This is a genomic window from Gelatiniphilus marinus (assembly GCF_042684345.1).
Lineage (GTDB): Bacteria > Bacteroidota > Bacteroidia > Flavobacteriales > Flavobacteriaceae > Gelatiniphilus > Gelatiniphilus marinus.
Window position 1 is genome coordinate 115,344 of record NZ_JBHULK010000005.1, and the last position, 109,248, is coordinate 224,591.

At 36.7% G+C, this 109,248-nt stretch carries 81 protein-coding genes, 1 pseudogene and 2 riboswitches (1 of these 84 cut by a window edge); of the genes and pseudogenes, 54 read left to right on the forward strand and 28 right to left on the reverse strand.

The window, feature by feature from the left end:
• The 3 genes from ACFSQS_RS12535 to ACFSQS_RS12545 all read left to right on the forward strand — a co-directional run.
• On the forward strand, window positions 1-129 hold the end of the coding sequence (locus ACFSQS_RS12535; protein ID WP_388019396.1) for a serine hydrolase. Its footprint begins 972 nt before the window's first position; the window shows 129 of its 1,101 coding nt (coding positions 973-1,101); its start codon lies beyond the left edge, outside the window; the stop codon is at window positions 127-129.
• A 64-nt stretch (window positions 130-193) separates the two neighbouring features.
• Window positions 194-1,291, forward strand: a complete 1,098-nt coding sequence (gene bioB, locus ACFSQS_RS12540; RefSeq protein WP_388019399.1) for a biotin synthase BioB — start codon at window positions 194-196, stop codon at window positions 1,289-1,291.
• A gap of 187 nt (window positions 1,292-1,478) precedes the next feature.
• Complete coding sequence (locus ACFSQS_RS12545) at window positions 1,479-2,348, forward strand: cupin-like domain-containing protein (RefSeq protein WP_388019402.1); 870 nt, start codon at window positions 1,479-1,481, stop codon at window positions 2,346-2,348.
• Here ACFSQS_RS12545 and ACFSQS_RS12550 read toward each other — a convergent pair.
• On the reverse strand, window positions 2,341-2,814 hold the full coding sequence (locus ACFSQS_RS12550) for a regulatory protein RecX (RefSeq protein ID WP_388019405.1): 474 nt from the start codon (window positions 2,812-2,814) through the stop codon (window positions 2,341-2,343). The genes ACFSQS_RS12545 and ACFSQS_RS12550 overlap by 8 nt on opposite strands.
• 65 nt (window positions 2,815-2,879) lie before the next feature.
• On the opposite strand from ACFSQS_RS12550, the gene ACFSQS_RS12555 reads away from it, so the two are divergent.
• The gene (locus ACFSQS_RS12555; protein WP_388019408.1) at window positions 2,880-5,339 is read left to right on the forward strand and encodes a hypothetical protein; all 2,460 of its coding nucleotides are present in this window, start codon (window positions 2,880-2,882) and stop codon (window positions 5,337-5,339) included.
• Between the two features lie 280 nt (window positions 5,340-5,619).
• Window positions 5,620-6,294 carry a head GIN domain-containing protein gene (locus ACFSQS_RS12560; RefSeq protein WP_388019411.1) on the forward strand — a complete coding sequence of 225 codons (675 nt, stop codon included), beginning with the start codon at window positions 5,620-5,622 and terminating at the stop codon, window positions 6,292-6,294.
• A 98-nt stretch (window positions 6,295-6,392) separates the two neighbouring features.
• Here ACFSQS_RS12560 and ACFSQS_RS12565 read toward each other — a convergent pair whose 3' ends face one another.
• The 5 genes from ACFSQS_RS12565 to metG all read right to left on the reverse strand — a co-directional run bounded on the left by ACFSQS_RS12565 (window position 6,393) and on the right by metG (window position 15,601).
• The gene (locus ACFSQS_RS12565; protein WP_388019413.1) at window positions 6,393-7,688 is read right to left on the reverse strand and encodes a PepSY-associated TM helix domain-containing protein; all 1,296 of its coding nucleotides are present in this window, start codon (window positions 7,686-7,688) and stop codon (window positions 6,393-6,395) included.
• 3 nt (window positions 7,689-7,691) lie between these two features.
• Window positions 7,692-10,202, reverse strand: a complete 2,511-nt coding sequence (locus ACFSQS_RS12570; RefSeq protein WP_388019416.1) for a TonB-dependent siderophore receptor — start codon at window positions 10,200-10,202, stop codon at window positions 7,692-7,694.
• Window positions 10,203-10,484: 282 nt separating this feature from the next.
• Complete coding sequence (locus tag ACFSQS_RS12575) at window positions 10,485-12,623, reverse strand: Tex family protein (protein WP_388019419.1); 2,139 nt, start codon at window positions 12,621-12,623, stop codon at window positions 10,485-10,487.
• Window positions 12,624-12,943: 320 nt separating this feature from the next.
• Window positions 12,944-13,462 (reverse strand): ferritin, encoded by a 519-nt coding sequence (locus ACFSQS_RS12580; RefSeq protein ID WP_388019422.1) that lies wholly within the window; start codon window positions 13,460-13,462, stop codon window positions 12,944-12,946.
• 33 nt (window positions 13,463-13,495) lie between these two features.
• On the reverse strand, window positions 13,496-15,601 hold the full coding sequence (metG, locus tag ACFSQS_RS12585; protein WP_388019425.1) for a methionine--tRNA ligase: 2,106 nt from the start codon (window positions 15,599-15,601) through the stop codon (window positions 13,496-13,498).
• A gap of 209 nt (window positions 15,602-15,810) precedes the next feature.
• Between metG and ACFSQS_RS12590 the strand changes: the two genes are divergently transcribed.
• On the forward strand, window positions 15,811-16,827 hold the full coding sequence (locus tag ACFSQS_RS12590; RefSeq protein ID WP_388019428.1) for a S66 peptidase family protein: 1,017 nt from the start codon (window positions 15,811-15,813) through the stop codon (window positions 16,825-16,827).
• A gap of 380 nt (window positions 16,828-17,207) precedes the next feature.
• Complete coding sequence (locus tag ACFSQS_RS12595) at window positions 17,208-17,591, forward strand: GreA/GreB family elongation factor (protein WP_388019431.1); 384 nt, start codon at window positions 17,208-17,210, stop codon at window positions 17,589-17,591.
• 237 nt (window positions 17,592-17,828) lie between these two features.
• On the opposite strand, the gene ACFSQS_RS12600 is transcribed toward ACFSQS_RS12595, so the two are convergent.
• Window positions 17,829-18,587, reverse strand: a complete 759-nt coding sequence (locus ACFSQS_RS12600; RefSeq protein WP_388019434.1) for a TerB family tellurite resistance protein — start codon at window positions 18,585-18,587, stop codon at window positions 17,829-17,831.
• Window positions 18,588-18,983: 396 nt separating this feature from the next.
• On the opposite strand from ACFSQS_RS12600, the gene ACFSQS_RS12605 reads away from it, so the two are divergent.
• Both ACFSQS_RS12605 and dcm read left to right on the forward strand, forming a co-directional pair.
• A complete protein-coding gene (locus ACFSQS_RS12605) occupies window positions 18,984-19,259 on the forward strand; it encodes a DUF6471 domain-containing protein (RefSeq protein WP_388019437.1) in 276 nt (91 codons plus the stop codon).
• Window positions 19,260-19,263: 4 nt separating this feature from the next.
• Window positions 19,264-20,604, forward strand: a complete 1,341-nt coding sequence (gene dcm / locus ACFSQS_RS12610) for a DNA (cytosine-5-)-methyltransferase (RefSeq protein ID WP_388019440.1) — start codon at window positions 19,264-19,266, stop codon at window positions 20,602-20,604.
• Here dcm and ACFSQS_RS12615 read toward each other — a convergent pair.
• The 3 genes from ACFSQS_RS12615 to ACFSQS_RS12625 form a co-directional block, all read right to left on the reverse strand.
• Complete coding sequence (locus tag ACFSQS_RS12615; protein WP_388019443.1) at window positions 20,571-21,260, reverse strand: NgoBV family restriction endonuclease; 690 nt, start codon at window positions 21,258-21,260, stop codon at window positions 20,571-20,573. The genes dcm and ACFSQS_RS12615 overlap by 34 nt on opposite strands.
• 207 nt (window positions 21,261-21,467) lie before the next feature.
• A complete protein-coding gene (locus ACFSQS_RS12620; protein WP_388019446.1) occupies window positions 21,468-27,038 on the reverse strand; it encodes an alpha-2-macroglobulin family protein in 5,571 nt (1,856 codons plus the stop codon).
• A 256-nt stretch (window positions 27,039-27,294) separates the two neighbouring features.
• Window positions 27,295-28,344 carry an isoaspartyl peptidase/L-asparaginase family protein gene (locus ACFSQS_RS12625; RefSeq protein WP_388019449.1) on the reverse strand — a complete coding sequence of 350 codons (1,050 nt, stop codon included), beginning with the start codon at window positions 28,342-28,344 and terminating at the stop codon, window positions 27,295-27,297.
• 122 nt (window positions 28,345-28,466) lie between these two features.
• Between ACFSQS_RS12625 and amaB the strand changes: the two genes are divergently transcribed.
• The 3 genes from amaB (at window position 28,467) to ACFSQS_RS12640 (ending at window position 32,730) form a co-directional block, all read left to right on the forward strand.
• On the forward strand, window positions 28,467-30,020 hold the full coding sequence (gene amaB / locus ACFSQS_RS12630) for an L-piperidine-6-carboxylate dehydrogenase (protein WP_388019452.1): 1,554 nt from the start codon (window positions 28,467-28,469) through the stop codon (window positions 30,018-30,020).
• 124 nt (window positions 30,021-30,144) lie between these two features.
• Window positions 30,145-31,536 carry a DUF1800 domain-containing protein gene (locus ACFSQS_RS12635; protein ID WP_388019454.1) on the forward strand — a complete coding sequence of 464 codons (1,392 nt, stop codon included), beginning with the start codon at window positions 30,145-30,147 and terminating at the stop codon, window positions 31,534-31,536.
• A gap of 3 nt (window positions 31,537-31,539) precedes the next feature.
• The gene (locus tag ACFSQS_RS12640; protein WP_388019457.1) at window positions 31,540-32,730 is read left to right on the forward strand and encodes a DUF1501 domain-containing protein; all 1,191 of its coding nucleotides are present in this window, start codon (window positions 31,540-31,542) and stop codon (window positions 32,728-32,730) included.
• Window positions 32,731-32,880: 150 nt separating this feature from the next.
• Here ACFSQS_RS12640 and ACFSQS_RS12645 read toward each other — a convergent pair whose 3' ends face one another.
• Complete coding sequence (locus ACFSQS_RS12645; protein ID WP_388019459.1) at window positions 32,881-34,014, reverse strand: ATP-binding protein; 1,134 nt, start codon at window positions 34,012-34,014, stop codon at window positions 32,881-32,883.
• 42 nt (window positions 34,015-34,056) lie between these two features.
• Window positions 34,057-34,809, reverse strand: a complete 753-nt coding sequence (locus tag ACFSQS_RS12650) for an SDR family NAD(P)-dependent oxidoreductase (protein ID WP_388019462.1) — start codon at window positions 34,807-34,809, stop codon at window positions 34,057-34,059.
• 236 nt (window positions 34,810-35,045) lie between these two features.
• On the opposite strand from ACFSQS_RS12650, the gene ACFSQS_RS12655 reads away from it, so the two are divergent.
• From ACFSQS_RS12655 to ACFSQS_RS12715, 13 genes are all read left to right on the forward strand, one after another.
• Entirely contained in the window at window positions 35,046-36,047 is a 1,002-nt protein-coding gene (locus tag ACFSQS_RS12655; RefSeq protein WP_388019465.1) for an AAA family ATPase, read from the forward strand.
• A gap of 133 nt (window positions 36,048-36,180) precedes the next feature.
• Window positions 36,181-37,047, forward strand: coding sequence for a DUF58 domain-containing protein (locus ACFSQS_RS12660; protein ID WP_388019468.1), 867 nt, complete (start codon window positions 36,181-36,183; stop codon window positions 37,045-37,047).
• Window positions 37,048-37,126: 79 nt separating this feature from the next.
• A complete protein-coding gene (locus ACFSQS_RS12665; protein WP_388019471.1) occupies window positions 37,127-38,764 on the forward strand; it encodes a hypothetical protein in 1,638 nt (545 codons plus the stop codon).
• Window positions 38,764-39,768, forward strand: coding sequence for a vWA domain-containing protein (locus tag ACFSQS_RS12670; protein ID WP_388019474.1), 1,005 nt, complete (start codon window positions 38,764-38,766; stop codon window positions 39,766-39,768). The genes ACFSQS_RS12665 and ACFSQS_RS12670 overlap by 1 nt, the downstream gene beginning before the upstream one ends.
• Window positions 39,769-39,935: 167 nt before the next feature.
• Window positions 39,936-40,970, forward strand: coding sequence for a VWA domain-containing protein (locus ACFSQS_RS12675; RefSeq protein ID WP_388019477.1), 1,035 nt, complete (start codon window positions 39,936-39,938; stop codon window positions 40,968-40,970).
• 205 nt (window positions 40,971-41,175) lie between these two features.
• Window positions 41,176-42,006, forward strand: coding sequence for a tetratricopeptide repeat protein (locus tag ACFSQS_RS12680; RefSeq protein ID WP_388019480.1), 831 nt, complete (start codon window positions 41,176-41,178; stop codon window positions 42,004-42,006).
• 54 nt (window positions 42,007-42,060) lie between these two features.
• On the forward strand, window positions 42,061-42,438 hold the full coding sequence (locus ACFSQS_RS12685) for a four helix bundle protein (protein ID WP_388019483.1): 378 nt from the start codon (window positions 42,061-42,063) through the stop codon (window positions 42,436-42,438).
• Between the two features lie 15 nt (window positions 42,439-42,453).
• On the forward strand, window positions 42,454-44,226 hold the full coding sequence (locus tag ACFSQS_RS12690) for a BatD family protein (protein WP_388019486.1): 1,773 nt from the start codon (window positions 42,454-42,456) through the stop codon (window positions 44,224-44,226).
• Window positions 44,227-44,228: 2 nt separating this feature from the next.
• On the forward strand, window positions 44,229-44,987 hold the full coding sequence (locus ACFSQS_RS12695) for a tetratricopeptide repeat protein (protein ID WP_388019489.1): 759 nt from the start codon (window positions 44,229-44,231) through the stop codon (window positions 44,985-44,987).
• A 58-nt stretch (window positions 44,988-45,045) separates the two neighbouring features.
• Entirely contained in the window at window positions 45,046-45,333 is a 288-nt protein-coding gene (locus ACFSQS_RS12700; RefSeq protein ID WP_388019492.1) for a hypothetical protein, read from the forward strand.
• Window positions 45,334-45,474: 141 nt separating this feature from the next.
• Window positions 45,475-46,233, forward strand: a complete 759-nt coding sequence (locus ACFSQS_RS12705) for a carbonic anhydrase family protein (RefSeq protein ID WP_388019495.1) — start codon at window positions 45,475-45,477, stop codon at window positions 46,231-46,233.
• Window positions 46,234-46,581: 348 nt separating this feature from the next.
• Window positions 46,582-48,069 (forward strand): proton-conducting transporter transmembrane domain-containing protein, encoded by a 1,488-nt coding sequence (locus tag ACFSQS_RS12710; RefSeq protein WP_388019498.1) that lies wholly within the window; start codon window positions 46,582-46,584, stop codon window positions 48,067-48,069.
• 2 nt (window positions 48,070-48,071) lie between these two features.
• Window positions 48,072-50,375 (forward strand): DUF2309 domain-containing protein, encoded by a 2,304-nt coding sequence (locus tag ACFSQS_RS12715; protein WP_388019501.1) that lies wholly within the window; start codon window positions 48,072-48,074, stop codon window positions 50,373-50,375.
• A gap of 48 nt (window positions 50,376-50,423) precedes the next feature.
• Here the strand turns inward: ACFSQS_RS12715 and ACFSQS_RS12720 are convergent, their stop codons facing one another.
• Window positions 50,424-51,359 carry a LysR family transcriptional regulator gene (locus ACFSQS_RS12720; RefSeq protein ID WP_388019504.1) on the reverse strand — a complete coding sequence of 312 codons (936 nt, stop codon included), beginning with the start codon at window positions 51,357-51,359 and terminating at the stop codon, window positions 50,424-50,426.
• A gap of 595 nt (window positions 51,360-51,954) precedes the next feature.
• Between ACFSQS_RS12720 and ACFSQS_RS12725 the strand changes: the two genes are divergently transcribed.
• Entirely contained in the window at window positions 51,955-53,820 is a 1,866-nt protein-coding gene (locus ACFSQS_RS12725; RefSeq protein ID WP_388019507.1) for a SulP family inorganic anion transporter, read from the forward strand.
• 104 nt (window positions 53,821-53,924) lie between these two features.
• On the opposite strand, the gene ACFSQS_RS12730 is transcribed toward ACFSQS_RS12725, so the two are convergent.
• Together ACFSQS_RS12730 and ACFSQS_RS12735 are read right to left on the reverse strand one after the other, a co-directional pair.
• A complete protein-coding gene (locus ACFSQS_RS12730; RefSeq protein WP_388019510.1) occupies window positions 53,925-55,325 on the reverse strand; it encodes a DUF5689 domain-containing protein in 1,401 nt (466 codons plus the stop codon).
• 33 nt (window positions 55,326-55,358) lie between these two features.
• Window positions 55,359-58,124 (reverse strand): carboxypeptidase regulatory-like domain-containing protein, encoded by a 2,766-nt coding sequence (locus ACFSQS_RS12735; protein WP_388019513.1) that lies wholly within the window; start codon window positions 58,122-58,124, stop codon window positions 55,359-55,361.
• Window positions 58,125-58,261: 137 nt separating this feature from the next.
• On the opposite strand from ACFSQS_RS12735, the gene ACFSQS_RS12740 reads away from it, so the two are divergent.
• Window positions 58,262-59,350, forward strand: coding sequence for an endonuclease/exonuclease/phosphatase family protein (locus tag ACFSQS_RS12740; protein ID WP_388019516.1), 1,089 nt, complete (start codon window positions 58,262-58,264; stop codon window positions 59,348-59,350).
• Between the two features lie 94 nt (window positions 59,351-59,444).
• On the opposite strand, the gene ACFSQS_RS12745 is transcribed toward ACFSQS_RS12740, so the two are convergent.
• The 8 genes from ACFSQS_RS12745 to ACFSQS_RS12780 all read right to left on the reverse strand — a co-directional run bounded on the left by ACFSQS_RS12745 (window position 59,445) and on the right by ACFSQS_RS12780 (window position 70,194).
• A complete protein-coding gene (locus ACFSQS_RS12745; RefSeq protein ID WP_388019519.1) occupies window positions 59,445-59,882 on the reverse strand; it encodes a hypothetical protein in 438 nt (145 codons plus the stop codon).
• Between the two features lie 99 nt (window positions 59,883-59,981).
• On the reverse strand, window positions 59,982-62,564 hold the full coding sequence (locus tag ACFSQS_RS12750) for a TonB-dependent receptor (RefSeq protein WP_388019522.1): 2,583 nt from the start codon (window positions 62,562-62,564) through the stop codon (window positions 59,982-59,984).
• A 165-nt stretch (window positions 62,565-62,729) separates the two neighbouring features.
• Window positions 62,730-64,349, reverse strand: coding sequence for a glucose-6-phosphate isomerase (pgi, locus tag ACFSQS_RS12755; protein ID WP_388019525.1), 1,620 nt, complete (start codon window positions 64,347-64,349; stop codon window positions 62,730-62,732).
• Window position 64,350: 1 nt separating this feature from the next.
• Window positions 64,351-65,652, reverse strand: coding sequence for a M23 family metallopeptidase (locus ACFSQS_RS12760; protein ID WP_388019528.1), 1,302 nt, complete (start codon window positions 65,650-65,652; stop codon window positions 64,351-64,353).
• Entirely contained in the window at window positions 65,634-66,551 is a 918-nt protein-coding gene (locus ACFSQS_RS12765; RefSeq protein ID WP_388019531.1) for a tryptophan 2,3-dioxygenase family protein, read from the reverse strand. The genes ACFSQS_RS12760 and ACFSQS_RS12765 overlap by 19 nt, the downstream gene beginning before the upstream one ends.
• Window positions 66,552-66,558: 7 nt before the next feature.
• Complete coding sequence (locus ACFSQS_RS12770) at window positions 66,559-67,341, reverse strand: DUF3108 domain-containing protein (protein ID WP_388019534.1); 783 nt, start codon at window positions 67,339-67,341, stop codon at window positions 66,559-66,561.
• A gap of 440 nt (window positions 67,342-67,781) precedes the next feature.
• Window positions 67,782-68,894: a 3-isopropylmalate dehydrogenase gene (gene leuB, locus ACFSQS_RS12775; RefSeq protein ID WP_388019537.1), complete on the reverse strand. Its 1,113-nt coding sequence runs from the start codon at window positions 68,892-68,894 to the stop codon at window positions 67,782-67,784.
• Window positions 68,895-69,018: 124 nt separating this feature from the next.
• Entirely contained in the window at window positions 69,019-70,194 is a 1,176-nt protein-coding gene (locus tag ACFSQS_RS12780; protein ID WP_388019540.1) for a 2-isopropylmalate synthase, read from the reverse strand.
• A 148-nt stretch (window positions 70,195-70,342) separates the two neighbouring features.
• Here ACFSQS_RS12780 and ACFSQS_RS12785 point away from each other — a divergent pair, with 148 nt between their 5' ends.
• The 4 genes from ACFSQS_RS12785 to ACFSQS_RS12800 all read left to right on the forward strand — a co-directional run bounded on the left by ACFSQS_RS12785 (window position 70,343) and on the right by ACFSQS_RS12800 (window position 78,361).
• Window positions 70,343-71,896 carry a hypothetical protein gene (locus ACFSQS_RS12785; protein ID WP_388019543.1) on the forward strand — a complete coding sequence of 518 codons (1,554 nt, stop codon included), beginning with the start codon at window positions 70,343-70,345 and terminating at the stop codon, window positions 71,894-71,896.
• Between the two features lie 85 nt (window positions 71,897-71,981).
• Window positions 71,982-72,106, forward strand: a riboswitch (SAM riboswitch).
• A 119-nt stretch (window positions 72,107-72,225) separates the two neighbouring features.
• Window positions 72,226-73,500 carry an O-acetylhomoserine aminocarboxypropyltransferase/cysteine synthase family protein gene (locus ACFSQS_RS12790; RefSeq protein ID WP_388019546.1) on the forward strand — a complete coding sequence of 425 codons (1,275 nt, stop codon included), beginning with the start codon at window positions 72,226-72,228 and terminating at the stop codon, window positions 73,498-73,500.
• Between the two features lie 70 nt (window positions 73,501-73,570).
• A complete protein-coding gene (thrA, locus tag ACFSQS_RS12795; protein WP_388019549.1) occupies window positions 73,571-76,972 on the forward strand; it encodes a bifunctional aspartate kinase/homoserine dehydrogenase I in 3,402 nt (1,133 codons plus the stop codon).
• Window positions 76,973-77,194: 222 nt separating this feature from the next.
• The gene (locus ACFSQS_RS12800; protein WP_388019552.1) at window positions 77,195-78,361 is read left to right on the forward strand and encodes a trans-sulfuration enzyme family protein; all 1,167 of its coding nucleotides are present in this window, start codon (window positions 77,195-77,197) and stop codon (window positions 78,359-78,361) included.
• A 1-nt stretch (window position 78,362) separates the two neighbouring features.
• On the opposite strand, the gene ACFSQS_RS12805 is transcribed toward ACFSQS_RS12800, so the two are convergent.
• Both ACFSQS_RS12805 and ACFSQS_RS12810 read right to left on the reverse strand, forming a co-directional pair.
• Complete coding sequence (locus ACFSQS_RS12805) at window positions 78,363-78,629, reverse strand: DUF2264 domain-containing protein (protein ID WP_388019555.1); 267 nt, start codon at window positions 78,627-78,629, stop codon at window positions 78,363-78,365.
• Window positions 78,630-78,631: 2 nt separating this feature from the next.
• Complete coding sequence (locus ACFSQS_RS12810; protein ID WP_388019558.1) at window positions 78,632-79,831, reverse strand: glucuronyl hydrolase; 1,200 nt, start codon at window positions 79,829-79,831, stop codon at window positions 78,632-78,634.
• Between the two features lie 146 nt (window positions 79,832-79,977).
• Here ACFSQS_RS12810 and ACFSQS_RS12815 point away from each other — a divergent pair, with 146 nt between their 5' ends.
• From ACFSQS_RS12815 to ACFSQS_RS12905, 19 genes are all read left to right on the forward strand, one after another.
• The gene (locus ACFSQS_RS12815; protein WP_388019561.1) at window positions 79,978-80,391 is read left to right on the forward strand and encodes an RrF2 family transcriptional regulator; all 414 of its coding nucleotides are present in this window, start codon (window positions 79,978-79,980) and stop codon (window positions 80,389-80,391) included.
• 168 nt (window positions 80,392-80,559) lie between these two features.
• Window positions 80,560-80,859, forward strand: coding sequence for a DUF2061 domain-containing protein (locus ACFSQS_RS12820; protein WP_388019564.1), 300 nt, complete (start codon window positions 80,560-80,562; stop codon window positions 80,857-80,859).
• Entirely contained in the window at window positions 80,847-81,482 is a 636-nt protein-coding gene (locus ACFSQS_RS12825; RefSeq protein WP_388019567.1) for a phosphoadenosine phosphosulfate reductase domain-containing protein, read from the forward strand. The genes ACFSQS_RS12820 and ACFSQS_RS12825 overlap by 13 nt, the downstream gene beginning before the upstream one ends.
• 152 nt (window positions 81,483-81,634) lie before the next feature.
• The gene (cysD, locus tag ACFSQS_RS12830) at window positions 81,635-82,540 is read left to right on the forward strand and encodes a sulfate adenylyltransferase subunit CysD (protein WP_388019570.1); all 906 of its coding nucleotides are present in this window, start codon (window positions 81,635-81,637) and stop codon (window positions 82,538-82,540) included.
• A 172-nt stretch (window positions 82,541-82,712) separates the two neighbouring features.
• Window positions 82,713-83,960: a sulfate adenylyltransferase subunit 1 gene (locus tag ACFSQS_RS12835; protein ID WP_388019573.1), complete on the forward strand. Its 1,248-nt coding sequence runs from the start codon at window positions 82,713-82,715 to the stop codon at window positions 83,958-83,960.
• Window positions 83,961-84,144: 184 nt separating this feature from the next.
• A complete protein-coding gene (locus ACFSQS_RS12840; protein ID WP_388019576.1) occupies window positions 84,145-86,262 on the forward strand; it encodes a HEPN domain-containing protein in 2,118 nt (705 codons plus the stop codon).
• Between the two features lie 59 nt (window positions 86,263-86,321).
• A complete protein-coding gene (cobA, locus tag ACFSQS_RS12845) occupies window positions 86,322-87,140 on the forward strand; it encodes a uroporphyrinogen-III C-methyltransferase (protein ID WP_388019579.1) in 819 nt (272 codons plus the stop codon).
• 4 nt (window positions 87,141-87,144) lie between these two features.
• A complete protein-coding gene (locus tag ACFSQS_RS12850; RefSeq protein ID WP_388019582.1) occupies window positions 87,145-87,729 on the forward strand; it encodes a precorrin-2 dehydrogenase/sirohydrochlorin ferrochelatase family protein in 585 nt (194 codons plus the stop codon).
• A gap of 1 nt (window position 87,730) precedes the next feature.
• On the forward strand, window positions 87,731-88,786 hold the full coding sequence (locus ACFSQS_RS12855; RefSeq protein WP_388019585.1) for an NAD(P)/FAD-dependent oxidoreductase: 1,056 nt from the start codon (window positions 87,731-87,733) through the stop codon (window positions 88,784-88,786).
• Between the two features lie 12 nt (window positions 88,787-88,798).
• A complete protein-coding gene (epsC, locus tag ACFSQS_RS12860) occupies window positions 88,799-89,557 on the forward strand; it encodes a serine O-acetyltransferase EpsC (RefSeq protein ID WP_388019588.1) in 759 nt (252 codons plus the stop codon).
• Window positions 89,544-90,434 (forward strand): cysteine synthase CysM, encoded by an 891-nt coding sequence (cysM, locus tag ACFSQS_RS12865; RefSeq protein ID WP_388019591.1) that lies wholly within the window; start codon window positions 89,544-89,546, stop codon window positions 90,432-90,434. Before epsC ends, cysM begins: the two co-directional genes overlap by 14 nt.
• Before the next feature lie 41 nt (window positions 90,435-90,475).
• Entirely contained in the window at window positions 90,476-91,369 is an 894-nt protein-coding gene (locus tag ACFSQS_RS12870) for a metallophosphoesterase (protein ID WP_388019594.1), read from the forward strand.
• 79 nt (window positions 91,370-91,448) lie between these two features.
• A riboswitch (SAM riboswitch) is annotated at window positions 91,449-91,566 on the forward strand.
• Window positions 91,567-91,677: 111 nt separating this feature from the next.
• Window positions 91,678-92,703 carry a homocysteine S-methyltransferase family protein gene (locus tag ACFSQS_RS12875; protein ID WP_388019597.1) on the forward strand — a complete coding sequence of 342 codons (1,026 nt, stop codon included), beginning with the start codon at window positions 91,678-91,680 and terminating at the stop codon, window positions 92,701-92,703.
• Between the two features lie 56 nt (window positions 92,704-92,759).
• Complete coding sequence (gene metH, locus ACFSQS_RS12880; RefSeq protein WP_388019600.1) at window positions 92,760-95,432, forward strand: methionine synthase; 2,673 nt, start codon at window positions 92,760-92,762, stop codon at window positions 95,430-95,432.
• A 133-nt stretch (window positions 95,433-95,565) separates the two neighbouring features.
• On the forward strand, window positions 95,566-96,519 hold the full coding sequence (gene metF / locus ACFSQS_RS12885) for a methylenetetrahydrofolate reductase [NAD(P)H] (protein ID WP_388019603.1): 954 nt from the start codon (window positions 95,566-95,568) through the stop codon (window positions 96,517-96,519).
• A gap of 35 nt (window positions 96,520-96,554) precedes the next feature.
• Window positions 96,555-97,652, forward strand: coding sequence for an acyloxyacyl hydrolase (locus ACFSQS_RS12890; protein ID WP_388019606.1), 1,098 nt, complete (start codon window positions 96,555-96,557; stop codon window positions 97,650-97,652).
• A 351-nt stretch (window positions 97,653-98,003) separates the two neighbouring features.
• Window positions 98,004-98,432 carry a hypothetical protein gene (locus ACFSQS_RS12895; RefSeq protein ID WP_388019609.1) on the forward strand — a complete coding sequence of 143 codons (429 nt, stop codon included), beginning with the start codon at window positions 98,004-98,006 and terminating at the stop codon, window positions 98,430-98,432.
• Window positions 98,433-98,467: 35 nt separating this feature from the next.
• Window positions 98,468-98,932, forward strand: coding sequence for a hypothetical protein (locus ACFSQS_RS12900; protein ID WP_388019612.1), 465 nt, complete (start codon window positions 98,468-98,470; stop codon window positions 98,930-98,932).
• A 24-nt stretch (window positions 98,933-98,956) separates the two neighbouring features.
• Complete coding sequence (locus ACFSQS_RS12905; protein ID WP_388019615.1) at window positions 98,957-100,834, forward strand: S8 family serine peptidase; 1,878 nt, start codon at window positions 98,957-98,959, stop codon at window positions 100,832-100,834.
• A gap of 153 nt (window positions 100,835-100,987) precedes the next feature.
• Here ACFSQS_RS12905 and odhB read toward each other — a convergent pair whose 3' ends face one another.
• Both odhB and ACFSQS_RS12915 read right to left on the reverse strand, forming a co-directional pair.
• Complete coding sequence (gene odhB, locus ACFSQS_RS12910) at window positions 100,988-102,199, reverse strand: 2-oxoglutarate dehydrogenase complex dihydrolipoyllysine-residue succinyltransferase (protein WP_388019618.1); 1,212 nt, start codon at window positions 102,197-102,199, stop codon at window positions 100,988-100,990.
• A gap of 44 nt (window positions 102,200-102,243) precedes the next feature.
• Entirely contained in the window at window positions 102,244-105,006 is a 2,763-nt protein-coding gene (locus tag ACFSQS_RS12915) for a 2-oxoglutarate dehydrogenase E1 component (RefSeq protein WP_388019621.1), read from the reverse strand.
• A 230-nt stretch (window positions 105,007-105,236) separates the two neighbouring features.
• On the opposite strand from ACFSQS_RS12915, the gene ACFSQS_RS12920 reads away from it, so the two are divergent.
• From ACFSQS_RS12920 to nosZ, 4 genes are all read left to right on the forward strand, one after another.
• A complete protein-coding gene (locus tag ACFSQS_RS12920; protein ID WP_388019624.1) occupies window positions 105,237-105,569 on the forward strand; it encodes a hypothetical protein in 333 nt (110 codons plus the stop codon).
• A gap of 414 nt (window positions 105,570-105,983) precedes the next feature.
• On the forward strand, window positions 105,984-106,487 hold the full coding sequence (locus tag ACFSQS_RS12925; RefSeq protein ID WP_388019627.1) for a c-type cytochrome: 504 nt from the start codon (window positions 105,984-105,986) through the stop codon (window positions 106,485-106,487).
• A 27-nt stretch (window positions 106,488-106,514) separates the two neighbouring features.
• Window positions 106,515-107,090 carry a fasciclin domain-containing protein gene (locus ACFSQS_RS12930; protein WP_388019630.1) on the forward strand — a complete coding sequence of 192 codons (576 nt, stop codon included), beginning with the start codon at window positions 106,515-106,517 and terminating at the stop codon, window positions 107,088-107,090.
• Between the two features lie 25 nt (window positions 107,091-107,115).
• Window positions 107,116-109,083: a Sec-dependent nitrous-oxide reductase gene (nosZ, locus tag ACFSQS_RS12935; RefSeq protein WP_388019638.1), complete on the forward strand. Its 1,968-nt coding sequence runs from the start codon at window positions 107,116-107,118 to the stop codon at window positions 109,081-109,083.
• Between the two features lie 52 nt (window positions 109,084-109,135).
• Here the strand turns inward: nosZ and ACFSQS_RS12940 are convergent.
• A pseudogene (locus tag ACFSQS_RS12940) lies at window positions 109,136-109,248 on the reverse strand (IS1595 family transposase); the annotation flags it as partial.

Here is a 109,248-nt window from a genome sequence, read left to right on the forward strand (position 1 = left end):
ATTAAAGAATACATAATAACAGCAACCGTTCACGTTAATAAAAACCAAGTTTTTAACGATAATGTTTATGAATATGACACGGTTGGGTTTCCGTTTTTAGCAGAATTGGGCAGACAATTAATTAAATAAATACTTTACAAAAGTAAAGTAAACTGAAGATTATGATTATTTTTGAAGCATTAAACGCAAACTTATGAGCACAACCAAACACAACTGGACCAAAGAAGAAATATTAGAAATACACAACAAGCCTTTAATGGAACTGCTTTATGAAGCGGCTACCATACACCGCAAAAACCACGACCCCAATGTGGTGCAAGTTTCAACTTTACTGTCTATTAAAACCGGTGGCTGCTCTGAAGATTGCGGGTATTGCCCACAAGCCGCACGTTACCATACCAATATTGAAGGCAACGATTTAATGTCGGTGCAACAGGTAAAAGCACAGGCCTTACGAGCAAAATCTACCGGTAGCTCGCGCGTTTGTATGGGTGCTGCATGGCGTAATGTAAAAGACGGCGAAGAGTTCGATCAGGTTTTAGAAATGGTGCGTTCTATTAATAAATTAGATATGGAAGTGTGCTGTACTTTGGGTATGATTACCGAAAACCAAGCGCAGCGTTTAGCCGAAGCCGGTTTGTATGCCTACAACCATAATTTAGATTCTTCTGAAGAATATTATAAAGAAGTGATTTCTACCCGTGGTTACCAAGACCGTTTAGATACTATTGATAATGTTCGTAAAACCAATGTAACAGTTTGCTCTGGTGGTATTATTGGCATGGGCGAAAGTCTTGAAGATAGAGCGGGCATGTTGGTAGCGCTTTCAACTTTAAACCCGCAACCGGAATCGACACCTATAAACGCTTTGGTAGCGGTTGAAGGCACACCGTTAGAAGACCAAAAACCCGTATCGATTTGGGATATGATTAGAATGGTGGCCACCACAAGAATTGTAATGCCAGAAACCCAAGTGCGCTTAAGTGCAGGACGTACACAAATGACGCGCGAAGGGCAGGCGATGTGCTTTTTTGCCGGTGCCAATTCTATTTTTGCCGGCGATAAGTTATTGACCACACCCAACCCAGATGTTAACGAAGACATGGAAATGTTTGCTATTTTGGGTATGGAGCCTCAAAAACCTTTTACCAAAAAGGTGCAGCCCAAAACGGTTGAAGCCTCCGAATCTCAATTTGAAGCCTTGGGCGAAAAACCAAAATGGACCAGACCAGACCACACCATTGAGCGTAACGAAGCTGCCAAAGCAAAGGCTAAAGCGATAAAACAATAACCATCGCTTAGTAAAAATAACCTTATGGCAAGCCCGCGTTAGGGATTGCAGTGGAAAGCCCACAGCGCCTTTTTTGGTGCGAGGACTTGCAACGTAAAGCCCGACCCCGTTTTTGGGGTAACGCCCAATATACTATTTAAACTTTAACAACGTTTTATTAACTTTGGTTTATTAAAAAGGTTAAGCATTGGCACTAAACTTACAAGATATTCCGCGTGTAAAAACGATTACCAAACAAGACTTTTTAACACGGTATTTTAAACCGCAAAAGCCCGTGGTTATTGAGCGTTTTATTGAGGATTGGCCTGCATATAGCAAATGGGATTTAGAGTACATGAAAGCCGTTGCCGGCGATAAAACAGTACCACTTTACGACGATAGACCCGTAGATTATAAAGATGGTTTTAACCAGCCGCATGCCAAAATGAAAATGGCCGATTATGTAGATTTGCTAAAGCGAGAGCCTACAAAATACCGTATTTTTTTGTGGAATATTTTAAAGGAAGTGCCCCAGTTGCAAAACGATTTTAGCTATCCGGATTTTGGATTGCGACTTATGAAAGGCTTGCCCATGCTGTTTTTTGGTGGTAGGGACTCGTACACTTTTATGCACTACGATATCGATTTGGCTAACATTTTCCATTTTCATTTTGAGGGTAAAAAAGAGATTATTTTGTTCGACCAAAAACAGAATGATTATTTGTATAAAATCCCACATTCGTTAATTACCAGAGAGGATATCGATTTTAACAATCCCGATTTTAAAAAGTGGCCCATGCTAAAAAAAGCCCAAGGTTTTAAAACCGAATTAAACCATGGCGAAGTGCTGTATATGCCCGAAGGCTATTGGCATTACATGCGTTATGTTACCCCTGGTTTTTCTATGAGTTTGCGCGCTATGGCACGCAACCCCAAAAACTTTGGGAAGGCCATTTACAACCTTTTGGTTATGCGTAATTTCGACAATGCCATGCGCCGCATAAAAGGCCAGAAATGGATAGATTGGAAGAATGCACAAGCTGTTGTGCAAACCCATAAAAAAAATGGCGTTACTTAATAAGCGCGTTGGCCTTATCGTAAACCAAAGCTGGTTCCCAACCCCGATATAGCAGATAATCTATTAATTTTTTTCGTTTTTTAAAAACGTTGGTTTCGGTAATGGTATGGGCTTTTTTTTCGGCTAACGCATTAAAAACCTCGATGTATTCCTCTTTGTCTATGGTGTTAAGTGCCTGATTTATATTAACTTTGCTAATGTCTTTTTTCTTTAATTCTAAAGTTAAACGGCGGCGTCCCCAACGCTTAATTCTAAACTTACCGCTTACAAATGTTTTGGCAAAACGTGCTTCGTTAAGAAAGTTGTGCTTTAACAAATGTACCACTATGGTATCGATAGCTTCGGGTATCATGTACATAGTTTCTAGTTTTTGTCTAACTTCTTTATGGCAGCGCTCTTGATACGCACAATAATGCTCCAGTTTTTTGGTAGCTTCTTGTAGGGTATATGTTTTTTTTGAATGCATGTTTCAAAAATAACAATAGATATATTAATACAAACCAAATCGTAAAATTTTAAAACTTAACGGTTATGAAAAAAATTACTTTATTAATAATATTCCTCTTTGCCATTGATTTTGGGTATGGGCAAACTACCTTGGCGGCTGGGGATATTGTTATAACTGGATTTAATTCCGATGCTCCCGATCAATTTACTTTTGTTTTACTTGAGGATGTGCTTGCCTCTACACAGATAAAGTTTACTGATAATGGATGGCAAAACACAGGCAGTTTTAGAGCTAATGAAGGTACGCTAATCTGGACAGCAGATACTGATTTGTCATGTGGCACTGAAATTACAATTATAGATGGCAGTCCTTTTTATGCTTCAGTTGGTTCTGTAACTGATAGTTCACAATTTAATTTAGCTACCAGTGGAGACCAAATATTAGCATACCAAGGACCAGATGCTACGCCAACTTTTATTTATGCCGTAACTTTTGATGATACATTATGGTTAGATGCAGTAAGCTCACAAACCACTGCTTTACCAACTGGTTTAACTGATATGGTAAATGCTGTTGCTTTAAGTGAAACTGATAATGCTAATTATAATTGTACGGTAGTAACGGGTAAATATGCAATTTTAGCTGCCGTATCCAGCGATATTTCCAATTGGACTTTAAGCAATTCTCCATTAACACTTGGAGGCTGTACCTACACATGCGACCCTTGTTTAACCACCGTTACTTGGAACGGTTCTACATGGAGTAATGGTAGCGGTCCAGATATAAATACAACCGCAATAATAGACGGTAGTTTTAATACACAAACTAATGGCGGAAGTTTTTCCGCATGTAATCTTGTTGTTAATTCAAGCGGAACTTTACCTGAATATACACTTATCATAGCCGATGGCGATCATATACAAGTACAAAACAACATTATAGCAAACGGCAATATAACCGTACAACCCCAAGGTGCTGTTGTTCAAATTGATGATGGCGCTTTGGTTTTAGGTAGTGGTACCATGACTGTTACAAAGAGAACTGCACCTGCAAATAACTGGTACGAATACACCTATTGGAGTTCGCCGGTTTCTGGAGCAGATATAAATAATGGTTTAGCGGAATCTGATGTTAACAGGCGTTTTCGCTTTGATGCCTCTAATTTTGAAGATAGCACCATGGAGGTTGGAAACAATAATGCGTCAGATCCTGGGCAAGACGATATTGATGATAACAAAAATGATTGGCAACAAGTAGGCGGAGCAACCCTAATGGTGCCAGGTGTAGGCTATGCTTCTACACACGAAGAATCTGTGTTTGCTGGCCCTGGATCTCCTCCTTACCAATTCGATTATACTTTTCAAGGCCGTTTTAATAATGGTATTATCACTGTTCCGGTGGTTAGAAATGATGGCTCAACATTAGACGAAAATTGGAATTTTATAGGAAATCCCTACCCATCTCCAATTAGTATCTCGGATTTTCTAGCTGTAAACATGTTCGATGCTACAACAAACCCAACAGGCACTTTAGAAGGGACTATTTACTTTTGGTCGCAAAACACAGCACCTTCTAGTTCCGCAAACGGTAATGAGCAGTTAAATTTTGCGCTCTCTGATTATGCTAGATTTAATGGGGTGATGGGGGTGCGAGGAGGTGATCCTACTGTGCCAAATGGGTTTATTCCTTCGGGTCAAGGCTTTTTTGTCTCTTTTGCTCAAGCTAGACCAAGTTCTACTGGAAATGTTATTTTCAATAATTCTATGCGTAGTATTGCACATGATAATAGCCAATTCTTTAAAAATACTAAGTCTAAAAAAGGTGTTTCCACAAATAATAACGACAATAAACTATGGATTGATTTAACTTCAGATAATGGGGTGTTTAATCAAATAGGTATAGGATACGTTGATGGGGCAACTCACGCTTATGATGGTTCTTTTTATGATACTCATAAAATAGTTGCACCAAAAACATTTGCCGCTTTATACTCAACTATAGAAAATTCGAATAAAAAATTCGCCATACAAGGCAAAGCCCCAAGCGATTTAACCGAAAACGAAATTATTAATTTAGGTTTTAAAACCACTATTGATGTAGCAACACTCTACACATTGTCTATCAATAAGTTAAAAGGTGATTTTTTAAATAACAATCCTGTTTATTTAATAGATAACCTACTAAATAAAACGCACGATTTAAGGGTTTGCGATTATACATTTACCTCAGAGGTTGGCGAGTTTAACAGCCGTTTTCAAATAGCTTTTAGCGATAAGGCATTATCTACGAACGACTTTGGCTTAAACAACAATGCGCTTAAAATTATTGAATTGGATAACGATTTTGTAAACTTTAAACTATCGGATAACTTAAAGATTAAAACGGTTACTATTTTCGATCTTTTAGGCCGGCAACTTTATAATTTAAAAGGTACTAACAGCTCTGAAACCTATAAGCTTTCAAACCTTAAAAACACGGTTTTTATTGCCAAGGTAGAATTATTAAACGGTGCAATTATTACTAAAAAAGCAATTAAGAAGTAAGCCTTTTTTATACAATAACCAAGTTTTGTTGCCTGTAAAGCTGCATGCACTTATGCTCTGCTTGGTTTTTTTAAGTGCGTTTTTAGAATGTAATAATATTGTAATCAGTCTGTTTTAAGCCATTATTTGGCATTAGGTTTAGCAGTGGCTTGCTAAGTGCCTGTTGTTATTTACTGCGGGCATCGCTTAAAACTATAATTTTTTCTTAAATAATACCACTACGGAATAATTATTGATAGATTTACGTTTAAATCTAAAAAAGCAAATAAACCCAAAAAACATGAAACGTTTAGTAACGGCCTTAGGCCTTTTTATTTCGGCATTGGCAATATCGCAAACCCCAATAGAAAAATCAATTGGCGAATTCTCAGAACTTAAAGTTTACGATTTAATTGAAGTAGAGCTTGTAAAAGCCAAAGAAAACAAAGTGGTTATTTCTGGCGAAAACAGCTCTAGCGTGCTTATAAACAATAAAAACGGAACCTTAAAAATTAAAATGAAACTTAAAGAGATTTTTGACGGTAACAACACCAAAGTAAAACTGTACTACACAGCCTTGGAACTTATTGATGCCAACGAGGGTTCTTTTGTACACTCTAAAGACAAAATAAAGCAATTCGAAATCGATTTAAAAGCCCAGGAAGGTGCAAAAATTGATGTTAAATTAAACGTTAGCTACGCCAATATTAAATCGGTTACTGGAGGCGTTATTGCGGCCACCGGAAAATCTAAAAACCAAAACATATCGTTGCTAACAGGCGGTATTTACAAAGGCGAGTCTTTAAAAACCAGCAACACCGAAGTTGCCATTAGAGCTGCTGGCGAAGCCCATGTAAATGCTTCTAAAAAAGTAGATGTTAAAATAAGGGCAGGAGGCGATGTCTTTATTTACGGCAACCCGGAAAATATAAATGAAAGCAAGGTTTTTGGAGGTCGTGTAAAACGTATGGAATAAAAACCCATTGGATAATACAAATAAAAGACTGCCGTAAAAAGCAGTCTTTTTTAGTTTTAAAACTATTGTTAATTCGCTTTCGCGGAAAACAAACAGTTCTATTTACGGCTTTTGTTTACAGACTTGTTTAGCCGATATACAAAAATATAATAGCCTATTGCCATAAAAACCAACCAACCTAGGCTAATTATAAAAACAACCTTTGTTGAGGCATTATACCTGCTAACTATAATACTGTACATAAATGCCAACATAACAAGATAGAAGCCCCAGTTTACATATCTCCAAACCCCCATAACTTTGGTGTCTTTATTTTTCTGCTTTATTTTTTTGCGTTTTATGGTTATCCATATACCAGATAGCACTAATGATGAAATACCCAAACCAGCAACAAACCATATTATTTTTGTTAGCAAACCCCCAAAATACCCAAAATGAAGCGGGTCTGCTATATCGTTAACCCACATTAAAGCAGATATGTCTTCGGCTTTCTGTACTTTTATAACTTCGTAATTATTGGGGTTAATGTAAACTCTGTTTGCTCTTTGCCTAACCAAAGGCACATCAGATTTGCCTCTTAAATAAATAGCTTGGTTACTGGTTTTAGACGGACTAATGCCGCCCACCTCCATATTTGGAATTTGCTGTTTTGCAATGGCAATGGCTTTGTCGTAATCAATGGTATGGCTAAAATTTTCAGCTTCATGGTCTGCTACGTTTTCAGTTTTTGGCGACTTGGGGTTCACCGTATCGCCCAAACCAGCTAAATTTATGCGTTCAGCAAAATACCATAACCCAGTAATTGAAAATAGTATGGTAAATGGGATGGACCACAAACCAACCAGCCTGTGCAAGCTCCTAAAAAAAACCAAACTGCCTTTTCCGGTCTGTAGCTTAAATAATTTCTTCCACCATTTTTTATAAAAAACCAATGCGGTTACCAACGAAATTAACAACAGAAACCCAAATATAAGCACCGTAAAATGTCCTATTTGAAAAGGAATAAACAAAAAGTAATGCAAGTCTCTAAAAAAACGTTGTATGGTTAAGTTGGCATGCCCTTGTATTTTACCGGTATAAGGGTTTGCGAACACGTAAGTTCTGCCAAGTTTTGGGCGTTCTACATACAGGATATCACACAAATAAGGCTCATCTGTTCTTAACCAATAGGTTAACTTGCCTTCTGGGAATTCTTGTTTTAGGTTTGTTAGTATAAGATTACGAGAGGCCAGGGTGTCTTGTGGCGTTGCTCTTATTTCTTTTATAAACAGCCAATCCATTTCATGGCTTAGGGTAGCTAGGGTACCAGAAAAGCATACTATAAAAAACAGTATGCTTAACTTTATACCAATCCAACTATGGATTTTAAAGAATATTTTTTTGTTAATAGCCACTCTTTAAAAAGTATATGAAACGGTAGTCATAATATTTCTGGGTTGCCCAGGAAACGACCTTAAAAAATCATAAGCGCCAACCCAATGGGTTTTGTTAAATACATTGTTTACATTAAGTTGTATTTGAAACTTATCTACGTTGTAGTACAATGCCGTATTCACTAAGCCGTAACTAGGAAAAATTGGAACTAAACTCGCATCGCGAATAATAGAGCCTTTTCTTTCGCTTACATAATCGTAGCCCATGCCCAATCCTAAGCCATTTAAGTCTCCGTGGTCAATTACATATTTTGTCCATAAATTAAAAGTGTGTTTTGGGGCATTTGGTTTGGTGTCGCCAAATTTTTCGAGCGTTGTTGCATCGGCTTTAGAGAAAAAGGCATCGTTATAAGCATAGTTAAGCACAAGACTCCAATTGTTTTGCAACTTTCCGTAGGCATCAACTTCAAAACCTTTAGATTTTTCTTCGCCTATTTGCATCAGCCTATCAGGATTATTAAGGTCTCCGGCATCGTACAAAGCGCCATTTTGTGTTAAATCGTAATAGGCTAAGGTAACGCCCAATCGGTTTTTAAACCATTCAGACTTAAAACCAAACTCAATCAATTCGCTTGTTAACGGATCAAAAGGGCCACCAGCATCTGGGTTGTTAATAGCTGTTGCGCTTTGTGGTTGATAGCCTTTAACCCAAGTTCCATAAGCGTTAATATTTGGTGTTATTTTATAAACGGTACCAATTCTGGGTATAAAAGCATCTTGTTTTACTTTTTCTTCACTTGGTGTGTTGTAATTTATATAGTCTGTAAAGTACTCTTTTCTTAAACCAATTAAAAGGTCTAATTTTTTGTAACTGAATTGATTCTGAATGTAAACGCCACTATTGGCCTGTTTAAATTGCGGATAATTTCTAAGCCTGTAAACGTATTTACTCATGTCCCTTAATCCGTTCTCGTTATTGGCGGTTAAATCAAAATGTGCCACATTGGTTGTAGGGTTTCCGTTGGCATCTAAAACATAATTGTCTATGTTATTTATGTTAAACGAATTTGTAGCCGTCCCGTTTTTTAACAAATAGGCCCGTGCCTCCAATTGAGAGCCACCGGGTTGAAGCTCTTGCTGAAAATAATCGTAGCCAACCAGTAGTTTGTTTTTAACGGCACCTATATTAAAATTGTAGTTTAGGTAGTTGTTAAAGTTTTGGTTGTTCCAAGAGCGTTTCCTGTCAAAAACACGCATAGCAACTTTTGTAATATCAAATGTACCATCGCCCAAAGCGGCAAAAGAGTTTGCTGTACGGTGCTCCAATAAATCTTCATCGTAGCTGGAGTTTAAGTATTTGCTATTAAAACTTAATTGGTCTGTAAACTTGTGTTGTAACGACAAGGTAATGTTCAAATTAAATTCATTCAAATAATCGTTGGCGGCACTTAAAGATTTTGTAATAGGTACCGAATTTAAATCGCCATTACCAAAAACGGCTTGCCCTCTATCTATTCTTCCTTTGGAATCTTGATAAACCACATCGAAATTCAAACGGGTTTTATCGCTGGGAATAAATGAAAACGAAGGCGCAAAAACAATGTTTTTAGAAAACTGCAAATCTCTAAAGCCATCAGAATTCTCGTAGCCAATATTTAATCTGTAAAGTAGTTTTTTATCCTTGGTCATTGGTCCGGTAAAGTCTGATAGTAATCTAAAGGTATTAAAACTGCCAATAGAAGCACTAATAGACTGTTTTTCTTCAAACAAGGGTTTTTTGGTAACGCTGTTAACCACGCCACCGGGTGATGCATTGCCAAATAAAGCAGATGCTGGCCCTTTTAAAACCTCAACACGTTCTATGTGCGGAATAAGCTGTTGTTTCCAAAAACTGGTCATAATACGCATACCATTTAGCATTAAACCAGAGTTGCGTTGGCCAGCAACCCTATGGCCTCTTATTACCAAATCGTTATAAAAAGAATGCTGGTTTACGCCGCTAATGTTTTTTACAACATCGTTAATTCTAAAAGCACCTTGGTCCAAAATAACCTCTTTGGTAACATAGCCAACAGATTGCGGAACGTCTTTTAATTTAGTTGCAGATTTGGTGGCTATAAAAGAGTTTGTGTTTTTGTAACTCTGTTCTACCCGTCCTATAATTTCTACCGCTTGCAGCTCGGTACTGTTTTCGTTTAAAACAAAATTTACAACCATGTTGTTTTTGGTTGTGGCATCAATTAATTGGTTTGCAGTTTTGTAGCCCAAAGAGCTCGCTATTATAGTATATGTGCCTTTTGGTGCGTATAATTTAAATGTGCCGTTTTCATCAGAAGATGTTCCTAGGCTCGTATTTTTTAAAATAACACTTACAAAAGGTATTGCAGTATTGTTTTGAGAGGTAATTTTTCCAGATATTTCTACCGTATCAGAACTGTTTTGAGCATAAGCAAAACACATTGTTAAGTAAATTAAACTGAATAGGCTTTTTTTTAATATTCGACCAAAGCCTATATTATACTTGAGATTTTTCATATTTTTGAATAGATGTTAATTGATTTTTTTCTATGAGAGTTGATTGGCGTTTAGCCGGTATGTTGTTTGCAGACGCGTACCGGTTTCTTTATTTATTAGGGCGGCCTTAAATTCTTCATCTTTACAATGCGATTTAGGTTTTTATTGGCAATTTCCTTAAAACATTGGTGCAAATGTATTTATTATTTTTACTTAATCTAAATAAGAATAATATTTTTTTATGTTAAAATTTATAACCCGTTGATTTACAGATTGTAAATAAAACCGATACAGTTGTCATGTTTATTTATGCAGCTTTAATTGAATACGCTTTCGCGGAACATCAACCTCTAAAACCTTTACAATAACTTGCTGATGCAAACTAACATGATCGTTTACATCTTTTACAAAAGCATCTGATAAATTAGAGACGTGGATAAGACCGCTTTCTTTAATACCAACATCTACAAAAGCACCAAAATTGGTTATGTTGTTTACAATACCGGGAAGCAGTTGCCCTGTTTGTAAATCGGTAATGTTTTTTATGTTTTTATCAAAAGTAAAAACTTTAGCTTGTTCGCGAATATCAAGCCCTGGTTTTTCAAGTTCTTTAACTATGTCTTGCAGTGTTGGCAAACCTACCAAATTTGTACAGTATTGTTTTAGGTTTATTTTGTTAAGCAAGTTTTTGTTAGCTATTAAATCTTCAACTTTTGTGCCCAGATTTTTTGCCATTTGTTTAACCACCGCATAACTTTCTGGATGTACTGCCGAATCGTCCAAAGGGTTTTTAGCATCTTTAATTCTTAAAAAAGCAGCGCCTTGCTCAAAAGCTTTTGCGCCTAAACGCGGTACTTTTTTTATAGTGTTTCTTGATGTAAACATGCCGTTTTCGCTTCGGTAATTAAAAATGTTTTCGGCTAGTTTAGGCCCAATACCAGACACATAACTTAATAATGGTTTACTTGCTGTGTTGATGTTTACTCCAACTGAATTCACACAATTTTCAACCACCATATCCAAGGCTTTTTGAAGTTTACTTTGATCCACATCGTGCTGATATTGCCCAACACCAATAGATTTGGCATCAATTTTAACCAATTCTGCCAAGGGGTCTTGCAAACGCCTGCCAATAGATACTGCGCCACGAACCGTAACATCGTAATTAGGGAATTCTTCCCGGGCAATTTTTGATGCCGAATAAATACTGGCTCCAGCTTCGCTAACCACAAATACTTGCATGTTGTTTTTAAATCTAATTTTTCTAATTAAAGCCTCGGTTTCGCGCGATGCCGTTCCGTTTCCAATAGCAATAGCTTCAATTTTATACGCATCGCAGAGCGAACTTATTTTTTTCATGGCAGCAATGCTATCGTTTTTTGGTGCATGCGGATAAATGGTTTCGTTGTACTTTAATTGCCCTTGTGCATTTAGGCACACCACTTTGCAACCTGTACGAAACCCAGGATCAATTGCTAAAACGTTTTTTTCGCCCAATGGCGAACCTAATAACAATTGCTTTAGGTTTTTAGCGAACACACTTATTGCGGCATCGTCTGCTTTTTCTTTGGCTTTTTGCAGCGCTTCGTTACTTAACGATGGAAACAACAAACGTTTGTAAGCATCTTTAATGGCGGTTTTAATGTGTTCTGCGCAAGCGTTATTGCTTTTTATTATTCTGTTTTCAATATTATTTAATGCCCTATCATTATCAATTTCAATTTTTACTCTAATAAACCCTTCTTTTTCGGCTCTTAAAATAGCTAATAATCGATGAGACGGAATTCTACTTAAAGCTTCTTCCCAATCAAAATAATCTTTGAATTTCTGAGCGTTTTCATTTGTAACTAGCACAGTTGAAGTATTGGCTATTGTTTTTATCACTTTCGTGGAAATCATAGCAAAACGCTCTAATTGACGGCGAATGTTATTACGAATATCAATACGCTCATTTATCCATTCTGCAATAATGTGGCGTGCGCCTTCTAAAGCATCGTCAATACTTTTTACGTTGCCTTTTACATATTTTTGTGCAATAGGCTCAATAGCATTTGCATTTTGAGACATGATTATTTTTGCCAGTGGCTCCAATCCGTTTTGTCGTGCTTTTTCGGCTTTTGTTTTTCGGTTTTTTTTATAGGGCAGGTATAAATCTTCTAGCGTTGTTAAATCTTGGGCCGATTCAATTTTTTGTTTTAATTCTGAAGATAAAACTGCTTGCTCTTCTAGGGCTTTTAAAATGGCCGTTTTTCGTTTTTCTAAGGTTTCAAATTGTTCTTTGTATTTTACAATGGCCTCGATTTGAACCTCATCTAAATGGCCTGTGCGCTCTTTTCTATAACGGGAAATAAAAGGGATGGTACAGTCTTCGTTAAGTAATGCAATGGTATTTTTAACGGATTGTTCTGCTAATTGGGTGTGCTGTGTTATAAAGTGTATCATGGTACTAATTTAAAAAGACCTGACAGTTTTTTTAGAAACTTGACAGGTCTAATTTATAGTTTATTTTATTTGGGTATAGTGCTTATGCCACTTTTTTAGCCAAATCAAAACAAGGGCATTTTTTACAACGCTTGTTTTCTCCTTTTTTAAATTTTTTGCAACAAGAGCTTTTTACGTTCTCAGGAAGTTTAATTCCTAATTCTCTCAATTTCCTAATTGCTTTTTTTTTCTTCTTTTTACCCAAAACCGAAGTATGAAAATATATTCTGGAGCAAAAGTAAGTTATTTTAATTAAATCTAAATAAGCTTAAATGTTAAAATTATTCGGTTGTATCTGCTGCTGCTGTGGTTACTGTTAAATTTTCAATATCCCTATCGAATAAGTATAGGCCTCCTTTATCGTCGCCAATAAGGTTGATTTTGTCTAAAATGGTGCGTGCAACGGCTTCTTCTTCTATCTGTTCAGCTACATACCATTGTAAAAAGTTATGGGTGGCATAGTCTTTTTCGTTAAGGCTAATGTGCACGAGCTCGTTAATGCTTTCAGAAACAAAAATCTCGTGTTCTAGTAATTTTTGAAACATTTCTTTAAACGAATTAAAGGTAGCATTAGGCTCTTTTAGCTGAGAGATTTTGGCATGCCCACCACGTTCGTTAACAAATTTTACAAGTTTTAGCATGTGCTCGCGCTCTTCGTCGCTTTGGGCATACATAAAGTTTGCAACACCTTCTAGACCTTTAACCTCTGCCCAACAGGCCATGGCTAAATATATTTGAGAAGATTCGGCTTCTATTTTTATTTGGTTGTTTAATGCGCTTTCTATGGTTTTTGACAACATGGTTTTTAGTTTTTTTATAAAATTAACGAATAACTAACTTATCTGCAAACCATTACTAACTTTAGTGTCATCAGGATTTACAAACACCAAGTTACCATCGGTGGTTTCAGTCATTAAAATCATGCCTTGGCTCTCTACACCGCGTAATGCTCTGGGGGCTAAATTTACCAAAACAGTTACTTTTTTACCAACTACTTCTTCGGCAGTAAAGCTTTCTGCAATTCCTGAAACTATGGTGCGTACATCAATACCGGTATCTACTTTAAGCTTTAACAATTTTTTTGTTTTTGGCATTTTTTCGGCTTCTAAAATAGTGCCTACACGCATATCTAATTTAGTGAAATCTTCAAAAGTAACGGTGTCTTTTTGTGGTTGCAGAGCCTGTGCTGAGCTAGCCGAAGCATTGGCTTTTTTGCTCGCCTCTAATTTTTCCAATTGCTTTTGAATGGTGTCGTCTTCAATTTTAGAGAATAACAATTCAGCTTTTCCTATTTGATGGTTTGTTGGAAGTAATGCCTCTTTGGTGCTTACTTCGTTCCAATAAGATGCTTCGACAAGCTCAGCATCACATCCGTTTTCGTTTTTGCTTTTTTTGGTAAAACCAAGAATTTCTTTCAACTTATTTGAAGTAAACGGTAAAAAGGGTTCGCTTAAAGTGGCTAATGCCGATGCTATTTGAAGCGCCACGTACATAATGGTTTTGGTACGTGCTTCATCAACCTTAATCATTTTCCACGGCTCTTCATCGGCCAAATATTTATTGCCCAGTCGTGCTAAATTCATTAATTCCTGTCCGGCTTCCCTAAAACGGTACCGCTCAATAGAGCTTGCTATTACATCCGGATAGGCTTTTACTGCTGCCAAAGTCTCGTTATCTAATTGAGAAAAATCGCTTGGCGCGGGCACAATACCATTGTAATATTTATTGGTAAGTACAACTACTCGATTAATAAAGTTGCCAAAAATAGCCACCAATTCGTTATTGTTTCGTGCTTGAAAATCTTTCCAAGTAAAATCGTTATCCTTGGTTTCTGGGGCGTTTGCGGTTAACACGTAGCGCAAAACATCTTGCTGGTTTGGGAAATCCTGTAAATACTCGGTTAGCCAAACGGCCCAATTTTTAGAGGTTGATAATTTATTGCCTTCTAAATTTAAAAACTCGTTTGCTGGCACGTTTTCTGGCAAAATATATGAGCCTTCCGCTTTTAGCATCGCTGGAAAGATAATGCAGTGAAATACAATATTATCTTTACCTATAAAGTGCACCAATTTTGTGTTTTTGTCTTTCCAATAAGGCTCCCAATCTTTCCCTTCGCGAGCGGCCCATTCTTTGGTTGACGAAATATAGCCTATGGGCGCATCAAACCAAACGTAAAGCACTTTGCCTTGGCCACCTTTGGCTGGAACAGGAATGCCCCAATCTAAATCGCGGGTAACGGCACGCGGGCGCAAACCATCGTCGATCCACGATTTTACCTGCCCGTAAACGTTGGGTTTCCAATCTTTTTTATGGCCTTTTAATATCCATTCTTTTAAAAAATCTTCGTGTTTATCTAAAGGCAAAAACCAATGTTTTGTTTGTTTTAAAGTGGGAACATTGCCCGTTATTGCGGATTTCGGATTTATTAAATCGGTGGCATTGTGGCTTGTTCCGCAGTTTTCGCATTGGTCGCCGTAGCTTTCTTCGTTGCCACATTTTGGGCATGTGCCCACAACAAAACGGTCTGCTAGAAATTGGTTGGCTTCTTCATCAAACAACTGCTCGGTGGTTTCTTCAATAAATTCCCCTTTATCATTTAGGGTTGTGAAAAATTCTGATGCTGTGTCGTGATGGATTTTAGCCGATGTACGCGAATAATTATCGAACGTAATCCCAAAATCTTCAAAAGATTGCTTGATTATAGTATGGTATTTATCTACAATATCCTGAGGGGAAACACCTTCTTTTTTTGCTTTAATGGTAATGGGTACACCGTGCTCGTCGCTACCGCATACAAAAAGCACATCGTTTCCTTTTAGGCGTAAATATCGCGCGTAAATATCGGCCGGCACATAAACACCCGCTAAATGCCCAATGTGAATGGAGCCGTTGGTGTATGGTAATGCTGCGGTAATGGTATGTCGTTTTGGTTGATTCATCAATCTAAAAATTAAAGTTTTGATCGTCATTGCGAGGGAGGTTGCGACTGTAGCAATTTCATGAATAGGAAATTAAATTAAACAGATTCTCATACTTTGACTGTGCTTAGTAGAGGCTAGCTTCGTTTTACTCGGAATGACGCATCATTTTGAAGCCGTAAAAGTACACATTTTGACACCTATTTAGAAAAAAAATGTAAATTTACATTATGACAAAAAATATTTTAATTCTCGTTTTAAGTTGTACACTTTTTTTCTTTGGAAAAGAAACCGTTTATGCACAAGGTAAACCATTAAACAAAACAAATAAATTAATACAACCTCCGTATTTAAAAGCGGGAGACACGGTAGCAATTGTTGCGCCTTCTGGCATTTTAAAAAATAAATTCAAGGAAATAGAAGCAACTAGGGCATTGCTTAAAAGCTGGGGCTTGCATACCGTGGTTGGAAAACATGTTTTCAATCAAAACAATCATTTTGCTGGAACCGATAACGAGCGTTGTGAAGATTTCCAAAACGCCCTGGACAACCCAACAATAAGTGCCATTATGTGTGCCCGTGGTGGTTACGGAACGGTTAGGATTCTTGATAAATTAGATTATACCAAATTTAGAAAACACCCCAAATGGCTCATTGGTTATTCTGATATTACGGCACTGCACAATCAGTTTCACAACAAAGGTTTTGAAAGCCTGCACGCCATGATGTGCACCAGTATGATAGACGATTTAGAAGCTATTAAAGAAACCATTTCAACCTTTAAAGATGCTGTTTTCGGTAAGCCTTTAAGCTACACCCTTGAAGGTTCTGAGTATAATAAATCGGGTACAAGTTCGGGGCAGTTGGTTGGTGGCAACTTAACTTTGTTGCACACTATGTTAGGTTCTGAAACCAGTATTGATGTATCGGGAAAAATACTGTTTATTGAAGAAGTTGGAGAGCACAAATACCATATAGACCGCATGTTACAAAGCTTAAAACGCGCTGGATATTTCGATGATTGCAAAGGCGTGATAGTTGGCGATATAAACAAAGTGCGAAAAAACACAACACCTTGGGGAAGCCCTATGGAACAACTTATTCTAGATGCTTTGGCAGATTACGATTTCCCGATTGCCTTTAATATGCCCGCCGGACACGAAGACGATAATAGGGCTTTGATTTTGGGACGAACGATTACATTGAACGTTGCCAAAGATGAAAGTACGGTTGTTTTTGAGGAGTAAGAATACTTAAATACCTAAAAAACAAGGGGTTTTGCAAATGTGGTAATTAAAGATTATATTTGCATTTATTCGTTAGGCAACATGGCAACAAGTTATATTTTATTTAAACAAGCAAGTTTTTTTGAGGTATATCTATCAATACCTTACTTGCACGACGATATTTTTTTAAAACACTCCAAAGAGTTTATTCTATAAACCCTGTCCAGACTCAAGGCAGGGGCTTTTTTTATAGTTTTATAGAATACAATACAGTCTAAATTTTCTTTATTTTCAAGTTGCATTTATTGTTAAACAGCTGCATGTTTTATGTTGTGTTTAATGGTTTGGGTCGTTGGTAAAAGCATCAAATGGAAATAAGAACGTTATAAAAAAATATTATTATGTCAGATCAAGTTATTTTAACAACCGGAATTTACGATATGATTAAAGATCATGTAAGAAGAAAAAAAGTAACCCAACAAGAAGAAGCGCTATTGCTTGAAGAATTAAGAGGGGCTAAACAGGTGCGTAGAAGAGAATTACCAAACGACGTTGTAACGGTAAACCGTAGGGTAAAAATTATGGACCACACGGCAAATAAAGAAGAAGAATACATTTTCGTTTCTACCGATAAAAAGAATAACAAAAAGCGTAAATCTTCAATTTTAAGCGATATTGCCGTAGCTACAGTGGGCCGAAAAGTTGGCGATATTATTACTTGGCCTTTTAGAAATGGTGAAAAAAAGATCGAGATTTTACAGGTTGAAGCATTTCACCAAGCTTAAGCAAAAGTTATTGTAAATATTTTAAGAAAACCTTGGATTTATAAATTCAAGGTTTTTTTGTTTTAATAAAAATTTCTTGAAACTAACCAACCTCGAGACAGAGTCATAGAGGTATTTCGCTCGTATCATTTTGATCTTAGAATCAAAAATCGAAATTTGTTATTTAGATTTCTGATTTCTCGGGAATGATAATTTCAACAGAAACCCCGAGGCAGAGCCTCAAGGAATTCTTTTCGATTAAAACCCACGTTCTTTTTGTAACTGTTCGTAAGCCATTTGTACTTGCCTGAATTTTTCTTCGGCACCTTTTTGGTGTTCTTCACCTAAGTGGATCACTTTATCTGGGTGGTATTTTTTTGCCATTTTACGGTAGGCTTTTTTAATAGCATCGTTGGTAGCACTTTTATCAATTTCAAGAATTTTATACGCGTTGTCGCTACTGTTGTAAAACATGGCTTTAATGCTCTCGTAATCGCGAGAACTAATCCCTAAATAGCCTGCAATGGTATATATTTGATTAACTTCCTTTTGGGTTACAAAACCATCGGCTTTGGCAATACCAAACAAAAAATGGATAAGCTGTAAACGCGAGGGGTGATCCATCATTTGTTTAATTTGCAAACACACTGGCCGTACCGAAATATTTTGCTTGCTTATGTTTTTAAATAATTTAAAGGCATTATTTGCTCGTTCTTTGCCGTACATGTTCAAGAATTGCTGGCGTACAAAATCCAGTTCGCGCTGGTCTTGCTTGCCATCTGCTTTTATAACCACCGAGGCTAATACGAGTAAGCTCACTTCAAAATCGCCAGATTGTGTTTGTGGGCGTTGTCTGGGTTGGGTTCTGTAGGTGGTTCTGCTTTGTCTGTTTTGTGTGCTGGTATTGTTGCTGGTCATGGCATCAACAATACTACCTAAAGCTAACCCTATTATGGCACCAATGGGTCCGCCAAACGACCAACCCAAAGAAGCTCCTATCCATTTTGAAAAACTCATCTAATTTATTCTTCTTTTTAAAAATCCAAATATACTATTGTTAGTTTGATTTTTTATGGTTTTGTTACATGGCTGTGTTTTATTTCTTTTCAAAAAAGAATGCTCCCTATGCTTGGTGCAATCCTAACGTATTTGTTTGCTAGCTAATTTTAAAATTGAAAGTTGTTTTTATTTTTGCAGAGGTTTGTTTAACGGCTCCGGCTATGAGTAGTTGGGGATTTTATGCCATAACTTTTCGGTTAATAACTTGACTTTAAAGATAAAAAACTAACTTTGATTAAGCACCAAAACGGCTATTATTTATGCCTGCTGTTACCAAAGCATTTTTGTTTTTGCCTTTTTATTTGCATATTTACAAATAATTATACAAATTTGCAATAAATCAAATCCGCAATTATGTCAGATTGGAATGATAAAGTCAAACGCTTGTTGAAGTCAGAATTGGTTCGTAGAGGAATTTCAAATTCAGACTTGGCAAGTATGCTGGAACAAATCGGAATTGAAGAAACAAAATCAAGTATCGATAGTAAAATCAGTCGAGGTACTTTTAGTGCATCTTTCTTTTTGCAATGTTTGACTGTAATTGGTTGTGAAAAAATAGAAATTGAAGAATACGAAAATCAATTATCAATTGCTGCTGAACCAGAAGCAGATTATAACCAAAAAAAATAACAAAATGCCGAAAGTTAAATTTATAGATTTGTTTGCAGGACTTGGTGGGATAAGGTTGGGTTTTGAAAAGTCTTTTACAGAATTAGGTTTTGAAACGGAATGTGTAATGACATCTGAAATTAAACCTTATGCAGTCCAAACATTATCAACCAATTTTAATCACGATTATTTTGTTGGCGATATTTTTAAGGTTGAAAACGAACAAATTCCTGATTTTGATTTTTTATTGGGTGGTTTTCCTTGTCAAGCATTTAGTGCTGCTGGAAATCGTCACGGATTTGCTGAAACGAGAGGAACATTGTTTTTTGAAATTGAAAGAATTTTAAGAGATAAAAATCCCTATGGATTTATATTGGAAAATGTTGAAGGACTTGTTAAGCACGATTTAGAAAACAAAAACGATAAAATAGGAAGAACATTATCTACCATTCTATACAAGTTAAAGGATGAATTAGGGTATAATGTTACTTGGAAAGTATTAGATTCCATTGACTTTGGTTTACCTCAATCACGTAAACGAATTTTTATTGTAGGCACAAAAGATGAAACCGCGAAATTGAATTTTAGTACAAAACAATTTAAACCTCTAAAAACTATTTTAGAAAAAGGTTTAGAAACAATTAAGTCCGATTTCACAGAAAAGCTGTTCAAACATTTTGAAATGGAAGATTTATATGGGAAGTCCATTAAAGATAAAAGAGGTGGTGATAACAATATTCACAGTTGGGATATTGGAATTAAGGGCGAAGTTTCTGATGAACAGATTAATTTATTGAATAAACTTTTTAAAGAAAGACGAAAAAAGCATTGGGCAGAAAAAATTGGCATTGATTGGATGGATGGAATGGCTTTGACTTTAAAACAAATCTCAACATTTCATAAAAGTGATAATCTCAAAGTTTTATTAGATGATTTGGTTAAAAAAGGATATTTAAGATTTGAACATCCAAAAAAATTAGTTCGTGAGGAAACTGAAAATGGTGAAAAGAAATATCGTGTCTTTGATGAAACAAAACCTAAAGGCTACAATATCGTAACTGGAAAATTGAGTTTTGAAATTAATAAAATATTGAATCCTGACGATATTGCACCAACGCTTGTTGCTACTGACGTTTCACGTTTGGCGGTTCCAGACAATGGGGGTTTACGAAGATTAACAATAAGAGAAGGGTTACGGTTATTTGGTTATCCCGAATGGTATGAAATTCCGGTAAAAGAAACAGAGGCTTTTGATTTATTAGGAAATACAGTTGCTGTTCCTGTAGTTGAACACGTTGCAAGTCAAGTTGCCCAAATTTTCAAAGCAAATTATCAAGTTAAAGATTTACCAGTTGAAGCAGTATAGCCTTTTTGGATTTTGTCCATAAATAGTGCAGTTGCTTTGTCGTGTCTTGTTTTTCCGTATTTGTATTGGTTTTCTTGAAAAGCATTTAAAAACTCCAAAGCAGAATTGAAAGGCTTGAATTTAGTTCTGTCGTTATTGTACCATTTAATTGGTCTAATATTAACTAAATCGCCTTGTTTCACTTGACATTTTAATGGCCAGTCGCCACTTGGTCCAGTTATTTCCCAAATTTTTTTTAACCAAACATCAGCTATCTCAATTGCTCCATCTACCATTTTATATCCAAAAATCAAATAATCAGAGTCAAGTCTATATGGAAAATCAATGATTGAACGTCTATAAGCCATAAAATTGGCTACATCAAAATTTGCTGCTTTATCATAGTCAAAAGATTTTACTTCAACCAATCCTTTTTCTGGGTCGTCAACATCTAAATTAAGGTCTGGAAAGTCTTGCGCGTTTGGTTTTAATCTATATTCAACATTATTCTTTTCTAACCAAGCAGCCAACCATTCTTGAATTAGGTTTCCAACAGTATCTTTAGCTTTTACAGTTATTGTGAGATCTTTGAGCGTAAATTTTATATTCCCTTTTTCGCCTATTATTTTGTATTCTTTGGTCAGTTTTTTATATAACTGTTCAGGTGTTAATTTCATTCAGATTTGTTGATTTACTTAAATTCCAAATATAGTTAAATTTATGTCGATAGCACGATTATCAATATGTTGGGTAATGGCACGCAGATATGAGCAGTTTTAACGACTTATATCCGATGTTAACCTAAGTTACATTTTTTTCTGACAAAGTTAAGCAATATACTAAACTGCCATAAACAGAGATTCTATTACTTGCTCAGGAATTTACTATCTCTCAACCACAACCCATTGCCCTTTCGTTCTTACCAAATACTCGTTATCGTACATCGCTTCCGCTTGAATACCAGGTAAATAATAGGTACCTAAATAGGCTGCATTCAGTATCAGGTTAAAGGTTTTTGTACTGTGTTTTCCTTTTTCGGGCAAATCGAAATAAAAGTTTACGCGGTCGTCTCTAATATCTGTATATCGCGCTTGGCTTGTCGTGCTACTTCCAAAAGCGGTAAATCTGGTATTCACAATTTCCCATCCCGATGGGAAAATTTGGGTTAAAGCCACATCGTTAACCAGTTCGTTTTTTAAATTACTAACACGTACTGTGGCCACAAAATCCTGCCCTTGTTTTAACTTAGACACGTCAATGGTATTGCCTTTTAAATCTTTGTAGGCATACGATACACTTAAACCACGTTGTTCGGCAAGCTCGTGCCCAAGCGGTAATTTCCCCGAATTTAAAACACGCACATAAACCACATTGTCCTTTTGGTTTGTAAAAGAAAGGTTATTTAAACCATCGTTTACTTGCAACTCGCGTTGTGCAATGGCACTTTTGGTGTCGATATTTTCTGTTTTACCATTAATGGTGTAATTTATATTTAAGGCTTTTCCGCCGTTGGCGTTTACCATTTTTGCCATCGCCAATAAACTATAGGCTGTGGTTTGCGTGCTCATCCATCGGTTGCTTGATAAGCTTTTAGCGATGTATTCTGCCAATTCGCGTTGCTTTGGGTTTTTGGTAAGCACCATGGTTTCTAAGGCCATAGCTCGATTTCTGTCTCTCGAACCATAGGTGTAATAATTATGTTTAACGGGTTTAAACTCGATATTTGCCGATTGCGAAATGTTATCACTCGCTTCTTTTTGTCCCGCTAAAGCATAGGCCGCCGCGAGTCGCCATTTGGCTTCGTTAGATATTTCGGTGAATTCGCGCAGTCTGTTCATACTTGCCAAATCCGGACTTCCAGCCAAAGCCAAGGTATATAATCGGTAAGCTTGTGCTAAATCGGAATTATAAGTTCGGTAAGTTGGTCGCCATTGGCTCGCCGCTTGTTTTTGATAAGCAATCCAATTGCTTTTAAAGGTTAGCGGTAAAGCAAATCCTTTCTTTTCAGCCTCAATCATAAAATGACCCGCGTAACTGGTGCTCCAATCGTTTACAATGTTTTCACCCATCCAATAACTCATGCCGCCATTTGGTTTTTGAAAATGTGCCATTCGTTTAATGCCGTTTTCAATATTGGTTTGAATCTCTTGCTTTTTCTGATGTGTTAAATCGAAAATATCGGTTAAAAATAACTGCGGAAACACACTCGATGTGGTTTGCTCTAAGCATCCATGCGGATATTGAATGAGGAATTGCAACCTGCGCGAAAAATCCATTGGCGGTAATGTTGAAAACTCTAAAGTAGCAGAGTTTGTCCCATCAACACCAAAGGTTGAAAAGGTTAAGGTTTCAGTTGCATTCGCAGCTAAAGTTTTATCAATATGTTTTGATGTCATTGGATTTGGATTTACAACATCTAATTCTACTTTATAAGTTGATTTTTCGTCGTTTCCGGTGGCAATAACTTCAACGGTATTTATGCCTTTTGCTTTGCTAACGTCAAGTTGAAAATAGGTCATTTGCTCATCGGGTTTTGCGAAGCTTAAGGTTTTTGAATTCTTACCAATTACTGAAATGCCATCACTAAGTTTCAAACTAACAGCAACGTTTTTCACTTTGGGTTCCATAGCAAAAACGGTAACCGGAAGCGTTACTTTTTCACCCGGGCTTAATTTCCGCGGAAGCGTTGCCAAAACCATTAAAGGTTTTTTAACCTCAACGGATTTATCGGTGCTTCCGTAAGCCTGGTTTTTATTATCGCCAGCAACAACCATGGTACGCACTGCGCCAATGTAATTTGGCAGTGTTAGGGTATGCGATTTTTTCTCGCCGGCTTTTAAATGAAAAGGTCCTAAATAAGTAACCACAGGTTTAAAACGGTTTGCTTTTTTGTTTTTGCCGCCAGCTGTATAACCATCGCCACCAATAGCAAATACTTGGTCGATACTACCAGAATACGCACCAATAACATCATCAAAAACATCCCAGGTTTTTACACCCAAGGCTTCGCGTTTGTAAAATTCGTCCCAAGCATTTGGGGTTTTAAAACGTGTTAAATCGAGCAAACCTTCTTCAACCATGGCAATCGTATAAGTCATGGATTTGTTGTTTTTTTCTGAAATATTTACTTGAAATGTTTCTTTTGGGCGCAGCACGTTGGGCATTTTTAACTGCGGTTCCAGTTTGGTGTTTGGGTCTTCAACCATAATTGGAATAACGCCGAATAAACGAATAGGTAAATCGTTTGCCGAAATAGCATGCGGTTGCAAAAGTGAGATATTTACAAATACATTGGGTGCCATTTCTGGAGTTATTGGCACATTAACCGTAGTTTCGCCTTGCTGTGTTTTTACCCATTTGTAATCCAAAACCTCGGTACCATTTTCAATACTCACCAAAGCACGCCCTTCGCTACCCGATTGAAAGGTGATTTTTGCCGTTTCGCCAACATTGTATGTTTCTTTATCGGCAGAAAATATGAGCATTTTAGCCGCTTCTTTATCGCCGGAGCTGGAATTGCTCCACCAGTTTTTGTAGAAATACGCGGTTCGTCCTGTGGCATGACCGCTTATTGGGTCGATAATCCTGATGAGGTAACGCCCACGATCGCTATCCGGAATATTGATGTTTAAGGTGCTTTTTCCGTTGGCATCGGTATTTATTTTAGAGCTCAAATACGGTTTGTGATAACTGCTGGATACGTAACTTGACAGGTTATCGTAAGAGGAGTTCCACCACCAACGCCATTCAATTTTATAAACTTTTACTTCGAGGTTGTCGCGTTTTATGGGCTTGCCAAAAGCATCGACCACCACAACATCGAAGGTTTGGTTTTCATCTGTAAAAAACGAACCATAGGCATTTCCTTCGGGGGAACGTAAACCGACAAACGACTTATAAGGCGCGTAGGGTTTTGTAAAGGCATCCATCGAGAAATCGCCACCGTTTTCGAAAGCACGCACTAAAAATTGGGCGTTTAACATGCCCGGGGCATTTTTACCAACATTTAATTTGCTGTTAATTTTTGCTAAACCATCGGTATCAACGCTACCTTCAAAAACATTGATTTCCTCGGTACTGAATTTACGCGTGGGGTCGTTGAAAACGTAATTTTTATAGTTTTTAAAACTGGTGAGAGTTGGCGTAAACTTCGCCTTAATTTCAGCTTTAAGATTTTTTCCGGGTGCACCGTGGAGCCATTTTACATCTAAAGTTCCTTTTAATGGGGCATCATTGGTTAGAACTTCATTATCGAAATCTACCTTGATTTTTAATCGGTTTGGTTTAACGGTTTCAACCTTTAATCCTTTGTAAAATGTGGCGCCACCAACCGAAACTTTGGCGTTGTAATTCCCTGTTTTATCTTCTTGAGCCGTTGGAACGGTAAATTTGTAAAAGTTATTGAGATTATTGTTGGTTACGTATTTATAAACCAATTTCCCGTTGGGATTTGTAATTTCCATTTTAACCGGATGCCCTTTGGGAAGTTTGTTATCGGTATCGTTTAGCATAAAGGTTAAATGCAAGCTGTCTCCCGGTCGCCAAACCCCGCGCTCGCCATAAATGTAGCCTTTAAGGCCACGTTGCAGTCGGTTTCCGGAAACATCAAACTTGCTTAACGACAGCGAATTGCCATCGTGCAGTTTTACGTAGGTGGTGTTTTGTCCTTTGGAAACAATGGCGAAATTTGCATGTTTCTCGGAGTCGATGGTAATTAAACCTTGTTCGTCGGTATTTCTACTGGCGATTTCCTGTTGCTGAAAATTGTATAACGTAATTTTCGCATTGGCCTCAGGATTAGTGTTTAAAATATTGGTTACCGCAAAATAATACGAGTTGTTCGAGCCCCGTTTTGCAATAACACCCAAGTTTGAAGCGAGCAAATTTTGAGATACTATTTTGCGCTCGTTGTAATAGGCATCGTGACATGGGTTTTGTTCCTCACGCCAATTGTACGCGTAGTTTTTGTAGCGGTACGCGAGATTGTCCCAATAGGCTTCCTCTTTTAAGTCTTCTTCTTCGGAAGATATTTCGTTAAAATCATCTTGATAATAATCTTCTTCGTAATAGTCGTTGTATTCATCTTCTTCGGTATTTGTTATTTTTGAATTTGCCTCGCAATCGTATAACGAATAGTTTCTGTTGAAACTCAATTCCACACGATAAATAGCGCCGGCATCGGCCTTAAAAAACTTTGATAAATCGATGCTGTACGCTTTCCATTTTCCGGTGTTTTCAGCCGGGTTTTGCAATTTAATGGTTTGTTTTGCAATGCGGCGACCAACCTTTTTTATATCGTATTTATTATTGCTATTTAGGTTGTTGTCTTGTAGAAATTGTAGCACATTGTCTTCAAAAATTTTAATTACCCTAACATCAACAGCACTTAAATTAACGGCTTCAAAATTGAATTTTAAGGCTTCGGAATTTGGTAAAATGGTGCCGTTACTAATTAATCGTATTTGGGGTTTTAAATCTTCAAAAGCAATAATTTCTGAAAAAGGATTTTTTAGTTTAAAGTCGCTGGTGTTTTTAATGCCTTGGAAAACATCCACTTGAATATTGCCCACCAATTTGCTGTCTGGATACACTTTTAGCACATTGCCATCAACGATATATTTCGGGTTTTTAATTTTTTGAATAGAAACCAAACCATCAAAATTTTGTTGTTTTTTAAGCGGATCGGAAAAGTTGATGGATAGGTGTTGTTCGGGTGATTGAATCACGTTCACATCTACAATCGTAAAATTATTTATTCCCGGAATCGTTAGCGAGTTTTCACCTTTGTTTGAAGCGTTTATAGTTTTACCGCTCCATTTTATATCAATTTTGCTGTCTTCAATTTGTCGATTTATACTATCAATTTTAAACTCGAAATGTTTAGAATTTTTATGGGCTTCATTAAAAACAAGATTCAGTTTTTTGCCATTTTGAGAAGCTTCAACTATGGTTTTTGCATCGTTAATCGATATAACATCGGCAGATTTTATAACGCCCTCAAGGTATTGCCAATTTTTGCTATACGATTGCAAATGGTTGGTAACCACGTTAAAATTGGGCGTAATGGTTTTAAACTGAAATGTATAATCCTTAAAACCATCGGGCATATTTTTATAAATATCGCCGAGTTTTACCGTTACGGTATATTCTGTTGCCGGCTCTAAATGTTCATCGGGCGTAAAAAGCAAAGTGTGTTTGTTTGCAACTGTTAATTTGCCCTCAATATGCGGTTTTATGCTAACGGTTTTATTGGTAATTTCCGTGCCCGTTTCCCAATCATCAACCTCGTTTGCTAAATTAATTAGAATTGGGCTCGCTACCGATGTGATGCCCGACGTGGTGTAACTTATGTAATCTCTAAATTTGAAAAGATTATCGGTTTCTACTACTTTCTTTTTACAGGATGCGGCTAACGCAAGAATCAATACGCAAGCAAAAAGCTTTTTAAATGACATAGATTGATGGATTTTAAATGAACAAAATAACTAAAAAAAGAAAGCGTAGGGAGTTTCATTTGTAGATCCCTAATGATTTTATCTATCAAATGTAACATCGAAATAGCTTTTGTAGGATAAAGATATTTTTCACATACGATGTTTCTCGTTAATAAAGTTACGTTCAAATTTTGGTGTTTAGGCTTTTTGGGGTTGTTAAATTGCTCTTAAAATTTATATCTAGCAAGCGTAAAAAGATCATGGTTATGTATTTATATTAATTAGAATAAATCCCAATAACCAATTCCCCTTTATCATTCATTATAGCTCGATACATCCCAGCAGTGTTGAATTCGGCTACCATATTTCCGTTTTTGTCAATGGCAACAATACCGCCAGTGCCACCAAGATTGGTTAGTTTATTTTGAATAACTTCTTTTGAAGCGGCTTTAAGCGATAAGCCTTTGTATTCCATAAGCGCAGAAATATCATAAGCCACCATTCCCCTAATAAAATACTCGCCCCAACCCGTGCTCGATACGGCGCAGGTATTATTGTTGGCGTAAGTGCCAGCGCCAATTATGGGCGAATCGCCAATGCGCCCCCAGCGTTTATTAGTCATGCCGCCAGTTGAAGTTCCAGCGGCCAAATTCCCGTTTTTATCGAGTGCCGCACAACCTACCGTTCCAAATTTAGAATCTTTAATAGTTTCATCATAAAATGACACTTTAGTATCGTGATCCAGTTCTGTCTTTTCTTTGTCTTTTATATTTTGAAGAGATTTGAAACGCCTTTCAGTGTAAAAATAATTGGGGTCAACAATTTGTAAATTTTGTTCCTCGGCAAAAGCATCCGCCCCTTTTCCTGATAGCATCACATGAGGCGATTTATCCATTACGGCTCGTGCCAAATCAATGGGGTTTTTAACGGTTGTTGTTCCTGCCGATGCACCTGCATTCAAAGTTTTTCCATCCATTATCGAGGCATCGTGTTCGTTGGTTCCTTCATGTGTAAAAACAGCACCTTTCCCAGCGTTAAAAAGTGGCGAATCTTCCATAATGTTTATGGTTTTGGTTACGGCATCCAAACTGCTTCCGCCGTTTTTCAAAATATTATAACCCACGCGAATGGCTTCTTCTAATTTCTGTTTGTAAGCGCTTTCCATTTCTTCAGACATATTCTTTTTTAAAATCGTGCCCGCGCCACCGTGAATGATTATAGCAAATTCTTGTTTGGTAGCTTCGGTAGTTTCTTTGGTGTTCTTTTCAGCATTTTTACAAGTGCTAAAAACCAATAAAAAGCTTAATAAAATGGTGGTTTTTCTCATAACAAATAAATACGTAGAATGGCTTTTAAAGATAGCATATTAATATAAAATTGAGAAAGATAAATGCTATAAATTAGTATATTGGCATTTAAATCGAATAAAAGTATTAAAAATTATAATATATGAAAACAGTAACAACTGATTTCGGAATACAAGAAACTTTAAATCAATTGGGAGTAAAAGCCGTTAACGAAGGTACATCAACAGGTTTGAATTGCTTTGGTAAAGGAGAAATAATAGAATCCTATTCGCCAGTTGATGGTAAATTAATTGGAAAAGTTAAAGCAACTACCAGAGCAGATTACGAAAAAGTAATGGAAACTGCTACTAAAGCGTTTTTATCTTGGAGAAATATGCCAGCGCCTCAACGCGGAGAAATTGTGCGCCAATTTGGAAATAAATTAAGAGATTTAAAGGAACCTTTGGGGAAATTAGTGTCTTACGAAATGGGTAAATCTTTGCAAGAAGGCTACGGCGAAGTACAGGAAATGATTGATATTTGCGATTTTGCCGTTGGATTGTCCAGACAGTTAAACGGGCAAACCATCCCGTCTGAACGCCCTGGACATGTTATGCGCGAACAATGGCACCCTATTGGCGTGGTTGGTATCATATCGGCATTTAATTTCCCTGTTGCAGTTTGGGCGTGGAACACCGCTTTAGCTTGGATTTGTGGTGATGTTTGTGTGTGGAAAGCCTCTGAAAAAACACCGTTATGCGCTGTAGCGTGTCAAAATATTATCGCAGAAATTCTAAAAGAAAACAACTTGCCCGAAGGTGTTTCTTGTATTATTAATGGCAATTATAAAGTTGGTGAAATGATGACTAAAGACACAAGAGTTGCTTTAGTATCTGCCACAGGTTCTACAAGAATGGGACGCATTGTTGGCAAAACGGTTGCTGAACGTTTTGGGAAATCTTTATTGGAATTAGGCGGAAACAATGCTATAATAATCACACCGTCGGCCGATTTAAAAGTGGTGGTTCCCGGTGCTGTATTTGGTGCTGTGGGGACTTGTGGACAGCGCTGTACATCAACACGTCGTTTAATTATTCACGACTCGGTTTATAATAAAGTTAGAGACGCCATTGTTGGTGCTTACAAACAATTAACCATAGGTAATCCGTTAGATGAAAACAACCATATTGGGCCACTTATCGATAAAGATGCCGTAAAAACCTATTTGGCGGCTATTGAAAAAGCAAAAGCTGAAGGCGGAAACGTATTGGTTAATGGTGGTGTTTTAAGTGGCGAAGGTTACCAAAGTGGTTGCTACGTAAAACCTGCCATTATTGAAGCCGAAAACCATTTTGAAATCGTACAGCACGAAACCTTTGCGCCCATTTTATATTTAATGAAATACTCTGGTGAGGTTGAAAATGCCATTGAAAAACAAAACAGTGTTGCCCAAGGTTTATCTTCATCCATTATGACTAATGAACTGAAAGAAGCAGAGAAATTCTTGTCGTATGCAGGTTCAGACTGTGGGATTGCCAATGTAAATATTGGGACTTCGGGTGCCGAAATTGGTGGTGCTTTTGGTGGCGAGAAAGAAACCGGTGGCGGGCGAGAGTCTGGAAGCGATGCTTGGAAAGTGTATATGAGACGCCAAACAAACACTATTAATTATTCTGATGAGTTGCCTTTAGCTCAAGGAATTAAGTTTGATTTATAGACTTTAAATCAATAATAAATTTTAAAAACCGTTTCAAATAGAAACGGTTTTTTTGTACTTTACTTTTTTAAGATTAAACCTGTTTGATAATATTCAGTCAAAAAAGTGTAATAAAGAAAACAGAATGAAACGCAAACACATTCAGCATTTATATTGGCGCATAGGTTTTGGAGTGCTTCCAAGTCAGCTTGAAAAGCTATCAAAAATAAACAAGAAAGAATTAATCAATGGCCTTTTTGTAGCTTCAAAAAACGTAACACCGCTTGAAGTTGATACTTCCGAAATAAAAGAAATTTTTAGAAGCAGTTTAATGAGTGCCAATAAACTAGACCCCGAAACACGCCGTAAAATCAGGAAAATAAGTCGTAAAAAACAAATAGAACTTAATATTGCTTGGATTGATAGGCTTACTTATTCGTCTGAAATCTTAAGAGAGAAAATGACGCTTTTCTGGGCTAATCATTTTGTATGCGAAGACAACAGCATCACTTATATTCAACAATTTAAAAACACACTCAGAGAACACGCGCTAGGTAATTTTAAGGATTTTGTGAATGCGGTTTCAAAAGAAGCAGCTATGACAAAATATTTAAACACAAAGCAAAACAAAAAGCAAAAACCTAACGAAAATTTTGCACGGGAGTTAATGGAATTGTTCACTTTAGGCGTTGGGCATTATACCGAAGCCGATATTAAAGAAAGTGCCAAAGCCTTTACTGGTTATAGCCATAATTTGCGTGGGGAATTTGTTTTTAGAAAACGCCATCATGATGAAAGTGATAAAACTTTTTTTGGTAAAACAGGAAACTTTTCGGGCGAAGATATTATTGATATAATTCTAGAAAACAAACAATGCGCCAAATATATCTGCGGAAAAATATATCGCTATTTTGTAAATGATAGTATAGATGAAAACCATGTAAACGCCATGGCAAACGTGTTTTATAAAGATTATGATATTGAAAACCTAATGCGTTACATGCTAATGTCAAATTGGTTTTATGATGAAAAAAACATAGGCACAAAAATAAAATCTCCCATTGAATTTTTAGTAGGAATGAAAACAACGGTGCCCACTACATTTAAAAACCCAAAGCAGTTATTGTACATTCAAAAATTGCTGGGGCAAACCCTGTTAAACCCACCAAATGTTGCGGGATGGAAAGGCGGCAGAAGCTGGATAGATAGCAATACCATTGTGTTGCGTTTAAAATTACCATCATTATTGTTAAATGACGCTTACATCTCTAAGGTAAAAGAAGGGCAAAAAGATGTTAATGCGGAAGCTAAAAAGGCGATGTTCAAGAAAAAATACGGGAAACGTTTTAAAACTGAAACCGATTGGAAGTATTTTAATAATCATTTTAAAACCGTTGCATTGAATGATTTGCAAAACCACCTTTTGGCATGCGAAATTAACAACAGTGCTAAAGCGTATTTAAGCGCTTTAGAAAAAGTATCGAAGCAAGAATACTGTGTGCAACTAATGTCGTTACCAGAATATCAAATGTGTTAAATTATGGACAGAAGAAAATTTTTAAAACATTCATCCTTAGCAAGTAGCTTATTTTTTGTGCCTAGTTTTGTTAGGGCATTCGAGGAAGTGGCAAGCAGCAAATTGGGGTATAAACGCTTAGTTATTATACAGCTTTCTGGTGGTAATGATGGTTTAAATACCGTAATCCCATTTAGAAACGATTTGTATTATAAAGCACGACCAACTATAGGTATTGCAAAAAGTAACATAATAAAACTTAATGATGAGGTTGGGCTACATTCCAGTTTAAAACCCTTAAAACGATTGTACGATAAAGGGTTTTTGTCAATCATAAATAATGTGGGCTATCCAAACCCGGTTAGGTCGCATTTTAGGTCTATGGATATTTGGCAAACGGCAACAGATTCTAATAAATATTCGCAAAGCGGATGGATTGGCAGGTATTTAGACCATTACGGAAAACAACCGCATAGCGCCATTGAGGTAAACGAAAGTTTATCGTTAGCCATGAAAGGCGAACGCATCAATGCCATTGCCACTCAAGATGCCAAATCGTTATATAAATTATCAAAAGATCCTTATTTTAAAAATATTCTTAAACACCAAAACGATGCGCATTTAAGCGAGCACAATTTAGGCTATTTGTACAAATCTATGATTGCTGCCGAATCGTCTGCTAAATATATTTTCGAAACCAGTAAAACCATTTCGAGCAAAAAAGAATACCCGAACAATACCTTTGGAAAGCAAATGAAAACCACGGCGCAGTTTATTAATTCGCATATAGAAACCAAAGTTTTTTACACCTCGTTAGGTGGTTTCGATACGCACGTTAATCAGTTAAATGCTCAAAAACGATTATTAGGAATTTATGCAAATAGCATTGAAGCCTTTGTACAAGATTTAAAAGATAACGATACATTTAAAGATACTTTAATTTTAACGTTTTCAGAATTTGGGCGTCGTGTTAAGCAAAACGCGAGCGTTGGCACCGACCACGGTACAGCAAACAATGTTTTTGTAATTGGCGAAAATTTAAAGAAACAAGGCTTTTACAACAATATGGCTAGCTTAAATGATTTAGACGATAATGGCGATTTAAAATTCGAAATAGATTTTAGAACCATTTACGCCACAGTATTAGATAAATGGCTTGAGGTAGATGATAAAAAAATACTTGATAATTCTTTTAATCGGCTAGGTTTTATTTAAAAGAAAAAACCTTGTCTCAAATTCCAGAAATGTACTGGCAGAAACAAGGTTTAAATCTATAAAAGATTAATAGCGCTGCAAAAATGCTTATAATTAATAGTTTATGCAATAAGCCAAAGTTAAATTAACAATAACTTTATCAACAAGTAATTAACTATATTTTACCTTTCTTAAAACCCGTAACGCCTCTTTGTAAAGGCTGTATAATTCTTCGCCATAATCTTTCAAATAAGGCTTTGCTTCGTTAAGTTTATCAATGGCTTCATGAAAAAGATTAAAGTAGCAAATTAAATAGGTTATGGGCAGGTTTTTTAAATCTTCCTCTTCGGTTTTTTCAATTGGCAAGCCTTTTTTTAATTTTTCTAAAATAGCATTATTAGCGTTGTAAATATGATGCAATACTTTTTTATCAAACTGGGGTGGTTCAAATAATAATTTGGTTTCAATATTATAACTGGCATTATCTTCAAAACTAATTGTGGTTTCTTCCAACGGATAATGGGTGTTGCTGTTTTGAAGCCCAAGGTTTACATACTCAATAATTTTAAAACTATAGGCATTAATAGCAATAGCGACCTGGTCCAGGGCCGAAAAAAACAAACGTACCTGTTCGTTAATCAGTTCAATATCAACTCTGGAGTAAAAGGTTTCGCCATCAATTATTTTTTTTTGCCCAGACCAGCACACCACAAAATATTCTTTAAAAACCTTGTATTGTGCATTGTAATCTTTACGGGTTTTCATAAAATGAAAAACAGCATCTAGCGTGTGTTCAATATTGTTTTGCGCGTGGTTTTCTATGGCCTCGACAATTTTAGAATTGATGTCTTTTATTTCAACCTCGAACACTTTGGGCATACTCATACTGCCATCTCTAAAAAACACCGAGCCACCGTAATATTTCCAAATGTTTTTGCGTAACGAAGTGATTTTTCCGGTGGGCCGAATGGTTACCAACCCCACAACTTTATGGTCGGGCAAATGCGGAAACGGAATGTTTTCGTACTGTACAATGGGCGGATGGGTTAAATAGGCATTGATGAGGTTCTGGATTTTACTATCGTCAAAAAAATCGACACCAACAATGTTATTGTCCTCGTCTTCTACACCAATTACAATGTACGAGTTGTTTTTTGGGTTACTGTTTGATAGCGCACAGATATGCTTTAAAAACTTTGCCTTTCCTTCTTTATGGCTAATATCAATTTTACGCTTTTTATCATAAAAACTGTTCTCATCGTTATGAGCCAAAAGGTGTTTTATTAGAAGACGTTTGTTAATCATAGCTGTCATTCCCGCGAAGGCGGGAATCTCATGGTTTAAATTCTAAAGTTCTTTTTTCACAATAGTTGAACTCGCTTGTGCTGTACAAAACATCAAAACATCAGCGATATTAACGTGCGGAGGTCTAGAAACTGCAAAATAAATAACTTCAGCAACGTCTTTTGCTTGTAAGGCTTTGTAGCCCGTGTACACATTGTCAGCTTGCTTGCCACCCTTAAATCGCACTTGCGAAAATTCGGTTTCAACCAAACCCGGATTTATAGCGCCTACTTTTATTCCAAACGGATTCAAATCAATACGCATCCCTTCTGTAATCGCTAAAACCGCATGTTTGCTGGCGCAATATACATTGCCTTTGGGATAAACCTCTTTGGCTGCCAACGAGCCTATGTTTATAATATGCCCCGATTGTCTTTCGGTCATTTGCGGAATTACGGCTTTGCTCACATAAAGCAATCCTTTAACGTTTATATCCATCATAGCATCCCAATCGTCTAAATTGCCAGTTTGTATAGGGTCTAATCCGTGGGCATTTCCTGCGTTGTTAATAAGAATATCGATGGTTTTAAAATCTTTTGGGAGAGAAGCAATGGCTTTTAACGTTTCACCTTTATCGCGAACATCAAAATTTAAAATATGCACATCGGTTAGTTTTTCTAAAGCTTGCTGAATTGTTTTTAAACGCTCCAATCGTCTTCCGCATAGCACCAAGCGAATACCGTGTTTTGCAAATTCGTAAGCTGTGGCTTCGCCAATGCCACTTGTGGCTCCGGTTATTAGGGCTGTTTTTGTCATTTTAAATAATGTGTTTTGCGTTTTTCATCTATAAAAATACTTAAATCTAACTTAAGTAGGCCTTGCTTGAAAAGTAACATTGGCTATAAACTAATCATAATTTTGTGTTAAACCTTATGGCTATTGCATTTCGTTTAATTTTTAACCAATTTTTAACAGCATTGCAATAAAAATTTTAACAATTTGCACTGCCCAAAATAAGAGTGGTATATTCGGGATAATTAATACTAAATACAATGGAAGAGACAGGTACAATTGATATTAAGACAATTAACGAGAAAATTGAAAAGGAAAGCGCTTTTGTTGATTTGCTGATGTTGGAGATGAACAAAGTTATCGTGGGCCAAAAGCACATGGTTGAACGTTTGCTAATTGGCCTTTTGGGGCAAGGGCATATTCTACTTGAAGGTGTTCCCGGTTTGGCAAAAACATTAGCCATTAACACACTCGCACAAGCGGTTGACGGCAGTTTTAGCAGAATACAATTTACGCCAGATTTATTGCCTGCCGATGTTACCGGAACCTTAATTTACAACATGAAGGTTAATGATTTTTCTATTAAAAAAGGCCCTATTTTTGCCAATTTTGTGTTGGCCGACGAGATTAACAGGGCACCAGCAAAAGTGCAATCGGCTTTACTGGAAGCCATGCAGGAAAAACAGGTAACAATTGGCGACGAAACTTTTGTTTTAGATAAACCATTCTTGGTAATGGCAACGCAAAACCCGGTGGAGCAAGAAGGAACGTATCCGTTGCCTGAGGCGCAGGTTGACCGTTTTATGCTAAAAACAGTTATAGATTACCCCAAATTAAACGAAGAGCAACTTATTATGCGTGCCAATTTAAAAGGCGCTTGGGATAAAGTAAATCCTGTAGTTTCTGTGGCACAAATATTAAAAGCCCAAGAGGTAGTTCGTGAGGTTTATATGGACGAGAAAATTGAAAAATACATACTCGATATCATTTTCGCAACGCGCTACCCAGAAAAATACAAACTTGCCGATTTAAAACCATTAATATCTTTTGGTGCATCGCCACGTGGTAGCATTAATTTGGCCACTGCGGCCAAATGCTTTGCCTTTATTAAGCGTCGAGGTTACGTTATCCCCGAAGATGTTCGTGCTGTAGTACACGATGTTTTAAGGCACAGAATTGGTATTACATACGAAGCCGAGGCCGAAAATGTAACTTCAGAAGACATCATCAACAAAATTGTAAACGAGATTGAGGTACCATAAAGCCCCCTAGCCCCCAGAAGGGGAACGCTCACTCAGACGTTATTTAGAGGGCTAAATACAACAATATGTTAAAAAAAAAAATCAAAATAAACATTTAACCGCAATCAATTCCCCCTTTGGGGGATAGGGGGCTATGGATACTAAAGAATTACTAAAAAAAGTACGAAAAATTGAGATTAAGACACGGCGCTTGTCTGATCATATTTTTGGGGGCGAATACCATTCCACCTTCAAAGGTCGTGGTATGACGTTTTCTGAAGTACGCCAGTATCAATTTGGAGACGATGTTCGAAATATCGATTGGAACGTAACCGCTCGCTATAACGAACCTTTTGTTAAGGTTTTTGAAGAAGAGCGCGAACTCACCATGATGCTTATGGTAGATGTTTCTGGCTCCGAATTATTCGGTACGCAACAGCAATTTAAAAACGAAATAGTTACCGAAATCGCTGCAACTTTAGCGTTTTCTGCCACTCAAAATAACGATAAAATAGGGCTCATTTTATTTTCAGATAAAGTAGAACTTTATATTCCGCCAAAAAAAGGGCGCTCGCACGTATTGCGCATTATTCGAGAGTTAATTGAGTTTAAGCCCGAAAGCAAACAAACCAATATTGCTGAAGCTTTAAAGTTTTTATCGAACGTAATGAAAAAGAAAGCCATTGTGTTTGTGCTCTCCGATTTTATTGCAGACGATTATAAACAAACCATGAAAATTGTTTCTGGTAAACACGATGTTACCGGCATTCGGGTTTACGATAAATGCGAAGAGGAAATTCCGAATTTGGGCATGGTGCAAATGCAAGATGAAGAAACCGGCGAGTTGATGCTGGTCAATACATCATCAAAAACCGTACGGCGTAATTACGGAAAGTTTTATCAGGAAAAAGTAGATTATTATACGGAAGCCTTTACAAAATCTGGAGCAGGAATAATAAATTGTCGGGTGGACCAAAGCTATGTTAAAAAACTGTTGGGTTATTTTAAAAGAAGAGGTTAATTTAAGTTAAAAGTTAAAAGTTAAAAGTTAAAAGTTAAAAGTGAGAAGTTTAAAGTTTAAAAATAAAGGTAATAATGAAATGAAGTCTTCGGTCATCGGTCTTCGGGCTTGCATCTTTTTTTCTTTGGCCTTTTTTCTATGCTCTTTTTTCGCTTTAAACGCCCAAGTTACCTCGGCCATAGATACAGCTTCGGTAAAAATCGGTGAGCAAATCACTTACCGTATCCAGGTGGAAACCGATAGCTCGAGCTTAGTGGTTTTCCCCGAAGGGCAAACCTTTTCGCCTTTAGAAATGATTGAATCCTACAAAGTCGATACTTTAAAAAACAACGATACATTCAATCTCATAAAAAAATACGCTTTAACACAATTCGATTCGGGCACGTACAGCATTCCGAGGCAAAAAATTATTATTGGCGATAAAACGGTTTTTACCGATTCTTTGCAAGTTGAAATAAAAAACGTTGCCATAGATACCACAAAACAAGGGCTTTACGACATTAAGCCCATTATAGAAGTAGATAAAAAAGGGAGCAATTGGTGGAAAAATTTATTAATAACACTATTGATAACCAGTATTATAGGGTTTTTAATCTATTGGTTTGTTTGGCGGAAAAAACCACTTACTGAAGAAGAGCAAATAGCATTATTGCCACCTTACGATAGAGCAAAATTAGCTTTAAAAAAATTAGATGAAAGTGAGTACCTGGAAAACCAGAACCTAAAGGATTACTATTCAGAACTTACATTCATCATCAGAAAATATCTTGACGAAAAGGTTTACGACCGTGCTTTGGAAAGTACCACGGACGAGCTAATTAGTAGGCTTAGGCTTCTTAAAGAAGGCAATCAAGTCGATATTAGTAAAGACGAGATCAATAACCTTGAAAGTATTTTAAAACGTGCCGATTTGGTAAAATTCGCAAAATCCGCACCAGATGTAGAATTGGCTAAATTAGACCGAAACACCATTGATGTTGAGATTGATAACGTTAAAGAAGCACTGCCCGAACCCACCGAAGAAGAAAAGCTGTTAGACGAAAAATATAAAGAAGAACAAGCCCGAAAAAAGAAACGTAAAAAAGTTATAATTACAATTGTTATTGGTGTGTTTTTACTCATGGCAACCTTTGTTGGTTTTGGCTTAAAATATGGTTTCAGCTATGTTAAAGATACTATTATAGGGCACCAAAGCAAGGAGCTTTTAGAGGGCGATTGGGTAAACAGCGCCTACGGTTTTCCGCCCGTAACCATTTCAACACCAAAGGTTTTAAAACGTGTTGACGTGCCTATTTCGGACGAAATGAAGCAAAACATGTCTATTTCGGCCTTTAGTTACGGCACGCTCTTAGATTTCTTTTCGGTAACCGTAAGCACAACCGTATTGAATTCTGCCAATGAAAACCAGATAGATTTAGAAAAAGCTTCAGAAAATAGCCTAAAAGGTTTTGAGACCAAAGGAGCCAAAGACATTTTGGTTTTAAGGGATAAGTTTACAACACCAAATGGGGCCGAAGGGTTAAAGACGCACGGAACCTTAAAAATACCAAGCCTCACTTCTGAAAAACTTCAGGAAGGGAAATATACCATGCTTCAGTTTGCATCAAAAAACGTGTTACAACAAATTATAATTACTAGTGCAAAAGACGATACCTATGCAGATACCATGGTAGAGCGCATTTTAAATTCAGTAGAACTTAAAGAAGCCGAAGAATAATGTTTGAAGGGATCCAATTTTTAAATAAAGAATTGTTTTGGTTATTGCTGCTCTTGCCATTGGCCGTGATTTGGTACGTGCTAAAACATAAAAAGCAAACGGCCGAATTAAAAATATCGAGCCTAAAAGGTTTTAAAATAACCAACTCGTGGTTGCCAAAATTAAAGCACGTATTGTTTGCTTTAAGGCTTTTAGCTTTAGCACTTTTAATAACAGCCATTGCAAGACCGCAAACTGTTGATGTATCTACCAGAACAAAAACCACACGAGGCATAGATATAGTTATGGCCATAGATGTATCGGCAAGTATGTTGGCCAAAGATTTATCGCCAAACCGATTGGACGCCTTAAAACAAGTAGCCGCAGAGTTTATTAAAGGCAGGCCAAACGACAGGATTGGTTTGGTGGAGTACGCTGGCGAAAGCTTTACAAAAACACCCATTACCAGCGACAAATCTATTGTGTTACGGTCTTTAAGAGAGATAAGATATAACACCATTATTGAAGGTGGCACCGCCATAGGCATGGGTTTGGCAACCGCGGTAAATAGGTTAAAGGACAGTAAAGCAACCAGTAAAGTTATAATTTTATTAACCGATGGCGTTAACAATTCCGGGTTTATAGACCCCAAAATAGCCAGCGAACTCGCTTTAGAATACGGTATAAAAACCTATACCATTGGTTTAGGAACCAACGGAATGGCATTGTCGCCAGTGGCTATTTTGCCAAACGGAAATTTTCAATACGGACGGGTACAAGTAGAGATAGATGAAGCACTACTAAAAGAAATAGCCCAGGCCACAGGCGGGAAATATTTTAGAGCAACAGACAATAAAAAACTGGAAGAAATATATAACGAAATAAACAAGCTTGAAAAAACAGAAATTGAAGAATTCAAATTTTATAATTACGAGGAAAAGTACCGTTCATTAGTGCTTTTAGCAGGATTGTTTTTGCTTTTAGAATTACTATTGCGCTTTACCTTTTTTAGAAGTTTTATATAAGATGAGTTTTTTTCATTTCCGCGAAAGCGGAAATCTCATAAACCAAGCTAAATAATAATATATAGAAGAAGGATAAATAGAATATATTAAGTCACACTGAGCTTGTCGAAGTGTTTTAAAAAATATAGGAAATTGTAATTTGTTTTAAAACAACTAAACAACATTTAATGCAATTAGAAGAAAAAATATGGTTTTGGGCTCTGGGAATTATTCCGGTAATACTCCTATTGTTTTTAGTGCTCCAAATCTGGAAACACAACACACAAAACAAGTTTGCCGATAAAAAACAGCTTAATAGGTTAAGTCCAAATAGGTCATTATTCAAATCCATTTTAAAAATCGTGGTTTTAAGTTTAGCATTTGCATGTTTAGCATTGGCATTAGTAAACCCAAAAATCGGCACAAAACTTGAAACCGTAAAACGCGAAGGTATCGATATTGTTTTTGCGGTCGATGTTTCTAAAAGTATGCTCGCCGAAGATATTGCACCAAACCGATTGGAAAAATCGAAGCAATTGGTTACCCAAATCATAAACAATCTGGCAAGCGATCGCGTGGGCATTATCGCCTACGCCGGAAAAGCGTTTCCGCAACTGCCCATAACCACAGATTATGCATCGGCAAAAATGTTTTTAAATAGCATGAATACCGATATGTTATCATCGCAAGGCACTGCTATTAACGAAGCCATAAAACTCGCCAAAACCTATTTTGATGACGAACAGCAAACCAATCGGGTGCTTATTATAATTTCGGATGGCGAAGACCATAGTGAACAAGCCGCTGCGGTGGCCGAAGAGGCAAACAACGAAGGCATCCGCATTTTTACCATTGGCGTTGGCGATGTAAAAGGCGGTCCCATTCCAGAAAAACGCAATGGCATTATTTTAAATTACAAAAAGGACAACCAAGGCGAAACGGTAATAACCCGCTTAAACGAAGAAACGCTAAAAAGTATTGCCGCAGAAGCCAATGGCGCTTATATAAACGGAAAAAACACCAATAATGTGGTTGAAAGCATCAGGGAAATATTAAATAAAATGGATAAAACCGAATTTGAAGCCAAACAATTTGCCGAGTATAAAGACCAGTTTCAATGGTTTTTGGGCTTCGGTATTTTCTTTTTGCTTTTAGATATTTTTCTTTTAGAACGAAAAACAGCATGGTTAAAAAAGTTGAATCTGTTTAATGAAAATTTGTAAAGTATCGCTTTTAAAAGACGCTTCAAAGCATCAGTTAAAATTGTCATTCCCGCGAAATCGAAGATTCTTGAATTCATTAACTTGAAATAAGAACCAATGAATAATGAGGGAATCTCATAAATTGAACCTATAATTAATAATTTATAAAATTTTTAACGAACATAAATTGAAAGGTTTTCTATATTAGAATTTAGAACCAATGAAGATGAAACATTTAGCAATAATCATATTAACCTTAAGCGCAACCTTTTGTTTTGCGCAGGAAAAAGAGCAGTTAATAGCATTAAAAAAAGCCAATAACTATGTTTACCAAGGCAATAGTCTAGTAAAAGAAGACGATTTTGTTTCGGCAGAAATGGCATACAGAAAAGCCATTTCAGAACAACCCACAGGTGTTGCAGGCATTTACAATCTGGGAAATTCGTATTACAAAAAAGGAAATTTTGACGAAGCCTTATACCGCCATCAACAAGCCGCTGAAAATGCAGAATCTAAAGCTGAAAAACACAAAGCATATCATAATATTGGTAATATTTTAATGAAAAATAAAAAGTGCAAAGAAGCTGTGGAAATCTACAAAAATGCACTTAGAAACAATCCAACAGATAATGAAACACGCTATAATCTAGCTTTGGCAAAAGCCTGTGCCGAACAACAAAAGGATCAGCAAGACCAAAATAAAGACGACAAAGACAAGGATAAAAAAGACGAGGAAAATAAAGAGAACGAAGATAAAAAGGATAAAGAAGGCGACAATAAAGACGATAAAAAAGACGAAGGCGAGAAAGACAAAAAAGAAGGCGACGATAAAAAAGATGACGAAGGCAAACCTAAAGACGAAAAAGAAGATAAAGGAAAAGGAGACGACAACAAGAAAAACAAACAGCAAAAACCAAAGCCACAACCCGGGCAATTATCGCCACAGCAAATAAAAAGCTTATTGGAAGCAATGAATAACCAAGAAAAAAAGGTGCAGGAAAAAATGAATGCCGAAAAGCAAAAAGGCATAAAAATTAAAACCGAAAAAGATTGGTAACTAATAAATTTTAACTAATGAAAAACGATTAACGATTTTTGAGTTGAGAAGTTTATGAAAACAAATAATTTAGAAAAACGAATAATAAATTTCACTGTTTTTATTATTGATATAATACAAAATGTTAAAAATAATTATGCGGGTAATTATTATGGAAATCTGCTTATCCGATCTTCTGGTTCTCCAGCGCTAAACTATGGTGAAGCCAGAAGTGCTGAATCTCATAAAGGTTTTGTTCATAAAATGGGAATATGTTTAAAAGAAATCAGAGAGTCTAATAATTGCTTAAAAATTATAAATAGAGCTAATTTGTATAATGGAAATCAGGATAAAATCAACAAGGCTTTAAACGAAAACAATCAATTAATATCAATCTTTGTTGCTAGCATAAAAACATCTAAAAAAAATAATTCTAATATCAAAAATCGTTAATCGTTGTTCGTTAATATGAATTTTTTAAAACACATATCCATTTTAATGCTAATGCTTGTAACAAGCTTTACCTTTTCGCAGGTAAAATTTGAAGCCAAGGTTAGTAAAAAAAAGTTGGGAATAAACGAACGATTGCGTGTTGATTTTGAAATGAATCAAGATGGCGATAACTTTAATCCGCCAAACTTTAAAGGGTTTACGGTTGTTGGCGGGCCAAACCAATCGGTTAGCAATTCCTGGATTAATGGGGTGCGATCCTATAAAAAAACATACAGCTATTTTTTAGCGCCCAAAAAGCAGGGCACATTTACCATTAGTCAAGCCACCATTACTGTTGATGATGAAACTTACAAAACCTTACCTGTAAAAATTGTGGTTACTGCTGCGGTTGACAAACCAAAGGATCCCAACGACCCCAATTACATTGCTTCAGAAAATATTCACTTAGTTGCAGAAATTTCGAAAACAAACCCCTATTTAAACGAAGCCATTACGGTGGTTTACAAGTTGTACGTCTCACCAAACACAGGCGTTGATAATTGGCGGGAAATTGATAGTCCAAGATATAACGATTTTTGGAGCCAGAATATAGATATAAAAGGGCAGAAAGTGCAAAACGGCACTTATAAAGGCGAAGATTATAGATTTTTAGTGTTGCGAAAAACAGTACTCTATCCGCAAAAAACCGGAAAATTAAACATTGAACCATTAAGTTTGGATATTGCTGTACAAGTACCTACCAGCAGGCGTGATATTTTTGGAAGCCGAATAATGACGCGAGCTCATAGAACCGTTTCGGCAGGCAATAAAACCATAACCGTAAAACCCTTGCCCGAAAAAGGAAAACCAGTCGATTTTACCGGAGCCGTGGGCAGTTTCAATTTTAATGTGTCGGCATCAAAAACTGAATTGGATGCTTCAGAATCGCTTCAGGTAAAAGTTGGAGTAAATGGCAAAGGCAATTTAAAATTATTTAAACTTCCTAAAATATCCCTACCAAGCTCGTTGGAAGTTTACGAGCCCGAACATACCGAAAACGTAAAAACAAATTTAGCAGGTATGCAAGGCAGTATCTCTGATAGTTACACGGTTGTACCTCAATTTAAAGGCAAATATCCCATACCTAGTATTTCGTTTTCATATTTCGATTTAAAGACCGAAAGCTACAAAAGATTAACGTCCAACGAAATTGTAATCGATGTTTTGGATGGCCCTATTAATACCGATTCAAACTCAAACACCACTACTGCAAATCCAGGAAAGCAACGTGTGGTTTTAAACAACGACCAGTTTGCGTTTATAAAGACCAAAACAAATTTTTCATCTATAAAACCAAGCTATTTCTTTAAAACCCCATTGTTTTGGGGCGCATTGTTGTTACCGTTTTTAGCTATTCCGTTTGCCATAATTATCAGAAACAAAAAAGCGGCCAGAGCTGCCGATGTTTACGGAAACAGAATAAGAAAAGCCGATAGATTAGCTAAGAAATATTTGGGCAATGCCAAAAAAGCACTCGGCAAAAAAGAAGCTTTTTATATTGCACTAGAAAAAGCGCTGCACAATTACCTAAAGGCGAAGCTGCACATAGAAACCAGCGATTTAAGCAAAGATAAAGTGATTGATTTGCTAAAGGACAAACAGGTTGATGACAAGGTAATTTCAGATTTTGTAAGCATAATCAAGAATTGCGAATTGGCACGCTACACCCCAATAACCCAAGTAGAAATGCAACAAGATTACGATAAGGCCGCAAAGACCATTTCGTTAATCGATAAACAAGCACGTTAAAAATGAAAAAGGCAATATACATTTTGGCATTTTTGTATAGCACACTGGCTTTTCCTCAAAACGAAACACTTTTCGAGCAAGCAAACACCTTGTACAACCAAGGGAAATATGCAGAAGCCATAGATAAGTACACCGCTATTTTAGAGACCGGAAACCATTCTACGGCATTGTATTTTAATATGGCCAATGCGCATTACAAACTAAATAATATTGCACCAAGCATCTATTTTTACGAAAAAGCTTTATTGCTATCGCCCAATGATAAAGAGATAAAAAACAACATGGCATTTGCAAAAAACATGACTATCGATGCTATTGATATTATTCCGCAATCAGCCATTTCCAAGCTGGTAAAAAACGCAACAAACATTATGGGTTTTGATGCTTGGGCAAAAACCTCTGTGGCTTTTGCATTGTGTTTTGTTACTCTGTTTCTAATCTATTATTTTGCCTATTCAACACTAAAAAAACGTCTTGCTTTTATTGGTTTTATAACAAGCTTGTTTTTGCTTTGTATGTCTTTGGGGTTTGCATTTCATAAATTCAATATCGATAAGAATAATAAACCCGCAATTGTATTTGCCCAGGAAAGTAAAGTAAAAAGCGAACCAAATTCAAGAAGCGCAGAGTCTTTTAGGCTGCACGAAGGTACTAAGGTCCAGGTTTTAGATACCGTAAACCAATGGAAAAAGATAAAGCTCGCCGATGGCAAAACCGGTTGGATTTCGGCAAAAGATATAAAGTTGTTGCACGATTATTAATTGATGTTAAACAAAGCAAATTAAAAATCTTATATTTGCAGTAATAGAAATTAAACACATGCCAAAACAAAGTATATCGATGTTTTTTACAGTAATTTTTTTACTGTACATTACTGCACCGGCTATTGTAGTAATGGTTGACAATGCATCTGATGCATCTGTTGTAATTTCTACTTCCGAAGAAAAAGACCAAGGGCTAGAGCTGGTTTTTTCAAACACCGCTACTATACAAACAAAAACTGTTTTCAATTACGCCAAAAATATTCTGGCATACAACTTAAAAAAGTATCCTAAGCCTTACTTAATTCTTATTTCACAGCCTCCAGAACAAATCTATTTAGGTTAGTAAAACCGTTTCCATATCAACATAGTTATAGAATTAACACCTTACAGCATACAGCTAGGTGTCTCTTAAAATTTTAAGCGGCGTTTCTTTTTTAATCAAAGATAACGAGCTTACACATTAACATAATAAACAAATAAAAACATGAAAACATTAGCAAAAGTATTTTTATTAGTAACCCTTTCTTTTGGCCTTATAGCTTGCCAAAATAAAAAGGCAGATTCTAACGATTCGACAAACAGTAACACCGAAACCAAAACCGAGCAGGAAACCGTACTTGTAAGCAAAGTACTAACTGCTGAAGAGCAAGCCGCATTATCTCCAGACGATGTAATTAACATTTTTAAAGAAGGCAATGAGCGCTTTATTAACAACGATCTTACAAAAAGAGACCATTCGGCCCAGGTAAGGCAAACCACTAAAGCCCAATACCCAAAAGCCATTGTGTTATCTTGTATAGATAGTAGAGTGCCAGTAGAAGATGTTTTTGATAGAGGTATTGGAGATATTTTTGTTGCAAGGGTAGCGGGTAATTTTGTAAACGAAGACATTTTAGGTAGTATGGAATATGCCACAAAAGTTGCAGGTTCCAAACTGGTATTGGTGGTAGGCCATGAACATTGTGGTGCTGTAAAAGCGGCCGTAGATGATGTTAAGCTAGGTAACATTACACCAATGCTTTCTAAAATTAAACCAGCCGTAAATATGGTAGAATACGATGGCGAAAGAAACTCTAAAAATGCCGAGTTTGTTGCCGAGGTATGTAAGAGTAACGTTAAAAACACTATAGCCGAAATTCGTGCCAATAGTCCTATAATGAAGGAAATGGAAGATAATGGCGAAATTAAAATCGTTGGAGCTGTTTACGATTTGGATACAGGTAAAGTGTCTTTTTTAAATTAAGACAAGGGGTTTATATGATGTAATAATCATATAAATTTGCTAAAAACTTCATTTAAGGTATTTTATTCTTTTAAAGGGAATCTAAATGCCATAAATGGAGTTTTTTTTGTTTTGTAAAAAAAGCAAGTTTCCGATTTGTAGCTATTTCTGGCATATTGACTGAAGCTTAGTAAGGAAAAGAATGGTAGATAAAATTAATTACAAGGGTGCTCTTTATTATCTTAAATCATAAAAAATATTTATGTATTATATATTTTATATAAATAAAAATTTATATGATTTTTTTTTAAAATTTGCAGCGCACAAATTCTGTTTGGCAAAAACGATTTAACGCTTTAATAACTTTTTATGACTTCAACAGAAACGGCATCATTTAAAAACAAATTAGGGTCTGTAGCCCCAACACCGCCAAAAAAAAGGCATTGGCTTTCAGGTATTTTTATCCCTCTGGCATGGGTCTTGTTTATCGCCAATGTAGGTTATGTATTGTTTTACGTGCCTAATTTACCACAATGGCAATTAGGCGGCCTTATAGCTATAAATGGCTTATCAACTATTATGTGGTTAGTGGTTACTTTTTTTAGTGCTATTATACAAACTTATGCTTCCAATTACTTAAAAGGGTTTAAGTACAAAGGTAAGTTTTTGCTTGTTAGTTTTCTTTTCGCGCTTAGCGTTATGTTTTTTGTAGTTGCCAACAATGTTGTGCTCTTTTGTGCTTCGTGGTTAATTATGGGGTATTTAATGACGCTTTTAATAGGTATCAACACCGGCTGGGAAGAAGCTAAAAACGCCGCACGTTATGCCCGTAATAATTTTATTATAAGTACTGTGTTTTTAAGTCTTGCTACAGGTTTACTAGTATTTTATACAAACGCTTGGACTTTAACTGGAATTCGCGAAGGCTTGCCAGCACTTACCAAGGGTGTAGCTACACTTGCCGCTTTGGGTGTGTTATTGGCGGCACTTATACAATCTGCAATATTTCCTTTTCATAGATGGCTTATGTCTGCCATGACCTCTCCTACGCCAGCCTCGGCATTAATGCATGCCGGTTTTGTAAATGCTGCTGGGATATTGTTAACTATTTTCGCCCCTTTATTAGTCGAGACCCAGGTTTTAACTCTTATTTTTATTATAGGTAGTGTAACGGCTATTTTTTCTCAGTTTTCAAAATTACTTCAAGTAAACATAAAACAAAAATTAGCTTGCTCAACCAGTGCGCAAATGAGCTTTATGATTATGCAATGTGGTCTTGGTTTTTTCAGCGCAGCTATTACCCATCTTATTTTGCATGGTTTTTACAAAGCGTATTTGTTTCTGTCTTCTGGCGAAGAAATAGAAAAAAGCATACCTAAAGATGCTCTGCCTATTCAAATCAAGCCAATCCAAACCCTGTTTATTTTAGTAATTAGTGGTCTGGGAGGCGTCTTGTTTGCATATATAACTGGTAAAGGTTTGGCATGGGATACAGGTTTGTTTTTAACCTTTATTGTAGCCATAACCGTTGGGCAAATAACCTATAACGTGTTAAATCACTTTAGGTTTTCAATAGTAAAAAAAATAATTGTTTTGCCATTTGCATTAGCTATTGGTATAGGCGTTTATGCGCTAACTTATAACGGTATTGCTTTACTTCTTGCAGATATGCCAATGGCAAATAAGCCTATAGACCTTACCTATGTTCATGTTCTTGTTGGAGCCCTATTCTTGTTGGCGTTTTATGTTATGCTTTCGGGTAGGTACCAAAAAATCCCTTGGCTTTATGTAAAACTGTTAAATGCATCTCAGCCATTCAATAAATCAGTTATTTCTTATAAACATAATCGATCTTAACTATGCAGGATATTTTAAAAAGTATCGAAAAGGCTACACAAACATTTGGAACCACATGGCCTTTATATGCTTTTGTCGCCTCTAATCCGTTGTCGGGTTACGAGCACATGCCTTTTGATAAAGCGGCTCAACTAGCATCGCGACTTTTAAAAGCATCAACCTATCCTAACGCTTCAGAGTTTAAAGCCGCTTTACAAAGAAACGATATCGATAACGATGTTTTATTGAATTGCCTATCTGAAAATCAATTGTTTGAGTCTTCTGGTTTTTACCTAAAACAAATGTTAGCTCATGAGCAAAATAAAACAAAAGCAAAATATGGAAAGTTAGATGTTATCATGTCTAAATGGTTATCGGCTTTTTTAGATGAAGGTCTTGCTGAGTGGCAAATGCCAAATAAAGAACAAGGTTTTTATAAGGCATGGAAACTATTAGCTGTATTTGATGCTAGTTTAGGAAAAAAACTAATAACTACATTACCTGAAACCAGTTTGGAAGCCATAAAAATAGTATTGGATAAAAACGATATATGCAATTACCAAGCATTTTTTGAAGAACACATGGCCGCTTTATCCGGTTGGGTTGGATATATAAAGCACAGGGAAAACAATGCTAGTTTGTGGAACCAATCGTTCCCTATTACAATGGAAGATTATTTAGCAGTTCGATTAAGTATTGCGCAACATATTTACGGCAAACTAAACAATGTTGAAGCTCCAGCAAATAACGCCACCCAATTTAAACTGAAAAACACCTGGTTGAAAGCTTGGGAACAGACTTTTCAAAACAACTTAATAGCAGCCATAAGCAGCAATAATAAAGTAACACGACCAAAAACAGTAATAGAAGCGCAAATGGTATTTTGCATCGATACGCGATCTGAATTAATTCGCCGTCATATAGAAGCTCATGGCAACTATGAAACCTATGGGTATGCAGGTTTTTTTGGCATAGCTATGGATTATAAACGTTTTGATACTAATATCATCTCAAAAGCTTGTCCGCCAATAGTGGGATCGCCTTATTTGGTAACAGAAAAGCCAAACCCAGAACAGCAAAATAAGGTACACTTGTTTAAAAGACAAAAGCAGCAAGGTAAAGCCATGCAATATGTATTAAAACGACTTAAAAACATGTTGCCCTCATCATTTGGATTTGTAGAGGGCGCCGGTTTTTTTTACGGATTGAGTTTAATTATGCAAACCTTAATACCACAGTCTTTTTTCAAGATTAAAACAAAAAGCAGTAACAGTCATGAAGATTTTTGCGAACCAGAAATAAGCTATAATCAAGGATGCGAAAGTGAGGGGATTCCAATTGCTTTAGATGAAAAAGTGGCTATTGTAAAATCTGCTTTTAGCTTAACAGGATGGCAAAATTTTGCGCCCTTGGTATTATTTGTTGGCCATGGGAGCCATACTACAAACAACCCATTTGCATCAAGTTTAGATTGTGGTGCCTGTGCTGCAAACCCTGGGCGCCATAACGCCAGATTACTGGCCAAATTAGCCAATTTACAAGAAGTTCGCGATGTTTTAAAAACAGCACACAATATTTCTATACCTAACGAAACCTTATTTATTGGTGCCGAACATAACACAACCACAGATGCCATAACATTGTTTGATGGCAACGTGCCAACATCGCATCTGGAAGCGCTTGCTATTTTAAAGCAAAACCTTGCAAAAGCTCAAAAAACCGCTACTCAAGAGCGCTTATGTATGGAGTCTGGAAGCATTGATCTAGCATTAAAAAAGGCAACCGATTGGGATGAAACTCGTCCGGAATGGGGATTGGCAAAAAATGCAGGTTTTATAATTGCTCCTCGATCGCTTACTCAAAACACCAATTTGGATGGGCGTTGTTTTTTACATTCTTACAATTATAAGCAGGATAAAACAGGTGAAGCTTTAGAAGGTATTTTATGTGGTCCCATGGTAGTAACACAGTGGATTAACAATCATTATTACTTTACCACAGTTGATACAGATAAATTTGGCGGAGGCTCTAAAATTACCCATAATATTACTGGTAAATTTGGTGTTTTGCAGGGCAATGGAGGCGATATTAAAATGGGCTTGCCCTTACAGTCTTTAAAGGCGACCGACAAAGAATTGTACCATAAACCCTTGCGTTTAACAGTAGTTATTCAGGCGCCTTTAAAGCGTGTGGAAAATATTTTGAAAAAACACCATCATCTTAAAAATTTGGTTGATAACGAATGGATTTATTTAAAAATTCTAGACCCAGATAACCAAAATCTGCCTACAAGCTATACAAAAGACCTAAAATGGCAAGTGCTTTAAGCTTAGGTAATTAAAATGCAATGCTAAAAAAAGTAAATAAAGTGATAATTAATAAAACTCATAATTTTCAAGCCATTTAAAGTTTTCTGAAATAATAGTATCTTTTTGGTCTTGTATATAATCTATAAAAGCGGTTGCGGTAGGCATAAATTTTTTGCCTTTCAGCCAAATTAAGTTCCAAGACGATGTTATAGGTAAGCCTTTGGCTTCAATTATATGCAGTTCGTTATCTTGCAATTCATTTTTTATTCCAATTAATGGCATAATAGAGTAGCCCAAACCAGCAATTACAGCCTGTTTAACGGCTTCGTTGGTTGAAAGTTGCAGCTTTTTTTTAGTTGTAATCTGGCGTGTACTTAAATAATCTTCCATGGCTTTGCGTGTAGCAGATCCTTTTTCTCTATATATAAGAGGTAGATTTTTTAAAATAAAATCAAATTTCTTATTATACAGGTTTTTGGCATGCGCCTTGTTACCCACTAAAAATAATTTATTTTGCATTAATGCAATGCGCTCTACCTCCAAGTTGTCTGGCATTACAGAAACCAATGCAAAATCTATCTTATTTTGTTCTAAACTCTCAAGCACTTTAAACCTATTGGTAACATCCATTTTAAGATCAACCCCAACGTGTTTTTGTAAAAATCCAGAAAGAAAATAGGGCATTACATATTTTCCGGTAGATACAACGGCAATGTTAAGTTGCCCGGTCAAGAATCCTTTGTAATCCATGGTTTTGTGTTTCATGGCATTTACCTCTTTAAGTATTCGCCTGCTGGCTTCGGCAATTTCTTCGCCAAAAGGTGTAATGTATAACTGCCTGCCAATAACTTCTGTTAGCGGTATTTCAAATTGGTTTTGAAGATTTTTTAATTGAATGGAAACGGCAGGTTGTGTTAAAAACAATAATTCTGAAGCTTTGGTAATGCTTTTAGTTTCAACAATTTTCAAGAAAATTTGAAGCTGATTGAGTGTATAGTTCATAAATATAATTTATGTTTTTAAGGTAAATATAAAAATATATTTATGCCGTTAACTATTTAAGTTTATACAGCGCATATAATTTTACACTTTTTTCTGGTTGAGGTGCTTAAAACCAGAGTGGCATGGCATGTTATAATTTTATGTTATTTGTTGGTCTTGTATATTTAATTTTCAGGTTGAAGGTTAAAACCCAAATCCACAGGCTTCCGGATTATTGAAGTTGCTTTAGTTTAAAAAAATATTTTAGCCACCAAAGTTAAAAATTAAAACAAAAACTTTATAATGTGTTCGCAGTTTTACTAGCCATTTCACGAATCAGACTTTCAGTGTAAAAACTAAAACTATAGAATTACATTCCATAGCGGTTTATTTGTGTTAAGCATTAATGGAACCGATTATTTAATTGCTTCATTTCTATAATAAAATACTTTCTTTTTTTTTTGATGGGTATTGGTTTTACTATCTCTATATTTATGGCTAGTTTTGCCTTTTGAAATAAGGCCTAGTGCATCAATTCTGCTAAGGCCATACTTTTACGGACTCACTTAGGTCTATTGTAACTGTTTTTCTTGTTTAAAACTAATGTAATCTAATAATGAAATCTTTTTTTTCAAACTTTAAAGGAGATGCTTTTGGAGGTATTACTGCTGGTATTGTAGCCTTGCCATTAGCACTGGCTTTTGGGGTCTCATCTGGTTTAGGTCCTGCTGCAGGCTTATATGGTGCTATTTTTGTTAGTTTTTTTGCTGCTCTATTTGGAGGCACAAACACACAAATTTCTGGGCCAACAGCACCTATGACTGCGGTTTCTATGGTACTTGTTTCTGGCCTTGTTGCGGCTAACGACGGTAACCTGGAAAAAGCCCTTCCTATTATTTTAAGTGTTTTTTTGCTAGCGGGCCTAATACAAATAGCATTTGGTTTTCTAGGTTTCGGAAAATACATTAAATATATACCCTACCCTGTAGTCTCAGGTTTTATGACGGCTATTGGCGTAGTAATTTTAATTACTCAAATTCTGCCCGTATTGGGTTATTACCCTAAAGAGGACTATACCTATTTAAACCAGTTTAAAGCCGAGGCAGAAAATGTAATTGTCCAGAATATTTTAGAGGAAAAAGCAAAAGAAGGTGTTTTGGATTTACAGGATTACAAACAAATTATAACTGAAACCACTCAGTTTACAGAAGAGGCTATTTTAAAAGAGGCTAAAATTCTTGCCTCAAAAAAAACATCGGGGGTCATGGGCTCTATAAAGGCGCTTCCCCGTGCGCTAAAAAATATAAGTTGGCTGGAGTTGCTTTTGGCTCTGGGCACGATTTTTATTATATACGTATTTAAGTTAGTAACAAAAGCGGTTCCAAGCACACTGGTGGCATTAATTGTTATGTCTGGAATAGCCATAGGTTTTGGTTTAGATTATAAGCAAATTGAAGAAATACCCCATACTTTTCCTGTTCCTAATTTAGAGATTTTCACCGCATTTTCCCTAAGCAGTATGGCTCCATATGTATTTACAGCTTTTACGCTGGCTTTATTGGGATCCATAGATTCTTTACTTACCAGTGTTGTGGCAGACAACATAACTAAAACACGGCACAAGCCAAACAAAGAGCTGTTTGGTCAAGGCATAGGCAATGGCATTGCCGCTATATTTGGTGGCCTTCCAGGAGCTGGCGCAACTATTAGAACTGTTGTAAACATTAATTCTGGAGGAAAAACAAAATTGTCCGGTATGTTTGCTGGTGTTATGTTACTCGTTATTTTGTTGGGCTTGGGGCCTGTGGCATCAAAAATTCCAGCGGCCGTTTTAGCAGGCGTATTGATTACTGTTGGCATAGGGGTAATGGACTATAAAGGTTTAAGAGCTATAAGCAGTTTGCCTAGAGATTTAAAATTAGGGCCATTAAAATTCAGCTCTGAGGCGTTGGTAATGTTTACGGTTTTAATTTTATCTAGCTTTTGGAATTTGGTTTATGCCGTTGCCATAGGATTAGTGGTATCTTCTTTGATGTTTATGAAGAAAATTAGTGATTTAACCGGCGAACAAAGCGACGTACAAGCGTTTAAAGAAAATGAATGGAAAGGTAAAATTGATTTTCCCGACCAGTTAAAAGATAAGGTGTTTGTAGCACAATTAAAGGGTCCCTTGTTTTTTGGCTCCATTACAGATTTTTTAAACTTGGCCACTCTTATTCCTAATACGGCAACTTATGTTATAATGCGTTTAAGCCGCGTGCGCCACATGGATCAATCTGGAGCTTATGCCATGGAAGATATGTTAAGGGAATTACAGAAAAAAAACATCAAGGTGCTTTTTGTTAAGCTATCATCGCAACCCCGTTACATGTTGGAACGTATAGATGCTATACCTTATATTATTCCAGATGATGAAATTTTTGATGATTTTGGAGAATGTGTTAAATGGTTGAATAAAAGGATGATACCGGCTAAAAACTAGTTTTTTTTCAGATTAAAAGCTGTTGGTTAATGGGTTTTTATTTAAGCAGTACCTCATAAACCATGTAAGCTTATGAGGTACTGGCTAATATGATAATTTAAAAATTACTTTGTTGCCAATATTTTAAAATCTTCAACATGGTAGGCGCCATCTAATTGTTGGTCGTTACCAGATCCTGTAACTTTGAAAGCCACGTGAAGCGTTCCGGAATATGAAGAAATATCTATGAGTCCAGAATCTTTGAATTGGTACCACGAATCTGTTCTGGTTGCCAAATTAGCTGTTATTGGTGTCCATGTTGCACTTAGCACATCGGTTCCGTTAAAGTTTGTAGATACCATGACCTCTAAGGTATTTGCATCTGAATCTAAGTGATGCTGTGCTGTAAAGAAGTTAAGGAACTCGTTTTCTTGGGCATCCATATCTATGCCAGGAGAAATTAACCATCCTATGTTAACATCGTCACCGGTTCTAAATCCGCTAAATTCTGCGTATCCGTTGCCGCTAAAAACTTGCTCGGTCCAAAGTTCGCTGCCTTCTTCGGCAAAGTTTGTCCAGTTAGGAATATCTAAATTCGTATTATCTACGGCCGTATTGAAATCTTCTTCAAAAATTACAGAAAAGTCATTAATATCCAATGGCTGGCATTTGGTTTGGGTAAAATCAACCCCGCTTAAATCGTTTAGCACGAGTACTAAATTGCTGCCGTTAAATGTTTTGGCTACAATTCCAGAAATGGTGCCGCCTAATTCTGTTGGAAGTATTTGTTGGCTAAAATTTGCAAACGAACTGGTCTCTAACGGAAAGGTTGAGTAACCGAATCCGTCACAGCTTTGCAGTGTGCGTTGGGTATCAAAATCGTCTAAAGGATCAACAAAGGATTCGCCTTTTAAGCTTTCTGGGAAGCTCGCATTTTCAATCATTACAAACATACCGATATGCGAATCGTTAATTTCGGTAAATTTTACTGTTTGTGGTTCTATGTTTTCTGTTACTTCTGATCTAAAAATATGCAAAGGCACTTGTTTTCCGGTTAGGGCTTCTACCTCGTTATCAGTATTCGCAACACCGCCAATGGTTATAATATCGTCGCCTGTGCGCGTTTCGCCAATGTACAAGTCTTTTAGTTTAATATATACCTCGCGGCCAAAATTAAATTGGTTATAAGAATCTACTTGGTTTAAAACCACTTTCATGGCTGCAGTAGGGCTGCTTGGGCTGTCTTGTATAAAAAATTCTTTGTAAAAATTTCCTGTGGCGTCTGATGAAGACACATAGCCTTTTACATACATATCCGAAACAATTTGAGTGGCTTCACCGGGTTCAAACTGTGCTTTTAAATCGGTTATGCTAATTGCAGATGCACCACTGTTAAGCAAGGCTTGTAATGCTGCATTTTCTTCGGCTCCCAAACTTGTTGGAATGGTATAATCGTCGTCTTGCACACAAGATGTTGTAGCTAAAATCGCTACTAGCAAGACGGTTAAAAATTTTTTCGTTTTCATAACTGTTAATATTAAATTTTTCATGTTGTGTTTTTAAAATCTAAGGTTTACGTTTACAAAATAGGTGGTGCCTCGACCGTACCAGTATTTAGGGCCAAATCTTCTTTTTTCAAGATTTACATCGTCTCTTAATTCGTGATAGTTTGCATTTCTGCCTTGCTCGAAACCTCCAGACTTAAACTTTTTGTCTAACAGGTTGTTGATACTTGCAAAAACACTAATGTACTTATCGCCAAGTCTCCACGATTTTCCGCCTACCAGATTTACCACCATGTAATTATCAAACTGTTCTTGTTTTAACAGTTGGGTGGCGATGGCCTCATCGTAATCGTTAAATGGCAATCCATCAACATCAGAATAAAAGTTTCTGGTTCTGGTAAAAGGGTTTATATCTGCATAGGTATTGGAGAAAAAATTGGTTGTAGCGCCAAACCACCAATAATCTGGATCTCTGTATTCGAAACCAACCGAGTAAGCGCGTTGTGGCCCTCCGGCGATTTTATAGTTTTTTAAGTTTGCTTCGCCATAGGATATAGATCCATCGGCAGAGTTAAAGCTTGAGGAAGTTAGGTATAGATCTGGGTTGTTATCGTAGGTAAATTGTCCTACTGATGCAGCTCCTTTAAATTTAATGGTTGGAGTTACTTGTGCTTCAATGCCCAATTCTGCCCCAAAATGTTTCTTGTTTACACCTTGCAATACTTCTTGAACAAAGGCCGAGGTTTCGTTGTTTTCAATTTCAATACCACTTAGGCCATCTGCAAAATAAAACGAGACTTCGTTGGCATCTTTTATTTTAGAAAAATAGCCTGTAAGTTTTGCTTTAACAATCGAGGATCTAAAAATATAGCTGGCATCTAAGGCGCTTACTTTTTCTTCTTCTATATTTTTTACAATGCTATGGTTTTCTCTTGAGTTGGAATAGGTGTTGCGCAACCTTGGTGCTCTTGTAATGTAGCCCGCATTGGCATCAAATAAATGTTTTCCTGTTATTTTGTAGGTAAAGCCCGCTTTGGCGCCAAAACCCGTAAAAGATAGTTTTTCGCCTTTGCCTAACGATGCGTTGCCTGCAAACTTACTGTGCTCCCATAAGCCTTCGCGTTGGTATTTGGTGTTAGAAACGCTGCCTGAAAGATAGAAATCTATTTTATTGTACTTAAACTGGGCTTGGGCGTAGGCCGATATAACATCGGCATAGAGATTGTAGTTATATCTGTATTTTTCGCCTTCGCCGATAACTCTGTTTGGGTTTTGGTTATCGTATTGGAAATTATCAAACGAATCGACATTTAAAACACCGTTATTAGAGCCTAAAATATCGATAACTTCTCCAAAGTTTTCAGATTTTAATGTCTTGTAATTAACCGATGTGTTTAGCAAAATGTTCTCACTTAATTCAGCATTTAAAATAGAGTTGACGGTAAGTTGTTTGTCGTCGCTTCTGTCTTCATATAAAACATAGGCGGCGTTTAAACCGTTTATGTTGTTGGTTAAGTTGGCATCTAAAATGCGTTCCCAATCTATTTGTCCGTTGTTAATAAATTCTTGTTCGGCAAGGTAAGCGCCTGCGTAATCTGGCCCGTCATTATCAGCTAAAAAGTAACTTGGCAGCTTTTGGTAATAAGCCGGACTAGGGTTGGCGCCACCGCCATAGTCTAAGCGGCTATTGCCCAATTTGCCAAATTGGTAGCCTACATTTGTATTTAACCTTGTTTTGCTGTTAAAATCCCAGTAATGGTTGAGCATAAGTATGGGTTCTTCAACTTCTTTTATGCGCGAGTTGCGTTTTTCGCCATCTAAATAGCCCCAATATTCGTTGTAGGTTATGCCTTTTAAATCGTAAACTTCTTGGGTGTGCGGAGCCGATTTACCTCTTCGGTTTGGGGCATAGATAGAGACGAAATTTAAACTGTGCTTGTCGTTAAACACTTTTTCTATAGAGGCAAAAAAGGAATTGGAATCGTATAGGGTGCCATCTTGATAGCCCTCGTTACCCCATCTTCTGGCTAGCGAGAAGGTAAAAGCCCACCCATCGTGTATTAGCCCTGTGGCGTAGGTTGCCATAAGTCTGTTGGTGTAGCTTCTGTTTGAAGACGAATAGGTAACACGTCCGCCTGATCTGGCCTGAGATGCTCTTAGGTTAATATTGGTGGTGCCTAAAATACCGCCAAAATTGTAGCTTGAAGGTGTAAGGCCCGAGGTTAGTTCGCGGTTGCGCATCACATCGTTTAATCCGCCCCAATTGCTCCATTGCGGTCTTCCGTTGTACACTTTGTTCATTTCTATACCGTTAATTAATACCGAACCGTTATCGGAGTCTAAGCCTCTTACTCTGAAAAACGATGAGCTAAACTCGAAAGCCGCGGTACGCTGAAAGACATCTAGCGACGAAGATAAAAGCCCCGATATATTATCGGCACCACTGGTGTCGTCGTTCAATTCGTCATCTGCTAGCGTAATGGTAAACAAACCTTCTGTAACAGACGCCAATTCTAAGGTCATGTCTGTAATGTTTACGGTTTGGTTCTGGTTAACAACTATTGGGTACCTTTTGGTTAGGTACCCTAGTTTTGAAATTCTTAATACCTGTTCGCCCAAAGGTACATTTAAAGCGAATTCAAATTCACCCAAATTATTGGTTTGAGTGGATTGATTGGTTTTCTCAATAGTAATGGTTACATCTGGAATTGGCTCAAAAGAAACAGCATCCTTAACACTGCCTTTTATAAATGTTTGTTGGGCAAATGCTGTTGAAAACGAGAAAATTCCAAATAAAAAAATGAGTAAATTTTTTTTCATACTTGAATTTATAATTAATATCTTGATTGTTGTTAAATAAGCATTATTTAACAACAACAAATTTACGATATTTATAATAAATATTTACTTTTGGCGTAGCTTTTGTATTATAATAACGAAAAAATAATATTTCTTCAATGAGACACTTAAAATTAGCCTGTATCGCTTTAATCTTTTTTAGCATTTTTAATGTTAAAGCCCAAGAAAAAAAAGCTTATAAGGTACATACTATTGCGTTTTACAACTTAGAAAATTTGTTCGATACCATAAACGATCCTACAAAATTTGACGAAGCCAGCCCCATGATGGAACTAAAAGCCAACCGTAGCAAGGTTTATAAAAAGAAAATAAAAAACATGGCCCGTGTGATTGCTGATGTTGGGTTGGATGTAACACATAATGCACCTGCGGTTATTGGTGTGTCTGAGGTTGAAAACCGAACGGTTCTTGAGGACCTTGTAAACGATTCGCTATTGCTAGCTAAAGATTATGGCATAGTGCATTACAACTCGCCCGATGCCCGAGGTATAGATGTGGCGTTACTGTACCAAAAAAAAGTATTTACACCTATTAGTACGAGCAGCCACGAATTAAAGATTTACGATGATAGTAGCAGAAAACGTGTTTACACCAGAGACCAGTTGCTGGTAAGCGGTAATTTGGAGGGAGAGCAAATGCATTTTATTGTAAACCATTGGCCATCAAGACGTGGAGGCGAAGCGCGTAGCAGACCCAAACGTGTTGCAGCTGCCAAATTGAGCAAGCGGTTAATAGACTCTGTTCAAGCTATAGATCCGTATGCCAAGATTTTTGTTATGGGCGATTTTAACGACAACCCAAACAATGCGAGTGTTAAAGATGTTTTGAAAGCTAAAAAAGACAGAAAAAAAGTAGGTTTAAAAGGTATTTATAATCCGTTTGAAGGCTTTTATAAAAAAGGGTTGGGCTCTAATGCTTATAGAGATGCATGGAGCCTGTTCGATCAGATATTAATTACCAAGCCTTTATTGGAAAAAGATTTTTCGTCGTTTCGGTTTTATAAAGCAGGTGTTTTTAATAAGAATTACTTAATTAGTAAACGCGGACAGTATAAGGGTTACCCGAACCGCAGCTTTTCAAACGGAGCGTTTACAGATGGCTTTAGCGACCATTTTCCTGTTTTTGTTTATGTGATAAAAGAGGTTTCAACTGAATTGCCTAGCGCCTCCCAAAAAGGGATAAACTAAGCTTTAAAATACCTTGTTTTACGGTATAGGATTTATTAAAAAAGTCTGGTCGGGTTTTTAAACCCAACCAGACTTAAACTCTAAACTTTATATTTTAACCCATCCAAGAGTCCCACGGAATCCGAGATAAAAACAGCACTAAAGCAATGGTATAAAAAACAGCTATGGTTTTTAGTTTTGAAGCCGAGGTTAGTTTCTTTTTATGCTTAGAATACCCGATGGTAATTAAGGCAACGGCTAAAATGTTTACAAAAGGATGCTCAACAAGGTATAGGCGTGCTAAGGAATTACTCATTACTTTTCCTCCTAATTCTCTCCACAGCTCGAATCTTGGGGATACAAAATATAATATTAGCCCTATTAAAAATTGAATATGCGATACAATTAAGGAGAAAAGCGCTATTCTAAAATCTTTAGCGGTATATTCTTTATCGCCAAATGTTTTAATTAAGGCATTAATGGCGGCAATGATTAAAACCAGAAAAACAAGATATGCCCAATAGGAGTGCAGATTTAATATAGTTTCGTACATATTTTAAGCTTTATTGTTAGTTTTAGCAAATGTAATAATAATAGGTATAAAAAAACCGCTTCTTGCGAAGCGGTTTTTAATGTGTTGTTGTTTTTAAAATTAGAAGTTGTAACGCATACTAAAGTTCCATGTTCTGCCGTAACCAAATCTTACACGGTTTTCTACATTAACTCCATTCCAAGCTTCATCTCCAGCTTCAACATGTTTGTTTTCATCAGAATATTCAAGATAAACTTCGCTAAATATGTTGTTAACATTTAAACGGAATTGTAATGAGTTTGTATCGTCTTTTCCTAACATCCATTTATAAGAGATTCCTGCATCAACCGTGTCAAATGATGGTAATTCAATAGAGCCTTTGTTATTAGGGTTTGAAAACTCACTTCCGCCATAATTAGCATTGCCATAAAGTTTATCGTACTGATTCCAGTTTGCATCTACCTTGAACATAGGTAAAATTTCATAGTTTGCACCTATACCTGCGGTAAATTGAGAAGCATTACCAACTTTAGCACCATCAATATAACTTGTTCCTACTTCTGTTGGTGCACCACCGCCTTCTACAGTTTCAATAAGCGTTACATTACCATCATATTGCCAATTTCCAATTGATAAAAATCCTTGAAGTTGAAGCTTATCTGTTAATCTTGTGAAAATTTCCAGTTCACCACCGTAGTGTACTTGTTTAATAGGACTTGTAGAGTAGAACACATCTGCTATGTTGTCATTATCAGTATCTTCAGAATCGTAATCAATTCTGTTATCCCAAATTGTATAATACAAGTTCATGTTAACAGATACTTTGTCTCCCAAAAACTTATATCCTGCTTCAACACCTGTTACTTTTTGATTTTCATCACTTAAAGGGTTTAACTGGTTAGATTGCCTATCGTCGATAAATAAGTCACTATGATAAGGTTGACGTGAGTAATAGCCTGTATTTAAGAACACAGTGTTTTTGTCGTCAATTCGATATGCTCCACCTAGCTTAACATTAAACCCTGGATTGTTAACTTTTTCTGATACTTCGCCTTTACCTTCGGTTGAAGAGTTTCCATACTCTGTTCTAACATGTGATTGCGTTGATGCTGATCCTTGAAAAAATGCTGAAAATTTATTTTTAGTATACTCCAATTGACCAAATACCCCTAAATAATTGATGTCTTCTTCATAATCGTAATATGGATGTAAACGTTGCGCATGATCATCATTTGTATTAAACAATATGTTCCATGGGTTGATACCTCCAAAGGCTTTAGTTACTTCATAACTACCGCCATTATAAATACTAGAATCGCTTACCGAGTCAACCGATATAAATTCGTTTACACTTCTAAAGTGGATACCATTATATAAGCGTACATCTGCACCAACATTAAAGTTTAAATTTTCATTAATCTCATTGTTGTAGTTGGTTACTACACCATACCAGTTATGGTTGTTATTAGAACCTCTACCGTAAGTAACTACACCGTTAGAACTTCTTGATTGAACAAAGGCGCCCCTACCTAAAGAACCGTATAAAACAGTTGATAAAGATGATTTATCATTTATATCCCAATCCCAGTTTAAGTTCATTACTGGTTTGTGATATACATTTCTTCCGCCTGGATAAACACCAGAATTCAAATTATTTGGGCTATTTACACCTGTTGTATTCCAACCGTTGTAACGTCTTCCTCTGTCTTCTTCTAAAAAGTCTTTCAAGTCAGCATTTCCAGCAGCAGCATGCCATTGCGGTGCTCCAGTTAACATTAAGTTTAGGATGTGGTTATCGTTTACTTTGTAACCAAAAGATAAGAAATAGGTTTGACCTTGACCTTCAGTATGATCAACATAACCATCACCTCTCCAATGTCCAAATAACGCAGATACCGCTAAGCCGTTTTCCATTAAACCTGTTGAGTAATATGCAGTTGATTTTGTATAACCATCATTACCTAACATTTGTTGTAAAAAGCCACCTTCTTTTTTATCTACAGTTTTGGTAACAATGTTTACCGTACCACCAACTGAAGAAATAGCTAATTTTGAAGAACCTAAACCTCGTTGAACTTGTACTGCTTGAGCGACATCTAATACTCCAGACCAGTTTGACCAGTACATTTTACCATCTTCCATTCCATTAACAGGTTGCCCATTAAGTAAGAATGCTGTGTTAGTTTGGTCAAAACCTCTTAAAAACATTTGTCCGTCTCCAAATCCACCTCGTTGTGTAGTATGAACAGAAGGTGTTGACTTTAATAATTCAGGCAAATCAGAATTACCTGCTTTTTCTTGAATCCTATTTGCTTTAATTGTAGAAACAGCAATAGGTGTTTGTCTGTCTTCGGCTAAATCTATAACTCCTGAACCAACAATAACAATCTCTTCTAATGAGTTGTCTGGTGTTAAATTGATGTTTCCTAAGTCAACATTACCATCAAAAGATAAAGTTATGGAGCTATACCCAACATAAGAAATCACAAGTTGCCCTGAATTAGCTTGTGTAGTTAAGGTAAAATTCCCGTCAAAATCTGTAGAAACACCGTTTGTGGTGCCTTTTTCAACAATGTTGGCGCCTGGTAATGGTGCGTTAATCTCGGCATCTATTACCGTACCGCTTACACTGCTTTGTGCCATAATAACCGTAGTACATAACAATGCCACGGTTAGCATTAATAATTGAGTAGTTTTTTTCATAATTTTAAATGAATTATATTGAAATTAGTCGCTGCAAAAATACGTATAATTAAGTAATATGTATTGCCCGAATGTTAAGATGTTTAACATTTTAGACGAAAAAAAGACGAACATTTTTGAAGTATTCGTCTTTTTTTGTGTAAATATTATTAATATCTTAAAAAATTAATACAAATTTTTGTAATAATTTAACAGATTACTGGTGGATGAGTCATGATTGCCAATTGTGCTTTCTCCAAATTCGTTTAAGATTTTATTGGCCAATTGCTTGCCCAGTTCTACTCCAAATTGGTCGTAGCTAAAAATATTCCAAATAATGCCTTGTACAAATATTTTGTGCTCGTACATGGCTATTAATTTGCCCAAACTTTCAGGGGTTAGCTTATTTATAAAAATGGTGTTTGTTGGCTTGTTGCCTTTAAATATTTGGAATGGAATTATTGATTTGTCGGTTCCTTCGGTGATAACCTCGTCTTTGGTTTTGCCATTTAAAAGTGCTTCGGTTTGCGCTAAGAAGTTAGACATCAATTTATCCTGATGGTCTTGATTACCATGTAACGATTTTGCAAACCCAATAAAATCTGCTGGAATTAATTTTGTGCCTTGGTGGATAAGCTGAAAAAAGGCGTGCTGCGAATTGGTTCCGGGCTCGCCCCAAATTAAGGTTCCGGTTTGGTAATTTATGGCTTCTCCGTTTCTATCGACGCTTTTCCCGTTGCTTTCCATAATACCTTGCTGCAAATAGGTTGCAAATTGGTTTAGGTATTGCGAATATGCAATTACGGCTTCGCTTTCGGCTTTAAAAAAGTTGTTGTACCAAATGCTTATTAGCGCTAAAACAACGGGTATGTTTTTATTAAAATCTTCATTTTTAAAATGATTATCCATTTTGTTAGCACCTTTTAAAAGGCTATCAAAATTATTATAACCTACCGCTAGACTTATAGATAAGCCCACGGCACTCCACAGTGAAAAACGACCGCCAACCCAATCCCACATAGGGAATATGTTGTTTTGGTCTATTCCAAAATTCTTAACACTTTCAATATTTGTTGATACAGCAACAAAGTGTTTTGCAATAGCCTCTTGGGTTGCTGTTTTTAAAAACCAATCTTTAATGGTGTTGGCGTTCGATAAGGTTTCTTGAGTTGTAAATGTTTTTGAAACTACCACGAAAAGCGTGGTTTCTGGGTTTAGCTTTTTAATCACTTCGTTTACATGATCGCCATCAACATTACTTACAAAATGTGTTGTTAAATGATTTTTGTAATACTGTAGCGATTCAACAACCATTGCTGGCCCCAGATCTGAGCCTCCAATGCCAATATTTACAACATCGGTAAATGGTTTGCCTGTAAAGCCTTTTAAATCGCCATTTACAACCTTGTTTGTAAAACTTTCCATTTTTTGTTTTACTTGATGTATTTCTGGCATGACATTAACACCATCAACATAAAACTCAGCATTTTTAGGCGCTCGTAATGCGGTGTGCAAAACGGCTCGTCCTTCGGTTTTATTTATTTTTTCGCCCGAGAACTGACTTTTAATAGCGTCTTTTAACTTTACCTCGTTGGCCAATTCCAGCAGATATTTAAAGGTCTCTGTGGTGATTCTGTTTTTAGAAAAATCGACATAAAAATCATCCCAGGTAACGGTAAATGTATTTGCCCGTGTTCTATCTTGCGCAAACAGGTCTTTCATGTGTACCGTGTTGATGCTGTTGTAGTGCGATTGGAGTTTTTTCCAAGCCACTGTTGTGGTTGGGTTTATGTTTGGTAACGCCATGTTATGAATTTGCTTGTGTTATTATTGCTTGTTCTGATTGTTGTTCTGGTATTTCGGGTTCAAACTGGATGTTGTCCAATTGGTATTTAATGGGTTTTATATACTCTAAAAACTTGAATTTTAAAGAATCTGAAATGGGTTTGGCCTCTGGAAGCTTTTCTTTAAACGGATCTACTTGTTTGCCGTTTTTCCAGAAACGGTAGCAAACGTGCGGGCCACTGGTGTTACCCGTCATGCCAATCCAACCAATAACATCGCCTTGCTTAACAAAATCGCCTACTTTTACTTTTCTTTTTTGCATGTGCAGGTATTGGGTTTCGTAAGTGGCATTATGCCTTATTTTTACGTAATTGCCATTGCCGCCTTTTCTTCTGGATTCTGTTACGGTTCCGTTTGCTGTGGCCATAATTTCTGTACCCATTGGGGCCGCAAAATCTGTACCTCTATGGGCGCGAACATTGTAGCCGTAAACGGCTATGCGCCTTTTAAGGTTGTATCTGGATGATATTCTAGAATATTTTACGGGTGCTTTTAAAAAAGCGCGTCGTAGATTTTTGGCTTCATCGTTAAAATAATCGACAATGCCTTTAACCGAGTCGGTTTCAAATCTAAAGGCGTAAAAAGGTTCGTTTTTATGTTCAAAAAGTACTGCTTTTACATCGTGTACACCGCCGTAAATGGTGTCGTCTATATACTTGTCTGAGTAAATAACCTTAAAACGGTCTCCTTTTTGAAGTCTGTTAAAATCGATAGTCCAAGCATATATGTCGTCGGCCAGTTTGTTGGTTAAAACGGCACTTATTCCTTTTTCATCCAAGGTTTCAGAAATACTGCTTGTTATAACGCCCGATATAGTTTTTTCAACATATTTTATGGGCTTTCTGCTTTTAAAGGCATGAATGGAGTCTTTAAAATTGATAACGACATATTCTTCTTTATTGGGTTGGTAGATAAACGTTTCGGGCGTTTCCAAAGAGTCTTTGGAAAATAAGAGTGTGTATGGTTTTCCTTGTTGGAAAGACCGAATGATGTCGAAGGTGTCTTTTGCCTTTTCTGCAATATGGAATATTTTGGGGTAACCAACCTTGTTGCGCTCTAGAATCTCGCCAAAGCTATCGCCTTTTTTTACAGTATCTCTTTTAACGATGTAATTTTCCAGGTTAAATCCAAACTCTAAAATTTCTTTTGGTTTTTCTGCTATGGCTACTTCTTCCTGTAAAACAGGTGTTGGTTCTTGTTTGTTGTTTTTGCATCCCATGGCTGTTATGGCCAGAGCGACCAGTACTAGACATTTGTTCCCCATTCTTCTATTTCTTTTTCGGTCCATAATTCTGGAAAAAATATTCTTTTTTGGTATTTTGGGTGCATGTATTTTACCCATTCGCTTCCTCCTGTGGCTTCGGCAGTTTTACCGCCTATGTTTAGATAATGATTTGCCGTGTTGTAATGTGCCATTACCCATTTTATGTTTACCGTATAATCGTAATGGCGCATGGCTTTTATTAAATTCTTGTCTTCTTTAACCGCTTTTGGAAGCTCTCTAAATTTTGATAATAAATTATGCGTGTTGTAAAATTTGGTAAACCTAATAAATTCGTCTTTATATTTGTCTTCAAACGCTGATAAAGTGTAGCTTTTTTTTCCTGTTTTATAATCTTTTCCTGCGGCTTGCCAGTACAAATGTTCGAAAGCATGCTCGTAAGAGGTGTTTCTGTTAATAGTGTTTCTAAATCTTTTATCTATGAGGTTGATAAGCTCTGTAGATGCAAATTCGATTTTTCGGTATTGTGCGCTTTGAAAACCGCTTGCTGGTGTTAGTGTGGTTCTAAATTTGTTGTATTGATCCACGTCCATCCCGTCCTTCATAATGGTAAACGATGATGTAAGCATGTCAAAATAACGGCTTATCCGCATTAATTTTGAGGTAAATAATTCGGCATTAACGGCATCGTGTTTTGCTATTTGATCGATTTCGCCCAATATCATTTTAAATAACAGCTCGTTTATTTGATGGTACATAATAAAGACCATCTCGTCTGGAAAATTGGTACGTTGTACCTGCAGGCTTAATAGGGCATCGGTTTGTATGTAATCCCAGTAGTTTAGGGGCTTACTGTGCAGAAGGCCTTCTAGGTGGGCCTCTAAATCTTGGTCTATGGCCTTGTATTTTTCTTTAAGCTGGTTGGTTATTTTTGTACTCAAAACGTCTTTAATTTTCAACTACTATCTTAAAAGGGTGTTTTAAGCCCTTAAAAGCCTCAAGGTCTGCCCTTAGAGAGCCAACTGCTAAATCGGCCTTAATTCGCAAAGGTACTTTATTTTTGTCTTTCGACACCCAAAGCGTTAAACTTTCTTCTTCTTTAAAAACACGGCCTGCCATAACATAGGGCCTGAATTTTAAGGCTTCAACGTTTCCAAAATCAGTGCTTATGGTCTCGCTGCCCAAATACTGCAATTTAAAGCCGTAGGTTTCTTCGTCAAAAAACATATCAATCTTAAACTCGTCGCCAATTTTTAATGTGCTAACATTAATGTTGTTGCGCAGGTAATAATAGGTAGATACCATATCTTGAATATTGGGCTTAGTGTTTATTGTTGTTTTTTTCTTGTGCTTTTTGTCGTGTACGTGCGCCTTGTTGTTTATCTGGTCAAACTCTATTTCTATATCTTTGGTGTGCCCGCCCTCGTAAATATTCCTTACAAACTTATAAGGTATTAAGGTATGCTTGTCGAAATAGCTTTCGTAGCGGTCCTTAACTTTAAAAAACCATTTTATCATGCCTGTGGTCCAGCCTTTGCCAACCACATGATATACATCTTTATTGTTTATTTTAGAATCTTTAACCGTTAGTGTGGCATTACCGGCTTTTAAAAAGCCACTATAGCTCATTTTAAATTTAAACCATTCGCCATTGCCAAAAGCTTTTTCCTGTTGCGAAAAAACTATTTGCATGCTGCCTAAGGTTAGTAATATAAGTAGTATTTTTTTCATGCTATATTGGGTAACGGATATTGTAACTCCTTGATTATATATTTATTGCTGTATGCAGGAAATTACAATTACTGTTCCAAAAATATAAAAAATCTGCACACAGCCTGTTATTATAAGAAGCTCTTAACATTTTTTTGTTACATCGGGTTTAAAATTATGCTCACATTTTTTTTCTATTTCGATGGAAGGGTGTGGTATGCAATATCACAGGTTTTGGTAAGTTGCGAATTAATAAATAAACAAGGTGTTTAAAAACACTAAAAAAGCACATGTGCCAAATGTTAATTAGTAGGGGCTGCCTGCATTTTTTATACTTTTTTTTGAGTTGGTTTAGTTGATAATTGCGCGTTTGCCAAAGTTGTAAGCGTGCAATTTGTTTTGGGCCAATTATTTTGAAATGGGACTTTATAATATGAACAAAAAATTATTTTGGCAATAGCTTAAATAATAGTGGATTGCCCTAGGTGTATGTTTTTAAAGTTAAGGTTGGTTTCTTCGGGATTGTTTATATAATCTTCAATAAAATCGCCCACTTTTGTGGTGCTAATGTTGTCGTATTTCATATTCAGGTCTGGAGTGGTAATATGAAGTTTCAACGACTTGTCAACAGCTTGTCTCACCAAATCTGCTTCTTTATCTAGCCCAAAATGTTCCAGCAACATGGCGGCCGATAAAATAGAGGCAATAGGGTTTGCAACACCTTTGTTGGCAAATTTACCATAAGCACCGTGTACAGGCTCAAACATGGCATGCTTGTCGTTTATAGATGCCGATGCCAACAAACCAATGGTGCCAATAATAACGCTGGCTTCTTCAGATAAGATGTCGCCAAACATATTTTCGGTTAAAATAACATCAAACTGCCTTGGGTTTATTATAAGTTCCATGGCTGCATTATCTATGTAGAGAAACTCTAATTTAACATCTGGGTATTGGGAGGCCAATTCTTGTACCACTTTGCGCCACAAACGGGAGGTTGCCAATGCATTGGCTTTATCTACCAAAGTAAGCTTTCCTTTTCTGGATTGAGCTGCTTTAAAGGCCAAATGCGCAATGCGTTCTATTTCAAAGCGGGAGTACTCGCATATGTCGGAAGCCGAATGGTTTGTGTAATTTTTTTCTCCAAAGTAAATGCCTCCGGTAAGTTCGCGATAAATTAAAATATCGGTATCTCGTATTTGCTTGATTTTTAATGAAGATTTGTACAGTAAATCCTCATAGGCGATAATGGGTCTTATATTGGCATAGAGATCGAGCGATTTTCTGAGGCCCAAAAGCCCATATTCCGGACGTACTTTGGCATCGGGATCCATATCGTATTTGGGGCTTCCTATGGCGCCAAATAAAATAGCATCTGCGTTTTTGCAAATGCTAAGGGTTTCGTTAGGTAAGGCTTCTCCTGTTTTGTCTATTGCCGAAGCGCCAACAAGGCCATAGTTAAAAGTGAAAATATGCCCAAATTCCATAGCTATGGCCTTTAAAGCCTTAACGGCTTGTACGGTAACCTCTGGGCCAATACCATCGCCTGGTAAAACGGCAATATTTAATTTCATTTAGATTTGTATTAAGTGTTCCGTTTGTTCATTAACTCTCAAATTTAAGAATTAATGTGCATCGATTTACAAAAATGACAATAATAACGGAAAACTAGAAACAAATCTCTAGTATTTTTTTAAATTATGTTGAAATAATTTCCTTATAAATTCTGCTTTTTTCTATAATTTGGTGTATGTCATTGTCGTTAACCTCTTTCTTTTTATCGGCAAAATCTAAAAAGTTGGTGTAGATTTCATCTAGCTGAAGCTTTGTTAATTCGTAGCCAATATTTTTTGCTCGGTACGCCAAAGCTGCTCTGCCGCTTCTTGCTGTTAGCACAATGGCAGATTCGGTTACCCCAACATCTTTAGGGTCTATAATTTCGTAGGTTTCACGGTTTTTAATCACACCGTCTTGGTGTATTCCAGAGCTATGCGCAAAGGCATTGGCACCAACAATGGCTTTGTTGGGCTGTGTGTAAATGCCCATACTGTCTGATACCAATTGGCTAATACCATATAGCATTTCGGTTTTAATATTGGTGTCTAGATTTAGGTAAGGGTGTTGTTTTAAAATCATAACAACTTCTTCTAAAGCGGTGTTTCCGGCACGTTCTCCAATACCGTTAATGGTACATTCTATTTGGCGCGCACCGTTAATAACACCTTCAATGGAATTTGCTGTTGCCAAACCTAAATCGTTGTGGCAATGGCAAGACAAAATAGCTTTATCAATACCTTTTACGTTTTCTTTTAAGTATTTTATTTTTGCACCGTATTCGTGTGGTAAACAGTAACCTGTTGTGTCTGGAATGTTTAAAACCGTAGCTCCGGCCTTTATAACTGCTTCGCAAACACGCGCTAAATAGGCGTTATCGGTTCTTCCGGCATCTTCGGCATAAAACTCGACATCTTCAACAAAGGATTTGGCATAACTAACGGCTTTTACGGCACGTTCTATTATGGCATCTTGAGTCGATTTGAATTTGTGTTTTATATGGGATTCCGAAGTGCCAATACCAGTATGTATTCGTGGTGTTTTGGCATATTTTAAGGCCTCGGCAGCCACTTTTATATCGTTTTCAACAGAGCGTGTTAACCCACAAACTGTTGCATGTTTTACAATTTTAGATATTTCTTCAACCGATTTAAAATCACCGGGACTCGACACCGGAAAGCCAGCCTCAATAATGTTTACACCTAAGCTGTCAAGCTGTTCGGCTATAATTAATTTTTGCTCAGTGTTGAGTTTGCAGCCCGGGACCTGCTCGCCATCACGAAGTGTTGTATCAAAAATTTGGACGTTATTATTAGACATTTAGTATAATATATTTTTGTATTGCACTACGAATGTATATTTTGGTTTCGTAAAACGAGAATTAAACATACATTTTTTACGATGTTTAACTTGAATTATTGAACTGCAATCAATTGAAAGTGAGAAAGTTAAACGCGTTTTGGTAATTATGACAAAAGAGCAAAAAGATAATCTGTTTGTATTGGTAAAATCGCTGTCTAAATCTGAAAAAAGACAATTTAAGCTTTATGTGGGAAGATTAGGGGTAAACGAAGATTCTAAATTTTTGATGCTTTTTAACATTCTCGATAAGCTTTCGGTTTACAACGAAGCCGCTATTTTAAAAAAAGGCATTGTAAAAAAACAGCAACTATCAAATTTAAAAGCACACCTTTACAAACAGATTCTTATTAGCTTAAGGCTTAACCCCTCGCATCAAAACATAAGGATCCAAATACGTGAGCAACTCGATTTTGCCACCATTTTATATCACAAAGGCCTGTATAAGCAAAGCCTTAAAATATTAGATAAAGCGAAAACCTTGGCTATAAACAACGAAGAAAAAAACGTTGCTTACGAAATTGTAGAACTCGAAAAAATAATCGAATCGCAATACATAACACGAAGCTTAAGCAATAGGGCAGACGAGCTAACCAAACAAGCAAAAACCTTGAGCTTACAAAATGTATTGGCCAGTAAATTGTCTAATTTATCATTGCAGTTATACGGATTGTTTTTAAAAACAGGCTACATAAAAAACGATACCGAGCATAAGCGCATTACAAAATATTTTTATGACAGACTGCCAAAATACGACATAAACAAATTAGGATTTAGAGAAAAATTATGGCTTTACAAAGCTTACTTGTGGTACAGCTTTTTAACCCTGGATTTTTTAGCCTGTTATAAGTATGCCTCAAAATGGGTCGATCTGTTTTACGAAAACAAAAATATGATCGTGCTAAATCCGGTCTTTTTTTTAAGAGGGAACCATTATTTGCTAGAAGCACTGTTTTATTTAAGGCACTATGAAAAATTTAAACAAACCTTGTTTAAGTTAGAAGAAATAACCACAGAAAAATGGTTTCCTTTAGACGATAATAACGAAAGTTTGGCCTTTTTGTATATTTATAACAATAAGCTAAATATGCATTTTATTGAAGGCAGCTTTACCCAAGGGCTGCCCTTAATCGATAGCGTTTTAGAACAATTAAACAAGTACAAAAACCGCATAGACGAGCACCATGTTATGGTATTTTATTATAAAATAGCGAGCATGTATTTTGGTGCCGGCGAAAATAAAAAATGCATACAGTTTTTAGATAAGATAATAAGCAATAAATCGTTGCAAATGCGCGAAGACTTGCTCTGTTTCTCAAGGATATTAAACTTGGTGGCCCACTACGAAGCCGGAATGGATTACAATTTAGATGTCTTAATAAAAAGCACGTACAAGTTTTTAATTAAAATGGAAGATTTATACGAAGTGCAAAAAGAATTCATCAAGTTTTTAAGAGGTTTGGGCGATATTTATCCCCAAGATGTGAAAGCCGAATTTATAAAACTTCATAAAAAATTGAAGCAGTTTGAAGACGATCCTTATGAAAGCAGAGCGTTTCTTTATTTAGACATCATTTCGTGGCTGGAATCGAAAATTGAAAACAAACCTGTTGGTCTGGTAATCAGTAATAAATTTGAAGTCCAAATATTGAAAAATCAATAATTTTAAAAAAAAAAATAAAAAAAATTAGGTTTTTAATTTTTTCTGAACGAATATTTGCACTCACAAAGTTCAATAACTTATTGGAATGTTATCAAGAAAGGCGGAGGGAATAGACCCTGTGAAGCCTTAGCAACCTCCCGATTTTTCGGGGAAGGTGCTAAATTCTACCCTGTTCTGAACGCGTTTCAGAATCTCAAGGATAGATAACCAAAAAATTACGTCCAGTAATTTTAATAATTTCTTTTTAACATTTTTCTATTAAGTATACCATTTATGGTGCATTTTGACTTTTGATTTAATCAATTTATTAACTCAAAAAAATTAGAAAAATGAGCACACAAAAATTAGCAACAAATGCATTGCACGCAGGACACGATGTAACTACAAACGGAGGAACACGAGCAGTTCCTATTTACCAAACCACATCGTATGTTTTTAATAATTCAGATCATGCGGCAAACCTATTTTCATTACAAGAATTAGGGTTTATTTACACGCGTTTAAACAATCCCACAAACCAAATTTTACAAGAGCGTTTGGCCGCAGTTGAAGGTGGCGTAGGCGCTGTAGTGTTCGCTTCTGGAACAGCAGCAATTGCAACTGGTTTGCTAACCTTGTTAAAAGCCGGCGACCATATTGTAGCCTCAAGTAGTTTATACGGCGGAACGTACAATTTGCTTAGCGTAACCTTACCTCGTTTAGGTATTAAAACAACCTTTGTTGATGCCTCAAACCCAGAAAATTTTGCTGATGCCGTACAAGATAATACGAGAGCCTTTTTTGTTGAATCGTTGGGTAACCCAAAATTGGATGTGTTAGATTTGGAAGGCATTTCGGTACACTCAAAAGCAGCTGGCGTGCCTTTTATTGTTGATAATACAGTGGCAACACCAGTATTATTAAATCCACTAAAGCACGGTGCCGATATTGTAATCCATTCCTTAACTAAATATATTGGCGGACAAGGCACTTCGCTAGGAGGAGCGATTATTGATGGCGGAACCTTTAACTGGGGCAATGGTAAATTTCCTGAATTTACAGAGCCATCGGCCGGTTACCACGGGTTAAAGTATTACGAAACCTTGGGCGCGGCATCGTATGTTTTTAAATTAATTTTAGAAGGCCTAAGAGATTTTGGTGGCGCTTTAAGTCCAACAAACGCATTCAATATTATCCAAGGCTTAGAAACCTTGCCAGTTAGAATAAAACAACATAGCGAAAACGCTCTGGAAATTGCAAAGTGGTTAGAAGCGCAAGACGAAGTGGCTTGGGTAAACTACCCAGGTTTAGAGTCTAGCAAGTATAAAAAACTGGCCGATAAATATTTGCCAAAAGGACAAAGCGGTATTGTAACCTTTGGGCATAAAGGTGGTTTTGATGCGGCAAAGAAAATAGCAGATAATACCAAATTGTTTTCGTTGCTTGCCAACATTGGAGATACTAAATCGCTTATTATTCACCCAGCAAGTACAACACATCAACAATTGGATGATGCAGAGCAAGCATCGGCAGGTGTGTCTTCAGATTTAATCAGGCTATCAGTCGGTATTGAAGATATTGATGATTTAAAAGCAGATTTAAAAGCGGCTTTTAAAACCATTTAATTAAAACCAATCCAGTCAGACCAGTCAGGTTTCTAAAACCTGACTGGTCTTGATAAAGAAAAAATAAGCATTGAAACATCCATTACAACATATTAACATTAAAGGTTTTGAAACCGAAAACAAGGTTCAAATATCTAAAATTAAACTAAGCTATCAAGTGTTTGGTAAGCCTCTGGGAAGCGCGCCAATAGTTTTGGTAAATCATGCTTTAACAGGAAATAGCAATGTGGCTGGAAATGATGGCTGGTGGAAAGATTTAATAGGCGATGATAAGGTTATCGATACCAAGCTTTACTCTGTTTTAGCCTTTAATATCCCAGGTAACGGTTTTGATGGTTTTGTTATTGAAAACTATAAGGATTTTGTAGCAAGAGATATTGCGAATCTGTTTTTAACGGGATTAGAAAAGTTGAAAATAAACCAATTGTTTGCAATTATTGGCGGATCGTTGGGTGGCGGAATTGCTTGGGAAATGGCAGTTTTAAAACCAGATTTAACGCAGCATTTAATACCTGTGGCTACCGATTGGAAATCTACCGATTGGTTAATTGCAAATTGCCAAATACAGGAGCAGTTTTTGTTAAATTCCAAAAACCCAGTGCACGATGCCAGAATGCACGCCATGCTCTGTTACCGAACACCGGAATCTTTTAAGGAGCGTTTTCACCGTTCAAAAAATAAGGATTTAGAAATTTTTAATGTCGAGAGCTGGTTGCTTCACCACGGCAATAAATTGCAAGAACGGTTTCAGCTTTCTGCTTATAAATTAATGAATCAGTTGCTAAAAACCATCGATGTTACAAAAAACAGAACAAACGATTTTAATGTTTTAGAAAACATAAAAGCCAACATTCATATCATAGGAGTCGATTCCGATTTGTTTTTTACTGCCGAAGAAAACAGGCAAACCCACAAACAGTTGGCACTTACAAACCCTAATGTTACGTACAACGAAATTAATTCGGTACACGGGCACGATGCGTTTTTAATAGAATACGAGCAGTTGGAAAAAATAATAGAAGGCATTTTCGTGCCCAATTCTAAAAAAAGAAAAATGAAAATATTAAAGTTTGGAGGTAAATCTTTAGCAAATGGAGATGGTTTGCACAAAGTGCTTTCCATTATAGAAAACAAAGTTAACGATGGCGAAAAAATAGCCGTTGTAGTTTCGGCAAGAGGCAATGCCACAGATGATTTAGAAGCTATTTTAAACAAAGCTTTAAAAGGTGAAGATTACCAAGAATCGTTGCAAGCGTTTAAAGCCTACCAAAAAGAACCTTTAAAAACAATCGATTTTTCTGAAGAATTTTCAACCCTCGACAAACTGTTTGAAGGCGTAAGTTTATTACGGGACTACAGTCAGAAAACTAAAGATGAAGTTTTGGCACAAGGCGAATTGCTATCGGTTAAATTAGTGTCTGCTTTACTAAATGAAAGCGGCATAAAAGCCAAAGCCACAGATTCGAGACAACTGATAAAAACCGATGAAAATTTCGGGAATGCGCAACCTATTTCTCAGCAAACCAAAGCGCATATTAATAATTACTTTAAGCAAAACAATGGCGAAACCGTTAACATTGTAACGGGTTTTATTGCTTCAAATTCAAGAGGCGAAACCACAACTTTGGGCAGAAACGGCAGTAATTATTCGGCTGCATTATTGGCCAATCATTTAGATGCCGATGAGCTTCAAAACTATACCCACGTTAACGGCATTTACACGGCAAATCCCGATTTGGTAGCCGATGCCCAAAAAATAAGGGAGCTGTCGTTTAGCGAAGCCAACGAGCTGGCAAATTTTGGCACCACCGTTTTGCACGCCAAAACCATAATTCCTTTAGTAGAAAAAAATATCAGTCTTCGTATTTTAAACACCTTTAATCCCGACGATGAGGGCACTTTAATTACCGCCAAACCAAGCTCTAAAGAAGTAACCTCGCTATCGGTTTTAGATAACGTGGCGTTGTTGAATTTAGAAGGCCGCGGCTTGTTGGGGAAAATTGGTGTCGATGCCAGAATTTTTAGAGCCTTAAGCGACCACGGCATTAGCGTGAGCATTATTTCACAAGGCTCGTCGGAGCGCGGTATTGGCTTAATTATAGATGCACAAAAAGCAACCCAAGCCGTTATTGCCTTAGAGCGCGAATTCGAAAAAGATTTTTACTCGCAAGACGTTAATAAAATTGAAGTGGTTGACGATGTGTCGGTTATTTCCATAATCGGTATCGAGTTAAGCTCGTTTCATAAACCGTTTAACGCCCTAATTAAAAACCAGATTACACCGTTGCTTTTCAACAATACGGTTACCGGCAGAAACGTGAGTTTGGTGGTAAAAAAAGACCAATTGCACAAAGCGGTTAACGTAATTCACGGCGAGGTTTTCGGTATTTCAAAAAAGATAAATATTGCCATTTTTGGTCATGGCGGCGTTGGTGGCGCGTTGATAAATCAGATTTTAAAATCTAAAAACGAGATTGAAAAACGAAAAGGCATCAGCCTAAATGTGTTTGCCATTGCCAACTCCAGAAAACTTATTTTAAATAAAAACGGCGTTGATAAAAATTGGAAAGAAGCTTTAAAATCGACAAGTTTAAAAAGTAATATTGAAGACATTATCGCTTTCGCGGAAACACATCATTTAGAAAATTTAATTGCCGTTGATAATACAGCGAGCACAGATTTTCATCAAAATTATATCCCGCTTATAGAGGCTGGTTTCGATTTGGTATCGTCAAACAAAATAGCCAATACCATTTCGCACGATTTTTATACCAATTTAAGAGCGCAATTAAAAGAGCATAACAAACAATATTTGTACGAAACTACTGTTGGTGCTGGCTTACCATTAATTGATACCATTAAATTGTTGCACGAATCTGGAGAAAACATAACCAGAATTAGAGGCGTATTTTCAGGAACTTTGAGTTATTTGTTCAATAATTTTTCGGTGCAAGACAAACCGTTTAGCGAAATTATTCAAGAAACCATTGACAAAGGATTTACCGAACCCGACCCGAGAGAAGATTTTTCAGGAAACGATGTTGCAAGAAAGTTGTTAATTTTAGCCAGAGAATTAGATTTGCAAAATGAATTTGAAGATGTTGAGGTGTTAAATCTTATTCCGGAAGCCTATCAAAATATTTCTGTGGAATCCTTTTTAAGCCAATTGAATGTTTTAGATGAACAATATCAGAAGATAAAAGATAATCAAGAAGCAGGACATGTTTTGAGGTATGTTGGCGATCTGTCGGGCGATTTATCAAAAGACAAAGGAAACCTGGAAGTAAAATTGGTATCTATTCCAGAAGATAGCACGTTGGGGCACGTAAAAGGAAGCGACGCCATTTTTGAGATTTTTACCGAAAGTTACGGCGAGCAACCCATAGTTATTCAAGGCGCAGGCGCAGGCGCCGAGGTTACTGCACGAGGTGTTTTTGGAGATATTTTAAGGTTGTCGAAACATATTAATTAAAATCGGTAACAGATCTCTTACTTGGAGGTGTTAGGGGGTGGGTTTTTAAAACTTAAAATATGCAAACGCGCTAAAAATTTAAGATTAACAAAGACCACCACAGAAAAGTGCATTAGGGATTGTAGTGGAAAGCCCACAGCCCGACGAAGGAGGTGCGAGGACTTGCAGCGGAAAGCCCGACCCGATAGGGGAATGCCAAAATAAAAATTTAAAAAAATAAAAGTGAGCAAAAAACAATTTGAAACCGAAGCCATTAGATCGCAAATAAATCGCACGGAATTTTTAGAACATACAAGTCCGTTATACCTAACATCGAGCTTTGTGTTTGAAGACGCCGAAGACATGCGAGCTTCTTTCAGTGAAGAAAAAGAACGCAATATTTACAGCCGTTTTACCAACCCAAACACCACAGAATTTGTCGATAAAATTTGTAAAATGGAAGGCGCCGAAAGCGGTTACGCGTTTGCCACGGGAATGGCAGCGGTGTTTTCAACCTTTGCAGCCTTGTTGAATAGTGGCGACCATATTGTTTCTGCACGATCTGTATTTGGTTCAACACACACGCTTTTTACTAAGTTTTTGCCAAAATGGAATATTAAAACCAGTTATTTTAATATTAACGAACCCGAAACCATTGAAAGTTTTATTACACCAAAAACCAAGATTTTATATGCCGAATCGCCAACCAATCCAGCTATTGATATTATCGATTTAGAGGTGTTGGGCAACATAGCTAAAAAGCATAATCTCATTTTAATAATCGATAATTGCTTTGCAACACCATATTTACAACAACCCATAAAATTTGGTGCGCATTTGGTAATTCATTCGGCAACCAAATTAATCGATGGTCAAGGCCGTGTTTTGGGAGGTGTTACCGTTGGAAGTGCAGATTTAATTAGAGAGATTTATTTGTTTGCCAGAAATACAGGGCCCGCTTTATCGCCGTTTAATGCGTGGACCTTATCAAAAAGTTTGGAAACCCTAGCCGTAAGAGTAGATAAACATTGCGAAAATGCTTTTAAAATTGCTGAGTTTTTAGAAAATCATCCTAAAGTGAATTGGGTAAAATATCCGTTTTTAAAATCGCATCCGCAGTACGAAGTCGCTAAAAAACAAATGAAACTTGGTGGCAATATTGTTGCTTTTGAAGTTAAAGGCGGTATTGAAGCCGGACGTAAATTTTTAAACACCTTAAAAATGTGTTCGCTTTCTGCCAATTTAGGCGATACCAGAACTATTGTAACGCATCCGGCAAGTACAACGCATAGTAAATTATCTGAAGAAGAAAGATTAGTAACTAATATTACCGATGGTTTGGTGCGGGTTTCTGTTGGGTTGGAACATGCTGATGATATTATTGCGGATTTGGGGCAGGCTTTAGAATAGGTTAATTTTTATAGGTATCTCTTTTAACGGAAGCATCTCCACGCCAAATCTTTACCATAGTCCAAGGCTCTGATTTAGAAGTCCAAAATGAGTGGTTTTCGGGTAAGCCTAAACTTAAAAAACCTAAGGCTGTTAAGTATAAACTTCCGGTGCATATATAAGGTTCGGCCATTTTTGTGAGTTCGTTAACCCAAATTGTTCGGTAGTTCTGGGTAAACATATTCAAAGGGATAATGAATAGAATTAATACGATTGCTAATTGTTTCATTATTATTTAAAGTTTTTAAGTCTGTATAAGGCTTCTAAAAAATAATAATCGGCATAGTTTAATGGGACATCAATTTCTACACCATGGGGAATACTTCCAACCGAGTGTTTCAATAAAAAATCTGCATTAGTTCCTTTATCTGCAAAATAGGTTGGACTGCACAAACTTTGCATAATTTCATCTGAAAATTTTTTATATTTTTTACCATCTTCTTTTGATTTTGTAAAAGTGCTTAATTGATATAAAGCTGAAGCTGTTATTGCTGCCGCAGAAGCATCTCTTGGTGTTTCGTTACTTGCTGGAGCATTATAATCCCAATAAGGAATGTTATCTTCTGGTAAATTAGGATGGGTTTTAATGTAGTCAGCAATTTTTATGGCCTGATTTAAGTATTTAGAATCTTTTGTTTCTCTGTAACATACAGTAAAACCGTATAATCCCCAAGCTTGTCCTCGTGCCCAGGCAGAATCATCAGTAAGTCCTTGGTGGGTATTTCGGTTTAAAATCTCACCAGTATTAACATCATAATTGAGTACGTGGTACGAGCTATTGTCTGATCTAAAATGATTTTCTATTGTTTTGTTGGCATGAGAAACCGCAATATTATAATATGTTGAGTCGCTACTAATTTTTGTGGCATGAAAAAGCAATTCAAGGTTCATCATGTTATCGATAATTACGGGGCAATTCCATTTTTCATTAGAATTCCAAGACTGAATAATGCCTGCTTTTGGGTGAAAACGAGTGGCTAATGATTTTGCAGTTTGCACTATAACGCTTTCAAATGCTTTTGATGTGGTTTTTTTTAAGGCGTTCCCATAAGAACATTCCATAATAAACCCCACATCGTGGTTGCCTTCCCAATATTGTATCGAATCTAATTTTTTGGTGTATTCCAAAGCCAATTTTTCCCATTTTTTGTCTTCGGTTAAAAAGTTTAAATACCAAAGCGATCCGGCATAAAACCCACTAGTCCAGTCGTATATATTTACTAATCGAACATCGCCGGTTTTATTTATAGTTCTGGGAATAAAGTTTTTGTTATTTATTTTAGGATATATTATTTTGTTCATGTCAGAATATTTTTCTGCACTTTTTTGTATGATAGCTTCGTAACTTTCGAGATCACTATGGATTTCTTTACACCCTTGTTTTAAAATGATAATAATAAGAAATAAAGAAACTTTAAAAAGGGTTTTCATGTTTTAAGTTATATGTTGATTAAGTAAAAATAATAAAATAAACTTCTAAATAAATTGCTTGAATATGTTTGAGTTTTAAAATAACAAAAAATTATCTGAGTTTTAGTTTATTTTAAAGAGAATAAGTAATTAGTTATATTAGCGCCATGCTATCCAAAAAAACAAAATATGGCTTAAAAGCACTTGCTTATTTGGCCAGAAAAGAAGACGAAGATCCTGTTCGTGTGTCAGAGATTGCCGAAAACGAAAACATACCGCCAAAATTTTTAGAGAGCATTTTGCTTACCCTCAGGAAATCAGGTATTTTAGGCTCTAAAAAAGGTAAACATGGTGGCTATTATTTAAGGCAGCAACCAGCCGCGGTTAAAATGACCGATGTTATGCGTGTTCTAGAAGGCCCTATTGCATTGGTACCCTGTGTGAGCTTAAATTTTTACGAAAAGTGCGACGACTGCCCCGATGAAGACAAATGTAGCGTTAACAAACTTATGGTACAGGTACGCGACAATACACTTCAAGTCTTCAGAAACACCAGTTTAGCAGATTTATCTGGAAAATAAGATTGTTAAATTCTTAAAAATTAACGCATTATTTTTAAAATTTACAGAATAAACTGGTAATCATTACATTATCCATAAAAAATGTTAAATAAATTTTACTTGTAAAAATAAATTTTACTTTTGTATTCCCTACTAAATTGATAGGGTTAATAATAAAACCGAAAAATTATGATTATCGATGCTGTTTTTAACAGAAGTAATAAAGAGTCAAAGGTTATTGATGTTAATGGTCCATCTGGAAAAAAAGCACCTAATGCAGAAGCGCAATCTGCCGAAAAAGTGAAGCGCAGTTTAGTAAAAACAATAAGTTGGAGGATTATAGGTACTTTAGATACGCTTATCTTGTCTTGGATTATTGTAGGCGAGATTTCAACAGCAGCCGCTATTGCATCAGTAGAATTTGCATCGAAAATGATATTGTATTTCTTACACGAAAGAGCATGGAATAAAATAAAATGGGGAAAATAATTATGGTTAACCAAAATCAAATAGAAGTTTTAAATAATACATTAAAAGAGGCATCGCCTGCAGAAATTATTAAAAAAGCTTTCGAAATAAACAGCAAAGCGGTTGTAACTACGAATTTTAGACCTTACGAAGCGGCAATTTTACATGCGGTAAGCAAAGTAGAATCCAATATTCCGGTAGTTTGGTGCGATACAGGCTACAACACACCGCAAACATATAAACATGCAGAACAAGTTATAAAAGATTTAAACTTAAATGTGTTTTTATATGTACCAAAGCAAACATCGGCACATCGCGATGTGGTTATGGGAATCCCAAGTATAGATGCACCAGAGCACACATTGTTTACAGAACAAGTTAAGCTAGAGCCTTTTAAGCGCGCCATGGACGAGCACAAACCAAACGTTTGGTTTACAAATCTGCGCCAAGGACAAACTGCGTTTAGAAACAGCATAGGCATTTTTAGTTTAAGTAAAGATGGCGTGTTAAAAGTGAGTCCGTTTTACTATTGGTCCGATAAAGAACTAGACACCTATTTAAACCAACACCAACTGCCAAACGAGTTTAAATATTTCGACCCAACCAAAGCATTAGAGAATAGAGAGTGCGGATTGCATGCATAAATGAGTAGGCAGTGGTTAGTAAGCAGTTGGCAGAAAATAAATATAAATAATAATAATTTCACGCAAGTGAAAAAAAAAGTATAACAACAAAACTTTTACACCGCCCGAGTAAGAGTTCCTCCCTGTTTGGGGAGGTTAGGAGGGGCATTTTTATGAATAAAAACACATCGCATATAAATTCGCTTGAAAACGAAGCCATTTATATAATGAGAGAAGTAGCAGCACAATTCGATAATCCCGTTTTGCTGTTTTCAGGAGGCAAGGATTCAATTACCCTAGTTAGGTTGGCCCTTAAGGCGTTTTACCCAGCAAAAATACCGTTTCCTTTAATGCATATCGATACGGGGCACAACTTCCCGGAAACTATTGAGTTTAGAGACCGTTTGGTTAAAGAATTAGGTTTAGAATTGATAGTTAGAAACGTACAAGATTCTATTGATGAAGGCAAGGTAAAAGAAGAGTCCGGGCGTTACGCCAGCCGAAACATGCTGCAAACCACCACGCTTTTAGATGCTATCGAAGAGTTTAAATTCGATGCTTGTATTGGTGGTGCACGACGTGATGAGGAAAAAGCAAGAGCCAAAGAACGCATTTTTTCTGTAAGAGACGATTTTGGGCAATGGGACGAAAAAAACCAGCGCCCCGAATTATTCGATATGCTTAATGGCGATATCGAACACGGGCAAAACGTACGCGTATTTCCCATTTCAAACTGGACAGAGTTAGATGTTTGGTCTTACATCGAAAAAGAAAATATCGAAATTCCATCCATTTATTTCGCGCACACCAGAGCTACTTTTTTACGCGACGGATTAATCTGGTCTGCAGACGACGACGTGGTTTTTAGAGACGAAAATGAAGAGGTCGTAGAACGTATGGTAAGGTTTAGAACCGTTGGCGATATGAGTTGCACAGCAGCAGTTTTATCGGATGCAGCCGATATTAAAACCGTAGTACAGGAAATTAGGGAAAGCACCATTTCTGAACGCGGCGCACGTATAGACGATAAACGCTCTGAAGCCGCCATGGAAAAACGTAAACAACAAGGGTATTTTTAAAACACCAACTTTTGTCATTTCCGCAAAGGCGGAAATCTTTTTAAAAGAATACAAATTAGGTTTTAAAACCCAAAGCTTCGCGAGTAGGTATAAAAAACAAAAGAATTAAAACAAATTTTAAAATATAACCCGTAAAGAACTCCCGCTCCTTTGGAGAGGGTTGGGTAGAGTAATGGAAGTATTAAAAATTGCAACAGCAGGAAGTGTAGATGACGGAAAAAGCACCTTAATTGGTCGCATTCTTTACGATACAAAATCGTTAACCACAGATAAATTAGAGGCCATCGAAAAAACCAGTAAACAACGCGGTTACGATTATTTAGATTTTTCATTGGCAACCGATGGTTTGGTGGCCGAAAGAGAACAAGGCATCACCATTGATGTGGCACACATCTATTTTTCAACCGCAAAAAAAAGCTACATTATTGCCGATACGCCGGGGCATGTTGAATATACCCGAAACATGGTTACTGGCGCTTCAACATCGCAGGCATCCATCATTTTAATCGATGCCAGAAAAGGGGTTATCGAGCAAACCAATCGCCATTTCTTTATCAATAACCTGCTCAGAATTAAAGATGTGGTCGTGGCCATTAACAAGATGGATCTGGTAGATTATTCAGAAGAGGTTTACAATAAAATAAAAGCCGATTTTTCTGAACTTATGGGCAAACGCGATTACCAAGATCAAAAAATAACATTCATTCCTGTTAGCGCTTTAAAAGGTGATAACGTGGTAAATAAATCTGAAAACATGCCTTGGTACAAAGGCGAGGCCTTGTTAGAGCATTTAGAGCAGTTGGATAAAAAAGATGTTTTTAACGTTGGTACACCACGTTTCCCAGTACAATACGTTATCCGGCCAAAAACCGAGGAATTTCATGATTTTAGAGGCTATGCAGGAAAAGTCTATGGCGGAAATTTAAGCGTTGGAGACCACATTGTCGTTTTGCCATCGCAAACAAAATCGAAGATAAAAGACATTTATTTCTACGATGAAAAATACGAAACCGCTTCTAGGCGCTCATCGGTTACCATTACTTTAGAAGACGATATAAATGTAAGTCGTGGCGATATGATTGTTAAAGAAAACGATTTGCCAACCATAGAAAAACAGTTTACCGCAAATGTGTGTTGGATGGATTCCTCCCAGTTAACTACAGGAAAAAAATACGTGGTCCAGCATGGTGTTAATAAAGTACTGGCCAAAGTTGGCGCCATTCACCATAAAATAAACCCAGATTATTCGGGCATAGAAACCAATGTCTCTGGGTTAAATGTTAACGATATAGCTTCGGTAACCTTTAAACTAAACAAGCCCATTTTTTACGATCAGTTTAAAAACCATAGAACAAATGGGTCGTTTATAATCATCGATTCCCAAACCAATAATACCGTTGGTGCAGGTTTTATTCAGTAAAAGCCCTTAACCCCAAAGGGGAAACCAGCAGGTTTGTAAAAAAATAATAAATATAGATGCTCTTTACGAGTAATAATCCCTTCCCCTTTGGGGGAGGTTAGGAGAGGCTTTTTTAATAACAATATTCTTGCTCTGCCCGAGTAAGAATTCCTCTCCCTTTGGGGAGGTTAGCAGGGGCTTTTTTATGCAAAGTTTTAGAACAGAAATAGAAAATCCAGTAGTTGAAAAAGATATTATTGAATTAGCCAATAAAATCGAACTTTTTAACAACGGAAAGGTTGACGAAGAAAAATTTAGAAGCCTGCGTTTGGCACGCGGTGTTTACGGACAGCGTCAAGAAGGCGTGCAAATGATTCGTATTAAATTACCCTACGGAAAGGTTTTAAGCAATCAACTACGCAGAATTTCTGATGTTTCAGACGAATATTCAAGAGGAAGATTACATATAACCACCCGTCAAGATATTCAAATCCATTATGTCGATTTAAACAGAACACCAGAACTTTGGGCAGAATTAGAACGCGACGATGTTACCCTGCGCGAAGCCTGCGGAAACACAGTTCGTAACGTAACCGCAAGCGAAACGGCTGGCATAGACATTAACGAACCGTTTGATGTATCGCCGTATGCCGATGCTTTATTTCGTTTCTTTTTGCGCAACCCAATCTGCCAAGAAATGGGACGGAAATTTAAGGTCTCGTTCTCGGCTTCCGATGAAGATACCGGACTCTCGTACATGCACGATTTAGGTTTTATTGCGAAAATTGAAAATGGTATTCGAGGTTTTAAAGTGATGATTGGTGGCGGTTTGGGTTCGCAACCTCGTCATGCCGATGTGTTGTATGAGTTTTTACAAACCGATAAAATTATTCCGGTAATGGAAGGTGTTTTAAGAATTTTTGATCGCCACGGAGAACGTAAAAGTCGCGCCAAAGCTCGAATGAAATTCTTAATAAAAGACATCGGGCTAGAGGCCTTTAAAGCCTTAGTTGAAGAAGAGCAAAACGCCATTGAATTTAAATCGGTTGCCATCGATGCCGATGCTTATCGGTACTCAAAACCTGTTGAAGTAAAAGATATTCCGCAAGTTGAAATTAAAGACCAAAATGCTTTTGAAACTTGGAAATCCACAAACCTCATTCCACAAAAACAAGACGGTTTTGTAGCTATTGGCATTAAAGTGTTGTTGGGCGATTTTTACACAGATAAAGCCAGATTGTTGGCAGATTTAGTTGAAAACTATGCCGCTGGCGAATTACGATTAACACTGCGCCAAAACATAGTTATACCTTTTGTTAAAGAAGAATTGGTGCCGTTTTTCTACCAAGAATTAAAAAAATTGGGCTTTGTTGAAGCCGGCTATAATAAAGCCGTAGATATTACAGCTTGCCCGGGTACAGATACCTGTAACCTAGGCATAGCGAGCAGTACCGGAATTGCCGATGAGCTAGAGCGCGTTATAAAAACAGAATATCCGCAGTATTTAAAAAACGAAGATTTAGTGATTAAAATTAGTGGCTGTATGAATGCCTGCGGGCAGCACAATATGGCACATATTGGTTTCCAAGGGATGTCTGTTAGAACGCCAGATAAATTAGTGGCACCCGCGTTACAGGTATTGTTAGGAGGCACTAATTTAGGTAACGGCAATGCAACTTTTGCAGATAAAGTGGTAAAAGTACCAAGTAAAAGAGGTCCAGAAGCGTTGCGCAGGATTTTAAACGATTTTGAAGCCAACGCCAACGGAAAACCATTTGCAGCATATTATAAAGAAAAAGGCGAAAAGTATTTTTATGACTTTTTAACCGATCTTTCAGACGTTACCAATTTAACCCAAGACGATTTTATCGATTGGGGCGAAGAAGAAAAATACGTTAAGGAAATTGGCATTGGCGAATGTGCCGGCGTAGTTATCGATTTAATAGCAACTTTGTTTTTAGAAAGCGAAGAAAAAATTGAAAATGCCCACGAATCATTCAATAACAACGTGTATTCAAGTGCCATTTATCATGCTTATAGTTCTTTGGTAAATTCCGCGAAAGCGTTATTGTTAGCCGAAAATAAAAAGACAAATACACAAGCAGGAATCATTAGTCAGTTTGATGAATTGTTTGTTGCAAGCGGAAGAATTGATTTGGGCGTATCTTTTTCAGAATTGATTTATCAAATTAAAAAGTACGCACCAACAAAAGAGTTTGCTTCAAAATATATTGAAAATGCAAGTGAGTTTTTACAAAAAGTAAGAGCCTATAGAAACGCAGAAAACGCTCTTGCCACCAAAGGAGGAAAAGCGACAGTTTAATGTTTTTTTCTAGAATGGGAGCGAATAAATAGCACTCATCTTTGATGAGGTTTTAAAAAATGAATAAGAAAAACGCTAATAACAACATAGAGAACCCAATTTCCCCTTTGGGGTCTAGGGGGCTGTTTAGCGGGCAATTAACTGTTGTTGGCGCAGGGCCAGGCGATACAGAATTAATTACGCTAAAAGCTATTAAAGCCATTAAATCTGCCAATGTAATTTTATATGATGCGCTTATTAATGAAGAGTTGCTTAAATACGCATCAGTTAAAGCAGAGCTTATTTACGTGGGCAAACGCAAAGGCTGTTACAGTTACCAACAAGAGCAAATTAACCAGCTTATTGTAAGCAGGGCAAAGTCTCATGGGCATGTTGTGCGTTTAAAAGGGGGCGATCCTTTTATCTTTGGAAGAGGTGCCGAGGAAATAGAGTATGCCAGACAATTTGGACTTGAAACGCAAGTTGTGCCCGGAATAACATCGGCCATAGCGGTGCCGGCCTATCAAGGTATTCCGTTAACAAAACGAGGCGCTTCAGAAAGTTTTTGGGTAATAACTGGCACCACAAAAGCGCATAAATTATCCAACGATGTGGCATTGGCGGCAAAATCGACAGCAACCGTTGTAATTTTAATGGGCATGGGTAAGCTTCATGAAATAGTTGCCGTTTTTTCAGCAGAAAACAAACAAGATACGGCCATAGCCGTTATTCAAAACGGGACAACTCAAAACGAAAAATGTGGCATAGGCACCATTAGTACTATTCAAAAAATTGTTGCAGAAAAGCAATTGTCTTCTCCGGCAATTATAGTTATTGGCGATGTAGTGAAAGAGCGCGTGGTTTTAAACTCAATTTTTAAAGATTTTGCAACAGTATAACCTAATGGAACGAAATAACCTATATCCCATTTTTTTAAAGGCCAAAAACCTAAATATACTTATAGTTGGTGGTGGTTATGTAGCCGAGGAAAAATTAAGTTTCCTGTTAAAATCCAGTCCAGATGCTTGTGTAACAATAGTATCGCCAATGTTTAGAGAAGATACTTTATCTTTGTCTAAAAAAGGAAACGTTACGCTTATAAACGATAAATACAATAAGCGTTATTTAAAAGGAAAGCACATGGTTGTAGCAACAACCGATGCGCCCAAGGTAAACGTAAAAATTTACAAGCATTGCAGAAAAAGAAGTATTTTGGTAAACGTTGCCGATAATCCGCCGTACTGCGATTTTTATATGGGCGGCATTGTAACAAAAGGCAATGTTAAAGTAGCTATTTCCACAAACGGAAAGTCGCCAACAACAGCCAAACGATTACGTCAATTTTTTGAAGACGTAATTCCAGAAAATGTTGACGATCTAGTTAAAAATTTAAACGAATACAGAAAAACAATAAAAGGAGATTTCGAGCAAAAAGTAGAAACACTAAACGAATTTACTAAAGGATTAATTGCAAAAAAAGAAATATAAAATGATTAAAACAGACATACTTATAATTGGCGCAGGCCCAACAGGATTGTTTACGGTTTTTGAAGCCGGATTATTAAAGCTTAAATGCCATCTTATTGATGCATTGCCGCAACCCGGTGGACAATGCTCTGAGATTTACCCTAAAAAACCAATTTACGATATTCCCGGATTTCCAGAAATATTGGCAGGCGATTTAACCAAAAACCTATTAGAACAAGGTAAGCAATTCGAGCCGGGTTTTACACTAGGCGAACGCGCCGAAACCATAGAAAAACAAGACGATGGTACTTTTATAGTAACCACAAATAAAGGCACAAAACACCATGCGCCCGTAGTTGCCATTGCTGGCGGATTAGGGTCTTTCGAACCACGAAAACCAGCCATAGAAGGTCTTGCAGATTACGAAGATAAAGGCGTTGAATATTTTATTAAAGACCCAGAAATTTACAGAAACAAAAAAGTAGTGATTTCAGGAGGTGGCGATTCTGCATTAGATTGGAGTATATTTCTGGCCGATGTAGCATCTTCGGTAACCTTAATTCATAGGCGACACGAGTTTAGAGGTGCTTTGGATTCTGTTGAGAAAGTTAGAGAATTAAAACTTCTCGGGAAAATAAACTTAATAACACCAGCCGAAGTTACAGGTATTCATGGCAATGGTAAAGTTGAAAGTGTAACCGTAGTAAAAGAAGGCGAAGAACACCATTTAGAGACCGATCATTTTATTCCTTTATTCGGGCTATCACCAAAATTAGGCCCCATAGCAAATTGGGGGCTGGAAATAGAAAAAAATGCAATTAAAGTCGATAATACTTTAAATTACCAAACAAACATTCCCGGTATATTTGCCATTGGAGACGTAAATACCTATCCAGAAAAATTAAAACTAATTCTTTGTGGGTTTCACGAGGCTACACTAATGTGTCAAGCCGCTTACAGAATTATAAACCCAGGTAAAAAGTACGTTTTAAAATACACAACAGTAAGTGGTATTAATGGTTTCGATGGTACACGTAAAGAAGCACCCAAAGCCGTTGTAAGAGCTATTGAGGCCTAATGCAATATTGTTATGAGTTTATTTGGAAAACCTTTTAAATGCTTCAACCTTAGGCTAAAAGATAGAGTAGAAGATTTTACAAAACGCTTGTTTTATGCGCTTTTTGAAGAAGAAAATACTAATGAATGGAAACAACTAAAAATCGATTTTTTAGAGATTGCCAAACAATTTTGTGTAAAAAACAGAGCAAACACATGGGATGCCTTTTACTGCACATTGCCCGAGGTTAGGCGCAAACTAGATTTGGATGCCGAAGCTATTGAAAAAAACGACCCCGCATCAAAAAGTTTAGAAGAAATTTACCTCGCCTATCCAGGGTTTCATGCTATTGCCATTTACAGGATTAGCCATGAATTGTTTAAATTAAACATGCCTATAATTCCAAGAATGATGAGCGAATATGTACATGGCATAACAGGTATCGATATTCATCCCGGGGCTACTATTGGCGAATCGTTTTTTGTAGATCACGGTACAGGAATTGTTATTGGCGAAACTTCAATAATCGAAAAAAACGTAAAAATATATCAGGGTGTTACGCTTGGCGGTTTGCAGGTTAATAAAAATCTGGCGGCCACAAAACGGCATCCAACCATTCAAGAAAATGTAACCATTTATGCCAATGCAACTATTTTGGGTGGCGATATAGTAATTGGCGCAAACAGTACCATTGGCGCTAATGTTTGGATTACTCAATCGGTTCCAGAAAATTCATTGGTAACCTACAAAACGGAAATAAAAATTAGACCTAAAAAGAATGGTATTCGGTAAATCCATATTACATCAAATCGGTAATACGCCTTTAATTGAGGCAAGTCATATTGTTTACAATAAAAACGTAAAGCTTTATTTAAAATTAGAAGGCCAAAACCCCGGCGGAAGTGTAAAAGACCGTGCCGCTTTTAATATGATAAATGAAGCCTTAAAACGAGGCGATATAAAAAAAGGCGGTACTTTAGTTGAAGCCACTAGCGGAAATACAGGAATTGCATTAGCTTTTATCGCAAAACTTTTGGGTTTAAATATGGTTTTGATCATGCCTGAAAACTCCACTGAAGAACGCGTAAAAACCATGAGCGCTTATGGTGCCGAGGTTATTTTAACCCCAGCAGATATTGGTATAGAAGGTTCGCGCGACCTTGCTTTTAAGCTCCGAGATGAAAAAGGATATACTTTGCTAAATCAGTTTGAAAATGATGACAACTGGAAAGCGCATTATAAAACCACAGGGCCAGAAATCTGGAAAGATACCCAAGGGAAAGTAACCCATTTCGTTTCGGCAATGGGCACCACAGGAACCATTACGGGGGTTTCAAAATACTTAAAAGAAAAAAACAAAAACATTACAATTGTTGGCGCACAACCAGCAGATGGTTCCAGTATTCCGGGTATTAGAAAATGGTCTCCAGAATATGTACCAAAATTTTTCGACCTTAAAAACGTAGATGTAGTTGTTGATGTTTCAGAAGAAGAAGCCAAAGCTACAACTCAACGTTTAGCAAAACAAGAAGGGGTTTTTGCAGGTATGAGTAGTGGTGGTTCAGTGTTTTGTGCTTTAAAAATAGCAGAACAAATAGAAGAAGGCGTTATAGTTGCCATTATTTGCGATAGGGGCGATAGGTATTTATCCTCTGCTTTATTTGAGTAAATTTACCGTAATCAATTCTAAATTTTGGTTGTTAAATTTCTATGAAAAAAGTAATCTTTTTAGCTATTTTAGTAATCGCTTGTAAATCAAAAACTGAAACCAACCCTTTCACCGATTTTGAAATAGGAATTATTGCTGATTGTCAATACTGCAATTGCGAAACACAAGGCAATCGCTTTTATAAGCAGTCGATTGGCAAATTTAAATCTGCCGTAGAAAAATTAAACACTAAAGAGTTAGATTATACCATTCATTTAGGAGATTTTATTGATCGTAATTTTGAAAGTTTCGATTCTGTTTTACCTATTTGGAATAGTTTAAAATCTGAAAAATATCATGTTCTTGGTAACCACGATTTTAGCGTTTCAGATTCTTTAAAACCTTTAGTTCCAACAACAATGGGATTAAAAAATAGGTACTACAGTTTTATAAAAAACAATTGGCGCTTTATTGTTTTGGATGGTAACGATCTTAGTTATTATGGCGTTATAGCCAATTCAAAGAAAAAAGAAACAGACTCACTTTTTAAGCTTCTTAAAAATGAAGACGAACCTAATTTAAAGACTTGGAATGGTGGTTTGAGTTTAGACCAATTGCAATGGGTTAAAGAAGAATTGAATCAAGCAAAAAACAAAAATGAATATGTTGGCTTTTATTGCCATTTTCCAGCTGGAAGAAATGGAGACGCTCATAATTTATGGAACTACAAACAGTTTCTTCAACTTATAGATAGTTACGATAATGTGAAGTTTTATTTTAATGGACACAATCACAATGGTGATTATCTTGAAAAAAACAGCGTGCATCATCTTACATTTAAAGGTATGTTAGATACCAAAAACACTTCTGCATTTGCTACTGCAAAGTTTACCAAAGATTCAATTTTTATAAAAGGTTATGGAAGAGAGATTACCAGGGCATTAAAAATTAACTAATCAAATTTATTTTTCTCTGCAAATAATGAACAAATAAAGTTAATTGTGTTACTTTTGCCTTTAGTTCATAATCTTATTGATGTTATCAAGAAAGGCAGAGGGAATAGACCCGTTGAAGCCTTGGCAACCTCCCGATTTCTCGGGGAAGGTGCTAAATTCTACCAATAGCTATGTTTTTATTATTGGAAAGATAACGAAAAGTAAACCTCCACTTTTCTTGATGACATTAAAATTAATAGACCTTTTAGGTTTCTTGAGCCAAGTTTAATTTGGTATCTACTCTATCAGGTCTCGAAATACATAAAAAAATGTCAAACATACAACAAGCTTTACAAGAGCGCATTTTAGTTTTAGATGGCGCCATGGGTACGATGTTACAAGCCTATAAATTTACGGAAGATGATTTTAGGGGCGAACGCTTTAAAGACTACCCAACACCATTGCAAGGCAATAACGATTTGTTATCTATTACCCAGCCAGAAGCTATAAAAACGATCCACGGAAAGTATTTTGAAGCAGGCGCAGATATTGTTGAAACCAATACATTTTCAGGAACTACCATTGCCATGGCAGACTATCAAATGGAAGATTTAGTGTATGAATTGAATTTTCAATCGGCTAAAATAGCCAAAGAAGTAGCTGACGAATTTACGGCAAAAGAACCACACAAACCACGTTTTGTAGCGGGTTCCATAGGGCCAACTAACCGTACCGCAAGTATGTCGCCAGATGTTAACGACCCAGGATACAGAGCCGTAACCTTTGATGAATTACGTATCGCTTACAAGCAACAAGTTGAAGCCTTAATTGATGGCGGAGTAGATTTGTTATTAGTTGAAACGGTTTTTGATACGCTTAACGCAAAAGCCGCTTTATTTGCAATTGAAGAAGTTAAAGATGAACGCCACATAGATATTCCAATAATGTTAAGCGGCACAATTACAGATGCTTCGGGTAGAACATTATCGGGGCAAACCGCCGAAGCGTTTTTAATTTCGGTATCGCATATTCCGTTATTATCAATTGGTTTTAACTGTGCTTTAGGCGCCAATTTATTACAACCGCATTTAGAGGCTATTGCCAATAAAACAGACTTTGCTATTTCGGCACATCCCAATGCAGGTTTGCCAAATGCCTTTGGCGAATACGATGAAACTCCAGAAGAAATGGGCGAACAAATTGAAGAATACTTAAAGAAAAACTTAATTAATATTATTGGTGGATGTTGTGGCACAAGCCCAGAGCATATTAGAGTTATTGCGAATTTAGCCGCAAAATATAAACCACGGCCTCATGCTGTTTCAACAAATTCGGGAGTTTTAGCATCACATTAAGTTTAAAGACCTGTCAGGTTTTTAAAACCTAAACAGGTCTAACAGTAGTAAAATAAATGAAAATAAAACAAACAAAATATATGAAGCTTTCAGGATTAGAACCTCTAATTCTGAATGAGAATAGCAACTTCATTAATGTAGGAGAGCGAACTAATGTTGCAGGTTCAAGAAAATTTCTTCGCCTAATAAAAGAAGAAAAATTTGATGAAGCTTTAGATATTGCACGCCATCAAGTAGATGGCGGCGCACAAATTATCGATATTAATTTTGACGATGGTTTAATTGACGGCAAAGAGGCGATGGTTCGTTTTTTGAATCTTATAGCTGCCGAACCAGATATCTGCAAAGTCCCCATAATGATCGATAGCTCAAAATGGGAAATTATTGAGGCTGGACTTCAAGTGGTACAAGGCAAATGCGTGGTAAATTCCATTTCACTTAAAGAAGGCGAAGACAGTTTTATTTGGCAAGCCAAACAAATTAAACGCTACGGTGCAGCAGTAATTGTAATGGCTTTTGATGAAGTTGGGCAAGCCGATAATTACCAGCGCCGAATAGAAATAGCAAAGCGCTCGTACGATGTTTTGGTTAACAAAGTAGGTTTCCCATCAGAAGATATTATTTTCGATTTAAACATATTTCCTGTCGCCACAGGAATGGAAGAACATCGTAGAAATGCCATCGATTTTATAGAAGCCACGCGTTGGGTTCGCGAAAATTTACCAAATGTTTCTGTAAGCGGGGGTGTGAGTAACGTGTCGTTTTCGTTTAGGGGCAATAATGGCGTTCGCGAGGCCATGCACTCCGTGTTTTTATATCACGCCATTCAAGCCGGTATGAATATGGGCATTGTAAACCCAGCGATGTTAGAGGTTTACGATGATATTCCGAAGGATTTATTAGAGCATGTTGAAGATGTGATGTTGGATAGACGCGATGATGCTACCGAACGCTTATTGGAATTTGCCGAAACCGTTAAAGGCACAAAAGCCGAAAAAACAGTCGATTTGTCTTGGCGCGAAAATCCATTGCAAGATAGAATTACACATGCCTTGGTTAAAGGTATCGATGCTTTTATTATTGAAGATATTGAACAAGCAAGACAACAGGCCAATAAGCCCATTGATGTTATTGAAGGGCATTTAATGATAGGGATGAACGTGGTTGGCGATTTGTTTGGCGCAGGTAAAATGTTTTTGCCGCAAGTGGTAAAATCGGCGCGTGTAATGAAGAAAGCCGTAGCCTATTTAAACCCCTTTATTGAAGCCGAAAAAACCGATAAACAAGAGCCTGTTGGCAAAATATTAATGGCAACCGTTAAAGGCGATGTACACGATATTGGAAAAAATATTGTAAGTGTCGTTTTAGCCTGTAATAACTACGAAATTGTAGATTTAGGTGTAATGGTTCCGCCAGAAAAAATTATTGAAACCGCCATTAAAGAACGTGTTGATGCCATTGGATTATCGGGATTGATTACGCCTTCGCTAGACGAAATGGTGTATTTGGCCAAAGAAATGCAACGTCAGGAATTCGAGTTGCCTTTGCTTATAGGTGGTGCAACAACCTCAAAAGCGCACACCGCGGTTAAAATTGATACACAGTACAAAAATGCCGTGGTACACGTAAATGATGCCTCGCGAGCGGTAACCGTTGTTGGCGATTTATTAAATAAGAAAACATCAAATGCGTATGTTGCTAAAATGAAAGCGGATTATGATGAATTCCGAACCAAGTTTTTAAAACGCGGTAAAGAGAAATCTTATATTTCAATTAGTGAGGCTAGAAACAGAAAATATAAAATAGATTGGGAAACATCTGAAATCGTGAAACCCAACGAAATGGGCGTTCAAATTTTAAAACAATTGAGTTTAAAAGAATTATTACCGTTTATAGATTGGAGCCCGTTTTTTAGAAGTTGGGATTTGCATGGTAAATTCCCAGCTATTTTAACTGATGATGTTGTTGGCGAACAAGCATCAGTTATGTATGAAGAAGCGCAGCAAATGATTAAGGAAATCATAGCAAAACAACTCTTAAAACCTAAAGCCGTTTTTGGTTTGTTTGAAGCAAATTCAATTAACGACGACGATATTTCTATTCTGAAAAAAGGAAAAGAAATTGCCGTTTTTAGAACCCTGCGCCAGCAATTAAAAAAGCGAGAAGGGATTCCAAACCACGCCCTTGCAGATTTTATTTTACCAAAACAAACCGGTAAAACAGATTATATGGGCGCCTTTTGCGTGGGTGTTTTTGGCGCTCAAGAATTGGCCGATAGTTACAAAGCCAAAGACGATGATTACAATGCGATTATGGCGCAAGCGATTGCCGATAGGTTTGCCGAAGCTCTTGCCGAATATTTGCACAAACAAGTACGCACCAAACATTGGGGCTATGCGGCTGATGAAGATTTGAGCAACGACGATTTAATTAAAGAAAGCTATAAAGGCATTCGTCCGGCACCAGGATATCCGGCGTGCCCAGACCATTTGGAAAAAGAAACCATTTGGAAATTGTTGGATGTTGAAAAATTAATAGGCGTAAAATTAACCGAAAGTTTAGCTATGTGGCCAGCGGCAGCGGTTTCAGGATATTATTTTGCAAACCCTGAAGCTAAATATTTTGGTTTGGGCAAAATTACCGATGACCAAGTAACCGATTATGCAACACGCAAAGGCATAACAAAAGCCAAAGCTAGAAAATGGCTGCACGCTAATTTGGCGGAATAAAAAAGGCCCACCTAACCTCCCAAAAGGGGAGGAACACATGAGGTGAAAAAGAGATTAAGAATTTATAAAACGAATTAAAAATTAAAACACGACCATTAAAAAGCCCCTCCTTTGAAGGGGTTGGGGAGGCTTTATGAAAGTAACAGAACACATAAAAAAAGCAAACGGGAAAACCTTGTTTTCGTTCGAGATTATTCCGCCAAAAAAAGGAAAGAACATTCAGGAATTGTATAATAACATAGATCCGCTAATGGAGTTTAATCCGCCTTTTATTGATGTAACCACCTCGCGCGAAGAGTTTGTTTACATTGAAAAAGAAGGCTTGTTCGATAGAAAAATTACCAGAATGCGCCCCGGTACCTTGGGTATATGTGCCGCCATAAAGCACAAGTACAATGTAGATACGGTACCGCACGTGCTGTGTGGTGGGTTTACCAAAGAAGAAACCGAGTATTTGTTGGTAGATTGCCATTATTTGGGCATTAACAACGTGATGGCGTTGCGTGGCGATGCCATGAAAGGCGAGCAGTATTTTAAGGCTACAAAAGGCGGGCATGCTTATGCTACGCAATTGGTAAATCAAATCAAGGATTTAAACTCCGGAAAGTATTTGCATGGTGTTTTGGATGTTGATGATAAAGCCGATTTTTGTATTGGCGTTGCCGGTTATCCGGAAAAACATTTGGAAGCGCCATCAATGAAAAGCGATTTAAAACGCTTAAAAGAAAAGGTGGATGCCGGAGCAGATTATGTGGTAACGCAAATGTTTTTTGATAATAATAAATATTTTGAGTTTGTTGAAGCCGCTAAAAAAGCAGGGATTAACGTGCCCATTATTCCGGGAATTAAACCTATTGCCGTAAACCGCCATTTGCAATTATTGCCACAGGTTTTTAAAATAGACTTACCCGAAACCTTAATTCATGAGGTTGAAAAGTGCAAAGACAATAAACAAGTGCGTCAAGTGGGCGTGGAGTGGTGCATACAACAATCTAAAGAGTTGTTGGACGCCGGTGTTCCTGTGCTGCACTACTACTCCATGGGAAAAAGCGATAATATAAAAGCCATTGCATCGGCGTTGTTTTAATAATTAAACTATTTTTGTCGCATAAAACCTACTTTATGCGGCAACTAATTTTATGTGTTTTCTGTTTAGCTTTTAGCTTTTCTTTTTCGCAAGATAAAACGCATAACTCGTATATAGATTTATCTTATTTTAAAGGCAACATTGCCTTGCATAACAACGATATCCTTCATTTAATTAAAGGCCGTCCCGAAGGTTATATTTTAAGTTGGAATAAAAAAACCTATGGTTTTAACGCTTGGGAACAGCGTTATAACTACCCCGATTATGGGGTGTCTTTTGCCTATCAAAATTTAAAAAATGATGTTTTGGGCGAGGTGTCGGCATTGTTTGCCCATTATAATTTTTATTTTTTAAAGCGGAAGTTGATGCTGCGTATTGGGCAAGGTTTGGCTTTTACCACCAATCCGTACGATAAAGCAAATAATTTTAGAAATATTGCTTTCGGCTCAAAACTCATGAGTAGTACATATATAATGCTCAATTATAAAAAGGAACGGCTTATTGATAGGTTTGGGTTGCAAGCGGGTTTGTCGCTTATTCACTATTCCAACGCCAATGTAAAAGCACCCAATACCAGTATTAATTCCTTGACCTTTAATTTGGGTGTTACTTATAATTTGGATGAAGAAACCCTCGAATATCAGAATACGTTAGATGAAAATGATAACAAATTTACCCAACCCATAAAGTATAATATTGCCTTTAGAAGCGGTATTAATGAAAGCGATGTGGTGGGAAGTGGGCAGTTTCCGTTTTATATTTTTTCTGGTTATGCCGATAAAAGGCTAAACCGAAAAAGCGCCATTCAATTGGGAACCGATGTGTTTTTCTCCAACTTCTTAAAAGAACTTATCCATTTTAAAAGCGTGTCGTTTCCAGAGGAAAATGTTGCAGGCGATGAAGATTATAAACGCGTTGGCGTTTTTGCAGGACACGAGTTGTTTATCAATAAAACCTCATTAATAACCCAATTGGGATATTACGTATATTACCCCTTTGATTTTGAAGGGAAAACCTATTTTAGGGTTGGTTTAAAACGTTATATAAATGATAAATGGTTTGGGGCTTTAACCTTAAAATCGCACGGTGCCAAAGCCGAAGCTGTAGAATTTGGAATAGGAGTAAGGTTATGAAAGTATTGTCATTCCTGCGAATCCCGATAGTCATCGGGAAGGAGTCTTTTAAATTGAAACTATAACATAAAGTGAATTCCTGTCTTCCTTAACTAGTCTCCGTAAATTCTAGCGCTCGAATTCCTGTCGGATGCCATCAACGTATCTGCTTTCTCGTGGTAAAATAAGCGCGCTCACACTTATTTAAGCATATTTAAGATTATAAAAAAATCTCGCAATAACTGATTTTTATCATATTACACCAATTTTAAACAGGCTAGTTTTGTTTAAAATTATTTCTTACAAAAATTGAAGCAACCTTTTGGGTGTTTTTGCATCTAATGAGTATAACCTTAAAAAAATAAAAAAATCATGAAAAAGTTAATTTTAATGTTGGCGGCAAGTGTTTTTTTACTGGGCTGTAGTGATAAAGATATTGAAAACCAAGAAAGTACAGGGACATGGAAAGGTGTATTCTTTGATCATATATCAAATATCGATATTCATGACCCACAGTTTAACTATACTTTAATAATTGATAGCTTAAACAATGTAAATGTTATTTTACCATCAGAAGGTGTAGAGGAGAAAGTTATATCGATTGAGATTTTAAACGATTCTGAAATGGATATAACTTGGGTTGTCAATAATAAAACCCGAGTAGTTAGTACGGGCTATAGCTATAATAACCAAAATGAGTTAGTAATAGACAAGTTTAATTATACTGTAGCAACCATCCCATTTCCAAATAATTTAACCTCTGCAAAATTTATTAAAGAAACTCACTTAAACAATAAATAACTATGAAAAGGTCTTTATGCTTAATTATATTCATAATGCTAGCCCTAATTGGGTTTAGCCAGAATTCCGATTATTACTACTATAAATCTAAAAAAGTAAATTTATATAAGTCAAATTCACGTCATTACATTTTAACAAATAAGAATAAAAGTGGAAGTGCAGTAGTTGAAAAACTATCACAGGATAATTTTATCTTGGAAAAAATGCATCCAAACAAAGTACGTAATTCATTTTTTAATCGTGAAAAAAATACTAATGATGGTAATTGGGCAATAGTTAAAGGAAATATTAGTCTAAAAGATTATGATTGGATAACATATAAAGCTCCTTTTTATTATACAAAAGATAGTGTTGAGGTTGGTTTATCACATTTATTTTATGTAAAATTAAAAAAGAAACAAGACTTAACAGTTTTAAAGGAATTTGCCGAAAGAAAAAAGGTTGAAATTATTGGTCAAAATGATTTTATGCCTTTATGGTTTACTCTAGCTTGTTCATAAGAGTCAGATGGGAATGCCTTGCAAATGGCTAACTATTTTTTTGAGACAGGTAAATTTTCGGCTTCAGAGCCAGATCTTCTTGCAGATGATTTAACTAACAACCCTAATTATCCAGACCAATGGGGTTTAAATAATACGGGACAAAATAACGGTACTGTTGGGATTGATATTAATGCCCCTGAAGCTTGGAATATCACACTGGGTCAGCAAAATGTGGTTGTCGCAGTTATTGATCATGGAATAGAATTGAACCACCCAGATTTGTTAAATATATCACCGTTAAGTTTTGATACTGAATCTAACTCTTCTCCTAGTTTAGTGTTAGGTAATCATGGAACAGCTTGTGCAGGTATAATTGGAGCATCTGATAACTTAATAGGTAGCATTGGAGTTGCACCAAATTGTACCTTGATGTCGATAAGTAACGAGTTACTACTAAATATCAATGTGAGGCAGGAGCTTGCAAATGGTATAAATTTTGCGTGGCAGAATGGAGCTAGTATTATTAGTAATTCATGGAGTCATGTAGGATTACAAGGGGCATTTATAGATGACGCTATTACTGCAGCACTTACTCAAGGTAGAAACGGTTTAGGTTGTATCGTAGTTTTTTCATCTGGTAATAACAACGGCAATGTAGGCTATCCCGCAAATTCAAATCCTGATATTTTAGCTGTTGGAGCTATGAGTCAATGTGGAGAGCGAAAAAGCCCTACCTCTTGTGACACAGAGGATGAGTGGGGCAGTAACTTCGGTACTGAACTTGATATCGTTGCACCTGGAGTTTTAATACCCACAACCGATAGGCAAGGTAATAATGGCTATAACCCTAATGAACCATTACATACAAATGCAGGAGGAAATTTAGTTGCAACAGATTATATCGACCGAGATTACACGAGATGGTTTAATGGTACTTCTTCTGCTTGTCCTCATGTTGCAGGAGTTGCAGCTCTAGTATTATCAGTTAACCCAAGCCTTACTGGATTAGAAGTAAGAAATATTATTGAACGTACAGCACAAAAAGTTGGTGGTTATAATTATAGTACTACTGGGGGAAGACCAAATGGGACATGGGATGATGAGATGGGATATGGTTTGGTAGATGCAAATGCAGCTGTGCAGATGGCTATAAATATAAATGGGCCAGATTTAGTGTGTAGCTTTCCAAATTCAACATTTTCTATGAGTAACGTTGATTTGTCAGTAACTTGGCAAGTATCATCCAATCTACAAATTTTAAGTAGTACAACTAATTCGGTTACTGTAAAACCAAAATATAGCTCAGGCAGTACAGGTTGGGTTAGAGCAAATTTTAGTACAGGATATTCTATAACCAGAAATGTTCAAGTAAACAACCCAACTCTAACCAATAACGACGTTTTTGTTCGCGATAGCTATTATAACAATTTAAGCGGTAGTGGTACTTATTCCGATCCATATTTAATTTGCAATGGAGGAGAAGAGCACGTTATCAATATGGATTCAAACAACGTTAACAGTATAAATTATACCACGATACCAAGTGGTTGGACATCGTATTCCTACGGTGTTTACGAAATTGCCTTTACGCCCAATAACATGAATTACGGTAATACTTACGCCATAGATGTAGATTATGCCGGAGCTTGTGGCAATAGTGTACATACCATGTATTTTAAAAAAGATGATTATTGCTTTAGTGGCTATTTTAAAGTAGTACCAAACTCAATAACATCTACAGAGCTTACTATTTTAAAGAAGGGTAATAACGAAACAAAAGCTTTTAATGCCAATTACGAAGTTGAATTTTTGCTGTTTAACGATATGGGCGTACAATTAAAATCAAAAAAAGGCCTAACCAATAAAAAGAATTATAGTTTAAACATTCCCAACTTAAAAAACGGCATTTACTATTTATAAGGTAATAACAGAAAAACATACCGAAGTACACAGAATACTTGTAGATCGTTAAAAGTTACTGTACATAGGTAATGTGGTCAAAAATTATTAATCAAAAAAAGCGAGCTACTTAACAAAAGGTAGCTCGCTTTTATATTTTGTGCTAATTCTTATTTAAAGCTCCAATGCTTTTTTAACATCGTTATCCATTAATAATTCAATGGGGTTTTCTAAAGCTTCTTTTACGGCCACTAAAAACCCGACAGATTCTTTACCATCAATAATTCTGTGGTCGTAAGATAGTGCCACATACATAATGGGGCGAATTTCAACCTTGCCATCAATAGCAACTGGTCGTTCAACAATATTGTGCATACCTAAAATACCACTTTGCGGCGGATTGATTATTGGTGTTGATAGCATACTACCAAACACACCACCGTTTGAAATGGTAAATGTGCCACCCGTCATTTCATCTACTGTAATTTGCCCATCGCGAGCTCGAATAGCTAATCGTTTTACTTCGGCTTCAACACCTCTAAAACTCAAATTTTCTACATTTCGCATTACAGGAACCATAAGCCCTTTAGGTCCAGAAACCGCAATACTAATATCGCAAAAATCATAAGAAATCATTTCTTTGCCATCAATCATGGAGTTTACTGCTGGGTACATTTTTAAAGCTCTAACAACTGCTAAAGTAAAAAAGCTCATAAACCCTAAACCAACACCGTGTTTTGTTTTAAAGGTTTCTTTGTATTCTGAACGTAATGCAAAAATTGGCGACATATCCACTTCGTTAAACGTGGTTAACATCGCTGTTGTATTTTTAGCTTCCACTAAGCGTTCTGCGACTTTACGGCGCAGCATAGACATTTTACTTCTTGAAGTCCCTCGGCTTCCTCCTGTTGGTGTACCCATACTTGGCACAGCATTTACAGCATCTTGTTTAGTAACACGACCATCTTTTCCTGTTCCAGAAATTAAAGCGGCATCCATTCCTTTTTCGGCTAAAATCTTTTTTGCTGCAGGACTTGCAGTTCCTGTGGCGTATGTTTTATTTTCAGCAACTGATTCTTTTGTAGTTTCAGTTTTTGGCGCTTCCTCCTTTTTTTCTTCTTTTACAGCATCACCACCTTCTGGTTTTTCTGCACTCGTATCAATTAAGCATACTACGGCTCCAACGGCAACGGCATCACCTTCTTCTGCTTTTAGCGTAATGGTTCCGCTGGCTTCAGCTGGTAATTCAAGGGTGGCTTTATCGCTATCAACCTCGGCAATGGCTTGGTCTTTTTCTACATAATCGCCATCTTCAACTAGCCATGTTGCTATTTCTACTTCGGTTATAGATTCACCGGGTGATGGTACTTTCATTTCTAAAATCATGCTCTATAATTTTAATTTTGTATGAGTTTTTTAAACAGGTGTTTTTAATTTTCAATATTGAAAACAGCGTTTATAACGCGCTGTTGCCTTCTTTTATCTCGGGTACTAGATCCTGGTGCGGGTACGGAATTGTAGGGTCTGGATGCGACTTCTAATTTTACCAAATCCATGTGTTGCATTATATGGCTCCAGGCGCCCATGTTCTGAGGTTCTTCTTGAGCCCAAACATAATTTTCTACGTTTGGATAACGGTTAATGATTTGCTGAATTTTATCGAGGTGTAGCGGGAATAGCTGCTCTATTCTTACTAATGCCACATCTTCGTTATTTAATTTTTCTCTTTCAGCCAATAAATCGTAATAGAATTTACCGGTACAGAACACTAATTTTTTTATGTTTTTAGGGTTTGCCGAATCGTCTATAACTTCTTGAAACGAGTCGTTTGCCAATGCTTTTATAGATGAAACCGCTTTGGGGTGGCGTAACAGGCTTTTTGGCGTGAAAACGATTAATGGTTTTCTAAAGTCCCGTTTCATTTGACGGCGCAACAAATGGAAAAAATTTGATGGTGTTGTACAATTGGCTACCACCATATTGTGATCGCCGCAGAGTTGCAAATAGCGTTCTATTCTTGCTGAAGAGTGCTCGGACCCTTGCCCTTCGTATCCGTGTGGCAACAGTACAACTATGCCGTTTTGAACCTTCCATTTATCTTCGGCTACCGATAAGTACTGATCGAAAATAATTTGGGCGCCATTGCTAAAGTCTCCAAATTGTGCTTCCCAAATGGTTAGGGTGTTTGGGTTGGCCATGGCATAACCGTAATCGAAACCTAACACAGCATATTCAGACAACAAGGAGTTATAAATATCCATACTGCCCTTGTTATTTGGATTTATGTTTAGAAGGTTAATTCGTTCTTCAGAAATCTCATCCCTTAAAATTGCATGGCGATGGCTAAAGGTACCGCGTTCTACATCCTGCCCTGAAATGCGCACATTAAAACCTTCTTCCATTAAACTGCCATAAGCTAAGGTTTCTGCCATGCCCCAATCGAGCGTATCGGTTTCGAAAACCATTTTTGCCCGACCTTGTAAAATACGTTCGGCTTTACGTAAAAACTTAACGCCTTCTGGAACAGTTGAAACAACTTTTGATATATGTTCTAACTTTTCTTTAGGGTAATTTGTGTTAACCGTTTCAAGCATGGCCTCTAATCCTTGACGTTTAAAGGCGACCCAGCGTTCTTGCATAAACTCTCTTACCTTGGAAGATTCCGCTTGTCTGGATTTTTCGTATTCGGTTTCTAAAGTATGTTTAAAGTCTGAAACGATTTCATTTAAATACGCTTTATCAATAGTGTTTTCTGCAATAAGTTTCTCTGAATATATCTTAAAGGGGTTTTTGTGCTTGGCTATGTTTTTGTATAAATTAGGTTGTGTAAAACGGGGTTCGTCGCCTTCGTTGTGCCCGTATTTTCTATAGCCTAACAGGTCTATATATACATCTTTTTTGTAGCGCATTCTGTACTCTAAAGCCATTTCTACGGCGTGCACAACGGCCTCTGCATCGTCGGCATTTACGTGCAAAACGGGAGATAGTGTTACTTTTGCAATATCAGTACAGTAGGTGCTAGAGCGTGCATCGAGATAATTGGTTGTAAAGCCTATTTGGTTGTTTACCACAATGTGCACGGTACCCCCTGTTTTGTAACCGTTAAGTTGGCTCATTTGGGCTATTTCGTAAACAATGCCCTGTCCTGCAATGGCGGCATCGCCATGAACAACTATGGGGATTATTTTAGAGTCGTCTCCTTGATAATCCGAGTCGATTTTTGCTCTGGTAATGCCTTCTGCAACTGATGCCACGGTTTCTAAATGCGATGGATTTGGCACCAAGTTCATCTTTATGTTTTTACCGTTTTGATAGGTTTTATCGAGTGTTAAACCTAAATGGTATTTTACATCGCCATCAATATTTTCGTCCTCAAAATCTTTACCATCAAACTCGCTAAAAAGCTCTCTAAGTGGCTTTCTAAAAATATTAACAAGGGTGTTTAAACGCCCACGATGGGCCATACCTAAAACACACTCTTTAACACCGTATTTTTCTACGGCGTAAAACAGTACGTTGCTTAAAGCTGGTATTAAAGACTCGCCACCTTCTAACGAAAAACGCTTTTGCCCAACGTATTTGGTTTGCAAAAAGTTCTCGAAAGAAACAGCTTGATTTAGTTTTTTAAGAATATATTTTTTTGTGTCTGACGAAAAATTGGATTGATTTTGGTTTTCATTTAATTGATTTTGCCACCAATCAATCACCTCAGGATTACGCAAATACATATATTCTACACCTATAGATCTGCAGTAAACACTTTCTAAGTGAGCAATTATTTGGCGTAAGGTTTTGGCACCAATACCTATATTCTCTCCAGCGTTAAAAACCGTATCTAAATCATTTTCAGACAAATCGAAATTCTTAAGATCTAGCGTTGGCGAGTAGGTACGGCGTGCTCTTACGGGGTTTGTTTTGGTAAATAAGTGCCCGCGCATTCTGTAGCCATCTATAAGCCTAACCACCTGAAATTCTTTTTTTAGCTGTTCGGGTACATGGGGAGGAATACATACTAAATCTTCAAAAGAGCTATCGGTTTGTGTATCTAAACCATAATTCTCGGTGCCAAAATCGTAACCCTGAAAAAAGGCCCGCCAACTTGGTTCTACGGCATCTGGGTTTTGTAAGTATTGATCGTATAAATCAGCAAAATATGCTGTATGTGCTGCGTTTAAAAATGAAAATTTATCCATTATTATATTTAATACCGTGTAGATCCATTAAAATATTTCTCAAAAATACAATTTTTACTAAAATTAAAGGTTTCTTTTAATATATTTATAAACAATCGTTAATCTTTTAAATATATACATTTGCATTACATAGTTTATTTTGTTTCTTCTAATTCTTCATGCTAATAGAAATCTTTATAAATTAAACAAACTATCTTATTTTTTTGTTTTTGTAACTGCAAACATTGTATTTGCCCAAGAACGCCCCGTACTTTTTAAACCAAGTTAGGTTTGGCGCTGGCATTGGTTTAAACTATGGCTATGGTTGCTTTTGTGGCACTGTTGTTCCAAGAGCTGTTTACATATTTGATAAGGCTTTTGCTATTGCCAAGGGCTTAATACTACATTTAATAAAAAAAGTTTGCAAACATACTATTTTGGGCGGTTGCCTAATTGGACTTTTTAAAGCTGTAAACGAGCTACGGATTTTTGTAGAGATTGAAGGACTACATGTAAAACAAAACCTTAGTATTAATTTAGGCTTGAACAAATATGATTATTGTATTCCTGCTTTATTTTTTTAGAGCTGGAAACAGAATTGGCCATATAACTTTTGGCATTAAATACGATATGCTGTATGATGCTGATAGAAGTATTTATGCCAATGCCTGGGCTTCTTTTGTAAGATTTTACTTTTAATGCTAGAAATCGAATTAAAGCACTAAACGCTTTGCCTTTTTTTATTTTATTTTTATCATTAAAACTTATCGCATATTTTTTTTTAAAAAACTGAAAAACAAAGTTTTACAATCGTTTTTTTTTCTAAAAAAAATTAATTTGAAATTAAAAAAGACCATTTTGTCCTAAATATGATATTTATCATGTTTTTCCCCCTTGTTTGGTTGTAATTTAGTTGCTTGAATTGGGTATAAGTAATATATACATAACTAATTATGCTAATTTCATTTTATAGATTTAATAAAAACTAAAATTAACAGATGAAAACAACACTAAAATTAATGACCATTTTATTTGTAACGCTACTTTTTAGCTGCGGAGGCAAAGAAGAAAAAAAGAAAGAAACCCCTTCTTTTAAGAAAAAGGCAACAACCGAAACTAAGGCAACAGCACCAAAAGCCGAAAAAGTTCCAGCATCTAAAACCATAGATTTAACCAATAAAGGTGTAGGCCCCATTAAGTCTATAACATTAGGTGCAGAAATAGACCAAAAAATGGTAGCTCATGGTGCAGATGTATTTAAAAAAATGTGTGCCGCTTGCCACAGGCCAGATAAAAAATTTATAGGGCCAGCCCCAAAAGGAATTTTAGAACGCAGAACCCCAGAATGGGTAATGAATATGATTTTAGATCCAGAGGGCATGGTAAAAAACGATCCTCTGGCTAAAGACTTATTAATAGAGTTTAATGGCTCGCCAATGGCAAATCAAAATTTATCTGAAGAAGATGCTAGAGCTGTGTTAGAATATTTTAGGACATTATAATAATCAATTTAACTAAAACAATATCCGATGAAAACTATTAAACTACTGTTTTTTGTTTTTGCCTCTGTAGCATTAATTTGCTCCTGTAAAAACGAAACTAAAGACGCCTCTACGACCTCTACAGTTAAAACAACTGAAAACGAATCGGTAGAAAGATCAGGGCAAGCTTTTATTGAAGATGATGGGTCTTCACCTAATGTATTACAAATAGCAATAGGCTCTAAAGACCACACAACTTTGGTTGCTGCAGTGCAAGCTGCGCAATTAGAAAATGCTTTAGTAAATGCAGGTCCTTTAATGGTATTTGCACCAACAAATGAAGCGTTTGCAGCTTTGCCAGAAGGCACTGTTGAAAACTTATTAAAACCAGAAAACAAAGATGCTTTAGCAAATATTTTAAAGTATCATGTAACGCCCGGAAACTATTCTAAAGACTTTTTAAAGAAGTTTAAAAAACTAGGACAAGCAAACAACACCGATGTGAAAATAGAAGTTATTGATGGAGAACCCATAATTGGAGGAGCAAAAATACTGGCAAGTGTTAAAGCTGGCAATGGAATTGTTCACGTCATAAACAAAGTTTTATTACCACCAACTGAATAATTTAACTAATTAAAATAACGTAATAATGAAAAAAATATTAACATCAACTATTGTAATTGTAGCGCTTCTTGTCGCATTTACAAGTTGTAATAACTCAGGCAAGTCTAGTAAAAATGGTGCATTATCTAGCAACAACGCAGAAAAAGTGTATGTGGCACCTGGAGAACACGATTCTCATTACGCATTTATCTCTGGAGGATATAGTGGTAACCTAACCGTTTACGGCTTACCTTCTGGCAGAATGTTTAAAGAAATTCCGGTATTCTCACAATTTCCAACAAACGGTTACGGGTATTCTGAAGAATCTAAACCCATGCTAGAAACCTCTTATGGTTTTATACCATGGGACGATTCGCATCACCCAGACATTTCTCAAACTAATGGAGAATTAGATGGGCGTTGGATTTTTATTAACGGAAACAATACACCCCGTATTGCTAGAGTTGGATTAAGATCTTTTGAAACAGAAGAAATTATTGAAGTTCCAAATAGTGCAGGAAACCACAGTTCGTCTTTTATCACAGAAAACACAGAATATGTAGTAGCAGGAACACGTTTTTCTGTACCGGTTCCTCAAAGAGATATGCCTATTAAAGACTATAAAGGGAATTTTAAAGGCGCTTTAACTTTTATCTCTGTAGATCCAGAACACGGACACATGGATATTAAATTCCAGGTTCTAATGCCAGGTTTTAACTACGATTTATCGCACCCTGGACGCGGAAAATCTCACGGATGGTTTTTCTTTACAACCTATAATACCGAAGAAGCAAGTACTTTGCTAGAGGTTAATGCATCTCAAAACGACAAAGATTTTATTGCAGCAATTAACTGGAAAAAAATTGAAGAATATGTAAATAATGGTGGTGGTACCATGATGCCAGCAAATTATGCACATAACTTACTTGATGAAGCTACACATACTACAACATCTACCATGAAAAAGGAAGTACGTGTTATAAACCCTTCTGAGGTTCCCGGAGCTATATATTTACTGCCAACACCAAAATCGCCCCATGGTTGCGATGTCGATCCTTCTGGAGAGTATATTGTGGGCAATGGTAAATTATCAGCTAACTTAACGGTACATTCATTTACTAAAATGCTAGATGCTATTGAGAATGAAAAATTTGCTGGTGAGGCTTACGGTATTCCAATTTTAAATTTCGAAGATGTTTTAGCAGGTTCGGTAGAACAACCCGGTTTAGGCCCTTTACATACCGAGTTTGATGGTCAAGGAAATGCTTATACAACCTTCTTTATCTCTTCTGAAGTTGTAAAATGGAAATTAGGCACTTGGGAAGTTATTGATAGAAAACCAACGTATTACTCGGTTGGCCACTTAACCATTCCTGGAGGAAACTCCAGAAAACCTTTTGGTAAATACATGTTCGCCATGAACAAAATTACTAAAGACCGTTATTTGCCAGTTGGTCCAGAAATGGAACACTCAGCACAATTATATGATATTTCTGGAGATAAAATGGAATTGCTTTTAGATTTTCCAACACATGGAGAACCACATTATGCAGCAGCTATTCCAGCAGAAATAATTAAAGAAAACACACTAAAATTTTATAAACTAGCCGATAATAAACACCCGCGCAAAGCTACAAATGATGATGAAACTAAAGTGGTTAGAGAGGGTAAAAATGTGCATGTTTACATGACCATGATACGTAGCCATTTCTCGCCAGATAATATAGAAGGTGTAAAAGTAGGAGACAAAGTATTCTTCCACATTACAAACTTAGAACAAGATTTTGATGTACCGCACGGATTCGCTGTAATTGGTGCTAATAATGCGGAGTTATTAATAGCTCCAGGGCAAACCAGAACCTTAACATGGGAACCAAAACAAGTTGGTGTTTGGCCATTCTATTGTACAGATTTCTGTTCGGCGTTACACCAAGAAATGCAAGGATACATTAGGGTTTCTCCCGCAAATAGCAACATACCGCTAAAATGGTCGATGGGAGAAGATATTGAATAAAATCAGCACTGGTTTAAACTTGGATTTGTATAAATTAATTTTGTATATCCGTTTAATGTCCATTAGCTGTAATGCTAGCAATAACGAGCCTATCAAAGATTCGTTCGCCAAAATATCTTCGATTAAGCTTATAAACAAACTCATTGAGGTAAAGTTGCAGGTACT

Bases quoted from the DNA above. Each gene is read 5' to 3' on its own strand.
- bioB (WP_388019399.1), top strand. From the start codon at position 194: ATGAGCACAACCAAACACAACTGGACCAAAGAAGAAATATTAGAAATA.
- ACFSQS_RS12550 (WP_388019405.1), bottom strand. From the start codon at position 2,814: ATGCATTCAAAAAAAACATATACCCTACAAGAAGCTACCAAAAAACTG.
- ACFSQS_RS12555 (WP_388019408.1), top strand. From the start codon at position 2,880: ATGAAAAAAATTACTTTATTAATAATATTCCTCTTTGCCATTGATTTT.
- ACFSQS_RS12560 (WP_388019411.1), top strand. From the start codon at position 5,620: ATGAAACGTTTAGTAACGGCCTTAGGCCTTTTTATTTCGGCATTGGCA.
- ACFSQS_RS12570 (WP_388019416.1), bottom strand. From the start codon at position 10,202: ATGAAAAATCTCAAGTATAATATAGGCTTTGGTCGAATATTAAAAAAA.
- ACFSQS_RS12575 (WP_388019419.1), bottom strand. From the start codon at position 12,623: ATGATACACTTTATAACACAGCACACCCAATTAGCAGAACAATCCGTT.
- ACFSQS_RS12580 (WP_388019422.1), bottom strand. From the start codon at position 13,462: ATGTTGTCAAAAACCATAGAAAGCGCATTAAACAACCAAATAAAAATA.
- metG (WP_388019425.1), bottom strand. From the start codon at position 15,601: ATGAATCAACCAAAACGACATACCATTACCGCAGCATTACCATACACC.
- ACFSQS_RS12590 (WP_388019428.1), top strand. From the start codon at position 15,811: ATGACAAAAAATATTTTAATTCTCGTTTTAAGTTGTACACTTTTTTTC.
- ACFSQS_RS12595 (WP_388019431.1), top strand. From the start codon at position 17,208: ATGTCAGATCAAGTTATTTTAACAACCGGAATTTACGATATGATTAAA.
- ACFSQS_RS12600 (WP_388019434.1), bottom strand. From the start codon at position 18,587: ATGAGTTTTTCAAAATGGATAGGAGCTTCTTTGGGTTGGTCGTTTGGC.
- ACFSQS_RS12605 (WP_388019437.1), top strand. From the start codon at position 18,984: ATGTCAGATTGGAATGATAAAGTCAAACGCTTGTTGAAGTCAGAATTG.
- dcm (WP_388019440.1), top strand. From the start codon at position 19,264: ATGCCGAAAGTTAAATTTATAGATTTGTTTGCAGGACTTGGTGGGATA.
- ACFSQS_RS12615 (WP_388019443.1), bottom strand. From the start codon at position 21,260: ATGAAATTAACACCTGAACAGTTATATAAAAAACTGACCAAAGAATAC.
- ACFSQS_RS12620 (WP_388019446.1), bottom strand. From the start codon at position 27,038: ATGTCATTTAAAAAGCTTTTTGCTTGCGTATTGATTCTTGCGTTAGCC.
- ACFSQS_RS12625 (WP_388019449.1), bottom strand. From the start codon at position 28,344: ATGAGAAAAACCACCATTTTATTAAGCTTTTTATTGGTTTTTAGCACT.
- amaB (WP_388019452.1), top strand. From the start codon at position 28,467: ATGAAAACAGTAACAACTGATTTCGGAATACAAGAAACTTTAAATCAA.
- ACFSQS_RS12635 (WP_388019454.1), top strand. From the start codon at position 30,145: ATGAAACGCAAACACATTCAGCATTTATATTGGCGCATAGGTTTTGGA.
- ACFSQS_RS12640 (WP_388019457.1), top strand. From the start codon at position 31,540: ATGGACAGAAGAAAATTTTTAAAACATTCATCCTTAGCAAGTAGCTTA.
- ACFSQS_RS12645 (WP_388019459.1), bottom strand. From the start codon at position 34,014: ATGATTAACAAACGTCTTCTAATAAAACACCTTTTGGCTCATAACGAT.
- ACFSQS_RS12650 (WP_388019462.1), bottom strand. From the start codon at position 34,809: ATGACAAAAACAGCCCTAATAACCGGAGCCACAAGTGGCATTGGCGAA.
- ACFSQS_RS12655 (WP_388019465.1), top strand. From the start codon at position 35,046: ATGGAAGAGACAGGTACAATTGATATTAAGACAATTAACGAGAAAATT.
- ACFSQS_RS12660 (WP_388019468.1), top strand. From the start codon at position 36,181: ATGGATACTAAAGAATTACTAAAAAAAGTACGAAAAATTGAGATTAAG.
- ACFSQS_RS12665 (WP_388019471.1), top strand. From the start codon at position 37,127: ATGAAGTCTTCGGTCATCGGTCTTCGGGCTTGCATCTTTTTTTCTTTG.
- ACFSQS_RS12670 (WP_388019474.1), top strand. From the start codon at position 38,764: ATGTTTGAAGGGATCCAATTTTTAAATAAAGAATTGTTTTGGTTATTG.
- ACFSQS_RS12675 (WP_388019477.1), top strand. From the start codon at position 39,936: ATGCAATTAGAAGAAAAAATATGGTTTTGGGCTCTGGGAATTATTCCG.
- ACFSQS_RS12680 (WP_388019480.1), top strand. From the start codon at position 41,176: ATGAAACATTTAGCAATAATCATATTAACCTTAAGCGCAACCTTTTGT.
- ACFSQS_RS12685 (WP_388019483.1), top strand. From the start codon at position 42,061: ATGAAAACAAATAATTTAGAAAAACGAATAATAAATTTCACTGTTTTT.
- ACFSQS_RS12690 (WP_388019486.1), top strand. From the start codon at position 42,454: ATGAATTTTTTAAAACACATATCCATTTTAATGCTAATGCTTGTAACA.
- ACFSQS_RS12695 (WP_388019489.1), top strand. From the start codon at position 44,229: ATGAAAAAGGCAATATACATTTTGGCATTTTTGTATAGCACACTGGCT.
- ACFSQS_RS12700 (WP_388019492.1), top strand. From the start codon at position 45,046: ATGCCAAAACAAAGTATATCGATGTTTTTTACAGTAATTTTTTTACTG.
- ACFSQS_RS12705 (WP_388019495.1), top strand. From the start codon at position 45,475: ATGAAAACATTAGCAAAAGTATTTTTATTAGTAACCCTTTCTTTTGGC.
- ACFSQS_RS12710 (WP_388019498.1), top strand. From the start codon at position 46,582: ATGACTTCAACAGAAACGGCATCATTTAAAAACAAATTAGGGTCTGTA.
- ACFSQS_RS12715 (WP_388019501.1), top strand. From the start codon at position 48,072: ATGCAGGATATTTTAAAAAGTATCGAAAAGGCTACACAAACATTTGGA.
- ACFSQS_RS12720 (WP_388019504.1), bottom strand. From the start codon at position 51,359: ATGAACTATACACTCAATCAGCTTCAAATTTTCTTGAAAATTGTTGAA.
- ACFSQS_RS12725 (WP_388019507.1), top strand. From the start codon at position 51,955: ATGAAATCTTTTTTTTCAAACTTTAAAGGAGATGCTTTTGGAGGTATT.
- ACFSQS_RS12730 (WP_388019510.1), bottom strand. From the start codon at position 55,325: ATGAAAACGAAAAAATTTTTAACCGTCTTGCTAGTAGCGATTTTAGCT.
- ACFSQS_RS12735 (WP_388019513.1), bottom strand. From the start codon at position 58,124: ATGAAAAAAAATTTACTCATTTTTTTATTTGGAATTTTCTCGTTTTCA.
- ACFSQS_RS12740 (WP_388019516.1), top strand. From the start codon at position 58,262: ATGAGACACTTAAAATTAGCCTGTATCGCTTTAATCTTTTTTAGCATT.
- ACFSQS_RS12745 (WP_388019519.1), bottom strand. From the start codon at position 59,882: ATGTACGAAACTATATTAAATCTGCACTCCTATTGGGCATATCTTGTT.
- ACFSQS_RS12750 (WP_388019522.1), bottom strand. From the start codon at position 62,564: ATGAAAAAAACTACTCAATTATTAATGCTAACCGTGGCATTGTTATGT.
- pgi (WP_388019525.1), bottom strand. From the start codon at position 64,349: ATGGCGTTACCAAACATAAACCCAACCACAACAGTGGCTTGGAAAAAA.
- ACFSQS_RS12760 (WP_388019528.1), bottom strand. From the start codon at position 65,652: ATGGGGAACAAATGTCTAGTACTGGTCGCTCTGGCCATAACAGCCATG.
- ACFSQS_RS12770 (WP_388019534.1), bottom strand. From the start codon at position 67,341: ATGAAAAAAATACTACTTATATTACTAACCTTAGGCAGCATGCAAATA.
- leuB (WP_388019537.1), bottom strand. From the start codon at position 68,894: ATGAAATTAAATATTGCCGTTTTACCAGGCGATGGTATTGGCCCAGAG.
- ACFSQS_RS12780 (WP_388019540.1), bottom strand. From the start codon at position 70,194: ATGTCTAATAATAACGTCCAAATTTTTGATACAACACTTCGTGATGGC.
- ACFSQS_RS12785 (WP_388019543.1), top strand. From the start codon at position 70,343: ATGACAAAAGAGCAAAAAGATAATCTGTTTGTATTGGTAAAATCGCTG.
- ACFSQS_RS12790 (WP_388019546.1), top strand. From the start codon at position 72,226: ATGAGCACACAAAAATTAGCAACAAATGCATTGCACGCAGGACACGAT.
- ACFSQS_RS12805 (WP_388019555.1), bottom strand. From the start codon at position 78,629: ATGAAACAATTAGCAATCGTATTAATTCTATTCATTATCCCTTTGAAT.
- ACFSQS_RS12810 (WP_388019558.1), bottom strand. From the start codon at position 79,831: ATGAAAACCCTTTTTAAAGTTTCTTTATTTCTTATTATTATCATTTTA.
- ACFSQS_RS12815 (WP_388019561.1), top strand. From the start codon at position 79,978: ATGCTATCCAAAAAAACAAAATATGGCTTAAAAGCACTTGCTTATTTG.
- ACFSQS_RS12820 (WP_388019564.1), top strand. From the start codon at position 80,560: ATGATTATCGATGCTGTTTTTAACAGAAGTAATAAAGAGTCAAAGGTT.
- ACFSQS_RS12825 (WP_388019567.1), top strand. From the start codon at position 80,847: ATGGGGAAAATAATTATGGTTAACCAAAATCAAATAGAAGTTTTAAAT.
- cysD (WP_388019570.1), top strand. From the start codon at position 81,635: ATGAATAAAAACACATCGCATATAAATTCGCTTGAAAACGAAGCCATT.
- ACFSQS_RS12835 (WP_388019573.1), top strand. From the start codon at position 82,713: ATGGAAGTATTAAAAATTGCAACAGCAGGAAGTGTAGATGACGGAAAA.
- ACFSQS_RS12840 (WP_388019576.1), top strand. From the start codon at position 84,145: ATGCAAAGTTTTAGAACAGAAATAGAAAATCCAGTAGTTGAAAAAGAT.
- cobA (WP_388019579.1), top strand. From the start codon at position 86,322: ATGAATAAGAAAAACGCTAATAACAACATAGAGAACCCAATTTCCCCT.
- ACFSQS_RS12850 (WP_388019582.1), top strand. From the start codon at position 87,145: ATGGAACGAAATAACCTATATCCCATTTTTTTAAAGGCCAAAAACCTA.
- ACFSQS_RS12855 (WP_388019585.1), top strand. From the start codon at position 87,731: ATGATTAAAACAGACATACTTATAATTGGCGCAGGCCCAACAGGATTG.
- epsC (WP_388019588.1), top strand. From the start codon at position 88,799: ATGAGTTTATTTGGAAAACCTTTTAAATGCTTCAACCTTAGGCTAAAA.
- cysM (WP_388019591.1), top strand. From the start codon at position 89,544: ATGGTATTCGGTAAATCCATATTACATCAAATCGGTAATACGCCTTTA.
- ACFSQS_RS12870 (WP_388019594.1), top strand. From the start codon at position 90,476: ATGAAAAAAGTAATCTTTTTAGCTATTTTAGTAATCGCTTGTAAATCA.
- ACFSQS_RS12875 (WP_388019597.1), top strand. From the start codon at position 91,678: ATGTCAAACATACAACAAGCTTTACAAGAGCGCATTTTAGTTTTAGAT.
- metH (WP_388019600.1), top strand. From the start codon at position 92,760: ATGAAAATAAAACAAACAAAATATATGAAGCTTTCAGGATTAGAACCT.
- metF (WP_388019603.1), top strand. From the start codon at position 95,566: ATGAAAGTAACAGAACACATAAAAAAAGCAAACGGGAAAACCTTGTTT.
- ACFSQS_RS12890 (WP_388019606.1), top strand. From the start codon at position 96,555: ATGCGGCAACTAATTTTATGTGTTTTCTGTTTAGCTTTTAGCTTTTCT.
- ACFSQS_RS12895 (WP_388019609.1), top strand. From the start codon at position 98,004: ATGAAAAAGTTAATTTTAATGTTGGCGGCAAGTGTTTTTTTACTGGGC.
- ACFSQS_RS12900 (WP_388019612.1), top strand. From the start codon at position 98,468: ATGCTAGCCCTAATTGGGTTTAGCCAGAATTCCGATTATTACTACTAT.
- ACFSQS_RS12905 (WP_388019615.1), top strand. From the start codon at position 98,957: ATGGCTAACTATTTTTTTGAGACAGGTAAATTTTCGGCTTCAGAGCCA.
- odhB (WP_388019618.1), bottom strand. From the start codon at position 102,199: ATGATTTTAGAAATGAAAGTACCATCACCCGGTGAATCTATAACCGAA.
- ACFSQS_RS12915 (WP_388019621.1), bottom strand. From the start codon at position 105,006: ATGGATAAATTTTCATTTTTAAACGCAGCACATACAGCATATTTTGCT.
- ACFSQS_RS12925 (WP_388019627.1), top strand. From the start codon at position 105,984: ATGAAAACAACACTAAAATTAATGACCATTTTATTTGTAACGCTACTT.
- ACFSQS_RS12930 (WP_388019630.1), top strand. From the start codon at position 106,515: ATGAAAACTATTAAACTACTGTTTTTTGTTTTTGCCTCTGTAGCATTA.
- nosZ (WP_388019638.1), top strand. From the start codon at position 107,116: ATGAAAAAAATATTAACATCAACTATTGTAATTGTAGCGCTTCTTGTC.